Annotated in this window: 57 protein-coding genes, 1 tRNA gene and 2 pseudogenes; 29 read left to right on the plus strand and 31 right to left on the minus strand. The window is 70.7% G+C overall.

Features of this window, described 5'->3' with window-relative positions; translation table 11 throughout:
- Positions 1-77: 77 nt before the first annotated feature.
- The 3 genes from ACGFH9_RS26430 to ACGFH9_RS26440 form a co-directional block, all read right to left on the minus strand.
- A complete protein-coding gene (locus tag ACGFH9_RS26430) occupies positions 78-452 on the minus strand; it encodes an alpha/beta hydrolase (RefSeq protein ID WP_393224283.1) in 375 nt (124 codons plus the stop codon).
- Positions 453-486: 34 nt separating this feature from the next.
- Positions 487-2,601, minus strand: coding sequence for an AAA family ATPase (locus ACGFH9_RS26435; RefSeq protein ID WP_393224286.1), 2,115 nt, complete (start codon positions 2,599-2,601; stop codon positions 487-489).
- 358 nt (positions 2,602-2,959) lie between these two features.
- Positions 2,960-4,999, minus strand: a complete 2,040-nt coding sequence (locus tag ACGFH9_RS26440) for an ATP-binding protein (RefSeq protein ID WP_393224289.1) — start codon at positions 4,997-4,999, stop codon at positions 2,960-2,962.
- A 479-nt stretch (positions 5,000-5,478) separates the two neighbouring features.
- On the opposite strand from ACGFH9_RS26440, the gene drmD reads away from it, so the two are divergent.
- The 5 genes from drmD to drmC all read left to right on the plus strand — a co-directional run bounded on the left by drmD (position 5,479) and on the right by drmC (position 19,186).
- The gene (drmD, locus tag ACGFH9_RS26445; RefSeq protein ID WP_393224292.1) at positions 5,479-8,652 is read left to right on the plus strand and encodes a DISARM system SNF2-like helicase DrmD; all 3,174 of its coding nucleotides are present in this window, start codon (positions 5,479-5,481) and stop codon (positions 8,650-8,652) included.
- Positions 8,653-9,152: 500 nt separating this feature from the next.
- Positions 9,153-12,716 (plus strand): Eco57I restriction-modification methylase domain-containing protein, encoded by a 3,564-nt coding sequence (locus ACGFH9_RS26450; protein ID WP_393224295.1) that lies wholly within the window; start codon positions 9,153-9,155, stop codon positions 12,714-12,716.
- Complete coding sequence (gene drmA / locus ACGFH9_RS26455; RefSeq protein ID WP_393224298.1) at positions 12,713-16,426, plus strand: DISARM system helicase DrmA; 3,714 nt, start codon at positions 12,713-12,715, stop codon at positions 16,424-16,426. Before ACGFH9_RS26450 ends, drmA begins: the two co-directional genes overlap by 4 nt.
- The gene (gene drmB / locus ACGFH9_RS26460; RefSeq protein ID WP_393224301.1) at positions 16,423-18,486 is read left to right on the plus strand and encodes a DrmB family protein; all 2,064 of its coding nucleotides are present in this window, start codon (positions 16,423-16,425) and stop codon (positions 18,484-18,486) included. Before drmA ends, drmB begins: the two co-directional genes overlap by 4 nt.
- On the plus strand, positions 18,476-19,186 hold the full coding sequence (gene drmC / locus ACGFH9_RS26465; protein ID WP_393224303.1) for a DISARM system phospholipase D-like protein DrmC: 711 nt from the start codon (positions 18,476-18,478) through the stop codon (positions 19,184-19,186). Before drmB ends, drmC begins: the two co-directional genes overlap by 11 nt.
- A gap of 104 nt (positions 19,187-19,290) precedes the next feature.
- Here drmC and ACGFH9_RS26470 read toward each other — a convergent pair whose 3' ends face one another.
- The 4 genes from ACGFH9_RS26470 to ACGFH9_RS26485 all read right to left on the minus strand — a co-directional run bounded on the left by ACGFH9_RS26470 (position 19,291) and on the right by ACGFH9_RS26485 (position 21,998).
- The gene (locus ACGFH9_RS26470) at positions 19,291-19,521 is read right to left on the minus strand and encodes a hypothetical protein (RefSeq protein WP_357567421.1); all 231 of its coding nucleotides are present in this window, start codon (positions 19,519-19,521) and stop codon (positions 19,291-19,293) included.
- Between the two features lie 49 nt (positions 19,522-19,570).
- Positions 19,571-21,097: a serine/threonine-protein kinase gene (locus ACGFH9_RS26475; protein WP_393224306.1), complete on the minus strand. Its 1,527-nt coding sequence runs from the start codon at positions 21,095-21,097 to the stop codon at positions 19,571-19,573.
- A gap of 165 nt (positions 21,098-21,262) precedes the next feature.
- The gene (locus ACGFH9_RS26480) at positions 21,263-21,436 is read right to left on the minus strand and encodes a hypothetical protein (protein ID WP_393224309.1); all 174 of its coding nucleotides are present in this window, start codon (positions 21,434-21,436) and stop codon (positions 21,263-21,265) included.
- Between the two features lie 160 nt (positions 21,437-21,596).
- Entirely contained in the window at positions 21,597-21,998 is a 402-nt protein-coding gene (locus tag ACGFH9_RS26485; RefSeq protein WP_393224312.1) for a hypothetical protein, read from the minus strand.
- 383 nt (positions 21,999-22,381) lie between these two features.
- Between ACGFH9_RS26485 and ACGFH9_RS26490 the strand changes: the two genes are divergently transcribed.
- Positions 22,382-22,984, plus strand: a complete 603-nt coding sequence (locus ACGFH9_RS26490) for a hypothetical protein (protein WP_393224315.1) — start codon at positions 22,382-22,384, stop codon at positions 22,982-22,984.
- Between the two features lie 599 nt (positions 22,985-23,583).
- Positions 23,584-24,858 (plus strand): recombinase family protein, encoded by a 1,275-nt coding sequence (locus tag ACGFH9_RS26495; RefSeq protein WP_393224317.1) that lies wholly within the window; start codon positions 23,584-23,586, stop codon positions 24,856-24,858.
- Positions 24,859-24,877: 19 nt separating this feature from the next.
- Here ACGFH9_RS26495 and ACGFH9_RS26500 read toward each other — a convergent pair.
- Positions 24,878-24,961, minus strand: a tRNA-Leu gene (locus tag ACGFH9_RS26500).
- 208 nt (positions 24,962-25,169) lie between these two features.
- Between ACGFH9_RS26500 and ACGFH9_RS26505 the strand changes: the two genes are divergently transcribed.
- The 5 genes from ACGFH9_RS26505 to ACGFH9_RS26525 all read left to right on the plus strand — a co-directional run bounded on the left by ACGFH9_RS26505 (position 25,170) and on the right by ACGFH9_RS26525 (position 35,307).
- Complete coding sequence (locus tag ACGFH9_RS26505) at positions 25,170-27,890, plus strand: tetratricopeptide repeat protein (RefSeq protein ID WP_393224319.1); 2,721 nt, start codon at positions 25,170-25,172, stop codon at positions 27,888-27,890.
- A 237-nt stretch (positions 27,891-28,127) separates the two neighbouring features.
- Positions 28,128-30,752 carry a fibronectin type III domain-containing protein gene (locus ACGFH9_RS26510; protein WP_393224322.1) on the plus strand — a complete coding sequence of 875 codons (2,625 nt, stop codon included), beginning with the start codon at positions 28,128-28,130 and terminating at the stop codon, positions 30,750-30,752.
- Between the two features lie 27 nt (positions 30,753-30,779).
- The gene (locus ACGFH9_RS26515) at positions 30,780-31,775 is read left to right on the plus strand and encodes an AAA family ATPase (protein ID WP_393224324.1); all 996 of its coding nucleotides are present in this window, start codon (positions 30,780-30,782) and stop codon (positions 31,773-31,775) included.
- Between the two features lie 14 nt (positions 31,776-31,789).
- Entirely contained in the window at positions 31,790-32,947 is a 1,158-nt protein-coding gene (locus ACGFH9_RS26520; protein ID WP_393224327.1) for a DUF58 domain-containing protein, read from the plus strand.
- The gene (locus ACGFH9_RS26525; protein WP_393224330.1) at positions 32,923-35,307 is read left to right on the plus strand and encodes a transglutaminaseTgpA domain-containing protein; all 2,385 of its coding nucleotides are present in this window, start codon (positions 32,923-32,925) and stop codon (positions 35,305-35,307) included. Before ACGFH9_RS26520 ends, ACGFH9_RS26525 begins: the two co-directional genes overlap by 25 nt.
- Before the next feature lie 57 nt (positions 35,308-35,364).
- Here ACGFH9_RS26525 and ACGFH9_RS26530 read toward each other — a convergent pair whose 3' ends face one another.
- The 3 genes from ACGFH9_RS26530 to ACGFH9_RS26540 all read right to left on the minus strand — a co-directional run bounded on the left by ACGFH9_RS26530 (position 35,365) and on the right by ACGFH9_RS26540 (position 37,672).
- Positions 35,365-35,766: a hypothetical protein gene (locus ACGFH9_RS26530; RefSeq protein ID WP_393224332.1), complete on the minus strand. Its 402-nt coding sequence runs from the start codon at positions 35,764-35,766 to the stop codon at positions 35,365-35,367.
- A 134-nt stretch (positions 35,767-35,900) separates the two neighbouring features.
- Complete coding sequence (locus tag ACGFH9_RS26535; RefSeq protein WP_393224335.1) at positions 35,901-36,692, minus strand: SDR family oxidoreductase; 792 nt, start codon at positions 36,690-36,692, stop codon at positions 35,901-35,903.
- Positions 36,689-37,672, minus strand: a complete 984-nt coding sequence (locus ACGFH9_RS26540) for an LLM class F420-dependent oxidoreductase (RefSeq protein WP_393224414.1) — start codon at positions 37,670-37,672, stop codon at positions 36,689-36,691. The genes ACGFH9_RS26535 and ACGFH9_RS26540 overlap by 4 nt, the downstream gene beginning before the upstream one ends.
- 153 nt (positions 37,673-37,825) lie before the next feature.
- Here ACGFH9_RS26540 and ACGFH9_RS26545 point away from each other — a divergent pair, with 153 nt between their 5' ends.
- Positions 37,826-39,046, plus strand: a complete 1,221-nt coding sequence (locus ACGFH9_RS26545) for a low temperature requirement protein A (protein WP_393224337.1) — start codon at positions 37,826-37,828, stop codon at positions 39,044-39,046.
- Positions 39,047-39,157: 111 nt separating this feature from the next.
- Positions 39,158-39,535: pseudogene (locus tag ACGFH9_RS26550) on the plus strand (putative peptidoglycan binding domain-containing protein); the annotation flags it as partial.
- Positions 39,536-39,554: 19 nt separating this feature from the next.
- On the opposite strand, the gene ACGFH9_RS26555 reads toward ACGFH9_RS26550, so the two are convergent.
- Positions 39,555-40,442: a phosphatase PAP2 family protein gene (locus ACGFH9_RS26555; protein WP_393224340.1), complete on the minus strand. Its 888-nt coding sequence runs from the start codon at positions 40,440-40,442 to the stop codon at positions 39,555-39,557.
- A 435-nt stretch (positions 40,443-40,877) separates the two neighbouring features.
- Complete coding sequence (locus ACGFH9_RS26560; RefSeq protein WP_393224342.1) at positions 40,878-43,784, minus strand: glycoside hydrolase family 48 protein; 2,907 nt, start codon at positions 43,782-43,784, stop codon at positions 40,878-40,880.
- A gap of 834 nt (positions 43,785-44,618) precedes the next feature.
- On the opposite strand from ACGFH9_RS26560, the gene ACGFH9_RS26565 reads away from it, so the two are divergent.
- Positions 44,619-45,962, plus strand: a complete 1,344-nt coding sequence (locus ACGFH9_RS26565) for a GH1 family beta-glucosidase (protein WP_393224345.1) — start codon at positions 44,619-44,621, stop codon at positions 45,960-45,962.
- A 77-nt stretch (positions 45,963-46,039) separates the two neighbouring features.
- Here the strand turns inward: ACGFH9_RS26565 and ACGFH9_RS26570 are convergent, their stop codons facing one another.
- From ACGFH9_RS26570 to ACGFH9_RS26580, 3 genes are all read right to left on the minus strand, one after another.
- Positions 46,040-46,453: a roadblock/LC7 domain-containing protein gene (locus tag ACGFH9_RS26570; protein ID WP_323178473.1), complete on the minus strand. Its 414-nt coding sequence runs from the start codon at positions 46,451-46,453 to the stop codon at positions 46,040-46,042.
- Between the two features lie 5 nt (positions 46,454-46,458).
- Positions 46,459-49,002, minus strand: coding sequence for a nitrate- and nitrite sensing domain-containing protein (locus tag ACGFH9_RS26575; RefSeq protein WP_393224348.1), 2,544 nt, complete (start codon positions 49,000-49,002; stop codon positions 46,459-46,461).
- 99 nt (positions 49,003-49,101) lie between these two features.
- Positions 49,102-50,514 (minus strand): FGGY family carbohydrate kinase, encoded by a 1,413-nt coding sequence (locus ACGFH9_RS26580; protein ID WP_393224351.1) that lies wholly within the window; start codon positions 50,512-50,514, stop codon positions 49,102-49,104.
- A 263-nt stretch (positions 50,515-50,777) separates the two neighbouring features.
- Between ACGFH9_RS26580 and ACGFH9_RS26585 the strand changes: the two genes are divergently transcribed.
- The gene (locus ACGFH9_RS26585; RefSeq protein WP_393224354.1) at positions 50,778-52,682 is read left to right on the plus strand and encodes an anthranilate synthase family protein; all 1,905 of its coding nucleotides are present in this window, start codon (positions 50,778-50,780) and stop codon (positions 52,680-52,682) included.
- Positions 52,683-52,787: 105 nt separating this feature from the next.
- Here ACGFH9_RS26585 and wrbA read toward each other — a convergent pair whose 3' ends face one another.
- The 4 genes from wrbA to ACGFH9_RS26605 all read right to left on the minus strand — a co-directional run bounded on the left by wrbA (position 52,788) and on the right by ACGFH9_RS26605 (position 55,233).
- The gene (gene wrbA / locus ACGFH9_RS26590; protein ID WP_355246852.1) at positions 52,788-53,405 is read right to left on the minus strand and encodes an NAD(P)H:quinone oxidoreductase; all 618 of its coding nucleotides are present in this window, start codon (positions 53,403-53,405) and stop codon (positions 52,788-52,790) included.
- Positions 53,406-53,680: 275 nt separating this feature from the next.
- Positions 53,681-54,172 carry a DUF3037 domain-containing protein gene (locus tag ACGFH9_RS26595; RefSeq protein WP_393224358.1) on the minus strand — a complete coding sequence of 164 codons (492 nt, stop codon included), beginning with the start codon at positions 54,170-54,172 and terminating at the stop codon, positions 53,681-53,683.
- Positions 54,173-54,233: 61 nt separating this feature from the next.
- On the minus strand, positions 54,234-54,626 hold the full coding sequence (locus ACGFH9_RS26600) for a DUF4190 domain-containing protein (protein WP_393224360.1): 393 nt from the start codon (positions 54,624-54,626) through the stop codon (positions 54,234-54,236).
- 124 nt (positions 54,627-54,750) lie between these two features.
- On the minus strand, positions 54,751-55,233 hold the full coding sequence (locus ACGFH9_RS26605) for a nuclear transport factor 2 family protein (protein ID WP_393224363.1): 483 nt from the start codon (positions 55,231-55,233) through the stop codon (positions 54,751-54,753).
- Positions 55,234-55,360: 127 nt separating this feature from the next.
- On the opposite strand from ACGFH9_RS26605, the gene ACGFH9_RS26610 reads away from it, so the two are divergent.
- Entirely contained in the window at positions 55,361-56,473 is a 1,113-nt protein-coding gene (locus ACGFH9_RS26610) for a winged helix DNA-binding domain-containing protein (protein WP_393224365.1), read from the plus strand.
- Here the strand turns inward: ACGFH9_RS26610 and malQ are convergent.
- The 6 genes from malQ to ACGFH9_RS26640 all read right to left on the minus strand — a co-directional run bounded on the left by malQ (position 56,470) and on the right by ACGFH9_RS26640 (position 63,425).
- Positions 56,470-58,479 (minus strand): 4-alpha-glucanotransferase, encoded by a 2,010-nt coding sequence (gene malQ, locus ACGFH9_RS26615; protein WP_393224367.1) that lies wholly within the window; start codon positions 58,477-58,479, stop codon positions 56,470-56,472. The genes ACGFH9_RS26610 and malQ overlap by 4 nt on opposite strands.
- Positions 58,480-58,699: 220 nt before the next feature.
- The gene (locus ACGFH9_RS26620) at positions 58,700-59,884 is read right to left on the minus strand and encodes an ABC transporter ATP-binding protein (protein WP_393224369.1); all 1,185 of its coding nucleotides are present in this window, start codon (positions 59,882-59,884) and stop codon (positions 58,700-58,702) included.
- A gap of 10 nt (positions 59,885-59,894) precedes the next feature.
- A complete protein-coding gene (locus ACGFH9_RS26625) occupies positions 59,895-60,731 on the minus strand; it encodes a carbohydrate ABC transporter permease (RefSeq protein WP_393224372.1) in 837 nt (278 codons plus the stop codon).
- Between the two features lies 1 nt (position 60,732).
- Positions 60,733-61,707 carry a sugar ABC transporter permease gene (locus ACGFH9_RS26630; protein ID WP_355246824.1) on the minus strand — a complete coding sequence of 325 codons (975 nt, stop codon included), beginning with the start codon at positions 61,705-61,707 and terminating at the stop codon, positions 60,733-60,735.
- On the minus strand, positions 61,704-62,990 hold the full coding sequence (locus tag ACGFH9_RS26635; RefSeq protein ID WP_393224375.1) for an ABC transporter substrate-binding protein: 1,287 nt from the start codon (positions 62,988-62,990) through the stop codon (positions 61,704-61,706). The genes ACGFH9_RS26630 and ACGFH9_RS26635 overlap by 4 nt, the downstream gene beginning before the upstream one ends.
- A gap of 282 nt (positions 62,991-63,272) precedes the next feature.
- A complete protein-coding gene (locus tag ACGFH9_RS26640; protein WP_393224378.1) occupies positions 63,273-63,425 on the minus strand; it encodes a hypothetical protein in 153 nt (50 codons plus the stop codon).
- Positions 63,426-63,454: 29 nt separating this feature from the next.
- On the opposite strand from ACGFH9_RS26640, the gene ACGFH9_RS26645 reads away from it, so the two are divergent.
- From ACGFH9_RS26645 to ACGFH9_RS26660, 4 genes are all read left to right on the plus strand, one after another.
- Positions 63,455-63,853: a DUF5753 domain-containing protein gene (locus tag ACGFH9_RS26645; RefSeq protein WP_393224417.1), complete on the plus strand. Its 399-nt coding sequence runs from the start codon at positions 63,455-63,457 to the stop codon at positions 63,851-63,853.
- A 181-nt stretch (positions 63,854-64,034) separates the two neighbouring features.
- A complete protein-coding gene (locus ACGFH9_RS26650; protein ID WP_393224380.1) occupies positions 64,035-64,736 on the plus strand; it encodes a VOC family protein in 702 nt (233 codons plus the stop codon).
- 186 nt (positions 64,737-64,922) lie between these two features.
- On the plus strand, positions 64,923-65,354 hold the full coding sequence (locus tag ACGFH9_RS26655) for a hypothetical protein (protein WP_355624547.1): 432 nt from the start codon (positions 64,923-64,925) through the stop codon (positions 65,352-65,354).
- 47 nt (positions 65,355-65,401) lie between these two features.
- Positions 65,402-65,719 (plus strand): hypothetical protein, encoded by a 318-nt coding sequence (locus ACGFH9_RS26660; protein WP_355624545.1) that lies wholly within the window; start codon positions 65,402-65,404, stop codon positions 65,717-65,719.
- Positions 65,720-66,085: 366 nt separating this feature from the next.
- On the opposite strand, the gene ACGFH9_RS26665 is transcribed toward ACGFH9_RS26660, so the two are convergent.
- Together ACGFH9_RS26665 and ACGFH9_RS26670 are read right to left on the minus strand one after the other, a co-directional pair.
- A complete protein-coding gene (locus tag ACGFH9_RS26665; RefSeq protein ID WP_393224383.1) occupies positions 66,086-66,796 on the minus strand; it encodes an HAD family hydrolase in 711 nt (236 codons plus the stop codon).
- Positions 66,797-66,834: 38 nt separating this feature from the next.
- The gene (locus ACGFH9_RS26670; RefSeq protein WP_393224386.1) at positions 66,835-67,455 is read right to left on the minus strand and encodes a TetR/AcrR family transcriptional regulator; all 621 of its coding nucleotides are present in this window, start codon (positions 67,453-67,455) and stop codon (positions 66,835-66,837) included.
- 185 nt (positions 67,456-67,640) lie between these two features.
- Here ACGFH9_RS26670 and ACGFH9_RS26675 point away from each other — a divergent pair, with 185 nt between their 5' ends.
- Complete coding sequence (locus tag ACGFH9_RS26675; RefSeq protein ID WP_393224388.1) at positions 67,641-68,162, plus strand: low temperature requirement protein A; 522 nt, start codon at positions 67,641-67,643, stop codon at positions 68,160-68,162.
- On the opposite strand, the pseudogene ACGFH9_RS26680 reads toward ACGFH9_RS26675, so the two are convergent.
- A pseudogene (locus tag ACGFH9_RS26680) lies at positions 68,088-68,294 on the minus strand (2'-5' RNA ligase family protein); the annotation flags it as partial. The gene ACGFH9_RS26675 and the pseudogene ACGFH9_RS26680 overlap by 75 nt on opposite strands.
- A gap of 94 nt (positions 68,295-68,388) precedes the next feature.
- Complete coding sequence (locus tag ACGFH9_RS26685; RefSeq protein ID WP_393224390.1) at positions 68,389-68,853, minus strand: hypothetical protein; 465 nt, start codon at positions 68,851-68,853, stop codon at positions 68,389-68,391.
- 134 nt (positions 68,854-68,987) lie between these two features.
- Between ACGFH9_RS26685 and ACGFH9_RS26690 the strand changes: the two genes are divergently transcribed.
- Both ACGFH9_RS26690 and ACGFH9_RS26695 read left to right on the plus strand, forming a co-directional pair.
- A complete protein-coding gene (locus ACGFH9_RS26690; protein ID WP_393224392.1) occupies positions 68,988-69,374 on the plus strand; it encodes a DoxX family protein in 387 nt (128 codons plus the stop codon).
- Between the two features lie 40 nt (positions 69,375-69,414).
- Complete coding sequence (locus ACGFH9_RS26695; RefSeq protein WP_393224394.1) at positions 69,415-69,804, plus strand: hypothetical protein; 390 nt, start codon at positions 69,415-69,417, stop codon at positions 69,802-69,804.
- Positions 69,805-69,936: 132 nt separating this feature from the next.
- On the opposite strand, the gene ACGFH9_RS26700 is transcribed toward ACGFH9_RS26695, so the two are convergent.
- Positions 69,937-72,642, minus strand: coding sequence for a glucosidase (locus ACGFH9_RS26700; protein WP_393224397.1), 2,706 nt, complete (start codon positions 72,640-72,642; stop codon positions 69,937-69,939).
- Positions 72,643-72,684: 42 nt separating this feature from the next.
- On the opposite strand from ACGFH9_RS26700, the gene ACGFH9_RS26705 reads away from it, so the two are divergent.
- The 5 genes from ACGFH9_RS26705 to ACGFH9_RS26725 all read left to right on the plus strand — a co-directional run bounded on the left by ACGFH9_RS26705 (position 72,685) and on the right by ACGFH9_RS26725 (position 80,753).
- Positions 72,685-74,628, plus strand: a complete 1,944-nt coding sequence (locus tag ACGFH9_RS26705) for an amylo-alpha-1,6-glucosidase (RefSeq protein ID WP_393224400.1) — start codon at positions 72,685-72,687, stop codon at positions 74,626-74,628.
- A gap of 137 nt (positions 74,629-74,765) precedes the next feature.
- Positions 74,766-76,100: a glycosyltransferase family 4 protein gene (locus tag ACGFH9_RS26710; protein ID WP_393224403.1), complete on the plus strand. Its 1,335-nt coding sequence runs from the start codon at positions 74,766-74,768 to the stop codon at positions 76,098-76,100.
- 83 nt (positions 76,101-76,183) lie between these two features.
- Positions 76,184-78,082: a protein kinase gene (locus tag ACGFH9_RS26715; RefSeq protein ID WP_393224406.1), complete on the plus strand. Its 1,899-nt coding sequence runs from the start codon at positions 76,184-76,186 to the stop codon at positions 78,080-78,082.
- Between the two features lie 118 nt (positions 78,083-78,200).
- Positions 78,201-79,841: a protein kinase gene (locus tag ACGFH9_RS26720; RefSeq protein WP_393224409.1), complete on the plus strand. Its 1,641-nt coding sequence runs from the start codon at positions 78,201-78,203 to the stop codon at positions 79,839-79,841.
- Positions 79,842-79,943: 102 nt separating this feature from the next.
- On the plus strand, positions 79,944-80,753 hold the full coding sequence (locus tag ACGFH9_RS26725; protein WP_355246775.1) for a metal-dependent hydrolase: 810 nt from the start codon (positions 79,944-79,946) through the stop codon (positions 80,751-80,753).
- Positions 80,754-81,038: the final 285 nt, after the last annotated feature.

Here is an 81,038-nt window from a genome sequence, read left to right on the forward strand (position 1 = left end):
GCACCACCTCCCACAAACAGCAAGAGGAACAGCCTGCCCGACACATGCTTAGAACCGACGGATTACACGGCCAACGTTCAAAGACGAGGCACTAGGCCGACGGTGGCGCCGAAGCTCTCCCCTATCAGCGCCCAGGCAGTCGGCTGATGCCTGCCATCGACGAAACTGCGGACCGCTCGCAGGTCCTCGACCTGCCGGGCGATGGTCATATCCCGGTAGCTGCCAGTGCTTTCGCCGCAACCACGAAAGTCGAAGCGCACGGAAGCGATCCCGGCAGCGCCGAGATGCGCGGCAAGGTCGGCGTAGAGGTCGGCCGGCCCGTCCTTCTGCCCACCCGGTCCGCCGTGCAGCATCATGACCATGCGTTGCGGCGACCCGGTGGTCGGTGTCGCGACGACGGCAGCGAGCTCGTCATTGCCCACACTTATCCGGTGACGTGTCTGCTGGATCATGAAAACCTGCTCCTCATCTCTCGGTGGCGCGCGATCAGTCGCCGCCGACCGTCTGGCTGGTGAACCTGATTCTCGGACGCCGGTACGCGGCCAGCCATAGCCACGGCATGAACAGCGCTCGGGTCGCATAGCGCGAGGTGGCCTCCGCTTCGGACTGCTCGCCAGACAGCGACAGCTGTCGTGCGGCTACAGCGGCCTTACGCGCGTGCCCGTGTGCTTTGAGCAGGCGCCCCCGGAAGAGGTTCAGCCGAGCATCGGTCAGGTCGATGCGGACCAGCTGACGGACGTCGCGGTATTCCTCAGCGATCTGCCGCGCCTGACGAAGCAGCAGACCCGAGTCCGCGAACGCCCGTCGCATCAGACTCACCTCCGCCAGATCCCTGATCGCGTATGCCTTGCCCCGCTCCCAGGGCAACTGCTCACAGGCTTCCAGGAACCGGCGCACCGTCTGCTCACACGAATCCAGTTCGCCCAGATGCCAGTAGGCGGCTCCGACCAGCGACTGTATGTCGATCATGTTGTTCGGGTCGCCAGCTGCCCGGGCGATCTCCTCGGCATCTTCCTGAGGGTTCTTGACCACGGCGAGGGCTTCGGCCGCTTGGCCGGCTCGGAACAGTGCGAAGCCGACGCACCGGAGCTGTCGGGCGATCTCCCGTGCCGAGCGGGCGTCCCGGGCGATACCGAGCCCCAGCTGGGCCGTGCGAGCCGCCTCCTCAGCCTCACCGCGCACCGCGTGCGTAGATGAGATCACTGACAAGGCCAGCGAACGCTGCTCATCGTTCCCCAGCGCCGTCGCTGCCTCGTACGCGATCCAGCCGAGTTCGATACGGTCGTCGAACAGACCCAACGTGAAGAAGATGTCGAGCGTGACCTCGAACAGCTTCACGCACTGCTCGTACGCCTCATGCCGGTGAAGGTCGCGGACGAGCAGCCGTATCGCCTCGATGTGCGCGCCGGCGCCGGCGGCGTCCTCCCAGTCCTGGCTGAAGCGGGCGATGAAGTGCGCCGCCAGCCTTCCCGCGAATGACACAGTCTCGCCGGACGCTGTGTGGTTGAGCACGAATAGCCGCAGCGCAGCCGAGCATGTGTACACCGTCACGCCGTGCTGCTGGCGCGACGAGAGCAGCCCATCGGACCACAGCCGCTCGACGAGGGCGCCAACGTCGGCCGCCGGGATCGCGAGTGCCACTCCCAACTGCTCAGCGTCGGCGCTGCCGCCCAGGTAAGCGCACACACGCAGCAGGCTGCGCCCCATGTCGTTTACGTCCTGCCACACCACGCTGAATAGCGCGTCAGCCAACTGCGTCGACCCGCTCTCAAGCTGACCAAGCCGGTCCGAAAGACTCCGGCCGTCTCGCGAACAGGCCAGCACGAACAGCTCAATCGCCCTCGGATTACCGCCGAGCAACCGATGGATGCGCTCGAACGTGGCAGCATCAGCGCCGACGATCTCCGGAACGCTGCGGCGCCGGGCCTCCCGAAGTAGCAGCTCCTGCATGTACTGCAACTGGAGCTCTTGCAGCAGCACCCGCGGCGCCGGCAGTCGACCGGGAGTGTTGGCGCTAACGATGGCCAGCGAGCCGCTCGGCAGGGTCCTGAGGAAGTCGATCAGGTGCTGCGCATCAGCGGCGGTCAGCCGCAGGTTGTCGACAACCAAGACAGCCGGATGGTCAGCCAGGTGGGCACGAAGCGCCTCGGCCTTGTGCTCGGCGGAAGTAGCTGACAAAGCCGGACTGCCGGTGGCGAGCCCAAGCGTGCGGGCAAGGTCCGCGAGGCTCAGCACGCTGTTATGAGCGTCGAACCACACCAGGGACGTGAACCCGTGGCCCGGCTTCCTCGCCGGCCGGCGCTCGGCAAGCCGATGCGCCACCTCCGTGGCCAGCGCGCTCTTGCCGACACCAATGCTGCCCTCGATGGAAACCAGGTACTCGCCTCGGTCGAGATGCTGCAGAGCCTGGGTAACCTCATTGCCGCGGTCGACGAGTTGGGTACGAGACGGCAGCAGCACCTTCGGCTTTCCTGACGGGTGCCTGCCAGCTTCGCGGAGACGCACGATCAGGGGCGGTAACCCCAGGACAGCGGCGACCACCGCCAGCAGCCCGGAGATCAGGCCGAGCCACTCGCTCACGCCGGAGGTGAAGCCACCCACAGAACAGACCTCACTCGCACGCCACCATCACGGTCGGTCATCCATCGACCACGGAATGACGATCATCCCCCGCCAGTCTTACGGACGTCCACGTCGGACGCAATGCCTCGACTGCATCGGCAAAGTGCCAGTGAATTCGGCGCTGCCCACGCCTCGACCTTGCCCTGCATCCAGGGCTCTTCGACCTCCTGGAGCGTCTTGACCAGGGACTTCTTGATGTACTACGCCGCCTGAACTTCGGCCGCTGGCGAAGTCTCAGGTGCAACCCGGCCCCGCTCGCTCGTCCAGGCGATGCTCGTTGCGCATGCCGGCCGGCCAACCAGTGCGACTCGAGCAGCACCATCCGAACGGCGACGCATCACGCCCTTGGCGCGAACTCCGATGCCACGGCGGGAGCCGTTGCAGTAGCTGCGCGCGCGGTGTCTCCGGACACCGGCCCGGCGGCCTGTCCGGGAACAAGCATTTCTGGGATCCGCCCGTTGTGGTGAGCGTGCAGGTACTCCATGGCCTGCTCGACGGTGGGGTCGTGGGCGAACTGCTCCTGGAAGTACTTAAGCCGTTCCCGACAGTTGTCGATGATCTGCGCCCAGGACCGCAACCAGACCCGCACGGATGCCGCGCCCTGCTGGTACTGCCCTATGCAGCCAGGTGGGCGGTCGCTTGATTGGGCCTTGGCCTTGGCGACCTCGGTCATGTCGGTGGTGACCAGCCAGAAGTCCCATTCGACGCGCACGTCGGCGAACTGCGGGTCGGTGACGACGGCGAGGGCGTAGTCCTCGATCTGGTTGATTTCCTTGTGCCCGACGGTGACGTGCGGCGCCTTCAGCTCGACTACGAGGTGCTGATGGCGGTCGTGCTCTCTGCGTGCGCGGGAGAGCATCAGGTCCACGATGCCGACCCGTCCGTCGGGGCGGCGCACCGGTACCTGGTTGCGGATCTCTCGGCCAATAGCGTGCAGATGCCGGTCGAGGACGGCGTCGAGGGACCTGTCGCTGACGAGGAGGTTGAAGCGCTCGCCGAAGACCCACACCTCGTTCTCGAGGATCTTGTGGAGTTGGCTGCGCTCTTTGAGGACGCGTCGAACCTCCGGGTCGAAGACCATGTGCTGCAGCGCGGTGAGGAACGTCAGGCGGTCTGACACGCTGGTAGATGCCTTGATGACCGTGGCCAGGCTGGTGCGATCTAACAATGTCTTGAGGTTGTCCTTGTCGTCGGTGGAGAGTTTGAACACCTCGTCGAGCAGGTCGTGCATGTTGTCGGGCTGGTGGCGCACGGCCTCGCGCAGCAGGGCCAGGGTGGTGCGTTGCGCGCGTACCGTGCGCGGAATCTGGCGATGGACGGTGGTCGCCACGAGGTCGAAGGTCTCGCGCTCCAACGCGTCCGTTTCTGTGGCCGCGTCACCGGCGTAGGGGTAGACGCCGTCCTCCTTCCACTGCTGCACCACCTCGCGGCGTTGTTGCACAGCCCGCAGTCTGAAGTGCTCGCGCAGCTTGTCTCGGGCTGCGGTGATCAAGGCGCCAACGTGGGAGTCCAGCCGACCTTCGCCGAGTAGGAAGTCGCCCTGGTGCTCAGGCATGGCTTCCCACAGCACGTAAGCGGTGAAGGTGAAGCCGGGAGCGCGGATGCCGACGTCGGTGATGTCGATAGTGATCCCGTCGGCGTCGCACAGGTGCAGCTCGCGGTCCGTCTTCATCGACCACTCCACCACCCGCAGTCGGGCGGCTTGCGCCGGCTCGTTGTTGATGGTGAAGGATAGTTCGTACTCGTCCCGGCGTTGGATGGACTTCTCCGGGTCAATCCTCTGCCCGTCGTAGATCACTTCTACGCCCTGGTAGACCGCGAGATATGTCGCCAACTCGGTCGTCAACTGCGCGACCGCCTTATGGGTTTTTAGCTGGTCAAGACGCTTGGACTGCCGCCCCCATGCCTCGAAGGTGGTGCCGGTTGGATCGTCGGTCGGCTGCGGCGTGGAGATCTCGAAGTCGTTGCGTGCCGTGGCGCTGGCGCGAATCACTACACGCCGTCGACCGTCGATGCCGTCAGCGACCGTGGCCCACCGGATGTGATCACCAAGGGCGTAGCCCCGCAGGCGACCCTGGCCGGCGCTGCCGTGCAGGAACCGGTTGAGCTGCGGTGTCCGGCGGGTCATCTTCTTCCAGGACCCACCGATGCGTTCGAACGCCGAGTCGCAGCCTTCCGGGGTGATGCCACTGCCATTGTCGATGACGGTGATCTTCTCCACCCCGCCAAGGTCAGAAAGGTCTAGCACCACCTCAACCCGGGTAGCGTCGGCGTCCAGAGCGTTCCACACCAACTCCTTGACCGCCCCGACTGGGTCGTTCTCGCGCGCGAGGCGCTCAACGTGATCCTCAGCCGCTTCAAGATGCACACGACGCATGCATTTCACACTGTCACATGAACATCACGCCTGGCGACCTTCGACCCGGCAGGGCGGCCCCAAGCTCATGGCGTGGCGTCGCACCCGCGGTTCCCACGACGCCTGGATGGTGGTGAATGCGCGTTGCGAGGGCGCGGCATTCATGGACGACCAGCCCAGTAGGTAGCGCCCACGCTTGCCCGCCACGGCGCACTGGTACGCCGGCAGGAGTGCGACGGGCCACCAGACGCCGGAGATGAAGTGCATCCATCCGCCCAGCAGCCCCAGCCTCGCTGATGCCAGCCGCGTTCGCACTGGGCAGGCGCCCGGTGCGAAGCCGGGTACACCAGAGCCTTGCTGACAAGATTCGCAGGATCGAAACTGCCATCGAAGTATGGCCATAGAACTTTTATTGGTACGTATAGGACTCGCCTCGGCTCAGTCCACTATCGGACAGGCACATGAATGTGTGCCACTTTCGTGTCCACTATGGTCTCCGCATGGCTTCCTCGATCGCCAATGCGGCTCTCTCGCCAGCAGCTGAAATCCGTCTGGTCCCTGAGCCAGGACAAGTGGTCGAGGTGCGCGGCTCGACTTGGGCGGTTGCCCGTGCACACCAGCAGGGCCTGCCGCGGAGTCCGGCGGACGAAACCGTGGCCTCGCTGAACCACGCGGTGACCCTTCAGGCGCTCGACGAGGACCGGCTGGGTGAAGAGCTCACGGTCGTCTGGGAGCTGGAAGTCGGCCACACCGTCACGCCCGCTCAGGGACTACCGACGCAGATCAACCCCGACGCCTTCGATGACCCGAACACCCTCGCCGGGTTTGTCGACGCGATGCGCTGGGGCGCGGTGACCTCGGCGGACGACCGTAGCGTGCAGGCGCCGTTCCACAGCGGAGTGGCGGTGGAGGCTTACCAACTGGAGCCGCTGCGGCGGGCGCTGTCCTCGCCCCGGACGAACCTGCTGCTGGCCGACGATGTCGGCTTGGGCAAGACCATTGAGGCCGGCTTGGTCGTGCAGGAGCTGCTGCTGCGGCACCGGGCGCGTACCGCGATCGTGGTGTGCCCGCCAAGCTTGTCCCTGAAGTGGCAAGACGAAATGCGGGACAAGTTCGGTCTGGACTTCACGATCATCAACAGCGAGTTGATGCGGGAGGTACGGCGCCGCTACGGCCTGCACGCGAACCCGTTCCAGCTCTATCCTCGGGTGATCGTGAGCATGGCGTGGCTGCCGCAGGTGCGCGCCCAGCGGATGCTGCGTGACGTGTACGCGCAGGCGGCGAGCACGAAGAGCGCTCGGCGGTACGCGTTCGACATCCTGATCGTGGACGAGGCGCACCATGTGGCGCCGGCCAGCCCGTCGGCGATCGGGGGTGGGCGCGGCTACGCCATTGACACGCAGCGCACGATCGCGGTCCGGGATCTGGCGGACAAGTGTGAGCACCGTCTGTTTCTCAGCGCCACTCCACACAACGGGCATCCGGAGTCGTTCACGGCGCTGTTGGAGATGATCGATTCTCGCCGGTTCAGCCGAGGTGCGCTGCTCGACGAGCGGGCGTTGCGGGAGGTGACGGTTCGGCGGTTGAAGTCGGACCTGCCGGAGAAGGGTTTCCGGCCGAGGGAGCTGCGGATCATCCCGTTCACACCGCGCGCCGACGAGCAGGAGATGTTCGCCCTGCTGGATCGGATTCTCACCGAGAGTGCGAAGGCGAACGGGACCGGCGAGTCCGGTGACATCACCGCGATGCTGTTCAAGAAGCGGTTCTTGTCGAGCCCGTGGGCGTTCGGCATGACCTTGCAGTCGTACCTCGCCGCGCGGTCGGTGGGCCAGACGCCGACGGACTGGGACTACGACGACATCCTCGGCGAGGGGCAGGCCGACGAGGAGGAAGGGCTGTGGGAGCAGGACGAGGCGACAGCCCTGCGGCACAGCAAGTCCACCGACCCGCTGGTCGCCGCCGCTTCAGGCGAGTTGCAGCGGCTGGCCGAGTGGGGGCTGAGCTTTGAGAGCCGTCCCGATTCCCGCCTCAATGAGCTGATCACGGCCCTGGACGCAATTTGCCGACCGGGCGGGTTCTGGTCCAACGAGCGCGTTGTGGTGTTCACCGAGTACGCCCACACTCTGGAATGGGTGCACCGGGTGCTGGTCCAGCAGGGCTACGGCGAGGTGCTGGAGGTCATCCAGGGGCAGACGCCAACCGAAGAGCGGGAGCTGATCCGCGAGCACTTCACCACCGAACCGTCGGCGAAGAACCCCGTGCGGGTGCTGCTGGCCACCGACGCAGCCGGTGAAGGAATCGACCTGCAGGACCACTGCCACCGGCTGATCAACCTGGACATCCCGTTCAACCCGTCACGGTTGGAGCAGCGCATCGGCCGGATCGACCGGTACGGGCAGCAGCAGACCCCGCTGGTGTTCCAGTTCTCCCCGGACCGCTCGGCGACCCTGTACGTCGCCGACATGGAGTTCATGGGCCGGATTGCCCGCAAGGTGGTGACGGTCGCGCGTGACCTCGGGTCGGTCAACCAGGTCATCGCCGACGAGATCCAGGACCACTTCACCCGTTCCTCAGGGGGACGGCGCAAGAAGAAGAACGCGCTCGACGGCAACGCCGTGATCAACAAAGCGTTGGCCGGCGGGTTGGACCTGAACAGCCGGTTGACCCAGTTGGAGAAGGGCTACGCCGACAGTCGGGCGGAGCTGCACCTGGAGCCGGAGAATCTGCGGCGGGTGGTCGACACCGCGCTGCGGATTAGCCACCAGCCGCCCCTCGTAGTAGCCGGCGACGACCGGACCGACGCAGCCGTGTTCACGGTGCCGCCGCTCGGCCCAGCCTGGCAGTCGACGTTGAATGGCCTGGACACCCGCTCCGAGCCGGGCGTGTTGCGGCCGATCACGTTCGACGACAAGGCTGCGGCCGGGCGTAAGGACCTGGTCTACGTTCACCTGGGTCATCCGCTGGTGAAGAAAGCCCAGCGGCTGCTACGGCGGTCGCTGTGGAGCGCGGACGCGCCGTTGCACCGAGTCACGGCGGTCGTGGTGGATGGGCTGGAGGAGTCCTTCGTCGCGGCCGTCACCCGGATGGTGCTGGTCGGCCGGGGCGGGCTACGCCTGCACGAGGAGATCTTCCTCGCCGGCGTACGCCTGCGGGGCCGCCGGACCATCGCCGAGGAACGCGCCGAGCAGCTGCTCGACCAGGCCCTCGACGCCGGCAGGCTGACGCTGGCCGCTGCGGACGTCCGCGCCGACCTGGCCGAGGAGTGGAACGAGCCGGAGTCCCCGCTGCGGTCCCGGCTGCTCGACTCGATGACGCGACGCGCCGAGTCCCGCCATCAGCGGGTCAGCGACCAGCTCGCCAAACGCGAGGAGGCCGACGTCACCCGGGCGCGGGAGATCTTCGCCGCGTTCCGCCGCAACCTGAACGAGTCGCTGGACCAGCTCACCAGCGCCGAGATGCAGGACCAACTAGCTCTCTTCCCCGATGATCAGCAGCGGCAGCGCCGCCGCGACATCGACACGATGCGCCGCCGGCTGGACGAACTCGGCGACGAGGAGCAGCGGGAGATCGCGGCGATCACCGAGCGGTACCGCGACGTCAAGCCACACACCACCGCCGCGGCGGTGGTGTTCGCGCTCACCCCGGCCGACGCCCAGCGAGGAGGTTCCCGCTGATGCGGACCACCCGTACCTTCCGCCCGAAGACGGCCACCGAGCTGCACCGGGCGTGGCTGGAACTGGTCGAGACAGACGGTCCATTCCTGGCCATCCCGCCGCTGAAGCGGGTGTGGCCGCAGGGCATGCCCGCCCTGGACCCCGAACGCCTCGACGTCCTCCGCGAGGCCAGGCCGGCGTTCGACCACGCCTGGGAGGCCCTCGACATCGACCCGGACGACGAGATCGTTCAGGCCAAGTACGCCGAGGTCCGCGACGTCTGGGTGCAGACCGTCCTGCGGGACGTCGTCGGATGGCGTACCTCGCTGGCCTGGGGTCCCGACTGCGCGCCCGGGGTGACTGCGCACTCGCCCGACCGGCGGATCTCCGTCACCCCGCAGGCCGCGCTGCACGGGCCGGACGCCATCGGCGCGCTGGTCGGCGTGATCGACAAGTGCGACAGCCTGCACGCCACCGGCACCGACGGCTGGGCCGCCACCGCCATCGACCGGATGGAAGCGATGCTACGCGGCGCCGGCGTCGCGATCGGCATCGTCACCGACGGCCGCTGGTGGGCGGTGGTCTGCGCCCGGCCGGACACGATGGTCGCCTCCGGCATCGTCGACGCCCAGACCTGGGTCGAGGAACCGCTGACCCGCAACGCCTTCCTCACCGTCATCGCCCGGCAGCACATCATCGGCGGCGACCCCAACGAGCGGCTCCCCAAGCTGTTCGAGGAGTCCGTCGCCGCCGCCGAGGAGATCACCGAAGCCCTCGGCGCCCAGGTCCGCCGCGCCGTCGAGCTGCTGATACAGGCGTTCGCCGAAACTGCCGCCGACCACCACCGGCGCGGCCTACGCGATCCGCTCCCGGACGACCCGCACGACACCTACTCCGCAGCCGTCACGGTCATGATGCGCGTCGTCTTCCTGCTCTTCGCCGAGGAACGCGGCCTGCTGCCGCAGAGCGAGCTATTCCTGCAGGGGTACGGCATCAGCGGCGAACTCGACGACCTGGAACAGCGCCGGCTGCGCGACGGCGAGGAATCGCTGGACAGCACCTACCTGACCTGGCACCGGCTGCTCGCCACCAGCCAGGCCCTCTACCGGGGCGCGTCGTTCGAGAACATGCGCATGCCCGCGTACGGGGGATCGCTGTTCGACCCGGAGCGGTACCCGTTCCTGATCGCCGCGAACGACAACGGCACCCTCGCCATGCCCGTCTCCGACCGGGTCATGCTGCACGTCCTGCGCTCGGTGCAGGTCGCCCAGCTCAAGGGCGGCGACGCACGCCGGATCTCGTTCCGTGACGTCGACGTGGAACAGATCGGCTACATCTACGAAGGGCTGCTCGGCTACTCCTGCACTCAGGTCACCGGCGACGCCCTGGTCGGCCTCGTCGGTGCCACCGGAGCCGAGCCGGAGATCCCGCTGACCGTGCTGGAGCAGCTCGCCGACGCCAATACGACCCCGGCGAAACTGGTCACCGCGATCATCGCCTGGCTCAAGGAGAACCAGCCCGCTGCAACCCCGCCGAGCGCAAACGCTTTGGCGAAGCGGCTCGCAACTACGCCCGGCGACGACGCCGACCGCATGCTGCGCGCGGTAAGCGATGACGACGACCTGCGCGCACGCCTGCTCCCCTGGGCCACCATTACCCGACCCGACCTGCGCGACCGCCCCACCGTCGTCCTAGACGGCGGTCTGGCGGTCACCGAGACGCCGTCACGGCGCAACGCCGGCGCCCACTACACCCCGAAGTCACTTGCCGAGAAAGTCGTCAAGCACGCCCTCGAACCGCTCTGCTACTCCCCCGGCCCGCACCAGGTCCCCGAGAGCAGCGGCACGTGGAAAGTGCGCGGCGCGGGCGAGATCCTCAACCTCAAGGTGGCCGACATCGCCGCCGGCTCCGGCGCATTCCTGGTCGCCGCCGCCCGCTACCTCGCCGCCCGCCTCGTCGAGGCATGGATCGACGATGACCCCGCCAACGCCCACCGGCACGACCTCGGCCAACACGCAATCCGTGAAGTCGTCGCCCGCTGCCTGTACGGCGCCGACATCAACGCGATGGCCGTCGAGATGTGCAAGCTGTCGCTCTGGCTGGTCTCCCTCGACCGCGACCTACCGTTCTCCTTCGTCGACGACAAAATCCTGCACGGCAACTCCCTGCTCGGCCTCACCGACCTCAGCCAGCTCCGCACCCTGCACATCGAGGCGCCCACCTATCAGCAGGCCAGGCTGACGGTCCGGGACGTGGACGGCACCATCCGGCGGGCCGTCGATATCCGCCGCGACCTCGCCAGCGAGGTACGCGAACACGACCCCATGCGTAGCGCCGCCGCCAAGCGCCGCCAGCTCAACCAGGCTCGCAAGATCACCACCGACCTACGCGCCGCGGCCGACGGGGTGATCGCGGCCGGGCTCCGGCTCGGCGGCAAACCGGGCAAAGCCCTAGACGAAGCGTACGAGAGCCTGGCCGAGGCGGTGACCGCCGCGATGCCGGCCGACGGCACGACCGCCAATCCCGAGTTCCTGGACTCGATCCTGAAAGAGGGTCTGACCCCGACCGTCGCGACGGACTACGAACGCTGGCAGCCGCTGCACTGGGTGCTCGAAGTACCGGACGTGGTGATTGATCATGGCGGCTTCGATGCCGTCATCGGCAACCCGCCCTTCCTCGGTGGCTCGAAGATCACCGGTGCGATGGGGGCCAATGTCCGGGACTGGTTCGTCCACCATGTCGCCGCAGGTGCCCGGGGCAACGCCGACTTGGTCGTGTACTTCCTGCTACGGGCGACCGCCCTGGTGCGGTCGGCCGGCACAATCGGGCTGATCGGCACGAACACCATCGCGCAGGGCGACAGCCGTGAGATCGGACTCGACCGGATCGTCGCGGAAGGGTTCACGATTACCCGCGCGGTGCAAAGCGCCGCCTGGCCTTCGACCAGCGCCAACTTGGAGTATGCGGCAGTATGGGGCACCCGCGGCTCGGTCGCCGACGCCGCCGACCTCGTCGCGGACGGGGCCATTGTTCCGCGTATTTCCACGTTGCTGGAGCCCGCCGGGCAGGTCAATGGAGCCCCGGCCCGGCTCATCGAAAACGAGAACCTCGCCTTCGGTGGCTGCTACGTGCTAGGCATGGGGTTCGTGCTGGAGTCGGACGAAGCACACACGTGGGCTGCAGAGGACGATGGGAACCGTGAGGTGCTATTCCCCTACCTCAACGGCGAAGACCTGAACTCCCGCCCTGACAGCTCCGCCTCCCGCTGGGTCATCGACTTCAACAACCGCTGCGAGACCTGCGCCGCACGTTATCGGCGGCCATTCGAGCGAGTCCACCAACTCGTCAAGCCGGAACGAATGCGGAACAAGCGTGCAGTACGAAGAGATCGGTGGTGGCAGTTCGCCGAAAATGCCCCTGGGTTGCGGAGAGCGATCGTAGGGCTGGACGAGGTGCTGGTGATCGCGCTGGTCAGCAAGTCGGTGATGCCGGTGCGGGTGCCGACCGGCCAGGTCTTCAGCCATAAGCTCGGCGTTTTTGCGACCGATTCGTTCGCGGATCAAGCGGTGCTGTCGTCGAGTCTGCATCAGATGTGGGCGATCAAGTACGGCTCAACGATGCGCGCAGACGTGAATTACTCGCCTTCGGACGTGTTCATGACTTTTCCGCGGCCGGAGCCGACGGATCGGTTGGATGAGGCGGGACGGATGCTGGATGTCGAGCGCCGGGAAATCATGCTGCGGCGCGGGCTCGGATTGACGAAGCTGTACAACCTGGTCAACGACCCAGGGGTCGCTGACGGCGACGACGCGGACGTGGCCCGGTTGCGGCGGATTCACGTCGAGCTGGACCAGGCGGTGATGGCGGCGTACGACTGGTCGGAGGTGCCGCTGGAGCATGGCTTCCACACGTACCGCCAAATGGAGCGGTGGACGGTGAGTCCGGCGGCGCGGGTGAAGATCCTGGACCGGCTACTCGCGGAGAACCTGCGCCGCGCGGCGGCGCAGCGGCCAAAAGCAGCGAAAAAGGCGACTGCCCGCCAGCGAAAGCCCGTGGTCCACGACGGCCAGGAGGCGCTGCTGTGACTGACTCGGCGCCGGGTTTCCGGCTCGCGCACGAGCCGGACGAGCCGGACGAAACGTCGTACACGGTCCGGGAGAACCTGGTCGACATCCTGGAGCGTGAGCTGCTCGGGCCGTCGGGTGGTCCGGACGAGTTGTTGGCGGTGAGCCCGCGTCAGCTGTACCTGGTGGGGCATATCGCGCCGGTGAAGCTGACCGAGCCCGATGCTGATCCGGCTGGGTCTGAGGACGGGTATGGCCTGGTAGGCATCCGATCTGATGCGGCGGGTTTTCATGCCCAGCGTGGAATTCCAGCCGAGTCCGCCGACGGCACCGACGTCGAGGGTGAGGAGGATGACGCCGACGACAAGGCTCCGAGGCAGGGGCTGATGATTCCGTCGTCGATGGGGTTGCGGTTCCAGGTGCCGAACGATCTGGCCGAGTTCACGGTGACCGCGTCGTGGGGCACCTACGAGAGTGTGAAGACCGATGAGGTCGACAAGCGGGGCCGTGCGGTGCGACGGTATCGGCGCACGCCGGTCGGGATCGTCGAGAAGATCGCGGTGGCCGAGCTGACGCCGGGGCGGACGTACACGCGAGTGCTGACCGGGCAGATCTGTCTGCGGATCGACGCCTACGACGACGCGCGTTTCGGTCGGCGGTTAATCGAGATTGCGCTGGTCAATGACCGGGAGACGCCACCGACGATCCCGGTGCACGAGTGGCTGTTCCAGACGAAGCTGCACGTCGAGGCGGGCGGTGGGGCGGCGTTCCTGCCGGTGCGCGACGTGATGGAGCAGGAGTGGCCGGAGCACGACGACGAAATGCGCCGGTTGCACTTGCAGTACCGCAACCGGCTGGAGTTCGCGGTTGGGCGGACCTGCTCGGTGGACTGGCTGGCGGAGCCGGGGGCACGGCGGGCGACGGCGGTGTGGACGACGTGGCTGCCAGTCGCCGAGACACCGCAGACGCAGGCGCGGTCGGTGAAGGACGCGATGCTGGGCATGGATGCGCTGGCCAAGGCCAGCCCTGAGCAGGTTCGTGATGGGCTCGCTCCGCTGGTGGACGGGTACCGGACCTGGCTCGACGGTGAGGCCACGAAGGCGGCGCAGCTCCCCGAGCATCTGCGGGACCTGGCCGAGGAGGTCGTGGACGAGGCACGCGCGGCAGAGCAGCGGCTGACGGACGGGCTGGCGCACGTGGTGGCTGATCCGGAGGCGTTCGCGTGCTTCCGGTTCATGAACGAGGTCATGCGGGACCAGCGGGTCCACTCCCGGATCGGGGCGTTGCGTAGCTCCGACCCGAGCCTGTCGTTCGACGACGCCCGCGATCAGGTCGAGGCCGACGAGCGGGAGAAGCCGTCGTCGTGGCGACCGTTCCAGCTGGCGTTCATCCTCATGCAGCTGCCAGCGCTGACCGACCCCACCGCAGCGGCGCGCAGCGGCGAGCTGTCGCGGGTGGAGTTGTTGTTCTTCCCGACCGGTGGTGGCAAGACCGAGGCGTACCTGGGGCTGGCGGCGTACACGTTCGCGATCCGGCGCCGGCAGCAGATGATGGCGTCCTCCGATGGGCCGTTGGACGGGCGTGACGGGGTGGCCGTGTTGATGCGGTACACGTTGCGGTTGCTCACCGCGCAGCAGTTCCAGCGGGCCACCACGCTGGTGTGTGCGGCGGAGCTTGTCCGCCGCCGGGACGTGACAACCTGGGGTAGCAAGCCGTTCCGCATCGGGTTGTGGGTCGGCACCGACGTTAGCCCGAAGCGGTGGGACGAGGCGGACGAGCAGCTGCGCAAGGCCAACGCGTACGGCGGGCACCGGTTGACGGTGTTGCAGGTGCAGCGGTGCCCGTGGTGCGGCAGCCCGATCGGCGCCGGGAACGTGAAGCCGGTCAAGACCACCCGGCGGGTGCTGGTCTTCTGCGGCGACGATATGGGGCAGTGCCCGTTCGCCAAGGGCGGTCAGGTGGATGAGGGCCTGCCGATGCTGACGGTGGACGAGGAGATTTACCGGATGCCGCCGGCGTTCGTGATTGCGACGGTCGACAAGTTCGCCCGGCTGGCGCGCGAGGGTGAGGCGGCGTCACTGTTCGGCTATGTCGGCCGGCACTGCGGTCGGCACGACTACGTGCACCCGGACTACGCCGGTTGCAATGTCACCACCGGTCATCAGGCCGAGCCCGGCCTGCCCGCCGCGACCGTACGCCCGGTGGGACGGCTCCGGCCGCCGGATCTGATCATTCAGGACGAGCTGCACCTGATCACCGGAGCGCTTGGCACCGCCGTGGGGCTGTTCGAGGTGGCCGTCGAGACCCTCGCCTCGTGGGAGACTGCCGACGGCAAGCCGGTCCGGCCAATGATTGTGGCGTCGACGGCCACCGTGCGCCGCGCGGACGATCAGGTGCGAGGGCTGTATGGGCGCGGCGTCCAAATCTTCCCGCCGCAGGTGTTGGACGTGGCGGACACGTACTTCTCGCAGGAGCTGCCGATCGGGCCGACCACCCCGGGCCGGCGCTACATCGGGGTGAGTGCGCAGGGAGTGCGGCTGTCGAGCGCGGAGATCCGGGTCGCCGAGGTGTTGCTGCTCGCGGGGCAGTTGCTGTTCGACCGCAGTGGGTCTGCCGCCGATCCGTACATGACGTTGGTGGGCTACTTCAACGCGACCCGTGAACTGGCCGGTATGGCCCGCTACGTGGCGGACGACGTGCAGAACCGGGTCCGGCAGCCCCGCCCTGGATCGGGTTTCCCACGGCGGCTCGGCTCGTACGGGCGCCTGGTCACCGGCGAGCTGACCTCCCGCATCGCTTCAGTCGACATCGGACGCACCCTGGACAACCTGGCCCTGGAGTTCGACCCCGACTACGCCACGACCACGGCGATGCGGAAGCGGCTCGAACAGCAGGAGGCCGGCGGGCGGCCGGAGCGGCCGAAGGCCGACCCGTTCGACGTGGTGCTGGCCACCTCGATGCTGCAGGTCGGGGTCGACGTGCAGCGTCTTGGGCTGATGCTGGTGGTGGGGCAGCCGAAGAACACCGCCGAGTACATCCAGGCGTCCTCACGGGTGGGCCGCGACGTCGGCCGCCCGGGCGAGGATTGCGGCCGGCCCGGGCTGGTCGTGGCGCTCGGAAACTGGGCGCGGCCCCGCGACCTCGCCCACTACGAACAGTTCCGGCACTACCACGAGACGTTTTACGCGCAGGTGGAGGCGCTGTCGGTTACCCCGTTCTCGCCGACGGCTCTGGACCGGGGCATTGACGGGGTGCTGGTCAGCGTGGCTCGGGTGCTGCAGGCGCACCGCGACGACGGGCTTTCGCCGGAGCGGGCCGCGTGGCGGGTCCGTGACGAGCAGGACGCTCTCACCGCCCTGGTCGATCGGCTTTATGCCCGAATCCGACCGGCTGCCCAGCTGGACGATCTGATGGCACAGGCGCACCAGCGGCTGGTCAACCGCATGGACCAGTGGAACGCTCGGGGAAAGTACGCCGGGAAACTCAGCAAGACCCTGGTGTATGAGCGCACCGGTGACAACGACAGCTACCTGCCGTTGCTGATCAGCCCGGAAAACGCAAAGGCCCACCAGGGTCAGCCGGACCGCGCGCCGTTCGTCGTCGCGCACTCGATGCGGGAGGTCCAGCCGGAGATCAACCTGCTGGTCAGCCCCATAGCCGAGCGGCTGTTCGTCGTCGAGCCCGATGACGCGCCGTCGTGGGAGCTGCCCGAAGGAGAAGAAGACGAGTGACGGACGACGACGGGCACATGATCTTCGAGTCTGCGCAGCTGTTGGACCCGCTGGCCGACAGTGAGCAGGCGAACGTCAAGAACCGGGCCAAGGTTGGCTCGGCCCGCCCGTCGTCGCTGCTCTACACCTACGGTGTCGGCTCGATCATGGACCTGCCGCAGTTCTCGATCATGCCGGCCGGCCTCGACGATTGGGAGCCCATCTGGCGGCGGCGTCCCACCGTGCAGACGATCGAAGAGCCACGGCTGCTCAAGGTGGTCCAACTTCACCTTGGGTCGCGCGTGCAGCAGCTGCGGCCGTTCCCGTGGCAGCCGAAGGCCCGCGCGATGTCGCAGGAGGGCTCCGACCTCGGCATCCCCGCGCGGGTGTTCCCGCAGTGGCTACGGTGCACCGGCTGCGACTACCTCGGGCCGCTGTCGCGGTTCAGCTACACCAATACCCACCCGTTCCGGCCCGACCTGGCGACCTTCGAACACGCAAGTTGTCCCGGCCGTACGTTTGCGGGTGCGGCGAAGGGAAAGGTCAAGGCTCCCACGAAGGGTAAGGCCAGGCGCAGCCCGGCGGTGCCCGCCCGTTACCTGCTCGCCTGCGCCAACGGCCACCTCGACGAGTTCCCGTACGCGCTGTGGGTGCACCGCGGCAGAGCCTGCCCCGCCGCCCCGCACCCGGATCTGAAATTGCGCGACAGCAACATCGGACAGGGAGCCGGCGCGGTCATCACCTGCGAACGCTGCCAACAGCGGCGCGGCATGGGCGAGGCTCAGGGCGAGGCCGGCAAACGGAAGCTACCGACCTGCCGAGGTCGGCATCCGCACCTCAACGCCTTCGACCCCAAATGCGGGCTGGACACCTCGCTGATGATGATGGGCGCGTCCAACCTCTGGTTCGCCTCCACCCAGTCGATCATCGTCATGCCCCGCAGTGAGGAGCAGAAGCAGACCGCGCTCGCCACAAAACTACGCACGTGCCTGACCCCGGAGGAACTGGCCGACTACGCAGCCCTGCCGAAGGTGCTTCGTTCGCTTCTCGTCGCGCACAAGTGCGACATCGCCGGAGTCACCGACGAACAGCTGACCGCGGCGGCCGCCGAGGCACTTGCCCCACCACCGTCGGAGGAGGAGCGCCGGGAGAGGCTACGCGATTGGGACCCGGTCGAGCTGCTCGTGCCGGAGTGGGACTACCTGCAGAAGCCGAGCCTATTCGCGCAGCAGCAGGACTCCAGCGGACTGATGGTCACCGAGATGCCCACGGCCGCCGACCTCCCGAAGCAAGTGCACCGGGTCATCGCCGTGAACCGGATGAAAAAGGTCAACGCGGTGATCGGTTTCACCCGCATCGACGAGATGGACCGGGTCAACGACCTCGCAAGCCGGCTCGTCAAGCTCACCCGAGACGGCCGACCCACCTGGGTACCGGCCACCGAGGACCGCGGCGAAGGCATCTTCCTGCAACTCGACGAGGCCGCCATCGCCGCCTGGGAAGCGCAGATCCTGCCCACCGGCCTGTGGCGGGCGCACCGCGAAGCCCACCGGCACAACTTCTCCCGGCGCTTCTCCGCTACCGCCGCCCAGATCGACCCCGACACCCGCTTCCCCGCCCCGCGCTACTGGCTGATCCACAGCCTGGCGCACATCCTCATCCGCGAGATGGCGATGTCCTGCGGTTACGGCGCTGCCAGCCTCAGCGAACGCCTCTACGCCTGGCCCGCCACCCCCGACCGGCCCGCCGCCGCTGGACTACTCATCTGCACCACGGCCTCCGACAGCGAGGGCACCCTCGGTGGACTGGTCGCGCTCAGCCAGCCGGAACGGCTGCACGGGCTCCTGCTCGACGCGTTGCGAAGAGCAGCCCGCTGCTCCTCCGACCCCGTCTGCGGGCAACGCACACCACGACATGGCGAGGACTTCCTGCACGGCGCGGCCTGCCACTGCTGCAGCTTCGCCTCGGAAACCTCCTGCGAACGCGCCAACCGATTCCTCGACCGCAGATTCCTGCTCACTCTGCCCACCATCGACGACGAACGGGTCCCCGGCTTCTTCGGCACCATCGATGTCTACTGACCCCCACACTGAGCTCGGGGCCTTCCTGACCGCCTACGAGGCACAACGACTCGCCACCGTCCTACAAGCCGGCGGCACCTCTGGCCAGGCACTGAAAGAAGTACATGCCGCCCGCCGCGGCGAGGCGAAGCGCCTACTCCTCGCGGCCGAACTCGGCCCGGAGCACCGGGACAACTCAGTCGCCGTACTGCGGGCCATCGCCGGCGCACGATCCGTCCGGACCGCCATCTCCCCCGTCTGGACCATGCCCGGCGTCGAAGCCACGACCGGCCGTCTCACCAGCGAAGCTCAGCGCATCATCGACGACGCACGCATGTCGATCGTCTGCTCCAGCTTCAACTTCACGCCGCACTCGGGCATGTGGACTGCCCTCAAGGACGCCGCACGGCGCCCCGGCCTGAGCGTCACGGTGTACCTCGACGCCCACGCCGGCTCGCCGGCAGCCGTCGCGGCCCATCTGCCGAAGGCGACCGTACTCCGGACGCTAACCCCGCCCGGAGGCCACCATCCGCTGGTGAGTCACGCCAAGTTCATCGTCGTTGACCGCGTAATCACGCTGCTGACCAGCGCGAACTTCTCCTTTAGCGCCGAGAACACCAACATCGAGTTGGGACTACTGGTGCACGACACCAACCTCGCCACGTCGATCGAAGCCCTCATGCGGAGCAAGCACGGGGTGCTCTACGAGCAAGTGACCTGACAGGTGCGCGCGGCTTACCCGCCCTTGCAACGGAGCGAAGATACCTGGACCAGCCTCGTACAGGCGCGCCGCTGGGGCAAGTCGAACCAAGCCCCACGCGGGACTCACGTTGGCAACCGAAAGCCGCTGATCTCGCGCGACTGGGCCAGCCACTGTACGGCCAGCCGGCGCGCCTCTTCCCGGGGTATTGGTGACCTACGGCGGATCACCTTGGCCAGGCGCCGCACCGCAACGTCCTCCCACTGTTCCCGGAAGTCGTCGTCAGGAATTTCGATGAGGATCTTCGGCCGGTGCGGGTCGTGCTTCAGGCGGTCACCCGGGCGGCCGGGCTGCAAGTAGATAGCGCGGCCGTTGAGGGCATTCTCGTATCGGTGGTTGCACTGACTATTGTCTTCTCCAACTTCCCTCCACGGCGCGTTCAGGAATCCGTGAGGGTCGACTTAGCTGACCGATCGAGCAATCAGCGAGCCAAGCTGCCCACCGGTTGATGAAGTCGTCGAGGTCATCGATTACCACCGCCATGAAGGGCCAAGCAACTTGATGCGCCCAGACGCCGAGCCGAAAGGCTTTTGCCGATTCATCAGTCGGGTCCATCGCGAACGGTTCGACGTCGAGTTTTTGAGGGGAAGGTGCATGCCATGATGTGTTGGCGAACGCTGTTTCAAACCACTGATAGCGGCCGGACTCTTGGGCGTCGCAGTACCACAACGCATGACTTCTACCGCGGTATTCAGTATCTCTCGGGTGATCCTTTGGGCGCTCAACCCCTATTCTCGCATAATAAACAACATCGAACGGAAGTTCGAATCTCGATTGCAAGTCGATCTGCGCGCCTACTGGAATTACAAAGTCAAGTGTTGCTTTGTTCAGGTGAATGCGCCAGCCCAACGGCCTCACGTACGGTTCCTTGCTGACAGGATCTAAGTCGACTGCTCGAGGCACGAACTCTGCCACCGGAGCACTGTCCATGATCGCGGCCCTAAGCGCATCCATAATGCGACTAATCGCCTTTTGCGCAGATTTCGCGATTTCAGCTCGACGCTCCTTCTCGGACCGGGCCCGCTCTGCGGCACGGCCCTCTTCCCCTCGTTGAGCTATCACAGCTCGATTTGCCTCGCGGAGAAGCGATAGGCCAGTGCCGGAAATGGTATGGGAAGCCCGCTCAAGCCGAGCCGACAGATTGCTTGGTGAGGGCCGAGTCTGAGGAGCCTTGTATAGACATTCCTCTACAAGGCTCACCAAGGCAAGGGACACGCCGTCTAGCGGCGGCGGCTCATAGTGTAGATGCTGATCCCGGAAGTCACTCGCGCCAGGCCCTCTGAACGGCCAACTACCCGTCAGCAACTCGTAGGCGAGGACCCCAAATGCGTAGACATCGGTGGCAGACGTAGCTCTCTCTGACCGCCATTGCTCTGGGGCAGCGTATGGCGGGGTCATCGAGTACTTCTGAGTATCCGGCGCAGTCGTGGCTTCGGCGTAGCGGGAAACTCCGAAGTCTGCGATACACCATTTGCCGTCGAGCAAGAGAATGTTCTCAGGTTTCAGGTCCCGATGAACAACCTTGCCTTGCAGGTCGCTGAGCGCGAGCGCTATGTCGGACAGAACCGCAATTGCCTCTGTCGGGCTGAGCGCGCTCTGCAAGTTCTGGCGAAGCGACTTTTCCGCCCGAGGCATAATGAGAACCCAGCTATCGAGCGTCTCGCCACTGTCAATAATTGGGACAACATTCCGTGCGCCATCGAGATCGACGAATAGAAGCTCCCGAGCAGATCCGGGCTTCTTCGGGATCAGCTTGGCAACCGCGTCTTGATGGCGTGGAGAACTGGCCGCAAAGACGCTGCCGAAGCCTCCCCCACCAATGCGCTCACCGAGCGCCCAATTCTCGCTGAGCTTGAGGTCTGTAATCGCCACCGATTGGTCACCCCTTCTCGCGGCCTGCCGGGCTGCGACAGCCTATCCGCTGGGCTCGCGTGGTACTAACATGGACACTCCTCGCTCACGGGCCCGGCCGTCAGCCCGGCGGGGCTGCACGTTCAGCGCCGCCCAAGTCTGCGGGCCGACGACCGGCCCGCCGTGTCAGCACGCCGACTGCGCGGTATTCGGTGTCCGGTGCCCGGTCAGCAGCCGGGCCGACCGCAGGCCCCGCCTGACCGCGCCACCGCGCCACCGCGCCACGGCGGCCGCGCTGGACGCGACGACCAGCGGCCCGCCGACGGCGATGGACCACACCGCCCAGCGCGGCGCCCGCACCTTCCCCTCAGCTTTGCGTTGCTGACTTATCGGCCGCCTCCTCGTCGTCTCCTTCGTCGTCGGGGTCGTGCGGGTCGTCGGCATCCCCCACGGGGTCGGTCTGGCCGGCGCGGGCCCACGCCTCGGCCATCAGCGCCCGGAAGAAGTCGGCGCGCTGCTGCTAGCTCATCTGGTCGACCTCGGCGCGGATCGGGCGGCCATCCGGTCCGGTGTGGGCGGTGGTCGAGTCCGGCAGGCCCAGCGCCAGCCGCTCGACGCGGGTCGCCACCTCCAGCCAGCGGGCGATGTCCCCAGGGCCGAGCTTCGACGCGTCGAGGGCCTGCAACCGGGTCACGAGCGTCGCCTGCAGCGTCGACGCGATCCGGGCTTGCCGCCTGGCCATGTCGCGCCGCTGCTCGGCCAGACCCTCGGCGTACAGCCGGTCCTCATCGCGGTCCCACGTCTGCGCCCGCTGCACCCACTTCCAGATGCTTGCCAGCTTGTGGAGGTAATCCCGGCTCTTGTTGACCTCGGTGGCGACCTTGGCGGCGGTGCGGGTGCGGCCCAGGTAGCGGTACAGCACAAATGCCCGTACGCCTTCTCGGGCTCTCGGCGCTGCCGGTCCCAGGGCAGGAACTCCGGCTCGCTCATGGTCACCTCTTCGTGCTGTCGTGCCTGGTGCGGGCGGCCCGGTCTGCGGGGAAGTCAGGCCGGGCCGCCCTATTGCGGCCGGACAGCTGCCGGGCAGAGACATGCCCGACTTGGCCAATTGCCGATGCCTATCTCCCGAGCTACGGTTGAGAGCACGGTGGCCCCGCGCCGCCGGATTCTCCTGTCGCCCGCCGGCCCACGCCTGGCACTGGGGACACCGAGGGACACGGCGTTGATCGTCACGCGGGTGCGGTAGCTCCGGCACATTCCCTGTCGCCGGCGGTCGCGTGGGGTCCGCCGGAGGATGGATTGATTGTGAGCACGGACAACCGGGCCAAGAAGCTGGCCGAGCAGGAAGGCATCGCTTATGCCACCGCGCTGCGTCTGACCCGCGATCAGCAAGACGACGAGCGGAAGCGGAAGGCCCAGGCGGAGATGGAGGCGCTGTTCCCGTCGCTGGACAGTCTGCTGCCGGAAGCGGTGAGCAGCGCATGCCGCACGATGGCGGGCAACAGCATCGGGCGCTACGTCGGGAGGAACAGCGAGAACTGGACCGCCGGGCTGACCTTCGACGACGTCGATCTTCCCACGGACATCCTGCGCGAGATGGTGATCGACGTGGTCACGCCCGACCTCGACACGATCAACTGGCATGTGGACGACGACCCCGACGAGCAACACCCCGGCTCGGTCGAGGCCGTAACCGAGGTGACCTTCACCGGTTGGGGCCGACTGGCCGCGGTTGCTGGGCGGCACGACCTGCGGTTGGTCGACCCGGACGTGGACGGCAACGCCGAAGTTACCTTCACGAGCCGCGTGCGACTGGAGTGGCACTTCGTCTACCACCCGGGGATGAACTATCTCGACCTGCTGTACGCGGGCGCGTCCGAGCTGATGCCGACCAACCCGCACTACTAGGCACGGGCTAGGTGTGCTGTCCGGGGAGGTTGGTTGAGGTTGTGTGACGACACGGTTTGATGTCGTAGGTAGGTGAAGGCCTCCGGTTGCGGAGTGGAGCTGTCGAGGAACCGCTCCGCCAACCAGGAGGCCTTCATGTCCCACGCTAGTGCTGCTTTGACCCCTCGCGCACGTCTGCGCCTGGCGCGTCTGATCGTGGATGAGGACTGGTCAGTCGCTGCGACGCTGAATCTCAACAAAGCCAGGTATCACCTCGGCGAGATTTTCGGAGAGAGCTCGCGCACCGCCGGCTGACGTGCGCGGATAGGCCGCTAACCGCGCGTCACGCATTGTCCCCGTCGGTCGAGCGGATGCTCGGTATGCCAACACAGTGCACAGACCGACTGCCACCAAGCGGCCCGACAGTCCTTCGACCAGCGCGAGCGGACAGCTTGTCCGACTCGACTGCGAAGATCCTTCGTAGAAATATCGGCGTGTCGGACAACCAGCGTGACGATCTCGAGGATCCCCTGACTCGATGGCTCAACGGGCAGCCGCGGGCCGACCCGCAGCTGCCTACCGAACGGCGGCGTGGTCTGCGGTTTGCGTTCTACGGTCGGATGTCGACCGTCGAGCACCAGGACCGGGTGACCTCTCGGCACTGGCAACGGGACTGCGCCACTGAACTCGTCGCCGCTCACGGGGTGATCGTCGCCGAGTACTTCGATGTCGGCTGCTCTCGCCGCCGCGGCTGGCGGCAGCGTCCGCAGGCCGCCGCGCTGCTGGCCGCGCTCGACGATCCAGATCGCGGGTTCGACGCGATCGTGGTCGGCGAGTACGAGCGGGCGTTCTCCGCCAATCAGCTGCAGCGTCTGGCGCCGGTGCTCGAACAGCACGCTGTGCAGCTGTGGCTGCCCGAGACGGAGGGGCCTGTCGATCACCACGACCCGGCCCATCAGGCGCTGATCATGATGCTGGGCGCCCAGTCGAAACGTGAGGTGCAGCGCGCCCGGTTCCGGGTCGTCACGGCGATGCGGGCCCAAGCGCGGGAGCAGGGACGGTATCTCGGAGGCCGGCCGCCCTACGGCTACCGACTTACTGACGCCGGCCCTCATCCAAACGCCGCCCAAGCGCGATGGGGTCGCCGGCTTCAACGCCTCGAACCGGATCCGGCCACGGCCGGACACGTGCGGTGGATGTTCGCCCAACGCCTGGACGGCCAGAGTCTCGCCAGCATCGCGCGCGCCCTCAACGACGCCGGGATACCGTGCCCGTCGGGCATCGATCCCGACCGCAATCCACACCGCAGTGGCGACCGGTGGACCCTACGAACGGTCGCGGCGATCCTCGCCAACCCGCGCTACACGGGCCGGCAGGTCTGGAACCGGCAATCCGCGCACAACGACGCCGACGCCGGCCGCTCGGAGCGAGAACCGATCCGGCGGAACCCGACCGTGGACTGGGTGGTCTCCAAGCAACGGGCTCACCCCGCGCTGGTCAGTGAGCAGGACTTCGTCGCCGTCCAGGCCGTCCGCTCCCACCGGGGCGCCCACGACGGCACCACCCGCCGCTACCTGTTCACCGGCCTACTGCGCTGCGGGCCGTGCGGGCGAAGATTGGAGTCTCACTGGATCAATCGACGCCCCGGCTACCGATGCCGCCACGGCCACACCAGCACCCAACAGCCCACCGACCGTCGACGCAAGATCCTCTACCTCAGGGAAGACCACATCATCGCAAGACTGGCCGACCATCCCCGCCTCCCCAGCGGGATCCAGACTCCACATGACCTGGTCGCACTCCTGCACAAGAGGAAGATCACCATCGTCTGCGACCAGGAGCACTGCACACCAACCACAGAAAGATCCGCGCAGGCCAACCTGCGCGGATCATGATCAATATGTGGTAATGATGTGTCCGAGGGGGGACTTGAACCCCCACGCCCTATACGGGCACTAGCACCTCAAGCTAGCGCGTCTGCCATTCCGCCACCCGGACTTGCTCGTTCAGCCTACCTCGCCGACCCAGACGATCTTGCATCCGAAGGCCGGCCCAGCGGGCCGCACGGGGAGTTACTGTACACGGCGCTCGTGGATCATGCACATCACCCTCCCGCCGCTGCTCACGCCACCACCCAGGGTCACCACGGCCAGCTTGAGGGCAGGCCCGGGTAGCGTCGGCGGCCCCGTGACGGCAGCATTGCCCTGTGTCCCAACCCTCTCCCCTGGCTCCCGTACAGCAACGGGCCCTTGCGCTGCGCGCGGCGGGTGACCACGACGCCGCCCGGCAGTTGCTCGCGGACGCTGTCGGGTCCGCCCGTCCGCCGTACGGCGAGGACCACCCCGAGACGTTGCACACCGCGCACCTGCTGGCCCGCCTGCACCGCGAGGCGGACGACCCGCTCGCCGCCCGCCGGGTGCTCGAGGAGGCCTTCGCGGCGGGCGAGCGGCGCTGGGACCATTCCGACCCGACAATGCTCGCGCTCGCCTTCGAACTGGCGGAGGTCGCCGAGGAACTGGGCAACAGGCACGAGGCCCGCCGCAACTACACCCGGGTCGCCAGCGCCGGGCCCGCCGTGCTCGGCGAGCACCACCCGGCCGTACGCGCCGCCCGTGCGTACCTCGGCGAGGCCAGCCCCGCTCCGCAGCGGTCGCCCGTCGGGCCGTCGACCTCCACCTCCGACGCCTCGCCGATCGACTCCGGGACCCGGTCGGCGCTGTCCGGCCCGACGCTGTCCCTGGCGACCCTGGCCGCGATGCGACCGGCCGCCGGCGGCCAGCCGACCCCCGCGTCACCCTGGGCGCCGCAGCCTCCCCCGGCCCCGACCGGTCCGACGCCGCCCACGCCCACCGTCCCACCGCTACCGGCCGCACCCCCGACACCGCCCGCCGTCCCTGCGGTACGGGCCACACCGCCGACGCCGCCGCGCCAGCGGGTCGAGCAGCCGGCGCCGTCGCCCCGGCCAGCGGTCGTGCCAGCGCCTCGGACCGCCGTCCAGCCCACGCCGCACGTCCCGCAACAGCCTCCGCCCGCGCCGCCGCGTCAGCGCACGAATGACGAGCCGATCCACCCGGCGGCCGGCCCGCCACAGACACCGCCGACCGCCGCGTCGCACACCACCGCGCACCGGCCTACCGCGCCGTCCGCAGTCGCACCGCCCACCACCGCGCACCAGCACAGCGCGCCGACTCCCGCCGCGCCGTCGGCACCGGTGCCGGCTCCGCGGTGGGACGACCCCACGATTCAGGTACGACAGATCGAGCCCCTTCTGGCCGAGGAGGCCGCTCGGATCGCAGCGGCAGGACCGGGCGGCGCAGTCGTCACGGCACAGGGACCAGTCCCGACGACGTCCGGTCCGGTGGGCACGCCCGGGCACCACGCGCTCGGCCCGACGCCCGCCGCGCCGCCGCAGCCGACCTCCGGACCGCCCCGGCCTCCGGCGCCAGCCGTGCAACCTGGCCGCCCGGTGTCCGCTCCACCCGGTTACGACCAGCCCGTCTCCGGGCCACCCGCCCGACCTCACCCGGTGTCCGGACCGCCTGCCACCCCCGTCTCCGGACCGCCCGGCCACGCCTATCCCGTGTCCGGTCCGCCGGCCCAGGCATTCCCGGTGTCCGGCCCGCCCCACCCCGTACCCGGACCGCCGACCCAGGCATTCCCGGTGTCCGGCCCGCCCCACCCCGTACCCGGACCGCCAGCCCAGACATTCCCGGTGTCCGGACCGCCCGGCCTGCCCGTGTCAGCACCACCCGGGCAGAGCCAGCCCGTCTCCGGACCGCCCGGCTACCCCTCCCCAGTGTCCGCACCGCCCGGCCACAGTCAGCCGGTGTCGGCGCCTCCCGTCAGCGCACCGCCCTGGGGACTGACCGCCCCGCCCTGGAGCAGCAGCGCGCCTCCACAACCGATGCCCGCGTCTGGCGGTGATGCGGTGGAGCCGACGGACACACGGAGCACACCGTTCGCCGAGGCGACGGCGAGTCCGGGAAACATCGTGGACGGGCAGGCGACAGTGGGCGGGCAGGCCACCGTGTCCGAGAGGCCCGGACCCGCCGGCGAGAGCACCGTCGTGCCGGCCACCGTGCACAGTGAGCCGTCGGGGATCGCCTCCGCATCGACGGAGGTGTTCCCGGCAGTCGGGCTGGAAACCGCCCGGCCGGGCAGACCTGACACCGGCGAGCCGGCTACGGCGGCAGCAACCTCTACCTGGGGACCGAACCTCGGCCCGGCCGCTACGAGGTCCACCATCCCGGTTTCGGGCGGCCACGACGGTCCGCCACCGGTCGGGAGTGGATATGGCAACCCGGCGAGGGTCGCGGGTGGCCCGGCCAACCCGGCGTCGACCCCGGCGGACGACCTGATGCCGGGGCCGGTCGCGCCCGTGTACCCGTCCGCTCAGCAGTACCCGGGACAGCATGCCCCGCAGAGTCACGAGGTGTACCCGGGCCAGTACTACGCGCCGGAGGCGTACACCGACGGGGGTGGCTCGACGGGCCGCAACCGGGCGACGGTGATCGGCGCGGCGGTGGCCGCCGGGGTTGCCCTGGTCGCGGTCGCCGGCCTGGGTGCGGTGGTGTTGAGCCGCGACGACACGCCGCCTCCGCCGTCCGGTACGCCCGTGACGGCGGCGCCGGCGGCGACCGGTCCCCCTCCCGGCGACCTGAAGCTCCGCGACGACGTCGTGACGATCACGCTGAGTTGGACGGATCCGTCCGGCGGCGCGGTGCCGTTCATGGTCGCGGGTGGGCGGGCCGGCTCGGCGCTCGGTGTGATGGCCACCGTGGAGCCGGGGAGGACCAGTCACACGGTCAACGGGCTCAGCTCCCGGGTGGACTACTGCTTCACGGTGCTGGCCGTCTACTCCACCGACAGCTTCGCCACCTCGGGTCAGGTCTGCACGGACCGCGAGCGGTCCACGCCGCCGAGCTGACCGTCACGGGAGCACTGTCGCGCGGACGACGCGAACGGTCCACGCTTTCGCGCTGGGCGACGTCGGATTGACGATTGTGGAGCTGAGCTGGGCGTCCACCGCGCACGCTCGGTATCCACAGGGGTGACGGTGCGGGTTCCCCCGTTCCCGGCCGGGCCATATGATGGCACCCGGCTCAGGGGAGGGGTCGCCGCGAGGCGTACGCCACCTGCCACGACTCAGGGAAGGCAGCCGGCTGTGGCCAGCATCGACGACGCCGAGCGGACCGACGCCCCCCGTTCCCGGTCCCGACTGCGCGGCGGGCTGGTGACGGTCGGCACGGTCACCGCGCTGCTGGCCGCCATGGGGCTGACCGTCCTGGGGTTGGGCGCGGCGGACAACGCGGTGGCCAACTACGACGCGAGTTCCTGGCTGTGGAGCGGGGTGCGCAGTGAGCTGGCCCGGGTCAACGGGGTGACGGCCCGAGTGGACACCCGCACCGAGATTCCCGGTGCCCGTCGGCACCCGATGCAGGTCGCCCAGACCGATCGGCTGCTGATCCTGCGGGACCTGCAGACCGGGCAGATCAGTTCACTGGATCTGGCGACGCTGCAGCTCACGGCGACCACGCCGACCACGCCCGGTCTGGGCGTGAGCGTGGCCCTGCACGAGGACGCGGCGTTCGTCGTCGACGCGGTGCAGGGCATCGTGCGGCAGCTCGACCCCCGGTCGTTGAGCCCGGTGGGTGAGCCGGTGCGCTATCCGCCGGGCATCACCGGCGGCGCGTTCGACGGTGAGGGCCGGCTCTGGATCGCGGTGCCCAGCGAGGGCACGGTCTCGGCGGTCACCGCCGCGAAGCTGCCGTCCGCGCCGGCCTCGGCCGCGCCCGCCGGCGCTGGCATCAGCCCGGAGCGGGTCGAGACGTACGACGTCGCCGACCCCAGCCACGATCTGGGGATATCCACCCTGGACGACGGGGTGGCGGTCCTGGACCGGACGGCGGGCCGGCTTCTGCGGGTGCAGCGCGGCGAGGTACGCCCGACGCCGTTGACGCTGCCCGGCCCGGCGGCGTTGCCGGCCCGCACCTCCGGACCGCGGGTGCCGGTGACGGTGCCCGCCGAGCGGCGCGTGCTGGTGGTGGGTGACGTCGGTGAAGAGCGGGCGTTCACGGTGCCGGGCGACGGCGACCGGCTGAGCCCGGCTGTGGCGTGGGCCGACCGGTTCTACTGCGCCGACGAGACCACCGGCACCATCTACTCCTTCGACGCGGGCGGCCAGTTGGTCGACACCATCAAGGGCAGGGCGAACGGCCCCTTGGAGATGGAGGTCCGCGAGAACCACCTCTTCATCAACTCGCCCAACTCGGCGACGGCCCGGGTGGTGGACGACAAGCACCAGGTGCGCGAGGTCGACAAGTACGCCAACGACGTGCTGGGCGGCGACCCGCCGCCGGTGCCCCCGCCGCCGCCCCCGCCGAAGAAGCCCCGGGTGAGCAAGCCGAGCGCGCCGCGCAGCGTCACGGCAGCCGCCGGCAACGCCCAGGCCCGGGTGAGTTGGCGGCCCGCCGCCGCGAACGGCGCCGAGATCATCAAGTACGTCGTAGAGGGTGCCGGCCAGCGCCTGGAGGTGGGTGCCAACCAGCGTTCGGTGGAGGTCAAGGGGCTGACCAACGGCGAGACGTACCGTTTCGCGGTGCACGCCGTGAACGCCAAGGGGGACGGCCCGCCGCGCAGCAGCAACCCGGTCACCCCGACCGCCGCGGTGCCCGATCCGCCGGCCAGCATCACGGCGCAGGAGCGGCCGGACGGCACGGTGGTGGTCAAGTGGCCGGCCGCGAACGCGCAGGGCAACAAGATCGTCAAGTACGCGGTGACGGCCACGTCGGCGGGGACGAACGCGCCGGCCGGCGAGTCGACGAAGACCGAGCTGGTGGTGCCGGCCGGTGAGTTGGAGTTCGGCACCCAGTACGCGTTCACCGTCGTGGCGGTCAACGACAAGGGCGCTGGCTCGGCGGCGTCACCGGTCAGCAACACGGTGGTGCCGTTCGCGGCACCGGGTCGGCCGCTCGACCTGCAGGCCGGCACGGTCGCCGACCAGCCGGGCGCGGTCACGGTGCAGTGGTCGCCGGCGGAGGCGAACGGCCGGCCGGTGACGAAGTACCAGGTGGACGTCGGCGGCAGGACCAGCGAGGTCACCGAGACGCGCACCACCGTCACCGGGCTGGGCAACGGCCAGAACGTCACGGTGAAGGTGAAGGCGGTCAACGAGGCCGGACCGGGTCCGGAGGCCACCGCCACGGCCCGTACGGTCGCGGCGCCCCGGGTCACGGTCACCGGTTCGTCGGCGACGGCCACGTCGGCGACCGTCACGTTCACCGTCGACGCGGGCGGCGGCAGGGCCACCTGCTCGCTGAGCACGTCGGGTGAACCGGCGAAGGCCGGGGCGTGTTCCAGCATCACGATGTCGGGTCTGACGCCGGGCACGGATTACTCGTTCACGGTGACGGCGACCAACGCCGCCGGCAGGAACACCGCGACGAAAGCCCAGAAGACGCAGCCGCTGTACGGGATCGCGACGTGCAACAACGGAGAGTCCGGGCCGGAGTCGACCTACTGTGACCGGGACCGGGACGGCCGCAACGGCAACGAGATCTTCTCGGTGACCCGGCAGGACAACGACAAGCAGGAGGGGTGGGCGAAGCCCGGCACGCGGCTGCAGGCCTACTGCAAGAAGTCGGGCGAAGAGGTCTACGCCTACATCTACAACAAGGACAAGCGCAGCACCTGGTGGGTGCAGGTCGAGTACAGCGGGAAGAACTACATCCCGTGGGCCTGGCTCAACCTGGAGGGCGGCGACAACATCAACGTCCTGCCCACCTGCTGAACCACCAGCCGAGGAGCACCGCCGACCGTGAACACCCACGAGCCGCTCACCCAGCCGGAGGTGCAGGGCTTCGCCGCCCTGGCCGCGCGGTTGGCCGAGAACGTCAACGCGGTGGTGCTCGGCAAGCCGCAGGTGGTGCGGCTGGCGCTGACGGCGCTGTTCGCTCAGGGGCACGTGCTGCTGGAGGACGTGCCGGGGGTCGGTAAGACGACCCTGGCGCGGGCCATCGCCGCGACCGTGAAGGGTCAGTGGCGACGGATCCAGTTCACGCCCGACCTGCTGCCGTCGGACGTGTCCGGCGTGACGATCTTCAACCAGGCGAGCCGGGAGTTCGAGTTCCACCCGGGCCCGGTGTTCGCCAACATCGTGATCGCCGACGAGATCAACCGGGCGTCGCCGAAGACCCAGTCGGCGCTGCTGGAGGTGATGGAGGAGCACACCGTCACCGTGGACGGGGTCCGGCATCCGGTGCCGGCGCCGTTCCTCGTGGTCGCGACGCAGAACCCGGTGGAGATGGACGGCACCTACCGGCTGCCCGAGGCGCAGCTCGACCGTTTCCTGGTGAAGCTGTCCGTCGGCTACCCGGACGAGGCGGTCGAGGTGGAGGTGCTGCGCGGGGCGACGGTCCGCTCCCCCGAGGCGCTCGCCCCGATCACCGACACGGCGACCGTCGGGGAGATGGTCCGGATGGCGCGGCGGGTGCACATCGCCGAGCCGCTCTACGCGTACGCGGTCCGGCTGGCCGCCGCGACCCGTACCCATCCGCAGGTGCGCGTCGGGGTCAGCCCTCGGGGTGTGATCGCGTTGACCCGGGCGGCGTGCGCGTACGCGCTGATCGACGGGCGGGGCTGGATCATGCCGGAGGACCTGAAGGCGCTCGCCGAGCCGGTGTTCGCGCACCGGCTGTTGTTGACCCCGGACGCGCAGGTGCGCGGGGTGACCGCCGCGGAGGTGCTGCGCCAGGCCGTCGCCTCGGTGCCGGTGCCGCTGCCGTCGGGGCAGCCGGCCCCGGTGCAGGGCTGACCGGCGGCAGCGCCATGGGGATCACCGCCCGCGGGGTCGGGCTGCTCGTCGCCGCCGTCGTGTTGTTGGGGGCGGGCTTCCGCTTCGCGTACCCCGAGTTGACGTTGTTGGGCGCGGCGGCCGGCGCGGCCGTCGGCTACGCGGCGCTGACGGCGGCCTGGCGGCCCCGGCTGGTGGTCGCCCGACGGGCCGATCCGGACCGGGTGGCGCGCGGGGAGCCGGCGAGCATGGCGTTGACGGTCCGCAACGCCGGCCGGCTGCGTTCGGCGAACCTGCTGGCCGAGGACCGGTGCGGGAGCCGCGCGGTGCCGGTGCCACTGCTGCGCCTGCGTCCGGGTCGGGACACCGAGGTCCGCTACGACGTGCCGACCGATCGCCGTGGGGTGGTGGCGGTCGGTCCGCTGCGGGTGACCCGGCGCGACCCGCTGGGCCTGGTGGCGCTCGCCCGCCCGTACGGGGAGACGGCCCCGGTCTGGGTGCATCCCCGGATCCACCCGCTGTCGGCGGTGCCGACGGGCGCGGGGCGCAGCCTCGACGGCCGGGTGGACGGTGTGCCGCACGGGTCGATCACGTTCGACTCGCTGCGGGAGTACGTGGTCGGCGACGATCTGCGGCGGGTGCACTGGCGCACGAGCGCCCGCGTCGGTGAGCTGATGGTGCGCGAGAACGTGGACACGAGCCTGCCCCGCCTGATCGTCCTTCTGGACAATCGCGCCGTCGCGCATCCGCACCGCTCCGGCGGGGTGTCGGAGTCGTTCGAGTCGGCGTGCGAGGCGGCGGCGTCGGTCGTGACAGCAGCGCTCCGCGCGGATCTGCCGGTGGTGCTGCTGCTGGTCGGCCCGGAGCACGGGGACGGCGGGGACGGCCCCGCCCTCGGGCCGCTGGACCGGCTCGCCGCCGCCGAGTTGTCCGACGAGGACGACGCGTTGCGGGCGGTCACCACCCGGCTGCGCCAGGACCGGCTCGGCGACACGTTGATCTTCCTGACCGGCCCCGGTGGGCGGGACGGGTTGGGGCACGTGGGTGCGCTGCGTGGCGCGTACCCGTCGGTGGTGGTCGGGGTGTTCGGCGCGACCGACCCGACTCCGGCGGGCACGGCGGGCCTGGTGGTGGTGGACGCGGCGGACGGCGCGCAGTTCGCCGCCGAGTGGGACGGGGTACGCCGGTGGTGACGGGCATCGCGCCGCAGCAGGAGACGGCGGCCCCGCGACAGCCGGCGGCGGGCGGTCCGAGCGCCGCCGGGCGGGTGGTACGCGTGTTGCGGGCGGCCGTCGTGCCGCTCACGCTCGTCGTGCTCACCGCGCTCGCGGGGGTGGTGCTCGGCCGGGTGTACGCGGGCGACCTGCTGACCCGGCTGGTGATCGGCGCGGCGGTGGGCTCGGTGCTGGTCAGCGTGGCTGCCCGGCGGCTGCCGTCGTGGCTGGTGGCGCCGGTGTCGATGGCGGCGCTGGCCGGTTGGGCACTGTGGTCTCTGCGCCTGGCCGCCGCCCGCGCCGACCTGCCGGGCAGCCTGCTGGAGGTGAGCGCGGACGCGGCGCGCAACGGCATTCCCCGCCTGCTCACCGCGATGATCCCGGTGGAGCCCACACCGGACACGGTGCTGGTACCGGTGGTGGCGGCCTGGCTGGCCGGTCTGGCCGGGGCGGAGGTCGCGTTGCGCACCGGCCGGGTGCTGCTCGGCTACCTGCCGGCGGCGGGGCTCTACGCCGCGGCCCTCTACGTGGTCGGCCCGAACGCCGAACCGGCGATCGGGGCGACGGTGGCGTTCGTCGCGGTAGCGGCGGTCGGGCTGGCCGCTCCGACCGGCGGGTCACCGACCGGCGGCGATCCGGCGGCCGGCCTGGCCCCCGGGGTACGCGCGGCGGTGCGTCTCCGGCTGGCGGTGTCGGCGGCGCTCGGCGTCGCCCTGGTGATCGGTCTGGTCGCCCTGCTCGGTCCGGTGGTCGCCGACCAGGTCGACGGACGGCCGGTCGACCCGCGCCGGTACGTGGAGCCGCCGCAGGTGCAGACTCTCGACGAGAACCCGTTGATCCGGATCTCCGGGTGGGCGCTGCACCCGGAGCAGAAACTCCTCGACGTGGACACGGAGGGCGCCGCCCCGCCGGCCGCGGGCACGGACCCGACCCGCGGTCCGCGGATCCGGCTGGCGGTGCTCAGTGACTACGACGGGATCACCTGGCGGGTCGGTGCGACGTACCGCAACGCGGGGCGGATCCTGCCCGCCGGCGAGCCGGCCCGGGACAGCACGGTGGAGACCGTCCGGCAGCAGATCACCGTGGCGGAGCTGACCGGACGGCTGCTCCCGGCCGTGGCGACGCCCCGTGAGGTCAGTGGCGCGCGGGTGGCGTACGACCCGGCGACGGGGACGCTGATCCGGCCGGAGGGGCTGACGCCGGGGCTGCGGTACGAGGTGACGTCGGTCCGTGAACACCCGGCCAACAACCTGCTGGCCACCGCGAACGTGCCCGCCGGCGACGAGGTGGCCCGGGTGCTGCGGGTCGCCGACGGGGTGCCGGACCCGATGCGCCGGCTGGCGACCCAGCTCGCCGAGGAGAACGGCGCCCCGTACGCGCGGGCGGCGGCGATCGAGCAGTTCCTGTCCGAGCACTACCGGGTGGTGGCCGACGCGCCGAGCGGGCACGCGTACCCGAATCTGGCCTTCTTCCTCTTCGGCCCGCGCAACGGTGGCGGGCAGCGGGGTACGTCGGAGCAGTTCGCGGCGGCGTTCGCGGTGCTCGGCCGACTCTCCGGGCTGCCGACGCGGGTGGTGGTCGGCTTTGAGTCCGGTGGTCAGGGGCCGGTGCGGGCCGGTGACGCGTACGCCTGGCCGGAGGTGCTGTTCGACGGGCTGGGGTGGGTGGCGTTCGAGCCGCTGCCCCGCCCGGAGAACGAGCCACGGCCGGTGGAGGAGGACTTCCGCCCGACACCTGAGGACCCGCCGCCGTCGGAGGTGCCGGCGCCCACCCTGGAGCCGACCGCGTCGCCGGAGCCGGTGGCCGCTCCCGACGAGCCGCCCGCGCCCGGTGGCGTGTCCACGCCGGTGCTGGTGGCGGGCGGCAGCGGGTCTCTGCTACTCGTCGTGGGGGCGCTGCTGCTCACCCTGCTGGCGATGCGCCGCTCGCTGACCCGCGACCGGCTGGTGCGGGGTGACCCCGGCCAGCGCATAGCGGGCGCCTGGCGGGAGGTGACCGACGCGTTGCGGTTGGCTGGCCGCCCGGCCGGCGACGACCTGGCGGCGACCGAGGTGGCCGGGCGGGCCCGACAGGCCCTCGTGGACGCCCGGAACCGGCGCATGGACGGTTCGCGGCCCGACACGGAGGCGGCGACCGATCCCGCTGTCGACGAGCTGGCAACACTGCTCAACCAGGTGGGTTTCGCCCCCGGCACCGCGACGGACGACCAGGCGGCCCGTGCCGCCGAGGTGGCCACCGTCTACGTGACGACGTTGCGGTCGGCACGCCCCTGGTGGCGTCGCCTGCTCTGGTCCGTGCACCCCGCTCCCCTGCGTCGCGCCCGCCGTTCGCGGAGGTGAGCAGGCGTTCGTCCATCCCCCTCGCGGGGGTCGCGCCGGCGGTGGCGAGGCTCCGCGTCACCCGGAGCGCCGCCGGAGGGCGGCGACTCGGCGGGCGTGGTCGACGGCCACGGCGATGACGAGTGGGCCCCAGGCGACCATCGGCGCGTGGTACCGCAGGACCTCCCAGGTGGGCGTGGGGTGGGCCGGTTCGTCGTGGCCGATCCCCACCCAGCCGCGCTGCACGACGTGGAATCTGCTGTTGAGCAGGAGATACACGCAGATGGCGACGAGCGCCGAACCGCCGATCAGCGCGACGAGCACGACTGGGCGCGCGGGGATCGGGCGGCCTCCGAGTCGCGGCACCCAGTGCGGCAGCCGTCGTCCCCAGTCGTGCACCAGGCCGAGCGTCGACAGCGCCAGCCCCATCGAGAGGACGGACAGGAGGATGGACCAGGCAACACGACCAGAACCTGTCACGAATTCATGGTCTGCGCTGCCGTGCCTGCTTCTCCTCCCCGGCGCAAGGGAACGCACTCCCGCAGCAGGGGGATCGCCCCCGGCCTTCGCCGTCGCGGCCGATCGAGGAGTCCAGGACGACATCGTCGGCGCTCTCAGGTCGTCAGGCGGCGGACCAGTTTGCGCATGCCGGCCTGCCAGCCGTCCGGGTCCTCGGCGCGGCGGCGGGCGTAGTCGGCGACCTCGGGGTGCGGCAGGATCAGGAACCGCTCCTCGGCCAGCCCGGCGATGGTCGCGTCGGCCACCTGGTCCGGGGTGAGCACGGCACCGGACGCGGTGATCACCCGGGCGCCCAGGTGCCCCTCGGCGATACCGTCGGCGAGCATCGGGGTGTCCACCCCCTGCGGGCACAGGGCGCTGACCCGGATGCCCCGGTCCCGGTAGGTGACGGCCAGCCACTCGGCGAACCCCACCGAGGCGTGCTTGGTGGCGGTGTACGCGGCATCGCCCACCGCGGTCAGCACCCCCGCCGCGGAGCAGGTGTGCAGCAGGTGGCCTCCGCCGCGGGCGAGCATGCCGGGCAGCACCGCACGGGCCGAGTAGACGTGGGCGAGCACGTTGACCCGCCACGCCCGGTCCCAGCCCGCGTCGTCGACCTCCACTCCCCCGCCGGTGGTGACCCCGGCGTTGGCGCAGAACAGGTCGATACGGCCGAAGCGGCGTTCGGTGTCCTCGACGAGCGACCGGACCTGGGCCTCGTCGGTGACGTCGAGCGCGGCGGCGTGCGCCACCGGGCCGATGCCCTCGGCCACGGCGTGCGCGGCGGCGGCGTCCAGGTCGGCGACGACCACGGCGGCCGCGCCCTCGGCGGAGAAGCGGCGCGACAGGGCCGCCCCGATGCCACCGGCGCCCCCGGTGACCACCGCGATCTGGTCGGTCAGATTCACGCGGACATCCCCACCGGCTCGGTGCCCAACTGGGCGATGAGAGTCGTCAGCGCGGCCACGCCGCCGGCGGTCACCTCCGGGGTGGGCAGCAGCGCGAGGATCGGCACGTCCACGCCCGCCTCGGCGTAGCGGCGCACCTGGGCACGGCACCGCTCGGGTGAGCCGTGCAGCACCAGGGCGTCGACCACCTCGTCCGGCACCGCGGCGCCCGCGCCGCGCCGGTCGCCGGCCGCCCACGCCTCCCACATCGGGGCGAGCGCCTCGTCCCGGCCGAGCCAGCGATGGAACTCGGCGTACGCCGGGACGGTCAGGTAGCTGGTGATCAGCCGGCGGCCGAGCGTACGGGCGTACGCGGCGTCCTCGGTGGGGCAGACGAAGATCCGTGCGGCGACCGCGAAGCCGGGACGTCGCTCACCCAGCTCGGCGAGGGTCTGCGGCACGTCGTCGGCGCTGAGCCAGTTGAGGATGACGCCGTCGGCCTCGGCGCCGGCCAGTCGGAGCATCCCGGGGCGCAGCGCGGCGAGCAGGATCGGCGGCGGAACAGTCGGTGGGCGTTCGAGGGTGAACCGACGCACCGTGAAGGTGTCGTAGACCTCGTCCACCGTCTCGCCGCGCAGCGCGGCCCGCAGGAACCGCAGCACGTCGCGGGTACGCCGGAACGGCTCGTCGAACCGCAGAGCGTTCCAGTCCCGCACGAGCACCGGCGAGGACGCGCCGATGCCGAGCGCGAACCGGCCCGGGGCCGCCTCGGCCAGCGCTGCCGCGCTCATCGCGAGCAGACCCGGGCCGCGGGTGAAGACCGGAGTGATCGCGGTGCCCAGCCGTAGCTGCGGCTGCCACGCCGCGGCGAGGGCCAGCGGGGTGAACGCGTCGGTCCCGGCGACCTCGGACGACCACACGTCGGTGAACCCTGCGCCATCGAGCGTCGCGTAGATCGCCTGGTGGTCGGCCAGTGGGACTCCACCCATCGGCACCGTCATGCCCCATCGATTCGTCACTGATCGATCGTGCCCGTTGACGGTACCCATGAGCAAGATCCCCTTAGTGTGCGTAATCGCCGGTTGGCCGCGCGGCCGCCGGCGGAGGTGTTACCACTGCGAGGTGGACCGGAGCACCGGCGCAGGCCGCTGACCATGGGTTCCAGGGCGGCAGGACACCTGGAGCCGGTCTCGGCGGCGGCCGCGCCCGGTCGGGCGACGTTCCTGGAACTCTTCTTCGACCTGGTGTACGTCTTCGCGCTCACCCGCATCTCCGCCCGGGCGTTCGAGGATCTGAGCCGGGAGCCGGCCCGCGACCACGCCGCTGCGGCGATCACCGGCAGCGGCAAGACGCTGCTGTTGCTGCTGGCGCTCTGGTCGGTCTGGCAGGGCACCGCGTGGACGACCAGTCGCTACGACCCGTACCGTGCGCCGCTGCAGATCGTCGTGTTGACCGCGCTCGTGAGCAGCATGGTGATGGGGGTGGCGATCCCCCGGGCGTTCAGCGAGACGTCGCTCATGTTCGCCACGGCGTACGTGATCGCGCAGGTGACCCGGCCGGTGATCCTGTCGATCGCATTGGGGCCGCATCCGTACCGCCAGCTCAAGGTGCGTATGGCGGTGGTGTTCGCCGTCACGGGGGTGCTGTGGATCAGCGGGGCGCTGCTGCCCACCAACGAGCAGGTGGTGTTCTGGTCGGTGGCGCTGCTCGTCGAGTATCTGGCCGCGCGGTTCGGCTGGCCGGTGCCGGGTCTGGGCCGCTCCACGGTCTCCAAGTGGGAGATCGCCGGGGAGCACCTGGCGGAGCGGTACCAGCAGTTCTTCCTCGTGGCGCTCGGCGAGACGATCCTGGTGGCCGGTTTCGCGTATAGCAAGGGCCCGTACGGCTCCGGACACATGTGGGCGTTCGCGTTCGCGGTGGCCACGTCGATCATGCTGTGGCGGATCTACGTGCAACGCGCCGGGCAGATCCTGGCCGAGGCGGTGAAGATGGCCCGCCACCCGGCCAACATCGGGCGCTCGGCGGCCGACACCCACCTGATCATGGTGACCGGTCTGGCCGCGACGGCGATCGGCTACGAGCTGGTCATCGAGCATCCGCTGGGTCACGCCCCGGCGCCGTGGGTGGTCACGGTACTCGGCGGACCCGCGCTGTTCCTGGCCGGCCGGGCCCGCTTCGAGTACGAGGTCTTCGGCCGGGTCTCGCCGTCGCGGTGGATCGCCATCGGAGTGCTCGCGGCGGCGGCCGTACCGCTGCTGTTCCTACCGGGCCTGGTCGCCACGGTCGCCGGGACGATCGTGCTGGGCGGCGTCGCGGTCACGGACGCCCGCCGGGCGCGCGGCGCGCCGCCGGAGGCCGCCGCGACGCCCTTCTGAGCCATCGGCGTACGCGTCGAGGCCGGCTAGTCTCGGCTCGTGACCTTCTCCCTCGTCGCCCGCTCCGCCGACGGCCGCCGCCACGGTGTCGCCGTGGCCAGCAAGTTCCTCGCCGCCGGAGCGCTGGTGGTCGAGCGCGGCGGCGGGTACGGCGGCACCAGCGACGTCCTGGTCGACCTGCGGGTGGACGACCATCCCGATCCGGTCGCCGAACTCGGTCGGCTGCTGGCCGTGCACACGATGCTGTTCGGTCGGCCCGACCCGGCGACGCTGCTCGACCTGAGCGGAGCGGTCGCCGACGAGGTGGCGGCGCTGCTCACCGCTCTGGGTCACCCGGTGGACCACACCGGGCCGGAGGCGGCGCTGGTCTCCTGGGCGGGGCTGGAGAACCGGGAGGAGCGCCTCGTGCCGGGGCGGATCGACCCGGTCGTGCTCAGCCACCTGCGGGGCGTCGCCCCACACGTGCCCGCTCCCCGCCAGGGCGCCTGATCACCGGACGCCCGCCGGGTCAGCCCTTCACCCGGGGCACCAACCGGTGCACGACGATCAGCGCCAGCGCCATCACCACCGACATCGTCCCGGCGATGCCGGCGGCGCTGCCCGCGTACGCGATGAACAACGGTCGGCGGGACAACTCCTGCGGGCCGATCGTGCGCAGGTCCACCAGCCAGGACAGCGCCACGCCGGAGGCGACCAGGGCGAGCACACCGGCGACGCCGAGCACGACGGCGGCGAGGCGGTGCGCGTCGCCCGGCTCGATCTGGGCCTCTTCCCGTTGGGTGATCGGCAGGAGCAGCCCGGCCAGCGCCGCCCAGACACCCACCACGAGGTAGGCGGCGACCGCGTCGCTGGGCCGGTGCCAACCGGCGGAGAGAGTGGCCACCCCGGCGGCGGCGGCATAGAACGCGCCGACGAACGCCCCGACGGCTCGCACCTTCCGGGGCAGGACGAACATCAGCGCCACGGCCACCGACGCGGCGACAGCGGTGTGACCACTGGGGAGGCTGTTGCTTACGGCGGTGCGTTCCGGGTCGACGCCGAAATCGGGTCGGCCCAACCCGTACTTGAGCAGTTGGGTGGAGAGGTTGGCTCCGGCGATCAGCAGGGTCGCGGCGACCGCGAGGGCGGTCCGCCCCCGGATGAGCGCGATGAAGCCGATCGTCGCCGTGGCGACGAGCAGCGACACCACCGACATCGCATTGAGGATCCGGTCCACCGGCCCGTCGATGCGGTCGTAACCGATCTCGTTACCGGTGAGGGCGACCGTGTCGACCCACTGACCGGTCCCGGTGTGCACGGCAACCCGCCAGACGGCGAGGAAGGCGACCGCTTGGACGAGGGCCAGCACGACCAACCAGACCGCGGTCCAACCCCGTGCCGTCGCGCGCATCCGCACACCGTAGCGGCCGTACCGGGCCGGTCGGTCGGAGGCTCACCGGCTCCCGCCGGTTAGGTCCTTGCCACCGGGCCACCCGGGGCTGCGCCACCCGGTCGGGCCGGGCGCCGGGCCCGACGAGACGGCCGGACGGGAACGCCGACGGGCATAAGAGTGGAGAGGCCGCCACGGGGGGAGCGGCCTCTCCGGTGACGTACGTTACTCCGTCATCCTCATCGGTGTGATCCCGCGACAGCCGGAATTTCTGGGCTTTTTCGCGGCAGTCTTCAGTCCGGGCGGTGGGGTGGGCCGGTCGACCCGCTGCGTTGGCCAGATGACCGGCCCACCCCGGCCTGACCGTGGGTGTCAGGCCGTCCGCCGGCCGGGTCCCGTCGTTCCCCCGGACCCGGCCGAACCCCGGGATGGGCGGGGCACTCCACCCATCCCGGGTCGCTGTCAGCCGTTCGGGAACAGGCTCCCGTAGTCGGCGTAGGCCATGGCCACATCGGCCTGGGCCCAGAAGCGGTGGTAGTTGAACGTGGGCTCCGGGCCACCGTTCAGGTACGCCTGCACCTTGGGCCAGTCCGGGTCGTTCTTGTAGAACGACCGGATGTCCAGGAAGCTCTTCCCGGCGGCGATGGCGTCGCCGTTGGGCATCTTCCCGGTCCAGCCCGGCGGTACGTACAGGCCCTGACCGCTGGAGGCGTCGTAGACGTCGTCGAAGCGCTTGTAGTCGCCACGCGTCTCGGTGGTGGAGACACCCTTCGAGTCACTGGCCGCGTCCAGCGCGTCCAGCAGTCCCTTGGCGGTGGTCTTCGCCGCCGCGTTGCCCGACTTGGCCGCGTACGCGATCAGGATCCGGGCGTAGGAGGCGGCGACGCCGACGTCCTGGCCCTTGCTGATCACCTCGACGTGCAGGTTGGTGTTGGGCTGCGGGCTGCTCGGGTTCCAGGTGGTCGGCTGGCCGGTCCACTTCATGTCCGACGGGATCGACCAGTTGGTGCCGAGCGTGGTGTTGGCGATGGCCCACGGCACCCACTTGTCCAGCAGCGCCTTGGCCTTCGTGTTGCCGGTCTGCAGGTACAGCTCGGCGATCCGCTGCATCGACCACGCCTGCATGCCGAACCACTGGTTCGACGGCGGGTCGTTGTAGACCGGGTCGACGTCGTAGAACATGCCGTAGAAGGTGCTCGTGCCCGACGGCGGCTGGGCGTAGCTGCCGTCCCAGCTGTTCGTCGCGCCACCGGCGATGCCGCCCTCGGACGACTGGAGCCAGGTGTAGAACTCGAGCTGCCGGTCGAAGCTCTTGGTCCAGTCGGAGACCGCGGTCGACGACTGCGGCTTGAGCTCCGGCGTGTTGGTCAGCGCCCAGGCCGCGAACGGGTTCTGGTAGCCGAAGTGGTTGTGGCTGGAGCCGATGCGCCAGGACCAGTTCTGGCTGGTGTCGTACGCGCCGCCCCAGGCGTAGTACCAGGACAGCAGGTAGTGCGCCGAGTCCTTGCCGCTGCCGGCGGGGCAGGTGCTGGCCCCGACGCAGTTGCCGATCTTCTTGAAGTACTTGTCGAACATCGCGTACCGCAGGTAGTCACCCATCTTGGCGGCCTTGGCCACGGTGGCGGCGACGTCGGCCTGCTTGCCCTGCGCCTTGGCCCAGGTCAGCGCCCAGTACGCGGCCTGCACCGCACGGGCGTCGGCGTCCGGCGCGTTGGTGTACTTCCACTGCTTGGCGGGAGCGCCGGTGTCCTTGACGAACAGGTCGAGGTAGCCGTACTGACCGCCGTGCTTGAAGGTGTCACAGGACGGCTGCGGGATGGTCTCCCACACCGACTCCTGGGTGCCCCGCTGGAAGGTGTTGATGTAGGCCGGCTTGGTGGTGCCGTCGCCGCAGCGACCGAAGCCGTACGTGTTGTCGACGTCCATCAGCCAGTGCATGCCGTAGATGTCGCCGGTGCCGTAGGTGGACTGCAACTCCGAGCGCAGCGGGTCCTGCCCGACCGCGATGTTCGGGTTCAGGGCCGAGGGGTACTGGCTGGGCAGGTTGTACTCCGCGGCGTACTGCGGGGTGCCGGCGGAGCCCGCAGTTGGCTGATCGGCGTGCGACGGGATGATGTACTTTTCCATCACCGTCCAGGCGTTGTTGAACGGTGCCCAGTTCTGGGTGACGCGGCCGTACTGGGCCTCGAGCCAGATCCAGAAGCTGAACGCTTCCGAGGTGGTCTCGTGACCGTGGTCGGGCGCCTCGACGATCAGCGTCTCCACCGAGTGGTACGGCACACCCTCGGGGCTGAAGTAACCCGAGTTCTTGATCTTGCCGTACTGGTCGAGGAACTTCTTGATGTAGGCGTTGTCGCCGCCGGGGGTGTCGTTGTCGATCTCGGTGGCGGCGACCGCCAGCGAGGCGAGCCCGGTGGCCGACGCGGTGATGGTGGCGCTACCGCCGACGGTGTCGGTGTCCTCCGCCGCGGCGACCGTGACGGTGACCCCGGTGTTCCAGTTGGTGGGCGTCAGCGTGACGGTGCTCGGCGAGACCGTCACGTCGCTGTCCCCGCTGGGGGTGAGGGTGACCGGCACGCTTGTCGTCGGCGCGGCACTGAGCCTGAGGTTGAAGGTGGAGGTGCCACCCTCGTTGACGCTCACCGCGGACGGCGTGGCGATCAGGGTCGGACCGCTGGCGGCGCCGACGGTGAACGACTTCTCGGCGACCCCGATGCCGTTCGCGTTGTCGTAGGCCTTGGCCTGCACCGTGTAGCTGCCAGCCGGCAGGTCCTCCTGCGTGTAGGAGTACGGCGCGGTGGTGTCGGTGTTGATGAGCAGGCCGTTGCGGTAGAACTCGACCTTGCTGATCGTCCCGTCCGGGTCACTGGCGGTCGCGGTCAGCGGCACGTCCGCGGGCGCGGTGAACGGCCCGGAGGGCAGGCTGAGCGAGACGGTCGGCGGCTGGTTGGCCGGGGTGCCGTTGCAGGGGGTGCCGTTCAGGGTGAACGAGGTGGGCTTCGGGTTGCTCCCCGTGTGGGAGCCGTTGAAGCCGATGGTGGTGGAGGCCCCGGTGCCGAGGTTGCCGTTGTACGACTCGTTGGTCGCGGTGACCTCGCTGCCGGACTGGCTGAACCGGGCCGACCAGCCCTGGGTCACCCGCTGGCCGCTGTTCGGGAAGGTCCACTTGAGCGTCCAGTTGCTGATCGGGTCGCCCAGGTTCTTGATGGTCACGTTGGCCGTGAAGCCGGTGTTCCAGTCGTTGGTCGCGTAGACCACGTCGCAGGCCGGTGCGGCCTGCGCGGCGCCAGCGGGCAGGGTCACCCCGCCGACGGCGAGCGCGGCGGCGGCGAGGATCGCCACTCGACGGCGTCGTGCCAGATGTCTCATGTGCGCGGTGTCTCCTCGGACCAGGCCGGGTTGTTCCCGGCGAGGCGCCTGCCCACAGGTGGTGGTACGCGGGGATTCGAGGCGCCGGGAAGGTGGTGGCCCCGGGCCCGGCCGGGGGTGCGATGCGGCCCGTGCGGGGGGTCCCGCCGGCCGCGATTCGGGTGCCGTGACCGGTAGTCGTGCTGCCGGCTGCCCTCGGCGGTCCCGCGACCACGCGATCTGGCTCCTGTCGCGTGGAATCGACAGTCTGCCATGGAAGCGCTCCCACAACAAGCGGGGAGGAGGCGGGATCCGCCAGTTGTTTCGATCTCGTTTTGGGTCTTTCACAAAGACGTGACGGGCGTTACAGTCGCAACATCGGTCGATGGGAGCGCTTCCATCGACAAAGGTTCCAACTGGAAGATCGCCGGGACCGTCCTCGTGGCGGACCCGGGGAACCATCCGAAGGCCGACGGCGGGCCAGCCCGGACGCCGCCGTCAGCCATCATCCCGCCACAGGGAGGGAGGTGGAACCAGAGCCACTCGCGTGGCCCGGCTCCCGCGCGACACGCACGGCAGGACCCAATTCCGCCCGTGCGTGTGCAGTTACGGTGGGGACGGGGGTTGCCCTCCCCCGTCCCCACACTAAACCCCCGTACACGATGGGAAAAGAGGCCGACGGGACAGGCGCGATGCGCCGCCCGGTCGGCCTCGTTCGCTGTCCGGGGCCCTCATCCGCCTCGACCCGCCAACGTCGGCCGCCGTGACGGCCGGCTGACCGGGTCGGGCGCTCCTGGCCTATCCTGGGAGCGCTCCCGAATCTCGGCGGTGGCCCCGTATCCACGAGGAGAATCCATGTCGATACCTACCGGGCCCGCCGGCCCGCTGCGCTTCCCCCGCGACTTCGGTTGGGGCGCGGCCACCTCCGCCTACCAGATCGAGGGCGCCGCGAAGGAGGACGGCCGCGGCGAGTCGGTCTGGGACACCTTCAGTCGCCTCCCCGGACGTACCCGCAACGGTGACACCGGCGACGTGGCCGCCGACCACTACCACCGGTACGCCGAAGACCTCGACCTGATGCGTGACCTGGGTCTGCGCAGCTACCGCTTCTCGATCTCCTGGCCCCGCATCCAACCCGACGGCAGCGGCCAGCCCAACCAGCGCGGGCTCGACTTCTACCGGCGACTCCTCGACGGCCTGCACGAGCGCGGCATCGCCCCGATGGCGACACTGTTCCACTGGGACCTGCCGCAGGCGTTGCAGGACGCCGGCGGTTGGGAGTCCCGCGACACCGCCCACCGCTTCGCCGACTACGCCGACGCCGTCTTCACGGCCCTCGGCGACCGGGTACCGGTCTGGCTCACCATCAACGAGCCCAAGACCGTCGTGCAGAACGGTTACCTCATGGGTCACCACGCCCCCGGCCGGAAGGACCCGGACGCCGCCTACCTCGTCGCCCACCACCTGCAGCTCGCCCACGGCCTCGCGGTGCGCGCGCTCCGCGCCTCCGACAGCACCGCACGGATCGGCCCCGCGCTCAACCTGCACCCCTGCTACCCCACCGACGACTCCCCCGAGGCCGCCGCCGCCGCACACCTCTACGACGGCTACGAGAACCGGCTCTACCTCGACTCGCTGCTCAAGGGCAGCTACCCGCAGGACGTCCTGGCCGACCTGGGTCCGCAGAGCCGGATGGTCCGCGGCATCCGCGACGGCGACCTGGCGGTGATCTCATCGCCGATCGACCTGCTGGCGGTGCAGTACTACACCCCGATCTACGTCGCCGCCGACGGCACCACCGAACACCGCTGGCCCACCTCCGAGGCCGGCTGGCAGCAGATCTACCCCGACGGGATGTACGACATCCTGACCCGGGTCACCCGCGACTACGGCCCGATCCCGCTCACCGTGACCGAGAACGGTCTGCCCACCCCCGACATCCTGGCCGCGGACGACACCGTCGACGACAGCGGCCGGATCACCTTCCTGCGCGACCACCTGGCCGCCGCGCACCGCGCCATCGCTGACGGGGTGCCGCTGGAGAGCTTCCATGTCTGGTCGATGCTCGACAACTTCGAGTGGGACGAGGGATACGAGCAGCGCTGGGGCCTGGTCTACGTGGACTACGTGACCCAGCGGCGCGTCCTCAAGCGCAGCGCCCACTGGTACCGCTCCGTCATCGCCGAGGGCGGCTTCTGAACGGGCCGCCCGGACGGCCGGGCCCGGACGGCTCGGCTCGGGTGAGCCGGTGACCGTCCGGGTCACGGCCGGAAGACTCAGCGGGGCAGCGCCTGCTGCAACTCCGCCCGCAGCGCAGGGGTGAGCATCTCCCCCGCCTGCTTCGCCAACCGCGCCATCTCGTAGCCCACCACGCCGATGTCGGCGTCTCCGGCCGCGAGCGTGGCCAGGATCGACCCGTCGCGCACCTGCATCACCAGGAAGTAACCCCGGCCCATCTCGACCACCGTCTGCTTGACGATGTCGCCGTCGAACATCTGCGCCGCGCCCGCCGTGATGCTCATCAGCCCGGACGTCACCGCGGCGAGCTTGTCCGCGTGGTCGCGGGGCAGATGGTCGGAGATCGCCACCAGCAGTCCGTCGGAGGAGACCACCACCGCGTGCGCCACGCCCGGCACACGATCCGCGAAGGCGCTCACCAGCCAGCTCAGGTCACGTGCCTCCTGGCTCAACGTCGTCACTGTCGTCGTCCTCCTTCGTCGTGCCCCCACGAGGGTGGCACCGGTATCTCGGTGGTGTCCTCGGTCTCGGCACGCCGTACCCCGCTGTAGAGCCGGGACAGCATGCCACCGACCGCGTCCGGGTCGAGTTCGGCGCGCGGCGACGCCGAGCCCGGCTGGGCGGGGCGGGTGACCGCGGAGAGTTGCGCCATCGGCACGCGTACCGGAAGCCCTCGCTCGTTCGTGCCGGCCGTCACCGGCGTGGCGGGCGGCACGGGCTGGACGGGGGCGGCCGGACCGGTCGGACCCTGCCGGGACCACCAGCCGCCGTCGTTCGAGGAGGCAGCGGTCGGGGACAGGACGTCATCGGCGCGTACCGGCACGGGACGGGTCTGGCGCGGCACGGCGGCAGACGGCGGACGACCGGCCACCGGGAGGTCCAGCGGCGCGGCGGCCGGCCCGCGGGCGCCGTCGGGCGCAGACGCCCCCGGTGTGCGCTGCGACGCGGCACCCCGCGCGGCGCTCGACGCCAGCATCCGGGCGGACGCCGGCGGATCCAGCTCCACCGTGCCGCCGGGCGCCAGCAGGGTCGGCGGCAGCACGAGCCGCGCGACGAGGCCACCGTGGCGTCCTTCGAGCTGTACCCGCACGCCCAGTCGGCTCGCCAGGTGGCTCACCACGAACAGGCCCATCCGCTCGACCGCCGCGACGTCCGCGGCCGGCGGGCTGGCCAGCACCGCGTTGGCCTCGGCCAGCGCGGCCGAGCTCATGCCCAGGCCGTCGTCGACGATCTCGATCAGCGCCGAGGACGCCTCGACCCGGGCGGTCACCACGACGGACGTGTCCGGACGCGAGAACGCCGTGGCGTTCTCCAGCAGCTCGGCCAGCAGGTGCACCAGCTCACCGACCGCGTGCCCGACCACGTTGACGGCGCCCATCGACTCCAGCCGTACCCGCTGGTACTGCTCGATCTCGGCGGCAGCGGCCAGCAGCACGGTGCCCAGACCCACCGGGCGGTTCCACCGGCGGGTGGAATCCGTACCGGCCAGCACCAGCAGGCTCTCGTCGTTACGGCGCATGCGGGCGGCCAGGTGGTCGAGCTTGAACAGGTTCTCCAACTGGTCCGGGTCGCTCTCCTCACGCTCCAAGTCGTCGAGCAGCTCCAGTTGACGCTCCACGAGCACCTGGCTGCGGCGCGCCAGGTTGACGAACATCGCGTTGACGTTGCGACGCATCAGCGCCTGCTCGACGGCGACCGTCACGGCGCTGCGGTGCACCGCGACGAACGCCTCGGCCAGCTCACCGATCTCGTCGAGCGACCGGACCACCGCCGGCGCCACGTCGATGCTCGGCACGCCACCGGTGACGGTACGGAGGCGGTCCAGCGCGTCGGGCAGCTCCACCTGCGCGATCCGCAGCGCCTGGCTACGCAGCAGCCGCATCGACCGGGCGACCGACCGCCCGACCAGCAGGGAGATCAGCAGGGCGACCAACAGCACCGCCACGACGCCACCGACCACCAGCAGGGTGGTCCGCAGTTGGCCACTGCTGGCATCGTCGGCCTGGCGCACCGCGTCGTCGAGCACACTCGCCTCGACCTGCCGCAGCAGCTCCTGACGCTGCTGGCTCGCCGACCACCACTGCTCCGAGGGCAGCACCTCCGGCGCCGCGTCGCCCACCGGCAGGCTGCGCTCCTCCAGGCGGGTGGCGACCTGGAACATCGGGTTCACCGAGGTCTCGTCGTACCGCCGGATCTGGTCGCTGGTGGCGGACACCCGGAACGCGCCGAGCGCGGTGAGCTGCTGGGCGCGCAGGTCGGAGAGGATCACCCGGTCCTCGGTGCCGTACCGACCGGCCCGAGCGGCGGCGTAGAGCTGCCCCCGGACCCGGGAGGACAGCTCCTTGACCCGGGCGATCTGGACGTAGCGCAGCACGGCGTCGCTCAACCCCGGCTGGTCCTGGCCCGGCGTCGGCTCGGCGAGCAGGTCCAGCAGCGCGTCGACCGCCCGGTGGTAGTTGCTCAGGATGGTGTCGTTGCTGAGCACCGCCGGCGGGATGGCCGGTCGGATGTCGATCACCTGGTCGTACGCCTCGAGCACCTCGGAGAAGGCCACCCGCCAGGAGGCGTCGGCGTCGGCCAACGGCTCGGCCGCCTGGCGCAGGTCCTCGACGGCGCGGTCGGTGGCCGACTGCAACGGCCGCAGGGCGGTGGCCGCCGACTCCCGGTCGCCACCACGGCGCAGCTCCCCCAGCTCACCCGCCGAACGGTCCCGCTCCTGCTGGAGCTGGTCGACCACGGCGGTGATCTGCCGACCGATGCCGACCTGCTGGGAGAAGTCGTTCAGCGTGGCCGTTCGCCCGACAAGTGTGCTGGTCTGCACGCCCGCGAGCACGAGGAACGCCATCGACGGCACCAGCAGCACGGTGGCCAGCTTGGTGCTCATCCGCCAGTCCCGCAGTCGGAACGGCGAGCGGCGTCGATGCGGAACGACCCGGACGTCGAAACGACGCCGGCGGTGGTTCGACACCGCACCAGTCGCCGGGTCGGGACCTGCCGCCACCCTGCCTCCTCCGTCCTGCCGCGTCCACCGCGACCCGGGGAGCGGAGTCCATCCAACCAGGCTCGGTGACACTGTCAACGGCCCGGGCAGGCCGAAAGTTCAGGAAGGATACTGCGGGTGGGAACGTCCTGTCGGGTGCGGTAAAACCAGCTCGTCCGTCCGGCCGATGTCGGCGAGCGCCGCCGCCGCACCAAAGCGCCCCAGCGCCACCAACGCGGCACCGGTCGCACCGATCTCCGGGTTGCGTTGGTGCGACACCGGGCGCGGCGCGAGCGCGGCGGCGAACGCCTGCCGCCACCACACCGACGCGGCCACCGCGCCGCCGCCCAGCACCACCCCGACCGGTTTGTCGATCGTGGACTCCAGCACCGCGAGGTCCTCGGCGACCAGACCACACAGTCCCTGCATCAGCCCGGCCAGGATGTCCACCGCCGTGGTGCTGAAACTCAGACCGCGCAGCTCGCCGGTGCCGGCCGGCGCCAACCCGGGTGCCCGGTCACCGCCGAAACGGGGATCGGCCGGCCGGCCACCAGCCACCGGCACCAACGCCAGCGCCGCGTCCAACTCGTCCCCCTCGGGCAGCCGCAGCTCCCGGTTGGCCCAGGCGAACAGGTTGCCGCCGCTGGAGTACGCCGCCCCGGTCACCACGTGGTCGTGGTCGACCCGGTAGCGCCAGAGGCGTTCGGGCAGCCGCGGCAGCGGCTCGCCGGCCGGGATGCGCTGCATCAGGCGTACGGCGGCGGAGGTGCCGACCGTGACCGCGGCCCGGCTCGGGTCGGCGCAGCCCGAGCCGACGTTGGACGCCCCGCCGTCGCCCACCGGCGGCGCCCAGCGGGCCTCGGCCAACTGCGGCCAGCGGCGGGCCCGGTCGGGACGTAGCCGGCCGTGCCAGTCCAACTCGCCGAGGGACGGCAGGTCGCGGGGTCGCGCGCCGGCCAGCGTCAACGCCTCCTCGTCCCAGCGCAGGGTGGCGAGGTCGAGCAGACCGGTGCCGGACGCCTGCGAGACCGACATGGGCGCTGTCTGGAGCAGCTCACCCAGCACGTACTCCGGGAGGCCGACGAACCGGGCGATCGGAGTGCCGGACTGTTCCCGCAGCCAGGGCAGGCGCACCGGCCAGTAGGAGCGGTGCCACCAGCAGCCCGTGCGCTGGTGGAAGCCGTCCGGGTCGGCCGGGCCGGACGTGTCGCCGACCGGCGTGGGACGGGTGTCCAGCCAGGTGACGACCGGGCCCAGCGGAGTGCCGTCGCGGTCGAGCGGCAGCACCGAGTGCCACTGCGCGGACGTCGCCACCATGTCGACGTCGTGCAGGTGCCCCGCCTCCGCCAGCTCGTCCAGACACTCGATGAGGCAGGCGAGGTAGTCGGGACCGGAGAGGGTGCCCGTGCCGTCGTCCCCGATTGCGAGTCGGACCTTCCGCCGGGCCAGGGCGCCGGGCAGCGGGCGGGTTGCCCCGTCCAGCACCAGCCCACGTACGGAGGAGGTGCCCAGGTCGAGTGCGAGAATGTTCATCGCCGGTCAAGTTACCCGGTGCCGGCCTGGCGCGGACCGTGGTCCGCCCCGGCACACCCGTACGTCCGAAGGGGTCCCGGGTCGGGCCGTGACCGCGTAAGGTGAACCGCATGCTCGCGCACCCAACCTCCTGGTGGCCCGCCGACCCGGCGGCCACCTCCCGCGCGTAGCTTCACCCACGCGGCCGCCATCGAGGCGACCGCCGGATCTCCGGCCCGGATGGCCGCCCCCACTGGCGGCACCCGGCATCCACGGAGACCACGATGACCAGCCTGACCGACCTGCTCGCCGCCATCTCCCGCGGCGACGACCCCGGCCCCTTCGCGCTGCTGCGCCGCGAGGGCGCCGACGACCTGGAACTCTTCACCGGCCCCGTCGCCGTCGTCGACCGGCTGGCCGACATCCCGCTGCCCCCGGGCGCGCCCGGGGCGCAGACGTTGGCCCTGGTGCCGTACCGGCAGATCGCCGAGCGCGGTTTCGCCTGCGTCGACGACGACGCCCCGCTGGAGTGCCTCCAGGTCCGCGAACACGGGTGGATTCCGCTGGCCGAGGCCCTGGTCGCGCTGCCCGACGAGCCGGTCCGCACCCGGGACGCCGCGTTCGACGTCAGCGACGAGGAGTACGCGCGGATCGTGCAGCAGGTGCTCACCGACGAGATCGGTCGCGGCGAGGGCGCCAACTTCGTCATCCACCGCACCCTGCACGCCACCGTGCAGGGCGCGCCGCTGGTGGCCGCGCTGGCCGCGCTGCGCCGGCTGCTGGTCGCCGAGCGCGGCGCCTACTGGACGTTCGTGGTGCACACCGGCACCCGGACCATGGTCGGCGCCAGCCCGGAACGGCACGTCAGCGTCGACGACGGGCTCGTGATGATGAACCCGATCAGCGGCACCTTCCGACCGGCCGGCGGCACCCCGGACCGGGCGGCGCTCCTGCGGTTCCTCGCCGACCCGAAGGAGATCGAGGAGCTGTACATGGTGCTCGACGAGGAGCTGAAGATGATGGCGACCGTCGCCGAGCACGGCGGTCAGGTCATCGGCCCGTACCTCAAGGAGATGTCGCACCTGGCCCACACCGAGTACCTGCTCGCCGGGCGGGGCACCCGCGACGTGCGGGAGGTGCTGCGGGAGACGATGTTCGCGCCCACCGTGACGGGCAGTCCGATGGAGAACGCCTGTCGGGTGATCGCGCGGCACGAGCGCCGGGGTCGGGGCTACTACGCGGGCGTGCTGGCGCTGCTCGGTCACGACGACGCGGGCCGGCAGACGCTCGACGCGCCGATCCTGATCCGTACCGCCGAGATCTCCGGCGCCGGCCGGCTGCGGGTGCCGGTGGGTGCCACCCTGGTCCGGCATTCGACGGCGGCCGGCGAGGTGGCCGAGACCCACGCCAAGGCGGCCGGGGTGCTGGCCGCGCTCGGCCTGGGCCCGGCGGCGTCCGTCGGCGAGCGCGGGCCGGTCGTGCGGCTGGCCGACGACCCGGAGGTACGCGACGCGCTCGCCGCGCGTAACACGCCGCTGGCCCGGTTCTGGCTGGACCAGCGGGCGCCGGACGCGCCCGGCCTGCCGGGGTTGGTCGGTCTGCGGGCGCTGATCGTGGACGCGGAGGACACCTTCACCGGCATGTTGGCACACCAACTGGGCGCGCTGGGTCTCGCCGTCACGCTACGTCCGTGGCACGAAGGCGGTCCGCTGGACGGGTACGACCTGGTGGTGGCCGGTCCCGGGCCGGGTGATCCAAGCAGCCCGGACGATCCGAAGATGGCGGCGCTGCGGGAACTGCTGGACGAGTTGCTGGCGACCGGCCGGCCCACCCTCGCGGTCTGCCTCGGGCACCAGGTGCTGGCCGGGCTGCTGGGGCTGCGCCTGAACCGCCGGGACGCGCCCTATCAGGGGCTGCAACGGGAGGTCGCGTTGTTCGGTCGGTCCCGCCGGGTGGGCTTCTACTCCTCGTTCACCGCCCGCGCCGAGATAGACCGGCTGGACACCGCGTACGGGACGGTGGAGCTGGCCCGGGACGTACGCGACGGGTCCGTGCACGCCCTGCGCGGGCAGGGCTTCGCCGGGGTGCAGTTCCACCCGGAGTCGGTGCTCAGCCCGGACGGGGTGACCGTGCTGACCGAGTTGCTGGCCGACCTGTTGCCGGCGTCGCGCGCGGCCCACCACGCCTAGCCGCGGCTCGTCCGGTATGACTACCACCGTCGCGGGGTAGGGCTGGGGCGACCGGTGGTGCGAGCGGGCCGAGAGCCCCCGCCCGTGCCACCGGTCGCCCGTTCGTCAGCCGCCCAGGCCCTGCTTGAGCGCGGTGCCGATCAGCACTGCCCGGCGGGCGGTGAGGCCGCAGGCCTCCAGCGCCACCGCGTCCGGTGCGATCTCTCCGTTGTTGCTGGTGTGCGACGCGCCATAGGGGTTACCGGCGATGAACTGGCTGGAGTCCGTGTAGCCGGGGGGCACCACGACACCGCCCCAGTGGTAGAAGACGTTGAAGAGCGACGTCAGCGTGGTCTCCTGCCCACCGTGCGACGTCGCCGTGGAGGTGAAGGCCGCGTAGACCTTGTTGGCCAGCGCGCCCTGCGCCCACAGCGGTCCGGTGGTGTCGATGAACTGCTTCAGCTGGGCGGCGATCATGCCGTACCGGGTGGGCGATCCGAAGAGCGCCACGTCGGCCCACGCCAGGTCGTCGATCATCGCCTCGGGAACGTCCTGGGTGTCCAGGTGGTGCGCCTGCCAACCGGAGTTCGAGCGGATCGCCTCGTCCGGGGCGAGCTCGCGCACCTTGCGCAGGCGCACGTCCGCACCGGCCTCCCCGGCGGCCTCACAGGCGGCCTGCGCCATCTGGTAGGTGATGCCGGTGGCGCTGTAGTAGATCACCGCCACCTTCGTCTGGGCAGCCATCAGATGTGTCCCCTTCTCGTCTCGGGTCGGCTCCCGCGACTACCCCTGGGGCGCGGCGACAAACGACAGACCGGTGGCTTCCGGCCGTCCGGTCTCAAGTTTTCCGCAAGTTCCCGGACGTTCCGATCCGGTCGCCCGCGCGGACGACGATCCTGATGCCAACCGGTGCCGGCGCGCGATCCCGCCGCCCCCTGGCACCGGCGCCTGAACGGGGGATCGCGCTCCGCCGGCAACGGCGCTGGCGCAGCGCGATCAGGGGTCACTGCCCGGCCCGCTCAGCGAACCAGCGCCACCATCAGCCGGTCCAGCTCGGCCGCCGGGTCGACGGCGAGGCCGGTGTGCACCGGCCCGGCCTGGATCATCGTGCTGCGCGGCGCGGCCAGCCACCGGAACCGCTCGCCGAGCCGCATCCGGGTGGCCGGCCCGTCACCGGAGCAGGTCCGGTCCAGAGAATCCAGCACCGCGGCCACCGCCGGCAGATCGACGTCGGGCGCGAGGGCGCGCACCCGGTCGGCGTCCAGGTGCGTCCGCGCGGCCAGGAAGTCGCGCTGCTGGCAGTAGAGCAGCACTCCCACGTTGATCTGCTCGCCGCGCTCCACGCGGGGCACCAGCCGGATGACGGCGTACTCGAACGGATGCCCCCCCTGCCCGGCGCCGGAGAACTTCGCCACGTACGTGCCGAGGTCGTCGGCCTCGACGACGCCCGGCAGCGAGCCACCCTCCCGCAGTGGGGTGACGTAGCGGATCGCGGTGACCTGGCGGAGCACGCCGTCCACCCTACTGGGGGGCCAGTGGCACGCCCTGGCCCCCCACACGCCCGGCTCGGTGTCAGTCGAGCTTGTCCCGCAGGTTGTTGACCTGGTTCTGGAGGCGGTCCACCGCGTTCTCGTTGTTGACGAACGTGGTGATGCCCGCGGCGAGGCCCAGGCCGATCAGGACCGCCAGGATGCTCAGCACCAGGCCGCCGATGGACACGCCCCGGCCGGTCACGCCCGGTCGGCGGGCCATCTTCAGCCCGACGATGCCGAGGACGATGCCGATGATGCCGAGCACCAACCCGAGCCAGGCGAGGATGGCGGTCAGCACGCTGAACAGGCCGGCAACCCCGAAGACCAGGGCGAAAGTGGCGGCCGCGCTGGTCTTGGCGCCGGTGGACGCCCGACGGGCCCGAGAATCGGCCGGTACGCCGGCACCCCGGGCCGGCTCGCTTGCGGCAGTCATGGGACTCCCTTCCGTACGCGCGGCGCGCGTACTTCCGGCCGGCGGCATTCCCACGACGGTCACCGTTACGCCTCGTGTCGCCACGATCTGTCGGCGCGATCCAGGCGCGGGCCCCCAGGTCAGGTCAGCGAAGCGGCAGGTCGGAGTCGTCCCCGGTCGCCCTCGGGCCGAAGATGCGACGCTCCTCGACGGTGATGGGTACGTCGTTGATGCTGGCCTCACGCCGGGCCATGTAACCGCGGGCGTCGAATTCCCACTGTTCGTTGCCGTAGCTCCGCCACCACTGGCCGGTGGCGTCGTGCCACTCGTACTGGAACCGTACGGCGATGCGGTTCTCGTGGAACGCCCAGAGCTGCTTACGCAGCGCGTACTCGCGTTCGTGCTTCCACTTGTCGGTCAGGAACTCCTCGATCTCCCGGCGACCCGTGACGAACGTCGACCGGTTGCGCCACACGCTCTCGGGTGTGTAGGCGGCGGCGACGCGCTGCGGGTCGCGGGTGTTCCAGGCATCCTCGGCGGCCTGCACCTTGATCCGCGCGCTCTGGTCGGTGAAGGGCGGCAACGGGTGCCGCGGTGGTTCGGTCTCGTCGGAGGCGTCACTGCTCATGGCTGTCCTCGTTCCGGTGGCTGTGGTCGGCGGTCCTGACGCTAACGCGACACTCTGGAGGGCAACTGGAGACGCCCGGTCCTGGCCTACGCTGACGGGCTCCGGCCACCGGAGAGGGGACGTCGCGATGCCTGCCGACCTCAGCGCGGCCGAAGCGCTGGCACTGCGGATGACGAGCCTGCTGCTGCGACCGCATCCCGCCAACCGGCCCGACACCGTCGCCGAGGTGGTCGAGTGGTTCGGCGCGATGCAGGCGCAGGATCTGGCGAGCGGCCTGTGGTCGCTGGGTGCCCGGCTGCCGGGGTCGACCGTGGCCGACGTACAGGCCGCACTGGAGCGCCGCGAAGCGCTGCGCACCTGGCCGATGCGCGGCACCGTGCACCTCGTCCCGCCCGTCGACACCCGGTGGATGCTGGAGCTGACCGGCGTCCGCGCGATGTCCGGCTCGGCGACCCGGCGGGCGCAGCTCGGGCTGACCGAGGCCGACGAGGCCCGGGCGCTCGACGTGCTCGGGGCGGCGTTGGCCGGGGGCGGCCGGCTCACCCGGGCGCAGTGCCTCGCCGCACTGCAGGCGGCGGGGATCGGCACCGACGGCCAGCGCGGCTACCACCTGCTCTGGTACGCGAGCGTGCGTGGGGTGACCTGCGTGGCGCCCACCGTCGGCACCGAGCAGACGTTCGTCCTGCTCGACGAGTGGGCGCCGGAGCAACGCAGGCCGGAGCGGGACGAGGCGTTGGCGCTGCTCGCCCACCGCTACGTGCGGGGCCACGGACCGGTCACCGACCGCGAGTTCGCCGGCTGGAGCGGCCTCACCCTGACCGACGCGCGGCGCGGCCTGGCCGCCGCCGACGACCTCCTGAGCACGGTACGTGTCGACGGCGAGCCGATGTACGTGGACGCGGCGCTGGCCGACACCCCGCGCGTCCCGGCGGTCGGTGTGGTGGCGCTGCCGGGCTTCGACGAGTACCTCCTCGGCTACCGGGACCGCACGTTGATGCTCGACACCGCGCACCGGGCGGCCGTGGTGCCCGGCAACAACGGCATCTTCCAGGCCACCGTGGTTCGCGCCGGCCGGGTGGTGGGCGTGTGGAAGCGCAAGGTCGGCCGCGAGGCCGTCACCCTGACGGTACGGCCGTTGACGCCGCTGGCCGCCGGCGGACGGACCGACGTCGAGCGGGCGCTGACGCGGTACGCCGACTTCCTCGGGCTGCCGCCGCGGTTCGACTGGGCGGCCTCCTAGTCTGTGGCGGCCGGCCGACCGCCGGGTTCGGGGGTGCTGCGCCGAGGACGGGCGGCGGTGAGCAGGTCGACGATCCGGGTCACGCCGGGGTCCGTACGGATCTGCGCCACGCTGGCCGGCAGCGGCAGCCGCCAGTTCGGATATTCGTCGACCGTGCCCGGCATGTTGGGCTGGCGCACCTCACCCAGCACGTCGTAGAGGGACACGCCGAGCAGTCGCGCCGGGCTGGCCGCGAGCGCGGCGTGCATCGCCACCACCACGTCACCGTCGTCCGGCTCACCGTCGGCCACCGCCCCGGCGTCGGGCGCCTCGGGGAGCAGTTCCTCGTCGCGCAGCATCGCCAGCAGCCGCTCACGGTCGGCAGCGGCCCGGGCGCGCTCGACGGCCACGTCGGTGCCGAGCAGTTTCAACTCGTCGCGTACCCGCACGTGCTCGCCGGTCAGGAAGCCCGGGGCGGTCGGCAGGTCGTGCGTGGAGATCGTGGCGAGGGCGTTGCGCGGCCAACGGGCCGGCGGGGTGAACGCGCCGTCGTCGTCCCGCGCGAACCACAGCACGGTCGACCCGAGCATGTTGCGCCCCCGCAGGCCACGCGTCACCGCGGGTTGGACCGTGCCCAGGTCCTCGCCGACGACCACCGCGCCGGCCCGGTGCGCCTCCAGGGCCAGGATGCCGAGCATCGCCTCGGCGTCGTAGCGCACGTAGGTGCCCTCGGCCGCGCCGGCGCCCGGCGGCACCCACCACAGTCGCCACAGGCCGGCGACGTGGTCGACGCGCAGGCCGCCCGCGTGCCGCAGGGTCCGCCGCAGCATGTCCCGGTACGCCGCGTACCCGGTCTCGGCGAGCCGGTCCGGTCGCCACGCGGCGAGCCCCCAGTCCTGACCGAGCTGGTTGAAGTCGTCCGGCGGCGCGCCGACCCGTACCCCCTGGGCCAGGACGTCGGCGAGCTGCCAGCCGTCCGCGCCGCCCGGGTCGATGCCGACGGCGAGGTCGTGCACCACGCCGACCGGCATGCCGGCCGAGCGGGCCGCCGCCGTCACGGCGTCGAGTTGCTCGTCGCACAGGTGTTGCAGCCAGGCGTGGAAGGCCACCCGGTCGGCGAGTTGGCGACGCTGCTCGGCGACCGCCGGGGCGTCCGGGTGGTGCAGCTCCGCCGGCCAGGCCCGCCAGTCGTTGCCGTGCCGCTCGGCCAGCGCGCACCAGGTGGCGAAGCTGGTCAGCGCCGGGTCCGCGGCGAGGTCCACCGGCTGGGCGTACGGGTGCAGCAGCTCCAGCGCGCGCCGTTTGGCGGTCCACACCTCGTCGTAGTCGATCAGGTCGCCACGGTCCGGACGCAACGCGTCGACCACCGCCCGGGTCGCCGGGTCGGCCGAGGCGTACGCGGCGGTGTCACTGACGCGCAGGTAGAGCGGGTTCACGAAGCGTCGACTGGCCGGCGAGTACGGCGACGCGGCCACCGGGTGCGCCGGCCCGACCGCGTGCAGCGGGTTGAGCAGCACCAGCCCGGCGCCCGTCGCTCCCGCCCACTCGGTGACCTCGGCCAGGTCGCCGAGGTCACCCATGCCCCAGGACCGCTCGGAGGTGAGCGCGTAGAGCTGGAGCATCCAGCCCCAGGTACGCGGGGGCACCGGCAGCCGCCGGGGCACCACGACGAGGGTCACGTCCCGTCCCCCGCAGGCCAGTCGGTGCCAGCCCAGCGGCAGGTCCCCGGGCAACTCGCCGTCGACCGCCCGCCGACCGCCGTCCTCCAGGGACACCACACCCGGGCCGGGCAGGGCGCGGGCCTTGCCCTCGGTGAGCACCACTGTCGGCGGCAGCGCGGTCCGGTCCACCGCTCGGGCGGCGGCGAGCGCGTCAGCGATCGCGGCGGGGCTGGTGGCGTCCACGCCGAGCAGGCCGAGAACACCCACGACGGTCTCCGGGGCGACCTCGACGCGGCGGTGTCGCCAGTCCTCGTACCAGGTGGACACGCCGTGCGCGGTGGCCAACGCAACAAGTCGCCGATCCATCAGTCCCCCGCTCCCCGCCAACACCACAACCTGCGCCCACCCTCCCACGCCCAACCACAAGCCGCAGCTCGCCCCCGCGTCACCCCCACCCCGCCCCCGCCCCCACCCCCGCGATCTTGCACTTTCTGTGGCGACGTAAAGGGCATTTCGCCTATGTCGACGACAGAAAGTGCAAGATCGCGGGGGTGGGGGCGGGGGTTCGGGTTCGGGGGTTCGGGGTTCAGTTTTCGTGCAGGGTTAGGTTGCGGCCTGTGGACGGGTCGAACAGGTGGATCTTCTCCAGGTTGAACCAGACTCGGCGGGAATCGCCCTCGATCGCGCCGGACTCGGCGGACAGCCGGGTGACCAGGTTGCCGCCGCCGCCGGCGAAGTCACCCGCGCCCGCGTCCGCGGCCAACTCCTCCAGCTCGGCGGCGGTGGCCCGCTCACCCTCCACGGTGAGGTGGACGTACTTGTCCGAGCCCATCGACTCGACGATCTCCACCGGCGCCTCGAACTCCAGGCCCCGGCGGCGGGTGTCGTCGTCGATCAGTTCGGCGTCCTCGAAGTGCTCGGGCCGAATGCCGAGGATCAGTTCGCGGGGCGCGTCGGCCGCCTCCAACTCCCGGCGGACCCGGTCGTCGAGCGGCACGTCACCCAGGGCGGTACGCAGGCTGCCGTCCTGCACGGCGGCGTGCAGGAAGTTCATCGACGGGGAGCCGATGAAGCCGGCCACGAAGAGGTTGCGCGGGCGGTCGTACAGCTCCTGCGGCGGGCCGACCTGCTGCACCGCGCCACCCCGCATGATCACTACCCGGTCGCCGAGGGTCATGGCCTCGGTCTGGTCGTGGGTGACGTAGACGGTGGTGGTGCCCAGCTGCTTCTGCAACCGGGACACCACCGTACGCATCTGCACGCGCAGCTTCGCGTCGAGGTTGGACAGCGGCTCGTCCATGAGGAACGCCTTGGGTTGGCGGACGATCGCCCGGCCCATCGCCACCCGCTGCCGCTGGCCACCCGAGAGGTTCGCGGGTTTGCGGTCCAGCAGCGCGGTCAGCTCCAGCACCTTCGCGGCCTCGTCGACCTTGGAGTTGATCGTCTCCTTGTCGAGCTTCGCCAGGCGCAGCGGGAACGCCATGTTCTCCCGGACGGTCATGTTCGGGTAGAGCGCGTACGACTGGAAGACCATGGCGATGTCCCGGTCCCGGGGGGCCTTGTCGTTGACCCGCTTGCCGGCGATGCGCAGTTCGCCGGAGCTGATGTCCTCCAGGCCCGCGATCATGTTGAGGGTGGTGGACTTTCCGCAGCCCGAGGGGCCGACCAGGATCACGAACTCACCGTCGGCGATCTCCAGGTCGACGTCCCGCACGGCGACCGTCCCGTCCGGGAAACTCTTGCTCACCTTGTCGAGCACGATGTCAGCCATGACTACTCACCTATCCCTTGACTGCGCCGGAGGTCAGGCCGGACACGATGCGGCGCTGGAAGAAGAGGACGAACAGGATGATGGGCACGGTGATCACCACGGCGGCGGCGCAGATCGCCCCGGTGGGGTCCTCGAACTGTGACGCGCCGGTGAAGAACGACAACGCCGCCGGCACCGTGCGGGACCGCTCGGTGGAGGTCAGCGAGATGGCGAACAGGAAGTCGTTCCAGCAGAAGATGAAGACCAGGATCGCCGTCGTGAACAGGCCGGGAGCGGCCAGCGGGGCGATCACCCGCCGGAACGCCTGTGCCTGCGTCGCGCCGTCCATCTTCGCCGCCTTCTCCAGGTCCCACGGGATCTGCTTGAAGAACGCCGACAGCGTGTAGATCGCCAACGGCAACGCGAAGGTGATGTACGGCAGGATCAGCCCGAGCCAGGTGTCGAAGATCCTGGCCTGCCGTTCGATCTCGAACAGCGGCGACACCAGCGACACCTGCGGGAACATCGCGATCAGCAGCGAGATGCCGACCAGCAGCCGCTTGCCCGGGAAGTCCAGGCGACTGATCGCGTACGCGGCCATCGCCCCGAGCACCACCGCGATCAGGGTGGCGATGAGCGCGATGCCGATGGAGTTGACGAGCGCCCGGACGAACTGGTCGGTGTCGAAGATCGTGCGGTAGTTGTCCAGCGTCCACTCCCGGGGGAAGAACTTCCCGTCGGTGAGGGTGGCCGGCGTCTTGAACGACAGCGAGGCGATCCACAGCACCGGGACCAGCGCGAAGACGACCACGAGGACGTCCAGCAGGCCCCAGCGCAGCTTCGCCCGGGAGGTGGTTTCCGCGGCCATGTCAGCGCCTCTCGGAATCGTCGCTGCCGGGGGCAGCGGTGCCGAACAGCTTCACGAAGACGAAGGCGATGATCGCCACCGTGATGAAGACCAGCACCGACATCGTCGAGCCGATGCCGAGGTTGAGACCTCGCAGCAGGTTGTTGTAGGCGAGCATCGACACCGACGAGGTTTCGTTGCCTCCGGCGGTCAGGACGAAGATGTTGTCGAACACCCGGAACGCGTCCAGGGTGCGGAACAGCAGCGCGACCAGGATCGCCGGCTTCATCACCGGCAGCATCACCTTGGTGAACTTCTGCCAGGCCGTCGCGCCGTCGGTGGAGGCGGCCTTGAGCAGGTCGTCCGGCACCAGGGCCAGCCCGGCCATCAGCAGCAGCGCCATGAACGGCGTGGTCTTCCAGATCTCGGCCAGCATGATGATCGCCAGCGAGCTGGCCCGCTCGGTGAGGGGCGCGCCGTCACTGAACAGGTCGGCCAGGTAGCCGGTGCCGGGCGTCCAGGCGTACCGCCAGGAGAAGGCCGCGACCACCGTGACGATGCCGTACGGGATGAGCGCGGAGGTACGGACGATGCCCCGCCCGACGAGCGTACGGTGCATGATCAGCGCCAGTCCCATGCCGAGCACCAATTCGACGGCCACGGTGACCACCGTGATCAGCGTGGTCACCCCGAACGCCGTCCACCAGAACTCGTTGGTGAGCACGGTGACGTAGTTCTCCAGCCCGATGAACTCGCGCTGGTCGGGAAAGCGCAGGTCGTAACGCTGCAACGACAGCCAGACCGAGTAGACGATCGGGTACGCGGTGACCGCGACCATCACCAGGGCGGCGGGCGCGCAGAGCAGCCAGCCGAGTCGACGTTCGGCCTTCTTGTTCTCGCTCAGCGGCGCCTTGCGGCGGCTGCCTCGCTGGGTGGGCACCGCGGCACGCTGGCCGTCGGTCCTCTCCGGTGTCTGCGTGGTGGCGGGCCGGGTCATGGCAGCACCCCCTTCGACTCCAGGGCGTCGGCGATGGCGTCGCGCAGCTCGTCGGCGGTCTGCTGCGGACGAATGCCGGACGGCGGCGACAGGATCGCCGACATGACTGTGGAGATGCTCTGGTAGGCCGGCGTCAGGGGCCGCGTCGCCGGGTCCTTCAGCTCTTCCAGGATGGTGTCCTTCATGGGGTACGCCTCGGTCATCTCGGGCTCGTCGAAGACGGCCTCGATGGTCGGTGGCACGCCGTCGTTGATCGCGGAGAACTTCTGGTGCTCCGGGCTGCGCAGGCACCGCGCGGCCTCGAATGACAGCTCCGGGTGCTTCGAGTACGAGCTGACGGCCAGGTTCACCCCACCGATGGTGACCTTGCTGGGGGTGCCCTCGTCGACGCCCGGCACGCGGGCCCAGCCGACCTGCTTGGCCAGCTCCGGGTTGGCCTCCTGCAGGGCCGGATAGACGAACGGCCAGTTCACCTGGAACGCGCCGGCGCCGGACTGGAACTCCAACCGGACCGGGTCCTCGGTGGCGTTGCTGAACGACGGTGAGGTCACGCCCGACGTGGCGAACCGCTGCAACTGCTCCAGCGCCCGGACCGTGCCGTCGTCCATCACTGCCTTCTTGCCGTCGTCGGATAGGACCTTCCCGCCCGCGCTCTCGGCCAGCGTGTTGTAGAGGACGACCAGGCCCTCGTACTGCGCGCCCATGGTCAGCACCTGGTACGGCTTGCCCTGGTCCTTGAGCTGCCGGGCCGCGGTGATCATCTGGTCCCAGGTGGTCGGCGGCTGCGGCACCAGGTCCTTGCGGTACCAGAGGAGCTGCACGTTGGTGTTCTTCGGCGCGGCGTAGAGCTTGTCCTCGTAGCGGGCGGTCTCCAGCGGCCCGGCGAGGGTGCCCTGCTCGACCTCGCTCTTGTCCTGACCGGTCCACTCGCGAATCCAGTCGGCGCTGGCGAACTCCTGGGTCCAGGTGACGTCCAGACCGAGGATGTCCATGCCGGTGTCCTCGGCGGCCAGCCGGCGCACCATCTGCACCCGCTGGTCGTCGGCCTGCCGGGGCAGCACCCGGTAGACGATCTTGTACCGCCCCTGGGCCTGTGTGTTGCAGTCGTCGACGACCTTCTGCAGGTTCTGTTCCGGCGGGTAATACAGGTTGAGCGTCGGTGGGCCACCGCTCTCGTCGGCGCCGCACGCGGCGAGCGGCGCGACCAGCGCCAGCGCGGCAGCCGCCGCGCCGAGCCGCGCAACCGGCCGGCGTCGGTGTCGAGCCGCTTCGGGGTCCGTCATCGCCTTCCCCCTCTCGTGCACAACGGGCCGGGGAGGGCATCCGTGCCCCGGCGCACGGTGAGCTGTCTCCGAGCCCAGGAGCTGCGAAAACGCCCCGCTCGGATACTCCGTGCGGGTACACTGCCCCGCTCACCGAGCCACGAAACCTGCCCGCAACGGGCAGGATGAGCACCCCGCTAGATCGGTACAACATCCCGGAATCTCGGAAACTGCTGCCTCCGCGCCGCCGGAGGCAGCACCATCACCGAAACCGCGCGGATCTCTCCCGCCCGACCGACAACGTCAGCCTCGGGCTCGCGCCCAGGAGAGGAAGCGTTCGGTCATCCGTGTCGGCGGGTGGTCCGGGTGGAGTTGGGTGAGCTGGTGGGTCGCCTCGTTCATCAGGTTGCCGAGGTAGATCAGCAGACCCGTCCGGTCGGTGCGGTACTCCGTCAACAGGGTGAGCTTGGCCGGCTGGCAGCCGGCTGGAGCGGCAGGAGATCCTGCGACGCCCGCGCCCGCCGCAGCTTATCGCCGTCCTGGACGAGGCGGTGCTCCGCCGGCCGGTGCTCGACCAGCCGGGCCTGATGCTCGAGCAGCGCGAGCACCTGGTGGAGTTGGCGACCCAGGAGCACATCCAGGTGCACGTCGTCCCGGTGGACGCGGGGATGTACCTGGGGTTGGCCGGTCAGTTCATCATCGCCGAGATGCCGGACGGCGAGCGGGTGGCACACGCAGACAACCAGCTCATCGCGCAGTTCGTCGACACGTCGACCGACGTCGCCAAGCTGGCCAAGACGTGGGAGATCGTCCGAAACGAGGCGCTCCCCCGCCGGCAGTCAATCGAGCTGATCAAGGAAGTGGCGAAGTCATGGATGCCTTGAACCCGCAGTGGCGCAAGTCGACCCGGTCCGGCGGCAACGGCGGCTCCTGCGTCGGCACAGAAAGTGCAAGATCGCGGCTGGGCCTCGATCGATCATGGAGTTGTGGTGCCGGGCTTGCGGTACTGGCTCCGCCACGTGGCGCTTGCCCCACGGTCACCCCCGGGTCGGGCATGCTGGGACGGTGATCGCACGCTTGAAGGACCTCTGTCTGGACGCCGCCGACCCGCTCGCCCTGGGCGGCTTCTGGGCGCGGGTGCTCGACGCCGACGTCGCCGACGCCGGTGACGGCGACACCCGCGTCGACCCCCGCTCGGCGCGCTCGGACGCCGAGTCGATCTGGGTGAACCAGGTGCCCGAGCCCCGGGTCGGCAGCACTCGCGTACACCTGGATGTGCGCCTGGCGGACGCGGACCCGGCGGCGCTCCTCGCGGCCGGCGCGCGGTCGGTGCGCGAGCCCGACGGCGACGTCGACAGGTGGGTGCTGGCCGACCCGGAGGGCAACCAGTTCTGCGTGCTCCCGGCCGGCGACGAGGCTCGCCCCGGCCCGGTCGAGCTGGTGGTGGCCGCTGTCGACCCGGCCGCTCAGGCGGCCTGGTGGGCCGGCCTGCTCGGCGGTACGACCGCCTCCGGACCGAACACGGCGTCGCTGCACGACGCCGCCGGCTTTCCCTGGGAAGCCTGGGTGTTCGACGGGGTCGACGAACCCAAGGCCGTCAAGAACCGGATGCACTGGGACGTCGAGATGGTGGCCCCGGAGCCGACCGCCCTGCTGGAGACGGGCGCGACGCTACTGCGCGAGCCGGTCGGCAGGGCGTACTGGTGGGTGCTGGCCGACCCGGAGGGCAACGAGTTCTGCGCCTTTTCGCCGCCGACCACCGGGTGAACGACCGACTACCCAGTGCGGGCGGTGTGGACTAGCGTCTTTCCCAGCGCCGCAGCCAGCGCGTTCGCCGCCGACGTCGACACGCCTCCGGCCGACCCAGCCTGCCCGATCGGTTGGTTATCGCGGGAACGTCCCTTCGCCACCGCACCGGTTCGGCAGGATCGTCCCAATGAGGGAGGTGCCGCCGTGCAGGACACCCGCGCTCTCGCCCTGACGTTCGAGGTGAGCGGCCTGCCACCGGTCAAGACCGAAGCGTTGTCCATCTTCGCCGCCGGGCACCGGCAGGCGACGAGGGTCCGCACCCTGCTCCAGGCCGCCCTGGGCGCGGCCCAGCGCACCGGCTGGACGCCACTGCCCGGGCCGATCGAGGTGGACGTGGTTCTGCGGTGCCCGCCCGGGCACCGTACGTCCGACGCCAGCACGCTGCTCGGTGGCGTCTGCGCGGTACTCCAGGACAAGAAGCGCGTCGCCACCATCGGCCTGGCGCATCTCGGCGTCCTGGTGGACGTCGCCCTCTACGACGACGACCGGCAGATCCGCCGGTTGTCGTACCACGAGGAGCCGGCGGAGGACTTCTCCTACCAGGTGCGGGTCGCCGCCGTACCGACCGGCGTTTGAGCGACGGCCGCGGTGGGGTATCGCGGACGCCGACGAAGGGAGCACCGATGTCGGAGCCACATGTCACGCTCGACCCACGCGGGCTCGATCCTGTGCAGCAGAAACTGCGCGGCCCGTTGGAGGACCAGCTGACCTCGGCTCTCCAGGCAGCCACCGACCGAATTCGAGCCAGCTACGCTGGTGAACCGGTCGAGCAGGTGTGCCAGCGGCTGTTGGACGAGACCCGATCCGGGTTGCACCCCGACATCGCGGCCGGCTTCAACCCGGACATGGACGAGTTCTGCCGCGTGGCGATCTCGATCGTCCGCGGCGGCGAGGGAGAGCCAGACGCCCACCACGCCGGCGACGGCCGGCACCGGGCCTAGGCACAGCGATCTCCGGTGGCCGGGTCAGGACCGGGTCCGCAACTACCCGGCCCTGACCCCCGGCCGTCCGACGGGGGAGCGGACAGCTCAGGCATTTTCACCACGCGCGTAGGCGTGGCACGACGCCACGCGGCTCGGTGGGGAGGCCCGGGCCGCCCTGCACTCAGCTCCACGGTGCCCGCCTGCCGGACGCCGGTGCGTCCCCGGCACACCCCGAAAGGCCGCGAACGCCGGCCCAGGCTAGGCGGGTCGCGCCGGGCCGGACAAGCGCCGCCGGGCCGGTCAGAGCGTGACTGATCTCAAGGGCAAAAAGCGGCAGGTACGCGTAACGCGACCATGATCGCCGACGCTGTTCGGGTTCGACGGTCAGAAGTGCCGGAGCAGATCCGGAAAGGCGGCCAGCCGCAGTACGCCGTTGTCGGTCGGGTCCAATTCGTCGTGCTCCAACACCCAGGTGTTCTCGTTCGGGATGAACACCGCGTTCAGACCGGCCGCCCGCGCCGGCAGGATGTCCGACTTCGGGGAGTTGCCGATCATCCACGTCCGGGCCGGCTCGAACCCGTGCTCGCGGACCAGCCACCGGTACGTGTCGACGTCCTTCTCGGCGACGATGTGCGCGGCCCCGAAGTGGTGCAGCAGACCGCAGGCGTCCAACTTGCGCTGCTGCTCCTCCCGGTCACCCTTGGTCAACAGCAGCAGCTCGTGCCGCTGCGCCAACTCGTCGAGGGCCTCGGCGACGCCGGGCATCAACTCCACCCGGTGCTCCACCAGTGCCAGGGCCAGCCGGTCGATCTCCTGGCGCTCCGCGTCGGTGGCCGGCCGTTCACGCAGCCGTTCCAGGCACTCGCCGAGGCTGCGCAGGAACACCTTGCTGCCGTACCCGTGCGCGACCGCGTTGGCCCGCTCGATGTCGTCCAGGATGGTCCGGATCTCCGCCTGGTTCATCGTGGGGTGGTCGATCCAGGTCAGGAAGTCGTCGATCACCCGCTCGAAGACGACGTTGTTCTCCCACAACGTGTCGTCCGCGTCGAAGATCAGCACCTGCGCCCGTCGGCGGGCCTCCTGGTCGACGGTCATGCCGGCCTCCTCGCGATCATCCTCGTGCGGACGCGACTCTAGGGCATCGCCTGCCCCGCACCCACCGGGTTTCCGCTCGCCGAGCAGGGCCACGAGAGCAGCCTCTCCGTGATCATCGTTTCCCTCTCCTCCTGCGCCTCCGGGCGCAGGCGACCACCCCGGGTGAGCATGACGACGCCGTGCAGCAGACTCCAGCCCACCTCCGCGAGCGTGTCCGGGTCGCGGCCCTGCGCCAGCGGGAGCAGGGTCGCCCGCAGCGCGGCGAAGACGGCCCTCGGCGCCGCCGGCACCCCGGACGCGCCGAGGGCGAGGTCCGGGGTCAGCGCGAGCATCGCGTCGTAGACAGCCGGATTGGCGTACGCGAAGTCGAGGTACGCCCCCGCCATCACCGCCCACGCCCGTTCGGGGCACGGGTTGTCGGCGTGCGCCGCGGTCAGCGCGGCGGCCAGCTCGGCGAAGCCGTGCACCGCGACGGCGGCCAGTAGCGCCTCCTGGTCGGCGAAGTGCCGGTAGAGGTCGCCGATGTCCATGGTGGCCTTCTCGGCGACCCGACGGACGCTCAGTCCCAGCCAGCCCTCGGCTTCGGCCAGCTCACGGGCGGCGGTGACGATGACGAAACGTCGCTCCTGGTCGGTGGCCTCCTCGGCAGGTACGGACACCGGCCGAGCGTAACGACCCGCACTGTCCGCACCGGCCTCGTGACGGATTGGTGACTCTTCACCTGCTCCGGAGTCCGGAACCCGGCTCGCTGCCGTAGCCGGTGGTCGTTCGTTAGGTGAGCAGACGCCGCGACGGGAGGGCACGTGGTGGTTCGACGGCTTCCGCCCGCCGAGGCGGTCGGCGGATGAGGCAGATCCCCGATGGCGGGCTGGTACGCGGCGCGAACACCCGCGAGCGCGCCACCTTCCTGGAGCTGTTCCTCGACCTCGTCTTCGCCTTCGCCCTCACCCGGATCTCCGTCCGCCTGATCGACGACTTCACCGAGAGCGGGCGCGGTGTGTTCGCGGGCCTCGGTCAGGCGTTGGTGCTGTTCCTGGCGCTGTGGGCCGTCTGGATGTTGACGGTGTGGTCGACGAGCTGGCTCGACCCGGACGCGATGATCGTGCAGGCCGTCATCGTCATCACGATGGCGGGCGCGATGACGATGGCCGGCACCTCGGGGAAACGGTGCCATACCGCTGCGGTGAGGTCTCGGAACAGATCGTCCGGCTGCGGCGCGAGCCAGACGACGGCGCTGCGGCGCGAGCCAGACGACGGCATCGCCGAACCAGCCCACATGGGTCAGCGAGATGTCGGACCGTGGAACCGCCGCGACGATGTCCCGTACGGTCGCCAGCACCGCCGCATCGATCCGTTCCGGTGGTAGGAACGGGTAGAGCACGGTCACGTGCGCGGGCACACCCCAGGAAGCGGCGCGGTCCAGCGACGCGCGGAGCCGCCCCACCGCAGGCTCCGCGTCAGGTATCGGCACGATCAGCGCAGTCTGCGTAGGTCCCATCGCCGCGGTGTCCGACCAGGACAGCGATACTGCCAACGGATTGCCGGCCCGAGGCGGACCGACGCTCGAGCACTCGGGACGTCTGCGCGGTCGTTCAACGGCGTAGCGCGGTGGCCTGCCGCATGTGTGACAGCTTCTCGGGGTTGCGGACGGCGTACAGGCCGGTGACGAGACCGTCGTCGACGCGCACCGTCAGCACGGTGTCGAGTTCGCCGTCGAACCGGACGATCAACGCCGGCCAGCCGTTGACCTCGGCGGGGTGCAGCGACAGCGCGACGACCTCCACCTTCCGCGAGGCCAGCAGACGGGCCACCTTGTCGGCGCCGACGACGGGTCGCAGCACCGCCTGCTTGATGCCACCGCCGTCGCCCAGCAGGACGACGTCGGGCGCCAGGATGTCGAGCAGGCCCTGCACGTCGCCCAGGTCGACCGCACGCTGGAACGCCTCCAACGCGCGGCGCGCCTCGGCCGCCGAGACCGGGCCGCGCGGTCGGCGTGCGGCAACGTGTGCCCGTGCCCGGTGGGCGATCTGGCGAACCGCGGCGGGGCTCTTCTGCACGGTCGCGGCGATCTTGATACCGGTCGATCCTCACCTGTGACACCACGGGCCTGTGCAGCACATCACCCGCCCGAGCGTCACAGCCACCGGGCCGGCGGTGTCTCCTGGTCGACCCCAAACCGGAGGGAACTTGCATGAACATCGCGCTGTGGATCGCGGCCGGACTGCTGGCCGCGGTGGCTCTGGCCGGCGGCATCACCAAGACGTTCGTACCCCCCAAAAAAAAGCTGGCCTCGCACCGCGGCGGCGGGTGGACCGGGGACGCCAGCGACGGCTTCGTCAGGACCCTGGGGGTGCTCGAACTCCTGGCCGCCGCCGGCCTGATCCTGCCCGCGGTGCTCGACATCGCGCCGGTCCTGGTGCCGGTCACCGCCATCTGCTGGGTCCTGCTGATGATCGGCGCGATGATCACCCATCTGCGCTACAGGGAGGCGAGGTTCGTGGCGGTGAACGCGGTGTACCTCGCCCTGGCCGCCTTCGTCGCCTGGGGTCGGCTCGGCCCCGAGTCCTTCACCGGCTGACATCCACTGGAAATCCACATCGCCTCGCTAGCCTGGCGCGATGACCTCGCCGACCCCGCCACGTCGACGCACGCGACGCCTCTTCGTGGCCGGGCTCGGCGTCGTGGGTCTGCTGGCCTGCGGGTGGGGCCTGTGGTTCCTGTCTCTGTGGGCGTTCGGCGACGAGGGTTCGTTGCCGCCGAAGTGGCGAATTCCGGACGTGCCCGCCGGGGCGACAGTCGTCGACCAGAGCGAGACGTGCGCCTCCGGCGGATGCTCGTGGCAGGTCACGGTGGCGCCCCCGGCCGGCCAGTCCCCGCAGGAGCTGGCCGAGCGGATGGGCCTCTCCGAGCAGCAGGACCTGCCGCCGAAGCTGTTCGACCCCGGGTCCGTCTACGTGGTGGCGGAACCCAGGAACGGCCAGTTGGTGATCCACGTCGGCTACGAGTGAGCCGCAGCGTCCCGCCCCGCGAGATCCCCACACTTCCGGTGAAGTTGCTGCCTCCGGCCGTCGTGATGCAGCAACATCCCTGAAGTTGCGGCATGGCGCGGGCCGGCTCGGCGCGGGCCGGCTCGGGGGCGGTCAGCGGCGCAGGGTGAGGATCAGGTCGGCGACCAGGGCCGTCCAGCCGGTCTGGTGCCAGGCGCCCAGGCCGGCGCCGTTGTCGCCGTGGAAGTACTCCGGGAAGGCGATCAGGTCCCGCCAGTCGGGGTGGGTCTGGAACAGCCGCGCCGCGCCGTAGATCGGTCGGCGACCCCAGTCGTCCTGGGTGAAGAGCGAGATCAGCCGGCTCGACAGGTCGTCGGCGATCTCGTCCAGCGAGAGCTTCACCCCCGAGCGCGTCGGATACTCCACCTGGAGGTAGTCCCCGAAGAACGCCGCATAGTCGCGCAGCGCGCTGATCAGCAGGAAGTTCGTCGGCATCCAGATCGGCCCGCGCCAGTTCGAGTTGCCCCCGAAGAGGCCGCTCGTCGACTCGGCCGGCTCGTAGCCGACGGAGAACTCCTGCCCGCCGAGGTTGACCGAGAACGGCTTGTCCAGGTGTGCGCGGGACAGCGTGCGGAGGCCGAAGTCGGAGAGGAACTCGTCGGGGTCGAGCATCCGGGCGAGCAGCCGTACCACCTGATCCTGGCCGACCATGGACAGCAGCCGCTGCTGGCGGCCGTCCGGGCCCATCCGTCGGGTGCCGATGACCTCGGCGTACTCGGGGCGGTTGGTGAGGAACCAGCGCAGCCGCGCCCCCAATTCCGGCAGGTGGTGCAGGGTCTTGGCGGTGAGGCGGGTGGTGGCGGCCAGCGGCAGCAGCCCGACCACCGAGCGGACCTTGAGCGGCACCTTCGTGCCGTCGGCGAGCCGCAGCACGTCGTAGAAGAACGCGTCCTCGTCGTCCCACAACCCCTGCTCGTACGCGGCGGCGGCGATGTAGAGGAAGTGCTCGAAGAACTTGGTGGCCGTGTCCACCCAGGTGCGGTCGTGCTCGGCCAGCACGATGGCCATGTCGAGCAGGTTGAGCGCGTACATGGCCATCCAGCCGGTGCCGTCGGACTGCTCCAGCACGCCGGCCACCGGCAGCGCCGCCGAGCGGTCGAACGGCCCGACGTTGTCCAGCCCGAGGAAGCCGCCCTCGAAGACGTTGTTGCCGCCGGTGTCCTTGCGGTTGACCCACCAGGTGAAGTTGAGCAGCAGCTTGTGCATCACCCGGCCGAGGAACTCGAAGTCCTTGCCGCCGTCGATCTCGAACACCTTGAGCGCCGCCCAGGCGTGCACCGGCGGGTTCACGTCGCCGAACGCCCACTCGTACGCCGGGATCTGCCCGTTGGGGTGCAGGTACCACTCGCGCAGCAGGAGCAGGATCTGCTCCTTGGCGAAGCCCGGGTCGACCCGGGCGATGCTCACGCAGTGGAAGGCCAGGTCCCAGGCCGCGTACCAGGGGTACTCCCAGGGATCGGGCATGGAGATGACGTCGAAGCTGGTCATGTGCCACCAGGCGCTGTTGCGCCCGTGCCGACGGCCGGCCGGTGGCGTCGAGCCGGGATCGCCGTCCAGCCAGCGTTTGACGTCGAAGTGGTAGAACTGCTTGCCCCACATCAGCCCGGCGATGGCCTGCCGGGCCACCAGTGCCTCGTCGGCCGTGGCGGCCTCCGGGATCACGCCGGCGAAGAAGCGGTTCGCCTCGGCCCGCCGGGCCCACACCACGGACTCGAAGCCGTCGCGCAGGTCGGCCGGAGGCGGCGGGCCGGCGGCCGGAGGCGACGCGGTACGGGTCAGCCGCAGGCGGATCTGGCGCTGTCCGCCGGCCGGCACGTCGAGCACGTAGTGCAGCGCCCCCTTGGTGCCCTCGCGGGCGGGGTTGACCGTCGGCGCGCCGTTGACGACGTGGTCGTTGATGCCGTCCTTCGGGTACGGCGAGCGGCCCGGCAGCCCCCAGAGCCGTTCGGCGTTGGTGTCGTTGTCGCAGAGCAGCGGCACCGGTCCGCCGTCGCCCTCCAGCAGCAACTGGCCGAGCACCCGGTGCTCACCGACCAGCCGGGTGCCCACACCGGTCAGTCGGGGAATCCGGTCACCGCCGGGCAGCCCCCAGGCCCAGGTGTTGCGGAACCACAGGGTGGGCAGCACGTGCAGGGTGGCCGCCCTGTCGCCCCGGTTGGCCACGGTGATCACCATGCACAGGTCGGTCGGGGACGCCTTGGCGTAGTCGACGGTCACCGCCCAGTACCTGTCGTCGTCGAAGATGCCGGTGTCCACCAGCTCGTACTCGGTGTCGTCCCGGCCCCGCAGCGCGTTCACCGCGACGAGTTGGTCGTACGGGAAGGCGGCCTGCGGGTAGTGGTAGCGCCAGCGCATCCAGGAGTGCGTCGGGGTGCTGTCGAGGTACCACCAGTACTCCTTGGCGTCCTCCCCGTGGTTGCCGCCGTCGCCGCCCAGGCCGAACATCCGCTCCTTGAGGATCGGGTCCTTGCCGTTCCACAGCGCCAGGGCGAACGCGAACGTCTGTCGGTCATCGCAGACGCCGGCCATCCCGTCTTCGTTCCACCGGTAGGCTCTGGACCGCGCATGGTCGTGTGGGAAGTAGTCCCACGCCGTACCGTGCTCGCTGTAGTCCTCCCGTACCGTCCCCCACGCCCGTTCGGACAGATAGGGACCCCATGCACGCCAGTCCTGCTCCCCCGAGTCGGCCTGGGCGAGCCGAAGCCGCTCAGCGTCGGGTGGCGTGGCGTCGGAGGACGATCCGTCAGTGATCACGTGCACATCTTTGACGCCGCCGAGGTACTTCACCACAGCGGCCATTCTCGCCGTGGCGTGTTACACCTCGACGGCGGTGGAGGAAAGTTGATCGACATTAAATTCGGTCCGCAGGTCTGTGGCGACCTGACCAGCGCGTCCAGCCGGGAGTGGCTGGTGCCCGACGGCCTCGGCGGGTATGCGATGGGCACCGTCGGCGGGCTGCGGACCCGCCGCTACCACGGCCTGCTGGTGGTGCCGGGTGACACTCCGGCGTCCCGCCAGGTGGGACTGGTCAGCCTCGACCCGGCCGTCACCCTGCCGTCCGGGGCGCGGGTACGGCTCGGCGCGCACGAGTGGTCCTCCGGCGACGTGGACCCGCGCGGCTTCGAGCTGCTGGAGCGCTTCGAGCTGGTCGACGGGCTGCCCCGGTGGCGGTGGCGGATCGGGTCGGTGGTGATCGAGCGGGAGGTGGCGATGCTGCCCGGCCGCTCCTGCGTCGCGGTGGTGCACCGGCTGGTCGCCGGCGGTCCGGTCCGGCTGGAGCTGTCCGCCGCGTGCACCTGGCGCGACGCGCACGGCGAGCGGCGGGCCGACGGCCCGACCCCGCAGGTCGAGTCGGTGGCCGGGGGTGCGGTGGTCGAGGGCGCGTACCGGCTGGCCGGCCCGGGGTGGACGCCCGAGGGGCAGTGGTGGCTGGGCGTGCACCACCGCGAGGAGGCCACCCGGGGGCTGCACCCGGACGAGGACCTCTGGTACGCCGGCCGCTTCGCCGGCGAGCTGGAGCGCCCCGGCGACACGGTGTCGGTGCGGGCCTGGGCCGACCCGCTCGACCTGGAGCCGATGGCGGCCGAGGAGATCGTGGCGACGGCCCGGCGGCGCAACCGGCAGGTGGTGGCGACGGCCAAGCCCGCCGACGATGTGGACGCCACCCTGGCGCTGGCCGCCGACGCGTTCGTGGTGCGCACCAACGACGCGGCGGCGGACGTGGTCGCCGGCTACCCGTGGTTCGGGGCCTGGTCGCGGGACACGATGATCTCGTACGAGGGATTGTTCCTCTGCACGGGTCGGGCGACCGAGGGGCGGGAGCTGCTGCGGTCGTACGCGGCGACGCTGTCCGAGGGGATGCTCGCCAACACCGCCGACACCGGTCGGGTGGAGTACAACACCGTCGACGGCACGCTGTGGTTCCTGCACGCGGTGAGCCGGCACGTGACGGTCACCGGCGACACCGATCTCGGCGACGAGCTGCTGCCCGCGCTGCGTGGGGTCGTCGAGGCGCACGTCGCCGGCACCCGCTACGGAATCGCCGTCGACACGACCGACGGGCTGCTCACCCAGGGTGCCCCGGGTACCGCCCTGACCTGGATGGACGCCCGCGTCTACGGCGTGCCGGTCACCCCTCGGACGGGCAAGCCCGTCGAGGTCAACGCGCTGTGGATCAACGGGCTGGCCGGTCTCGCCGAGTTGGCCGAGCTGGCCGGGCAGGACGCGGGTGAGCTGTGGCGGCTGCACGGGCAGGCCACCTCCTCGTTCCGGGCACGGTTCCCGGCGCCGACCGGGTGGCTGCACGACGTGCTGGACGCGCCCGCGCCCGCGTACCCCCTGGGTGGGGCCGCCCTGCACGACGACGACGCGCTGCGCCCCAACCAGCTGCTCGCCTGGTCGTTGCCGTTCGCGCCGCTGGAGCCGGACGAGACGGCGCTGCGCCGGATCGCGGCCGGGCTGCTCACCCCGCTCGGGCCGCGCAGCCTCGCGGAGGATTCGCCCGAGTTCGTGGCACGTCACCGGGGCGGTCCGGCCGAGCGGGACGGTGGCTACCACCAGGGCACGGTGTGGCCGTGGCTGCTCGGGCCGTACGTGGACGCTGCCCGTCGGGGCAAGATGTCAGTCGATGACGTATTGATCGGTATTGAGTCCCATCTGACCGAATATGGGCTAGGCTCGGTAAGTGAGACGGCCGACGGTGTCGCGCCGCACTCCGCGACCGGCTGCCCGTTCCAGGCGTGGTCGGTGGCCGAGTTGCTGCGGGTACGCCGAAAAGGCCAGTAGCGCTTTACACGACCGCAACGGCGGTGTCTCCGCTGGTTATCTCGGCCCCGGCAGAATTGGCCCCGATCCAGACGCGACGGCGACACCGACTCCGGTGTCGGTAGGCGCGCGCCCGGGGACAACTCAAAGGGGGCCGCATGTCACCCGATGCCCACGTGATCGACATCCACCCCGCCCGCCAGCTACGGGTGCTGATGCTGTCGTGGGAGTACCCGCCGGTGCTCGTCGGTGGCCTCGGCCGCCACGTCCACGCCCTGTCCGTCGCCCTGGCCGCCGCCGGGCACGAGGTCACCGTCGTCACCCGCCACGCCGAGGGCGCGCCCCTGGAGGAGTACGCCGACGGCGTCCGCATCCTGCGCGCCCCCGAGGACCCGGTGGCGTTCCCCCTGGCCACCGGCTCGCTCCTGGCCTGGACCATGGCGTTCAACCACACCCTCACCCGCACCGCCCTGCGCGCCACCCAGGCCGGCACCTACGACGTCATCCACGCCCATGACTGGCTCGTCGCCCACACCGCTGTCACCCTCTCCGAACACCTCGACCTGCCGCTGGTCACCACCATCCACGCCACCGAGGCGGGCCGGCACCAGGGCTGGCTGCCCGAGGAGATGAACCGCACCATCCACGGCGTCGAGCACTGGCTCAGCGGAACCTCCACGCGGGTGATCACCTGTTCGGGTTACATGCGCGACCAGGTCAGCGCACTGTTCGACGTACCGACCGGGCTTGTCGACGTCGTCCCCAACGGCGTCGACGACCGGGCCTGGCGGGCCCGACCGCGCGCCGTCGCGTCGGCCCGCGCCCGGTTCGCCGCGGACGGCCCCCTCGTCGGGTACGCCGGACGGCTGGTCTACGAGAAGGGCGTGCAGCACCTCGTGCACGCGGTACCCCGACTGCGCGAACGGCACCCCGGACTGCGCGTGGTGATCGTCGGCGACGGCCCGTACCGCCCCGAATTGGAGGCCCAGGCCCGCAAACTGGCCCTCGGCTCGACGGTCCGCTTCACCGGCTTCCTCGACGCCACCCAACTGCCGGCGGTGCTCGGCGCCACCGACGCGACGGTGGTCCCCAGCCTCTACGAGCCGTTCGGCATGGTGGCCCTGGAGGCCGCGGCGGCCGGAGCGCCCCTCGCGGTGGCCCGAACCGGCGGCCTCGCCGAGATCGTCGAGCCCGGCGTCACCGGCGTGACGTTCCCGCACAGCGACCCGGTCGCTCTCGCGGGCGCGGTCGACCGACTGCTCGGCGACGAGGTCTTCGCCCGGCGGGTGGCCCGGCGAGCCCGCACCATGGTCGGCGAACGGTACGGCTGGGCAGCCATCGCGGCCCGCACCGCCGCCAGCTACGCCACGGCCCGCCGCGAGCACGGCCCACTCCAGGCCCGTCGGGCCGCCGCCCGACTGGTCGGCGGACGTGACCGGATCGCCATTCCAGAGGGAAACCTGCTCGCCGCCGCCGACCACGCCGCCTCCTGAGATTCGTCGGACGACCTATAGGTACCCTCCGATCCGCTGGTTAGGGTGTACACCGGACAGCGGCTGAGGAGGAGCGTGCGCAGGTGCTGATCGCGGGTCGGTACCGGCTGCTCGACCTGGTGGGCCGCGGGGGCATGGGTCGGGTTTGGCGAGCCCGCGACGAGATGCTGCACCGCGAGGTCGCGGTCAAGGAAGTCGTACCGCCGACCTGGTTGGCCGACCACGAGCGAGCCGAGCTGCGCTCGCGCACCATGCGCGAGGCGCGCACCGCGGCCCGGCTCAACCACGCCGCCGTGGTCCGGCTCTACGACGTCGTCCAGGTCGAGGGCAGTCCGTGGATCATCATGGAGTACGTCCCGTCGCGCACCCTGCAGGACGTCATCGACGCCGAGGGGCCGCTCGAGCCGACCCGCGCGGCCCGGATCGGCCTGGCGGTGCTCGACGCGCTGGAAGCCGCCCACAGGGCCGGGGTGCTGCACCGCGACATCAAGCCGCAGAACGTGCTCGTCGCCCACGACGGCCGGGTAATGCTCACCGACTTCGGTCTGGCCACCTTCGACGGCGGGGACGGAGCCATGACCCGCCCCGGGATGGTGCTCGGCTCCCCGCAGTACGTCGCACCCGAGCGGGCCGCCGAGGGAGTGTCCACGGTGGCGGCCGACCTGTGGTCGCTGGGCGCCACCCTGCACGCCGCCGTGGAGGGCCGCTCCCCGTACGCCCGCAGCAACGCGATGGCCACCCTCAGCGCACTGGCGGCCGGGCCACCGGACCCGGCCCCCCACGCCGGGCCGCTCGCGCCGGTCCTCGACGGCTTGCTGCGCCGCGACCCCGACGACCGCCTCGACCACGACGGGGCTCGTCGGCTGCTCACCGCCGCCGCCACCGGCCGCACCAACCTGCCGGACCACCCGCCGCACGACGTAGCCGACTCCACCTCGCCCACGACCGGCCTCGCCGGCCTCGCCGGTCCGACCAGCTCCGCAGGCCCGACCAGCCCCGCAGGCCCGACCAGTACGCCGTCCTCCCCTGCATCGCCCGCCTCCCCCTCCGCTGCCTCCGCTGCTTCGGGGACGTCCACCCGCGGGGAGGTGGACGCCGCCGGCCGCTGGCAGCCAGAGTCCGACTCGACCGGCGCTGGCGTGGGCGCGCGCGGAGACGCTCGGTCCGACGACCAGTCGGGCTCCGGCCCGGGTGGGCAGGCCCCGACGGGCGCGGCCGGCGGGGGTCAGGCGGGCCGCCGGCGTCCGGCGCGGCAGGCGGCGCTTGTCGTCACGGCGTTGCTCGTGGCCGCCGCCGCCGGCGTGGGCACCGCGCTGGCCGTCGCCGACGACGGCCCGACCGACACCGCCGGACCGTCCGCCACCCCGACCGCCGGGCAGGTGGACGACGGTCGCGGGCCGGACGGCGACGACCGGGGAGGCCCGCACCGCGGCGGCCCGGGCCGGCCCGGCCCGCCGCCCGGGGGCCGGGACGTTCCCCCGCCGCCGTTTCCCTGCGTCCACCCGGACATCACCGGCGCACCGGTCACGGTCGGGGCACCTGACGCCGGCGAGCGGTTCCGGCCGCCGCCGGGATGGGTGTGGCATGCCGACACGACCGGCTTCCGGGTCTCCGTCCCGGCGACCTGGTACTACTCGCGCGAGGGCACGGTGGCCTGTTTCCAGGACCCGGCCACCGGCCGGGCGTTGAGCGTCGCCGAGGGCGGCGCAGCGGACCCGCTGACCCGCCTGCACGCGGTCCGCGACGAGGCCTCCCGCGCCGGAGCACTGCCGGGCTACGACGAGATCCGGCTCGCCACCGGCGACGGTGGCGTCGAGTGGGAGTGCCGGTGGGATGCCCCGGACGGCCCCCGGCTGCACGCACGGCAACAGATCGTGGGCGCGGAGCGCTGGACGCTGGGTTGGATCACCGACGATCGGGACTGGACCGCCGCCAGCGCAGACTGGACGACCGTGCGAAAGAGTTTCCGACCACCTCGCTGACCTGCGCCGTATGGCCCTGCTCGGCCCTCCGTCCGGCGTGGATCTAGGCCGCTCAGCGGATGAGAAAACCGGCGGCGGTGGCTATCGTGTAACGCAGGGTGACCGAGGGGGAGCGACCGTGCAGCAGTTGCTGATCGCGGGTCGGTACCGGCTGCTCGACCTGGTCGGCACCGGCGGGATGGGCCGGGTGTGGCTGGCCCGCGACGAGATGCTGCACCGGGACGTGGCGGTGAAGGAGGTCGTGCCGCCGGCCTGGCTGGCCGAGGCCGAGCGCGCCGAGCTACGACTGCGGACGCTCCGCGAGGCACGCACCGCCGCGCGCCTCAACCACCCCAACGTCGTCCGCCTCTACGACGTCGTGCACCACGGGGAAAACCCGTGGATCGTGATGGAGTACGTGGCGTCCCGGTCGGTCCAGCAGATCATCAACGCCGAAGGCCCACTCAGCCCCGCCCGTACGGCCCGGATCGGGCTGGCGGTGCTCGCCGCGTTGCGGGCCGCGCACACCGCCGGTGTCCTGCACCGCGACGTGAAGCCGCACAACGTACTGGTGGCCGACGACGGTCGGGTGGTGCTCACCGACTTCGGACTGGCGACCTTCGACGGTGGCGACGGGGCGATGACCGGCCCGGGCCTGGTGCTCGGCTCCCCGCAGTTCGTCGCACCGGAGCGGGCGCGCGACGGCGTGTCGGATCCGCGCACCGACCTGTGGTCGTTGGGCGCGACGCTCTACGCGACCGTCGAGGGACAGTCCCCGTACGCGAGATCCAGCGCGATGGCGACGCTCAGCGCGCTGGCCACCGAGCCGCCGGATCCGATGCGCCGGGCCGGCCCGCTACGTCCGGCGATCAGCGGCCTGTTGCAGCGCGATCCGTGGCGGCGGTTGACCGCCGCCGAGGCCGAGCCGCTGCTCCGCGCCGCGGCGGCCCGCCAGGATGGGCCGCCCTCGTCGACGCCCGAGCGTTCGACGGCGGTGGCGGCGGTCCGTAGTGCGGGCCGGGCCGCCGCTCCCGCCCGGGTCGACGAGCCGGGTCTCCCCCACGACCAGGCGACGTCGGCCCGCCCTCCCGCCGCCGGCCCGGCGGGCCGACGGGGACGGCTCATCGCGTGGGGCGGTGCGGCCACCGCGGTGGCGCTGCTCGTCGCCGGGGGTGTCACGGTGGCGCTACGCCACCGACCGGACGAACGCACGCCACCGTCCGGTTCCGGCGGAGGCGCGACCGCCACCCGACCGGCGGCGTTCGCCTGCGCCTCACCCCCGCCGCCGACGGCCACCCCGGTGCCCTCGGTGTCACCTCCGAAGGACGCGCGGTATGGGCTGCGGGAGGGCTGGACCTGGCACGACGACCCGACCGGCTTCCGCATCGCCGCGCCGGTCGCCTGGGCACGCTGGACCGAAGGGGCGGTGACCTGCTTCCGGGAACCCAGCGGGGCGCGCGTACTCAGCGTCGAGGCAGGACCGACGCGGGCCGATCCGCTGGCGCACCTCAAGACCGAGGAGAAGCGGCTCGTCAGCGCCGGAGCGCTGCCCGGCTATCGCAAGGTGGACATCTCCGCGCTGGACGTCTTCGACGGCGGGGCCCTCTGGGAGTGCGGTTGGGAGAATGCCGCCGGCGAGCGGGTGCACAGCATCCGACTGCTCGCCAACACCTCGGCCGGGCGCGCCTACACCGTCTCCTGGTTGACAAAGGAGTTCGACTGGCAGGTCAACGCGGCATACTTCGTGATGATCCGGCAGAGCTTCACCCCCACCCTCTGACACTGTCCGATGGAGACGCTCGAACTGACGCCCCTGCGACACCGGCGCTGACTACAGTGGCGTAGTTTTGGCGCTCAAGATCCCTGGGGAGGGTGAGCCGAGATGATGGGACCGTCGCACGCGCTGTCCGGCGCGGCGGTATGGCTGGCCGGGTCCTGGGCGCTGGACCAGTTCGCCGACTACCACCAGTCGCCCCTGGCGCTGGCGGTGGGCACAGCGGTGTGCGCCGGTGGGGCGCTCTTTCCGGACCTCGACCTGTCCGGCAAGGTGACCCGCAACCAGGGAGGCGCAACCGTCGCCCGTACGTTCGGGGTGTTCTCGCTCTTCGTCGCCGAGGTGATGGAGAAGATCTCCCTCGGCGTCTACTACGCGACGAAGCTCAGCAAGGACCCTCGTCGCAACAACGGGCACCGGACGCTCACCCACACGCTTCCGTTCACGCTGCTGGTCGGCTGGGGCACCACCGCGCTCTGCGCCGCGTACGGCAAGTGGGCAGTGATCACGATCCTGTTCTTCATGTTCGGCCTCGCCCTACGCGGGCTCTTCGACGACTGGGCCGAACGGGCCGGCTGGGTGATCGTGACGCTCGCTTCAGCCGGCGCCGCCTGGTTCACCTTCGCCAACCTGCCGGGCGGGCGGGGATATCCGCTGATCGGCACGGCCGTCGGGGTGGGCTGCTTCGTGCACATCCTCGGCGACATGATCACCAGGGCCGGGGTGCCGATCCTCTGGCCGATTCCGATCCGCAGACGCATGTGGACGATGATCGGTCTCCCGAACAGCATCGCTCTGCGCACCGGCAGCAAGACCGAGGTCGTCGTGCTGCGCGCCGTACTGACCGTGGTGGTGGTACTCGCCACCGCCGGCCTGATCGCCCCATCAGTCCTGCAACGCTTCAACATCGACATATAACCCCCCGCCCCCGCCGCGCCGCGCCGCGCCGACCGCGCCCGTCGCGCTCGCGTGCGCCGCCGCTGCGTCGATCTTGCACTTGCGGATGCCGATCAATCCGGTTTCGCACCTTATGTCGCCACCGAAAGTGCAAGATCGACGCCGAGAGGGACGTCGCCGACGTCAAGATCGCGCTCGATCCTGGATCTCAACGCCGTTGCGTTAGGGCTGTGATTGGCGGGTCAACCCCTGCTGGATAGTGGGAACGGGACTCCTGGTAGATCAACTTGTGTCGAGCAAGAAGAT

The sequence above is a fragment of the Micromonospora sp. NPDC049102 genome, assembly GCF_043197485.1.
Taxonomy (GTDB): Bacteria; Actinomycetota; Actinomycetes; order Mycobacteriales; family Micromonosporaceae; genus Micromonospora.

Excerpts from the sequence above, each read along its gene's own strand:
- ACGFH9_RS26630 (WP_355246824.1), bottom strand. The coding sequence starts at position 61,707 with ATGACCCGGCCCGCCACCACGCAGACACCGGAGAGGACCGACGGCCAG.
- ACGFH9_RS26695 (WP_393224394.1), top strand. The coding sequence starts at position 69,415 with ATGACCTCGCCGACCCCGCCACGTCGACGCACGCGACGCCTCTTCGTG.
- ACGFH9_RS26725 (WP_355246775.1), top strand. The coding sequence starts at position 79,944 with ATGATGGGACCGTCGCACGCGCTGTCCGGCGCGGCGGTATGGCTGGCC.
- ACGFH9_RS26690 (WP_393224392.1), top strand. The coding sequence starts at position 68,988 with ATGAACATCGCGCTGTGGATCGCGGCCGGACTGCTGGCCGCGGTGGCT.
- ACGFH9_RS26660 (WP_355624545.1), top strand. The coding sequence starts at position 65,402 with ATGTCGGAGCCACATGTCACGCTCGACCCACGCGGGCTCGATCCTGTG.
- ACGFH9_RS26665 (WP_393224383.1), bottom strand. The coding sequence starts at position 66,796 with ATGACCGTCGACCAGGAGGCCCGCCGACGGGCGCAGGTGCTGATCTTC.
- ACGFH9_RS26540 (WP_393224414.1), bottom strand. The coding sequence starts at position 37,672 with ATGACGGTGCCGATGGGTGGAGTCCCACTGGCCGACCACCAGGCGATC.
- ACGFH9_RS26565 (WP_393224345.1), top strand. The coding sequence starts at position 44,619 with ATGTCGATACCTACCGGGCCCGCCGGCCCGCTGCGCTTCCCCCGCGAC.
- ACGFH9_RS26675 (WP_393224388.1), top strand. The coding sequence starts at position 67,641 with ATGAGGCAGATCCCCGATGGCGGGCTGGTACGCGGCGCGAACACCCGC.
- ACGFH9_RS26495 (WP_393224317.1), top strand. The coding sequence starts at position 23,584 with ATGTCGACCGTCGAGCACCAGGACCGGGTGACCTCTCGGCACTGGCAA.
- ACGFH9_RS26635 (WP_393224375.1), bottom strand. The coding sequence starts at position 62,990 with ATGACGGACCCCGAAGCGGCTCGACACCGACGCCGGCCGGTTGCGCGG.
- ACGFH9_RS26710 (WP_393224403.1), top strand. The coding sequence starts at position 74,766 with ATGTCACCCGATGCCCACGTGATCGACATCCACCCCGCCCGCCAGCTA.
- ACGFH9_RS26450 (WP_393224295.1), top strand. The coding sequence starts at position 9,153 with ATGCTACGCGGCGCCGGCGTCGCGATCGGCATCGTCACCGACGGCCGC.
- ACGFH9_RS26605 (WP_393224363.1), bottom strand. The coding sequence starts at position 55,233 with ATGAGCAGTGACGCCTCCGACGAGACCGAACCACCGCGGCACCCGTTG.
- ACGFH9_RS26700 (WP_393224397.1), bottom strand. The coding sequence starts at position 72,642 with ATGGCCGCTGTGGTGAAGTACCTCGGCGGCGTCAAAGATGTGCACGTG.
- ACGFH9_RS26600 (WP_393224360.1), bottom strand. The coding sequence starts at position 54,626 with ATGACTGCCGCAAGCGAGCCGGCCCGGGGTGCCGGCGTACCGGCCGAT.
- ACGFH9_RS26625 (WP_393224372.1), bottom strand. The coding sequence starts at position 60,731 with ATGGCCGCGGAAACCACCTCCCGGGCGAAGCTGCGCTGGGGCCTGCTG.
- drmD (WP_393224292.1), top strand. The coding sequence starts at position 5,479 with ATGGCTTCCTCGATCGCCAATGCGGCTCTCTCGCCAGCAGCTGAAATC.
- ACGFH9_RS26430 (WP_393224283.1), bottom strand. The coding sequence starts at position 452 with ATGATCCAGCAGACACGTCACCGGATAAGTGTGGGCAATGACGAGCTC.
- ACGFH9_RS26545 (WP_393224337.1), top strand. The coding sequence starts at position 37,826 with ATGGGTTCCAGGGCGGCAGGACACCTGGAGCCGGTCTCGGCGGCGGCC.
- ACGFH9_RS26585 (WP_393224354.1), top strand. The coding sequence starts at position 50,778 with ATGACCAGCCTGACCGACCTGCTCGCCGCCATCTCCCGCGGCGACGAC.
- ACGFH9_RS26440 (WP_393224289.1), bottom strand. The coding sequence starts at position 4,999 with ATGCGTCGTGTGCATCTTGAAGCGGCTGAGGATCACGTTGAGCGCCTC.
- wrbA (WP_355246852.1), bottom strand. The coding sequence starts at position 53,405 with ATGGCTGCCCAGACGAAGGTGGCGGTGATCTACTACAGCGCCACCGGC.
- ACGFH9_RS26610 (WP_393224365.1), top strand. The coding sequence starts at position 55,361 with ATGCCTGCCGACCTCAGCGCGGCCGAAGCGCTGGCACTGCGGATGACG.
- malQ (WP_393224367.1), bottom strand. The coding sequence starts at position 58,479 with ATGGATCGGCGACTTGTTGCGTTGGCCACCGCGCACGGCGTGTCCACC.
- ACGFH9_RS26520 (WP_393224327.1), top strand. The coding sequence starts at position 31,790 with ATGGGGATCACCGCCCGCGGGGTCGGGCTGCTCGTCGCCGCCGTCGTG.
- ACGFH9_RS26620 (WP_393224369.1), bottom strand. The coding sequence starts at position 59,884 with ATGGCTGACATCGTGCTCGACAAGGTGAGCAAGAGTTTCCCGGACGGG.
- ACGFH9_RS26580 (WP_393224351.1), bottom strand. The coding sequence starts at position 50,514 with ATGAACATTCTCGCACTCGACCTGGGCACCTCCTCCGTACGTGGGCTG.
- ACGFH9_RS26560 (WP_393224342.1), bottom strand. The coding sequence starts at position 43,784 with ATGAGACATCTGGCACGACGCCGTCGAGTGGCGATCCTCGCCGCCGCC.
- drmC (WP_393224303.1), top strand. The coding sequence starts at position 18,476 with ATGTCTACTGACCCCCACACTGAGCTCGGGGCCTTCCTGACCGCCTAC.